The following is a 112,800-nucleotide window of genomic DNA, read 5'->3' as shown; positions in this document are numbered from 1 at the left end:
GCTTCAACTCCGCCACGGGGCACGGCGGCGAGCACTGCTGGCGCGGCACCGTGCCCTTCGGCGGGCCGGACCAGCCCGGCACCTGGTTCTGGCCTCCGCGCGTCTGAGACACCCCTTCTTCATGGTGCATCCCATCCACCTCTTCGATGGAGCATCACCATGAAGAAGCGTCTCACCCTGGCCGCGTGCCTCGCGGTCGTCCTCGCCGCGCCGGTGGCCCTGGCGTCCACCGGCGCCAACTCCAGCACCCTGGACGCGCTGTTCACGCCCACCGCCATCGGCATCGCCCTCGGTGCCGTGACGGGCGCCGTCGGCCTCTTTGCCGGCGGCACCTGGCTCACCGAGCGCCGCAAGCGGCGCATCGCCCTGGGCGCCTACCACGCCTTCCACGTCGTCGAGGACATCGCCGCCGAGGACCCGGAGGAGAACCTGGTGGACAAGGCCGCCAAGGGCCTGGAGGTCATCGACACCTGGATGAAGACGAACGGCTGGCGCCCGCTCAAGCCCGGTGAGCAGGCGCTGGTGAAGCTCCAGTTCTCCGCGCTGCACGGCGAGCAGAAGGCGGGTGAGAAGGTGCAGCAGCAGGCCCTCTCCGTCGCACTCGGCGCCGTCGCCGCGAAGGCGGCCGTGGAGGGCGCGGTCCCTACGATGCCCCGCGGGCAGCAGTAGCCGCGGGGCTGTCGCGAGTGCTGAGCGACGTGCCGGTGCGGACCGGCTACCTGGAGGCCCAGGCGGGCGTCTCCTCCCTGACTGGCGCCTACGCGCGCCTGGAGAGCGGGGCGCGGATCCGGCAGAACCTGGGCCTCTTCGGCTTCGCGGAGGCCAACCAGCGCGAGCGGATGGCTGGCGTAGGCGTCCGGTACACGTTCGGCCTGTAGTGCAGCGGCCCGCTCCTCATCGCTGGGGGCGGGCTGCTTCGCTTCACGGGTATGCAGTCGTGCTGCAGGTGCGCGCCGGTGCCGGGCAGGTCATACCGCGCCCCCGAGCACCCTCAGCAGCGCCTGGACTTCGTCTCGCGTCAGCGAGTCCCAGGTGCGCAGGAGGCGGACGGCCAGGACGTCATGCTCGCGACTCAGCCCAGCCTTGAGCCGGAACTGCTTTCTGGCCCGAGCAGCAGCGTCTACCAGAAGGGAGACTTCATCAGGGGAAAGCCCCAGCACGTCCTTGATTTGACCGACGCGTTCGATGGACGGCCTGCGCTTACCAGACTCCATAAGCGAGACATGATGGGGGTGGATGTCCATCGCCTCAGAAACCAACTCCTGTGACTTCTGCGCGCGCAGGCGGAAGGCTCGCAAGAGTTGCCCGAATGGAAGAGAGCGCGCATCCCTGAGATCGCGATTTGCTGCCTCGACTTCATGGGCCGCCCAATCTGCTCTCTCTTTGCGCGTCGCCGGACCCGCCATTCGACATCGTCGACAGCGCTTCTCCGTTCCTATCCTCGCAAACGAAGTGCCGCACGCGCACGTGAAAACCACGCGGCCCGCCTCATCTCTCGTCACGCACTTCGGAGCGCGCATCCCATCCTCCTGCGACGTTGGTATTCCGGAAGTTCCGTGGCCACGGCTACGCCTCCCCGCGGACTTCGGCCGCCCAGGACTCGAAGGCGGCCCCGGCCTTCTTGAGCGCGACGTAGACGCCCTGGCGCTGGAGCCCGCGCTGCTCCGCGAAGTCGCCGACGGACGTGCCGTCCAGCACCACCGCCAGCAGCGCCTGCACCGCACGGCGAGGCCCCTCGCCCCGGCCGCCGGCCACGCGCAGCCGGGACTCCACCTCAGGCGTGACGCGGTCCAGCAACGCCTGCCCGTGGAGCCGGGCGTCAACGCGCTCGTCGAGGCGCTCGTGGTCCTCCGTCGCGCCCCCGTGGCGTGTTTCAAGGGGCACCTCTCGCGCCTCGCCGTGCGTGGCCGTCTGCGACAGCGGGACAACCCGCGAGCCCCGCCTGTCGTAGGTGCGAAGCGCGGCCTGCACCCACCAGCGGGCACAGGCGTAGAAGCCGCTGCGCTCGGGCTGCCAGCGCTGAGCGGCGACAACGAGGCCCAGGAGGGCGGCGGCCTCCAGGTCCTGCAGGTGTCCCAGCAGCCGGGGCCGGCCGAAGCAGTAGCGGCGCGCGGCGCCGCGCGCGTACCGCATCCACTGCCGGGCCAGCGCCTGGCGCTCCGTGGTGAGGGGCCCGTCGGGCCGCTGTTGGGCTGGGCAGGCCATGGCTATGCCGGCATCCCGAAGGGAAGGCGCTCGTCGCGGGTGCCCGGGCGGCGCATGTCGCGGACGACTTCCCCCGCCCGCGCGCCGAAGCGCTCCTCCAGCGCGGACAGCGGCACCCCCTCGGCGTACTCGCGGCGGATGATGGCGTCGGCGCGGGCCCGGGCCGCGTCCGGCGTCATGCCGAGCTCGGGCTCCTCCGGGCCCAGGAGGCCGTCGTCGTGCTCGCGGGCGTACCGGGGCAGCTTCGCCGTCGGTGCCTTCCGGGCCTGGAACCACTCCTCCAGGGCCTCGCGCATAACGAAGCTCCTGGAGACGCCGCGGCGCTTCGCCTCGTCCACCACGGCCTGCACCTGCTCCTGCGGCGCCACGAAGTCACCTGCGTACACCATGGTGCCGTACTCGCGGACGGGGCCGCTCCAGTTCCCGGGGTCCTGCCGCTGCCGCTCGTAGTGCGCGCGGCAGAGCTCCTTCCGCCACTTCGGCCGGCCACACCCGGACAGCCGGCACGCGTCGGACAGCGACTCCGCCTTCTGGGTGGTGTGCGCACGCTGACGCCGCTTCAGTTCGCGGATGGGGCCGTCCAGGGGCTTCCCGCGGCGCTCGCGCTGCTCGTGGGCGACGCACAACCCCCGGGTCCGGGACTCACGGTCGCAGCCCGGCACCCTGCACGGCTTCCTGCCTTCGATGCAGCTCACGGCTCCTCCTTCGCTGGGTAGCTGGCGGGTGTCGCCAGGGACTTCCAGTCCTTCTGGGTGGACTTCGGCTGCCGGGACACCCCGGCAGACTTCGCGCGTGGCGGCCGTGGATGGGCCGCCATCGCTTCGGGCGCGCCTGGGCCAGGGGATGGGAGCCCTGGAACGTCCAGGGCCCGCCCAGGCGGCGCCGTGCGCCGGCTTCCACGCTTCGCCCGGACGGCCCCGCCCGCCAGCCGGACGCCACGGGGCCCGCGGGTGCCGCGCTCCTCCACCGGCATCGTGAGGTAGGTGCGGACGGGAGCGCCGACGCTGGCCGACCGCGCCTCCACGGCATCCCCGGCCACGCCCACGAGGAAGCCCAGCGCGTGCAGCGCGGCGTGCAGCTTCGCCTGGCCAGGGCGCAGCGCCCCGCCGAGCTTCTTGCACTCCACCAGCAGCACCTGCCCGCTCCTGACGCACAGCAGGTCCGGGAAGTCCTTCGCGGAGAGCTTCCAGACGCCCCAGCCTTCGGCCTGGAGCGCCTTCACCACCTCGCCCTCGCAGGCGTCTCGGTTCGCAGCGTGGCGCATGTCACGCCCCCAGCACCGGGATGCCCCCGGCGAGTCCGGTGTGGATGGTGAGCCCGCGGAGTTCGGCCACGCGGCGGAGGACCTGCTCCGAGCAGTCGAAGCGCTCGCGCAGCGCCGCCAGCGGCACGCCCTCGGCGATGACGCGGGCGATGCGCTCCTCACGGCGCCGCTCGCTCGCCTGGAAGTCGAACCCGTCCAGAGGCACGTCGTACTTCGGGCCCGGGTCGTCCATGCAGACGTGCCCAGTCAGCCCCAGCGTCTCCGCTGCCGCCGCGCACGCCTTGCCGCACCACTTCCTCGGAGCACCCATGCGCGCCTGCGGCATCACGGAACCGCAGCGGCGGCACTTCGTCATCCTCTCCCTGCACGTCGACATCACCGCACCTCCTCAAGCAGCCGCCCGTCGGCGGCGAGAATCAGCGCCCGTCCCGGCCACCCCTCGGCCCGGCACAGGCTGACCATGTGCCGCGTGCCACGCCCCAGCCCCGGGTCCGTGTGCGCGGCCACCCAGCCCACGCGCTGGCCCTGGGCGGCGAGCGCGCGGAGGGCATCGCGCATCGCCTCGTTGCGCAGCGGGCCCGCGCGGTGCCCCTGCCCCTTCCAGTCCGCGGGGTAGCGCGACACCGCCAGGACGTCGAACCAGGGCCACTCGACGGCGGCCGCCACTTCCCACAACCGGTCCGCGCCTAAGGCCTCGGGCTCGTCCACCTTGCGCGGGTCTCCAGCGCCGTGGATGAGCCCCATCCCCGGGTGCCCCGAGAAGCGCCGCATGTACGCGCGCAACACCGGGAGGTGGCCCAAATGGAGGCCGCTGCTGCCGCAGGCCAGGAGGACGGAGCTCAAGACGCCCTCCCCTGTCCGGTGGCCCGGTACACGTAGACGCTCGCGTGCTTCTGGCAGTACCCGTGCTTGCTGGCGCACCGGCGCCCGCATCCGGGCTCCGCGCAGGGCCCGTGGAAGGCAAGGCGCTGCGACGGCACGTAGGGCCCGGGGCCGCGGCCCTTCCGCGCGCGGGACAGCCACTGGCTGATGGTGTCCTCGGACACGCTCATGTCCCGGGCAACTTCACGGACGGACTCTCCGCGCGCCACCCGCGCCATCGCCCGCGTGCGCAGCTCGCGGAACTCCTCCGCGGTGGTGGCGCCACGCCGGAAGAAGCGCACGCGCTCCTCGGGCCGCTTCGGCTTGCAGCTCACGGGGCACCTTCCTTCCGCAGGTCCCGGGTGCCGCAGTCACGCAGCACGTACGTCCCCCGGCGGCACATGCGCGACACCACGCGCTCCCCCGCCCAGGCGCGGAAGGCGCTCGGCGCTCCGTCGACAGCGTGGACGGAGAGGTTGGTGGTGTAGCCCGTCACCAACCCAGGCCTGTCCCGGCGGTCGGCGAGTTCCTCCAACAGCTCGCGGTGCCGGGCCCCCAGCGCCTCCCCCGGCATGCCGCCCAGGTCGTCGAGTACCAGGACGCGCACCGTGCACGCGCGGTGGTACAGCGCCCGGTCCTCGGCGTGGTAGTCGCTGACGCGCTTGAGCTGCGTCCAGCGCAGGAAGAGGCCCGCGCTGTAGTCCCACTCCGGCAGGCGCTGGCCGGTGCGCGTCTCCACCCGCGTCGCCGCGCGGAAGAGCTCGCACGCGCCCACCGTCTTCCCGGCGCCCGTGAAGCCGGACAGCAGCACCGTGCGCAACTGCTCCTTCAGCGCCTGGCGGGCCGTCTCCAGCGCCGGTGTCGCCAGGGGCGCCTTGCCGGTGAGGGCCGCCACCGCCTCCACCGGGGCGCCGCACAGGCGGAGGTGCATGGGCCACGTCTGCGCCTGGGCGGCCTCGTGCGCCCGGCGCTCCTCCACTTCGCGCTGCTGCCACTCGCGCTCGAGCGCCGCCAGTTCCTCCGGCGTGCGCTTCCGTGCGTTGGCCAGCCCGCGGCGCAGCAACTCCGCCAGGCGCGGCGCTCCCCAGCGTCCGGGGGCGGTCTCGATGATTTCTCCAGGCGTCTTCACAGGGCCTCCACGGGGCCTTCGCGGTAGTCGTCACGGTTGAGGGAGCGGGCGGGGGGCTTCCCGGGCCGGGCCCCAGAGCGCTCAGGCGGCGCCGTCGCGTGGTCGTTCCAGAAGCGCACGAGATCGGCCCACTTCGAGCAGCGCCCGTACCCGGTGACGGCGATGCCGATGCGCCACCGGCGGCGGATCTCCGCCGGGGCACCCCGGGCGAGGAGCTCGCCCATGGCCGCCGGGTCGCTCCGGTCCCGCCGGTACTCGGCCCCGCGCAGCGCCTGGAAGTCGGCGTCGAGCAGATCCCCCAGCGCCGGCTCCGTGCTGGGCGGGGGCTCGTGGGGCAGTAGATCCTGCTGGCCCAGCGACTGCGCCTGCTCGCCCTCGCGCGCGTGAGGGGGTTGCTTCTTCTCTGTCTCCCTCTCCTTCTCTATCTCCTTCTCAGGCGGGACAGCGGTGGGACGTCCGTGGGACTGCGGCAGGACGTCCGCCGGACGTCCTGCGGACGCGGCGGGGACGTTGGCCCGGGCCGCGGAGTCCGCCGCAGCCTTCTTCGCAGCGCGAGCAGCCCGCTTCCGGGCGGCCTCGGAGGCGGCCCGCTCTGCGTGGACCGCCTGCTCCTCGGCCCACTCCAAGTCGACGAGGGCCTCGCCTTCGCGAGCAAGAAGCCCAGCATGTACGAGGGCTTCCACGAGGGCCCCCTCCTCGCCGCCCCATTCGCACCCGCGCTCCAGGGCGTGGACGGGCTCGGGCCCGGAGTACCTGCCGCTGGGGGCGTACGAGGCCAGCCAGGCGCGGAGGCGAACGAGGTAGGCGAGGGCAGCCGGGCCGACGGCGCGCTCCAGGGCCCGGACGCGCGGGTCCGACGGCAACGCGGTGGGCAACTTGAACCAGGGTAGGCAGGCCACGGCTACGCCTCCTCGTGGGGGGCAGCGCCCCGGTGGTTGGTGACGTCCCGCTTCGCGTCCGCGAGCGTCCGGCGGACGTCCGGCGGACGTCCGCCGGACACGTCATGGACGTCCGTGGCGCCGGCAAAGAGTCCCATCTGCCCGGAGCGGGCCGCGCTCAGCGACAGCCCCTGCGCCTCCGCCGCCAGCCAGCCCCGGGCCGCGTCGGCGTAGTGGGCCTGCATCTCGACGCCCAGGTAGCGGCGGCCCAGGCGGAGGCAGGCGACGCCCAGGCTGCCACTGCCGGCGAAGGGGTCGAGGATGAGCTCGCCCGGCTCCGTGAACTGGGCCACCAACTCCATCCAGAGGGACACGGGCGTCTGGGTGGTGTGGATCCGCTCCCCGGTAGCGATGGGATGCGTCCAGACGGCGTGGTGGCCGCCGCCATTCCAGCGCAGGCGCTCCCCGCGGACGTGCGCCACCTCGAAGGCCTCGTGCCCAACGGCGGGCCGGTCCCCGGACAACTGCGGCTGGGCGCCCAGCTTGTGCCAGACGCCCACCCGGACGTGGCGGGCCCCCGCGCGCTCCAGTTCCGCCTGCCACGCGGCCTGGCCTTCGGCGTCGCACTTCACGACGAGCCACCGCTGGGCCACGCGGGGGAGGTGCACGCCGCACAGGCGGCGGAGCTCCGGTGTGAGGGCGTCGAACCCCAGGGGCGCAAACGCGACGCGATGGGTGCCGGTCGCGGAGTTCTTGCTGCCGGAGCCGAGCTTCATCCGTCGCTGGAGCCGGTGAACCGCAGGCGAGTACGGCGGATCCGTCAGGACGTGAGCCACCGCGCGCCGGGGCAGGTGCGGGAGAATGTCCTCGGCGCGGCCGTGGACTAGCGCCCAGTCCGCGCGCCCTGAGAGGACGCTGTCGATGGTGGGGGGCGGGCAGGTCATGCCGCGTACCCCTCAAAGCCCGGGCGGAACCAGAAGTCGCTCACCAGCGACCAGCCGTGGCCCAGCTTCGACTTGAGCGCGGCGAGGAGTTGCTCCTCCTGCCACACGAGGGCACCACCCGCAGGGATGCCGTCGCCCACCATGCTGCGCACGCGCGCGTCGCTGGAGGAGACGAACTCCAGCGGCTGCCCATCCACCACCGGCGGCAGTCCCTGGAGGACGGCCAACTCCAGCGTCGTGAGTGGCCGGTGCCAGCAGCCCGACAGCGGGGAGAGGATAGCCGGCGCCAGCGCTCCCTTCGGCGGCTCCCAGCCCTCCGCGAGCAGCGCCAGCGCCAGGTGGATGCTGATGACGGGCCGTGGCGCGGGGCGCGGGTCCGCGATGGCTGCGGAGCCGTTGTCCACCTGGAGGCTGCCCGTCACGGTGCGCGCGGGCGCGTCCCACTCCAGCACGCCGTAGAAGCCGTTGCGGCAGGTGGGCCCGACGCCCAGCGCGTCGAGCGCCGCCGCCGCGCGCGAGTCCGCGAGCGCGGCCGGCGTGTTGCTGCTGCTCACCGCCGCGGAGCCGGAGACCGTGGGCGCCGGGGCGCGCTCGTCCATGACGCCGAAGAGGCCGGGGCGGCCCGCGTAGGTGCCCGCGCCCGTGGCCGTCTGGCCCAGGCCGACGAGCTCCAGGACGCGCTGGTCCGCCACTGACGGGGCACCGCTGCCGGGACGCGAGGCGGCCGTCACCGTGCCCGACGGGCTGCCCCATCCCGTCACCGCGTACTTGTTCCGGTGGCGCAGCGGGTTGTCCGTCCCCATGGCGATGCCGTCCAGGGGGCGTGGGTCGGCCACGGCCGCTCCGCCGTTGTCATGCCGGGCCACACCGCGCACCGTGGGCGCCGGCCCGTCCCAGGCCGTCACGCCCTCCGCGCCGCGTCGCGGGGAATGCCCGAGCCCGAGCGCATCCAGGGGACGCGGGTCCTCGACCGCGCACAACCCCGCGCCCCCGGGTCCGGCCACCGTCGGCGCCGGCTCTGCCCAGGCCTGCACCGGGTGCCGACGATGCACCTCGCGGCGCTGCTGGCCCTGCTGCACGGGCGTGCCGAGCTGCTCCTCCACCAGGTCGCGGAAGGGGCCCGTGTCCACGCCGGCCGGCCACAGCCCGCGCGCCTCCAGCCACGCCACCACGCCGCCGCGGGGCGGCAGGTCCCTCCAGTCCCCGCCCGGAGGGACGAGCGCCAAACGCACCGCGTTCAGCCACTCGATGCGTGGCAGCTTGTGGTGCTTCCCCGCGCGCGGGTCGTCCGGGAAGGGCAGCGGCCCGAGCACCTCCCCCACGCCGCGCAGGCGCTTCTTGCTGGGCATCGCCACCGGCACCGGGCAGCGCTTCGTGTCGCGCCAGCCGATGGTGAGGCGCGTGCGGTGCTGGGCAAGCCCGGCTTCCTCGCCCAGGTCGTGCTCAACGACGGACACCTCGTAGCCCGCGCGGCGGCCCAGGCGCAGCACCTCCGCGAGGTTCTCCGGGCAGCGGTGCCGATACGCCGGCACGTTCTCAATGACGACCATGACGGGCCGCTCGTCGCCCTGCCACGCGGCCAGCACCTTGCGCGCGGCCTTCACCGCGAGACGGTTCATGTCCTGGTACTTCTTCGTCGCGGCGCGCTCCTTCGAGGTGAGCCGGCTGGCTCCCTTGCACGGCGGGCTCCACTTCATGAAGTAGGGCGCGCGCTCGCCGAAGAAGGCGCGCAGCTCGCGCGGGCGCATGCGGCCGATGTCCGCGCAGAGGGACTTCGCGCCCGTCAGTTTCGTGAAGGTGTCGCAGCGCTCCTGCTCGAAGTCGATGCCGCCCACGTTGCGGACGGTGGCGCGGTGACCATCCACCTCCACCTGAGCGCAGTCCGCGCCGTATGCACCCACACCCGCGCCGCAGAAGAGGTACCCGACGGTGAACTCGTGCTCCTGAATGCAGCTCATGGACGGCTCCGGGTGCAGCGGGTGTTGTCGACGACGAGCCGCAGGTGGAGTGCGGCCGGGGTGGACTCGGGCTGAGGACGGCGACGCCAGACGCGCAGCCAGAAGGCGGTGACGCATGCCACGTAGGCGGCAGCGGCGAGCCACCACCACGCGGAGCCGCGCACCAGGTACGCGGCGGCGAAGAGCGCCACCGCGGTGATGAGGAGGGCGGCGTCACGCATGGCGCGCCACCGCCTGCTGCTGGGCCTGCCGGCGCGCGACGATGTCCCGTCCCGCCTCGGTGAGCTGGAGGGTGCGCGCCACGTCCGGCACCCAGGTGACGAGGTGCTTGGCCTTGAGCGCGTCCAGGTGACAGACGGCGGCCGTATGACTGGCCCAGCCGAAGTGCTCGCTGATGTCCCGGCTGGTGGGCGCGAAGCCGCGCTCCTGCAGGTGCTGCGCGATGAAGGCGAGGACGTCGTCCTGGCGCTCGGTGGTGACGACGTTCGGGGCACCGCCCCGGTCCGTGCGCGGGGGCTTGGGGCAGCTCATACGGCACCAGCCTTTCGGGTGCGCCGCTGGGGTTTCGCCGCGCGGCGCTCGCGGTAGATGGCGCCCAGGTGCTGCGCGAGAAGGGCCACCTCCTTGGGGGTGTTCTGCAACTCGTTCCACCGGCGCGTGCCGGAGGGGAAAGCCCAGGTGCCGGACATCCAGGCGCAGGCGTCGCGCACCAGCGCGAGCTCGCGCTCGAAGTCGCCCTGGATGGGCGTGGCGTTGCCCTCCTGCGCGAGGAAGTGGCAGGCGGCGTCCATGAGAAGAGATAGGGCGCGCACCCCCGCGCCGTGCGAAAGGCGCGACTCCTTGGGCTGCCGGGCCCAGGCGTCCGGCCAGGTGCTGGCGACGGCGGCCCACCACGCGGACACGCGCGACACCATGGCGTCGACGCCCGCGCCCGTGCGCTCCAAGTCGTAGAGGGTGCCGTCCGCGAGGGAGTCCTCCAGCGCGGACAGCAGGGACGTGTCCTTGATGACGGCGCTGAAGTGCTTCCCTCCAGTCTTCCCGGTGGAGCGCGGGCACGTCTGGGTGATGACGAGGCCGCGCAGACTGCTGCCCTCATCCAGGTTGAGGCGGGCCAGGATCTGCGCCGGCAGGCGCTTGCGCTCCAGTGCTGCTGGCAGCGCCGCCGTCGTGCTGGGCAGCAGTTCGTGGATGAGCCCCTTGGGTAGGGGCTTCGTGGAGTTGACCAGGATGAACTGCTCGGCCTGCTGGCCGACCGTCTCCGCGACGAAGCCGGTGCACGCCAACGGGAAGGCCCTCACCGCCGCGTCACGCACGGCGGCCAGGCGCTGCTGGCCGTCCACGATGAAGCCCGGAGCGTCCGGTGCGTCCGGCGCGGTGGCGCGCGGGATGACGAGGTGCCCGTGGCGGGCGCCCTCCCCTTCCCCGGGCAGCGCCTCGAAGCGCACGCGCGAGTCGAAGGCAAGAACCACGGCGTTGGGCACCAGGGCTCCCGCGCTCTCCATGTACTCGCGGATGGCCGTCACGTGGGCGAGCACCTCGGGGCGCTGGTAGCCCTCCAGGACGCCTTCGGTGCGACGCACGCGAGATACAGTGGCGAAGGAGGGCACCTGCTTGCCGTCCACCGCGAAGAGGTAGAGGCGCCGGCCGGAGGGCTGCTCCACCTCCAGCGCGGGCAGGCGCAGCGGAGCCCGCGCCGCCACGCGCATCCGGCTCGCCTCCGCGAGGATGCGCAGGCGCGCGCCCTGGGTGGCGCCCTTGAGCGGCTCCACGAGCGTCCACCCTTCATGCGGCACGGCTGCGAGCGCGTCCTGGATGGGCTCCGCGTACGCACGACCCGCGTAGACGATGAGCTCAACGGCACCGGCCGGGTAGAGGCGCACGAGCGCGTCCACCACCTGCCGTCCCCAGGCAGCGCGCTTCTCGTCCAGCATGCCGCGGAGGGTGACGTCGTAGGGCGCCACCTTCTCGTCCAGCGGGAGCAAGCCGTGGAGGGCCGACAGCACGTAGACGTGCGGCGTCATGGCCTCGGCCTCGGCCAGGTGCGCGCGGAAGAGGTTGCCCGTGTAGAGGTCGCGCGCGGGGGCGCTGTGCCTCAGCTTCGCCTTGCCGCAGCCTACGAGAGCAATTCGACAGGGCTCAACCACGGGACACCTCCGGCTCATCGCAGACGGGGCAGACGTCGCCCATGGGGCAGCCGTGCTGCTGGGGCGTGGTGGGAGCCTCGGCGGTGCTCCACTCCGCGCGCTCGGACGCGGGGGCACAGGTGGCGGTCGCTGCCGCGGTCAGCGCCTCCCGAGCGCGCTTCGCCCACCACTCCAAGCGGCCAATCACAGACGGGGAGGCGCCCGCGAAGTCGCCGTGGAAGGACACCTGCATCCCCGTCTTGGGCCGGCGGTGGTGGGCGACGGCAGCCTCGGCGGTGGCGGCGAAGGCCACCGCGAAGGCCTGGAGGGCGTCGCGCTGGGATTCGGCAGCCTCGGCGCGCGCCTCTTGCTGGCGCTTCACCTCGGACACCTTCCAACGCTCCTCCATCTCGCTGTCGCGCTCGCGCGTCAGTTGGTTGATGCGCGCCAGCGACTCCGCGAGCTTGCCCTCCAGGTTCTTCCCGTCGGCATCGCGCGCCTCGCGCTCCTCCCGCAGCGACTGCTGGAGCGCATCCACCATGCCGAGCAGGTCCCGCACGTCCTCCCAAGACGCCGCGATGAAGCGCGCGTCCGGGTGGTTGATGTCGGTGACGCGGCCGCGCCCCGGCGTCGTGTCGGGCACGACGAGGTCGGCCAGCTTTTCGAGGATCCCCTTCACCGACCAGCGCGGCTGCGCACCGGACATACCCCAACGAGTGAAGTCCATGACGGTGTCGCGGCCTCCCTCCAGGCTCACCTCGCGCGTCCGCAGGTAGCCGAACCAGCGCCACGGGCCCCGGCTCGCAGCGGCATGCCGCGCGCGGATGGCCGCCAGCTTCTCCGTATCGGTGCCGCTCACCGGGCACCGCCCTTCGTGACGGCCTGCATCTGGAGCAGCAGCCCGTCCAGCACCTGGCCCGTGGGAGTGCCGTCGAAGGCCTCGGCCGCGCCGCGCACCAGGGCCTGCACGGTGGCGAGCTGCTGCCGGAGGGACTTCAACTCCGCTTCGTTCCTGGCCTCGGTCGTGACCACCGCGTCCTGCGCTTCAAGGAGGCGAGTCATCGCGTCGCGGCCCGGTGACTTGGCCTCCACCCCGAGCGCGTCGCACACGTCGTGCGCGGCCCTCGCCAGTTCGTCGTAGAAGGCGGCGCGGACGAGCGCCACGCCCTCGGTTGCCGTCGTGCTGCTGGTGCTGCGCGGCGCCGAGCGGGCGCCCCTCTTCCTCGACATGGCACGTCTCCCTCGCGCACGTGGCGCGGCCCTGTGACGGGCTGGGGTGGAGACCCGGCTGCGCTGCTGCTGCGCTCGCGCGGGGGACTGCGTGCCGTGCTCCAACTGCCGGAGCAGAGGGACCGCCCGGAGGCGGGTGCTGCCGTCAGGCCCTCACCGGGCCGAGGCGCGTGGTGATGGTGCTGCTACTTCGTGGCGGACAGGAAGCAGAACTCCACGCGCCAGACCCAGGGATTGACGTCCCAGGACTCGGCGCCGTTGATGGACTCCCAGAGGATGCGGAAGCCGTCGCGGTAGGGGCCGCCGAGGCTCGGGACGATGCGCGTGCCGCGTGCCTCATCCCGGAAGGTGATGCCGATGGGCTTAGCACCCTCCGCCTTCGCGTCCTCCTCGGTGATGTCGTGCAGCCGCTCGGCGCGGACGGACACCACCTCCAGCGTCAGGCGCGAGGCCCGACGCGGCATGTGGATGGAGGGACGCCACCGGAAGCGCGCGCAGGCGAGGCATTCGAAGTCGCGCTCACCGAGTTCCCGCTTCGCTTCTGTGCAGGCGTTGATGTGCTCGCGGCGGTCGGTGTCGCTCACCCTTCCGTCGGCCGCGTACACGTAGTCGTAGCAAGGGTAGACGTCGCGATGGTCCGGGCTCCACGTCTCCCGGACCCAGAGCCGGTCCCCGGGCTGGCCGAAGGGACATGGGAGCACCGCCAACTCGCGCAGCGCAGCCGCCACTCCGATAGCGCTACACCTCCGGTGGAACTCCGGCCGGAAGTGGCGCTCCTTGACGAGCCGCCGCGTGACCGTCTTCCGGCCGGCGAGGAGCGCCTTCACCATCGGCGCGGAGAAGAGGATGGGCCGCTCGCGGACGGCGGGCGCGGGCGCGACGGGGGCCGGGCTACCCACGGACCACCTCCATCGCCTTGACGCCCATCAACTCCAGGCAGCGGGAGCACTTCGTCCACGGCATGTCGCCGTGCCCGGCCTCGACGTGGAGCACCTCGCACAGCCGCTCCATCGCGCCCACGGCCGCGAAGGCGGCGACCTTGGCGTTCTCCTTCCTCTCGCGGCCGGAGCCCGCCGCCATCACCCCCAGGGACTGCCGGATGACGGCGCCCGGGAGGGGTTGGGAGGCTGTCACGGCGTGGTGACAGGCGGGTGGCGCAGCATGCGCCAACGTGGCGGGCACGACGGTCAAACGCCCGGAATCCTGGGGCTCGGTGGCGCTCGGTGACGCACCCTGCGCCTTGACGTACGGGTTCAAGTCCCGTACTCCTCGCCACTAGAGAGGCCCGGAACCGAAAGGTTCCGGGCCTTTCGCTTTTCTGGCCCTCCCGGCCGCGGACGACGGCTCCTGACGACGGTCGTTGGCGCGCTCCTCCACGCAGCCCCGAGCATCGCCCGCTTGCCTTTAATTGCAACCAAGTTACATTAACAACCCTCACCCATGAGGCCCTGGCTTTCACATCCTCGGCGCCTTGGAGCGGGGGTTCTCGCGGCCGTGTGGCTGCTCGTGCCCCTGCTGGCGCTGCTGCACGGCACCCACGCCCACCGCTTTTGCGCCGCGCATGGGACCTTCGAGGACGCGGCGCCGGCGGCGGATGACGGGCCCCGGCTGGCCGTGGCGGACACCGCCGTGCCGCGCGTCCTCCACGCCGCCCCCGAGGGCTTCGGGGGTGGGGGGCATGAGCAGTGCCCACTGCTCGGCGCATGGGCGCGTCAGGGGCTGAGCGGCCCGAGCCAGGCCTGGGGGACGGGTGTCTCCCCCCAGGAGGCGTCCCGGGCCGTGAGCCTGTCGCGGGTGCCCCCCCAGCTCGAACCGCTGTTCACCGCGCCGAAGGGCTCTCCTCCCCGCGCGTAGTCAGTGTCGTGCCGTCTCTTGAGCGCGGTGCGCTGGCGCCCCCGTGCGCCCGCTCGCGCTCCCCCTGACCCCGCCTTCAAGGACTCGCGCCATGCCCAAGGGCAACCGCACCATCATCCATCTCGTCTCGACCGCGAACACCGGCTACTTCTACACAACGACGAAGAACAAGCGGAAGTCGCAGGAGAAGCTCCAGCTCAAGAAGTACGACCCGCGCGTCCGCAAGCACGTGCTCTTCGTGGAGGGCAAGCCTTGAGCGCGCTGGAGGCTCCGGCCCGGCTGCCCGTCACCGTCCTCTCCGGGTTCCTCGGCGCGGGGAAGACGACGATCCTCAACCACGTCCTGCACAACCGCGAGGGGCTGCGCGTGGCGGTCATCGTCAACGACATGAGCGAGGTGAACATCGACGCGAAGCTCGTCGGCGGCGCCGCGGCGCTGAGCCGCGTGGACGAGCAGCTCGTGGAGCTGTCCAACGGCTGCATCTGCTGCACGCTGCGCGAGGACCTGCTCCGGGAGGTCGCCCGGCTCGCCCGGCAGGGGCGCTTCGACTACCTCCTCATCGAATCCACCGGCATCTCCGAGCCGCTGCCCGTGGCGGAGACGTTCACCTTCACGGACGAATCCGGCCAGGGCCTGTCGGACGTGGCCCGGCTCGACACCCTGGTGACGGTGGTGGACGCGCTCAACTTCCTGAGGGACTGGGAGGGGGCGGACGCGCTGGCGGAGCGCGGACTCACCGCGGCGCAGGAGGACGAGCGCACGGTGGTGGACCTGCTGGTGGAGCAGGTGGAGTTCGCGGATGTGCTCGTCCTCAACAAGACGGACCTCGTCCCGCCGGAGGACGTGGCCCGGCTGGCCCAGGTGCTGCGCAAGCTCAACCCGGAGGCGAGCCTCGTCACGGCGGAGCGGGGGCGCGTCCCGCTCGCGGCGGTGCTGAACACGGGCCGCTTCGACTTCGAGCGCGCCCGGCGCGCTCCGGGATGGCTCAAGGAGCTGCGGGGCGAGCACACCCCGGAGACGGAGGAGTACGGCATCCGCAGCTTCGTCTTCCGCAGCCGGGTGCCCTTCCATCCCTCCAGGCTGTGGCGCTTCATCCACGGCAGTTGGAAGGGCGTGCTCCGCTCCAAGGGCTTCTTCTGGCTCGCCACGCGCCATGACCTGGCCGGGCTGTGGGCCCAGGCGGGGGGCGCGTGCAGCTTCGAGCCCGGCGGGCTGTGGTGGGACGCCGTCCCCCGCTCCGAGTGGCCGGACGACGCGGAGGCGCGGGCGGAGATCGAGCGCGAACGGGTGGGCCCGCATGGAGACCGGCGGCAGGAGCTCGTCTTCATCACCCGGGACGCGGACCATGAGGTGATGGCGCGGCAGCTCGAGGCGTGCCTGCTGACCGCCGAGGAGCTGGCGCGCGGGCCGGCGCGCTGGGCCCGGATGAAGGACCCCTTTCCGGACTGGGTGGTGACGCGGGCCGCGGACGACGCACCCGCGGAGGAGGTGGCGTGATGCACGCGGCCCCGTCACTGCCCTCCCGCGAGCAGGCGCCCTGTTCGACGCGTGGGTGGAGGACCTGAACTTCCTGCCGCGGCTCTAGGTGGACCTGCTGGGCGCCGGGTCGCTCGGCGTGCGGCTGCACACGCTGGGGCGGGACCTGTGTCCGCGCTTCCACGTGGACCGGGTGGGGGTGCGGCTGCTGTGCACCTATGCGGGCCCCGCCACCGGGTGGCTGGAGAACCCCCAGGTCGTCCGGAGCGCGTTGGGCCCCGACGGTCAGGTGGCGCGCCCGGGCGCCTTCGTCCGGCCCCTGGAGCGCTTCGACGTCGCGCTCCTCAAGGGCGAGGCGTGGCCCGGGAACATCGGCAACGGCGTCGTCCACCGCTCGCCCGCCATCGCGAAGGACAGGATGCGGCGCCTCTTCTTCTCCATTGAAGCGGTTTGAGGAAACCACCATGTCCAAAGTCTGTCAGGTCACCGGGAAGGGGCCGCTCCCGTGAGGTCCGCTAGGAACAGGGGAACACGGAGGCCAGGGTCAGCCCTTCCATCATGCCGCTGTGGACCAGGTAGCTGACGCGCTCACCGTAGTACTTCTGGCTCCGGTACAGCCCATGCTTCAGGTACGGGCGCTGCGAACCCTTGGTGGCGGTCGTCATCACGTTCCAGGACCCCATCGGCTGGGGAAGGTCCGTCCCCGTGCTGTACCAGAGCTCGACTTCACCGACCGGGTGCCCGTCCTTCGTCTTGTTCGAGAACTTCACCCGCACCACGAAGTTGTGCCATTCGTTGTATTCGAACGGAACGGTCCAACTGGGCTCATTTCCATCAAACTCGAGCCCGATGTAAGGCTTCTTGTTCTTGTTCTTGACGCTGAAGGCGATGGGCGGGCTCCCCTGGTCACTGGCCTGATGCCATTGCGTGAAGACCTGCCAGACGCCCCGCTCGCCCGGCCCGATGGGGAAGAGCTTCTTCCCCTGGGCGTCCTCCTTCGGAAACCAGGTACTCCAGCGATAGAAGTATTGCTGTCCATCCTTGGAGCCGTTCTTCGGGAAGTGGACGAGCTCGCTCCTGCTGACGCCATCGGTCCGCTTCCTCACCGTGACATAGAAGTTGTAGGGCTCACCGAAGTGACGGAGGGCCGGGTCGGCGACGGGACGGACGCTCATCACGCTGTTTGCCATCTCCGGGGTCTTGGAGATGGTGCTGCCCGTTCTCGAGTCCTGGACCTGCGTCTGGTCCCAAGCCGCGAAGGTCGGGCTGTCAAAGCCTCGCCACAGCGGAGCGGCGGCGGACGGGCTGGCGAATGTCTCTGGAGCGATGATGGGCCAGCGTTCAACCTCGCGGACGTCCGTCTCCTCAAGCTGCGTCTCGGTTCCCGGTTCTTGCATTTCAGCCTCCGTGCGACTCCACGAGAACCTGATTTCACGCCGAAGGAGGCGCACCTCCCTGACCGCGAAGCGGCACCTTCGCTGATTGCGCTGGGACGGCACGACGGGACGCTGACCTGCCGGGCCGGGTGGCCAGCCCAGCCCGGGCGGGCGCCTACTTCCCCTACGCCATGGGCTCCGCGTCGGAGACAAGGCCACGGCGCAGCACCTGGCGGTGTGCGTGCGCAGCGCGCCGCCTCCCGCCCAGCATGTCTGCCGGGTGCCGGCGGGCGGGCTCAGCGCGTGGGCCCGCCCTCGGAGGCTCCCTTGAAGTCGGCGGCGGACAGGCCGTGCCGCTTGAGCAGGTCGTAGAAGTCGCTCCGGTTGCGCCCCGCCATCCGGGCCGCGGCGCTGACGCTGCCGCTGCTGCGCCGCATCGCCTCCGCGAGGTACGCGCGCTCGAAGGCGTCACGGGCTTCGCGCAGCGAGGGCAAGGCCTCGGTCCCACTTGGGATGCCCGGCAACTGCGCGCTCTCCGCCGGGGGCCGCTCCAGCGCCTGCCCCAGGCGCGGCACGTGGCGCGGCTGGAGCTCGTCCGCGCCGGCCAGGAGCACCGCGGCCTCCATCTCGTGGATGAGCTCCCGGACGTTCCCAGGCCAGCCATAGCGCTGCATGAGCTCCACCGTCGCGGGCGCGAGGCGCGGCGGACGCAGGCCATAGCGGTTCGCCGTGCGCTCCAGGAAGAGCTGCGCGAGCAGGGGGATGTCCTCCAGCCGCTCGCGCAGGGGCGGCAGCTCGATGGGCACCACGTGCAGCCGGAAGTAGAGGTCCTGACGGAAGCGCTTCGCGGCCACCTCCTCCGCGAGGTCCCGGTTGGTGGCGGCGACCACCCGCACGTCCACGGGCTCCTCCGCGTCCGCGCCCACGCGCGTGAGCCGCTGCTCCTGCAGTACGCGCAGGAGCTTCACCTGCACGGACGGGGACGCCTCGCCCACCTCGTCCAGGAACAGCGTGCCGCCGTTGGCCGCGCCAAACAGGCCCTCTCGCTCGCGCACGGCCCCGGAGAACGCGCCCTTCACGTGTCCGAACAGCTCGCTCTCCAGCAGCTCTGGAGGCAGGGCGCCGCAGTTGACGGCGACGAAGCGCTCCTTGCCGCGGCGCGAGAGCACGTGGAGCATCCGCGCCGCCAGCTCCTTGCCGGTGCCGCTCTCGCCGGTGAGCAGGACCGTGGCGTCGGTGGGGGCGATGCGGGCAATCACCTCGCGCACGCGCGAGATGGCATCGCTGATGCCCAGCAGCAGCGGCTCGCCGTCCTCCCCCATGCGCCGCCGCAGCTCCGCCACCTCCCGGCGCAGCAGCGAGCGCTCGAGCGCGTGCGTGAGCTTCTGCATGAGCTCGTGGTCGTGGAACGGCTTGGTGAGGAAGCCGTAGGCCCCCTCCTGCATGGCCTGCACCGCGGTCTCGATGGAGCCGTGCGCGGTGAGCATGATGACGGGCAGCTCGGGAGCGCACTGCCTCGCGGCCCGGAGCACGTCCATGCCGTCCATGTCCTCCAGGCGCAGGTCGAGCACCATCGCGTCCACGCGCTCCCGCGCGATCCGCTGCAGCGCGCTCCTGCCCTCGCCCTCCACGGTCACGCGGTAGCCGCGTGACATCATCCGCATGGACATGAGCTCCGCGAGTTGGAGGTCATCGTCCACCAGGAGCACGTGGGGCTGCTGGACGGTGGTCTCAGGCGTCAAGGCGGACTCCAGGGGTCGCGGGGTCTTCAAGGGGAATCCAGAAGGTGAAGGTGGCGCCGGGCCCGGACGTCTCCGCGAGCGACAGCTCCCCTCCGTGCGCGGTGATCATCTCCCGCGCGATGGTCAGGCCCAGCCCCGTGCTGCGGCGCCCGCCGACCTCCAGGCTCGCGAAGGGCCGGAAGATCCACTCGCGCGCGTGCGCGGGCACGCCCGGGCCCTCGTCCGACACGGACAGTTGGACCGCGGGCACGGTGCTGGCGGCGCCAGGGCGCTTGCGGCTCACCAGCTCACACGTGATCCGCACCGTCTTGCCCGCGCTGGAGACGGAGATGGCGTTGCTCACCAGGTTGGACAGGGCGCGCTCGACCAGCGCGGTATCCATGGGCGCACGCACGGGCTTGGAGGACGCGTCGTACACCAGGTGGACCTTGCGCTCATCCGCTTCGAAGGCGAGGTCCTGGAGGACGTGCTGGACGATCTGCTCCACCGAGGCCCCGGCGTTGCGCTGCAGCGGCTGGCCGGACTGCACGCGCGACAGGTCCAGCACGGAGGTCACCATGCGAATCTCCCGCTCGCACGCCGCCTGGGCGAGCTTCACCACGCGGGCCTGCTGCTGCGTCAGGGGGCCCGTGCTGCCATCGCCCAGGAGCGAGAGGGCCTCGCGCACCCGGGCCAGCGGCGTGCGCAGGTCGTGGGACACCGAGGCCACGAACGCGCTCTTGAGCTGATCCAACTCCGCCAGCCGCCCCCGCATGCGGTCCAGGTCCAGCGAGAGCGCGCGCAGCTCCTCGGGGCCGCGCAACGGGGGCAGCGGGCTGAAGTCCCCCTGGCCGATGCGGCGCGCGTGCGTGGAGAGCAGCGCCACCGAGTTCGACACCGCGCGCGCCTGAGACAAGGCGAGCGCCCCCGCGGCGAGGATGCCCAGCAGGCCGAAGAGTCCACCGGAGCGCAGCGCCGCCGAGCCGATGGCGCGCGCGTGGTCCTCCTTCGCCTGGATGGCCAGGCGCATGTCCCGCGTGCGCTCGGACCACACCGTGGTGAGGACCTCATCCAACTGAAGCCGCCGCTCCCGCAGGGGGAACGACACCATCGACTCACAGGTGCCGGCCTGCTCCAGTTGCAGCGCGTACTGCACGTAGTCCTGGGCGCTCGCGCGGAAGCCCGCATCGAGCCGCTCCGTGCCGGCGCGGAGCGCGGCCTGGAGGTCCTGGCGTGCGTTGGCGACAGCGTGGTGCACGGAGACCGCGCTGCTGTCGTGCTGCTCGCAGGCCACCACCCCGCGCCGCACCGCCAGCTCGAGCGCCCAGGCCGCGACGTACACACGCTGCTCCCGCTCGAAGGACGCGAGCTCCTCCTGGCCCACGCTCGCCACCACCTCGTGGGTGTGCATGAGGCCCACGGCCATCTGGGAGAACGCGGCCACCAGCAGCGCGGTGACCACCGCGTAGGACAACAGGAGCCGGGCGCGCAGTCGGAGCACCAACATGGCGCGCAATCTAACGCGCGTCCGCGCGCCCGGCCCGTCCCTTCGCACGGCCGTCTGTCGGTCCCGACAGTGTCGGTCCGGGCCGACAGGGGCGCTGCTGGGGTGGACCGACAGCGGGATACGCCGCCCTCTGGAACAGCGGCTGGCACGGCACCTGAAAGGTGCGTTCGTCCATGCGTTCGACAACCGCTCTCTCCAAGCGATCTTTCTCGACCCGGCGTGCGGGCGAGCTCCTCCAAAGCTGGCGCGAGATGGTGCACCCAAGCAGCCTGCCAGCCGACGCCGCCGCGGGCCTGAGCGTGGCCTGCGTCGCCCTTCCCCTCAACGTCGCGCTGGCCACCGCGGCGGGACTGCCCGCGAGCGTGGGGCTCGTCTCCGGCGTGGTGGCCGGCGTCGTGGGCGGGCTGCTCAGCGGCAGCCGCTTCCAGGTCACGGGCCCGGAGGCGGCGCTGCTGCCCCTGGCCGCCGCCATCGTGGCGGCGCACGGGGCCGCGGGGCTCGCCATCGCCACGGTGCTCGCGGGCTTCATGCAGGTGGCGCTGGGGCTCGTGCGCGCCGGGCGCTTCGCGCGGCTCATCCCCCGGCCGGTGGTGATGGGCTTCACGGTGGGCATCGGGCTGCTGCTGCTCAACACGCAGCTTCCGCGGCTGTTCGCGGTGGAGGACACGCACGCGAACGCCGTGGCGCTCGTGATGCAGCGCACCTGGGGGAGCCACGTGGGCTGGCTCGGGGTCGCGGCCGGAGCGCTCACCGCGCTGGCCATGGTGACCCTGCCCCGGGTGCACAAGCGCATCCCCGCGGTGCTCGTGGGGCTGACGCTCGGCACCGTGCTCATGGTCTCGCTGGGGGCGGGCTACGACGCGGTGGGCGCCCTGCCGCGCTCGCTGCCCGTGCCGGCGCTGCCGTCCTTCGAGGGCGTGCACCTCGCGAGCCTCCTGCCGGCGGCCGTGGGCCTCGCGCTGCTGGCGTCGCTCGGCTCGCTGCTCGCGACCAGCTCCCTGGATGCGCTGACGGGGGCGCGCACCCACAGCGACCTGGACCAGGACCTCATCGGCATGGGCCTGGCCAACATCGCGGCCGGAGTGTTCGGCGGCTTCCCCGTGATGGGCGCCATCGTGCGCGCCAGCGCGTCCATCCAGGCGGGTGCGCGCACCCGCGCCGCCTCTGTCCTGCACGCCCTGTGGCTCTTCGTGGCCATGGCGCTGCTCGCGTCCCTGGTGGCGCGCATCCCCATCGCCGCACTCACCGCCATCCTGCTCGTCGTGGGGGTGCGCCTGCTCAATCTGGAGGGCCTTGTTGCCATGTGGAATCAATCCAAGTCGACGTTGAGCGTGGTGGTCGTCACCGCGCTGGGCATTGCAGTGTTCAACGTGTTCGCCGGCATCGGGGCCGGGCTCGCGCTGGCGAGCATCCTCTACGTGCGGCGCCACGGCGCCCTGCGGCTGGAGGTGCAGCGGGTGACGGATGCGTCGCAGCTCCAGCGCGGCCTGCACATGCAGCCCCCGGAGGCCTCCAACTCCCCGGAGGCGATGGACCTCATGGTCGCCCGCGTGGACGGGCCCATCCTGTTCATCAACCACCTCAAGCTCTACGACCTCGTCGAGGGTCCGCCCTGGGCGAAGCTCGTGGTGGTCGACCTGTCGCGGGTGTCGCTCGTGGACGCCGCGGGGGTGGCGACGCTCCAGTACCTGGCGGAGTTCCTCGCCGTGCGCGGCTCGCACCTGGCCCTGGTGAAGGTGCCGCCCCACCTGGAGGCCGCGCTCGAGCCGCTCACGCAGCACCTGCTCGAGAAGCGGCTGCACGGCTCGCTCGAGGGCGCGCTCCTGGGGGCGGGCCTCATGCCCCCCGCGCCCCTGGAGCCGGCCGTCGCGCTCCCGGCGCACCCCGTGCCCCTGGAGCCTGTCGCCCGCCCCGCGCACTCCGCGCACCCGTGAAGCGCGGTGCACGGCGTCCACAGCCCTGGACGCCGGAGCCCCAGGCGTGACGGCGGACCGCGAGGTCCGTCTGGAGGGCAGGCAGGTGTTGGATTCCGCGCAGGGGGCCGCGAACTCCTGGCATCCGCCAGGGTCGCACATGACGCTGGAGAGGGTTTGCCTTCACCCTTTCCAGACGGCGGTAGTATGACCGTCAGTCATTGCCCTGGAGTCACCGCCATGCCCCGCCCCATCCGCGATTCCTCGCCCAAACTGCATACGGCGAAGCCCTACGACCGTCCCGCCGCGACGTCCTCCTCGGAGAAGAAGCCCCGGCCGCTGCCCGCGGGCTTCGCTCCCACCGAGACGGGGAAATACCAGACGAAGGAAGGCGACAAGGTCGTCTTCGCGAGGACGGAGCCCGGCCGCCCCGCCACGCCGCCGCTGGGTGCGGAGAAGAGTGGCCAGAGCAGCTACACGAGTGGCACGGCCCAGTACGACAAGTTCGAATACAAGCAGAAGCGCGTCCCGGACTGCCTGTTCACCACCGAAGAGCTGATGAATGACAAGCAGTACGACCCCCGAGGCAAGGGGACCATCAACAGCAAGGTGGCCGTGACGGGTGAGGACTTCGGCGTGAGCAACAAGGCCAACATCCAGGCGTCGAAGAAGGCCAAGAAGACAGACGCGGCCCAGGTCAACGAGCACGTCGATCCCCAGGTGGGAGACGGGGTCGCCATCGTCCGGCAGGGAAAGCCAGGGGTTGGCGAGTCGCCCTACCACGCGGCGCCCGTGGTGGCGCGGGACGGCAATCAGTTCCTCACCGCGGAGGTGAGCGCGCCCGCCAGCGGCAACGCGGTCAAGGAGCGCACCACCATCCCCAAGGTCCATGCCTTCACGGTGGGCGATGCGAACAACTCCTTCCACGGCCAGCTCGCGACGGCGGACCAGTACGGAGAGGACGCCATCACCATCGGCCTGAAGAAGAAGGACCCCTGAGCCACGCCGCGTGAGCGCCCCGCCCGGCCCTACGCGCCGCGCGGGTCCACGCTCCGGAGGAAGGCGGGCTTGCGCCGCGCGCGCGCGGCCTGCTCGTAGGCATGGGCGAGCTTGAGCAGCACGGGCTCGCTCCAGGCGCGGCCGATGAAGGACACCCCCACCGGCAGCCCGTGCACGTCGCCCGCGGGCACGGTGATGCTCGGGTAGCCGGACACGGCGGCGGGCGTGGAGCTGCTGCCCAGCCAGTGGTCGCCCAGCACGAGGTCGATGGGGCCCGCCGGCGCCTGGGTCGGGGCCACGAGCGCATCCAGCTTGTGCTTGTTCATCACCGCGTCCAGGCCCTCGGCGCGCGAATACCGGCGGCACGCCGCCAGCGCCTTCTTGTAGGCGGCGTCGGTCAGCGGGCCCTTCTCCTGCGCCTGGAGCAGCAGCTCCTGCCCGAAGTACGGCATCTCGCGCTCGCGGTGCTTCTCGTTGAAGGCGATGAGGTCCGCGAGCGTCCGCACCGGGGCGCCCTCGCCGAACTGCGCGAGCCAGGCCTCCAGGCCCGCCTTGAACTCATACAGCAGCACCTCCAGCTCCGGCGCGTCGAGCTTCGCCGCGTTGGGCAGCACCACCGGGTCCACCAGCACGGCCCCCTGCGCCTTCATCACTTCCAGCGCGCGCTCCACGACCGCGTCCGTGGCCGGGTGGTAGCCGAAGAACCGCTCGCGCGGCACGCCGATGCGCGCCCCCTTGAGCCCCTGGGGGTCCAGGAACTTCGTGTAGTCCGGGTGGGCGCGGCCCCTGCCCACGGCGGTGGCGGGGTCGCGCGGGTCCTCGCCCGCGAGCACGCCCAGCAGCGCCGCGGCGTCCGCCACGGTGCGCGTCATGGGGCCCGCGGTGTCCTGGGTCGAGGAGATGGGGATGATGCCCGCGCGGCTGACGAGCCCCACCGTGGGCTTCAGGCCCACCAGCGAACACGCGGACGCGGGCGAGACGATGGAGCCGTCCGTCTCCGTGCCCACCGACACGGCGCAGAAGCTGGCCGCCGTGGCCGCGCCCGAGCCGGAGCTTGAACCGGACGGGGTCCGGTCGAGCGCGTAGGGATTGCGGCACAGGCCGCCGCGTCCGCTCCAGCCGCTGGTCGAGTGCGTGGAGCGGAAGTTGGCCCACTCGCTGAGGTTCGTCTTGCCCAGCAGGACGGCGCCGGCGGCGCGCAGCCGCTCCACGATGAAGGCGTCACGCGGAGGGACGGCGCCCACCAGCGCGAGCGAGCCCGCGGTGGTCTGCATCTTGTCGGCCGTGGCGATGTTGTCCTTGATGAGCACGGGGATGCCGTGCAGCGGCCCGCGCGCGCCCTTCGCCTTGCGCTCGGCGTCCAGCGCGTCCGCCTGCGAGAGCGCGTCGGGGTTGAGCTCGATGACCGAGCACAGCGGCAGGTCCCCGGTGCGGTCGAGCGCGCGGATCCGCCCGAGGTAGGCCTCCGTCAGCCCGCGCGCGGTGTGCCGGCCGGACTCCAGGCCCGCGCGCAGCTCCGCGACCGTCGCCTCCTCCAGCGCGAAGGCCCCGGGCGCGGCGGCGGGCGGCGCGGCGGCACGCGCGTCCCGGGCGGCCAGCGCCCCCGTCACGGCGGCCGCGGCCCCGAGGAGCGTGCGGCGGGAGAGACCCGTCGGGTCCGGTTCCGAGGCAGCCGTCTTCTTCGTCATGGCACAAGGCGTAGCCGAGGCCGGCCCGTCGTGACAAGGCTGACACAATCCCAGTCAGGGGCGGTGTCACTGGCGTGTGATACACGGAATTCCTCACCTGGAGATCCCCATGCGTCTACGCGCCCTTGCCTTGACCTGCTTCGCCGCGCTCGCGGCCTGTGACAACACCCCCATCGACTCCGAGTCCCCGGAGGAGCTGGGCGTCAGCACCGCCGCGGCGACGGCGACCCGCCTCTACGCCGCGGTGGGCGACAACGAGCTGAGCTTCGAGACGCTCGGCACCTTCGAGCAGCGGGACGGCGTCCGCGCCCTCGTCATCCGCGCCACCGCGAACCGCTACCTCGCGGACGTGCTCAGCTTCGTCCCCGATGACGCCTTCGGCGACGCGAACATCATCAGCGAGCGCCGGTTCGAGATCGTCCTGCACGACGGCTACGAGCTGAACACGGTGCTCTCCGGCCTGCCGCTCTTCGTCAAGGTCACCACGAACACGGGGACGCCGCGTGCGTACACCGCGCGCATCGTGGTGGCCCCGCGCTTCTTCGACTTCCGCGGCGACTCGGGCATCTGGATCGACGAGGCCGTCACGCCCCGCTACGTCGTCCAGCCGAACAACAACCTGCTGTACCGGGGCCACGCCTCGGTCTCCGGGTACGTCGACTGGCTCAGCGTCACGGCGCCGGACGGCATCCCGTCCGTCTACGGCCGGCCCAACTACAAGCTCGACTGGTCCTACCCGACGCTCCAGCAGGCCATGGATCCGCACACGGTCCCGCTCGCCTTCAGCGCGGGGGGCGACGACGGCGCGACGATGCAGAAGACCGCCCGGCTGGTGGCGCGCGTGACGGAGCTCGCGCTCACGGACGGCGACGCCTACGACGTCTGGCCCAGCCCGCCCTGCGACCCCGTCGTCTCCAACTGCTACCACTCGCAGCCCGCGGGCACGACGGACTTCAGCCAGTGCGGCACCTACCGCCAGGTCCTGCGCTGCACGTACTGAGCGCCCCGCGGCAGGCGTAACCCAGCAGGGGGTGGGCTCGCGCCACGAAGCCAGGCGCGGGCAGCCCCTCCAGCCCATGCATCGCGCCTCCGAGCCCCCGCCGCCTCTCCTGGCCGAGGGCTGGCGTCCTTCGCTCGCCTGGACCGCCGTCGCGCCTCCAGGTTGCCGGCCCTGCCACCCTCCCGCCAGCGCCGCACGCCCTCCGCGCCTCCGGTCCAGGCCTTAGCTTCCTCTTGAAGAAGCCCACGGCGGTCGCGGTCCGGCCGCGGTCGCACACGAGGAGGGGCGCCATGGCAGGGACCCAGAAGCAGAAGAGGACGCGAGGCAATGGAGGACATCGGCCGGAGGCGCTGGCCGAGCCACGGGAATTGAGCAAGGGAGTGTCCGACGGCCCGACCGCGGCGAAGCTCCGGCCGCTGATCGACGTCATCGACAAGGCCGTGGCCGCCATTCCAGACACGAAGCAACGCGACGAGGCGGGACGGATCCTCAAGCGGGTCGTGGGTGGCGCCATCCACGACGTGGGGCGCCTGCGGGCAGTCGCTCGCGGCGAGGAAATGGGCGCGACCGCGCAGAGCGCCATGGCCACGGCGAAGCAGGTGAAGGAGCTGGGCTTCGTCGAGTTCACGGCGGGCCTGATTGACGGCACCTTCAATGCCATCATCGCCGCCACCATCAAGCAGATGGAGGCCTACTCGAAGCTCGTCGCCGACCTGAGCAAGAGCCTGTCCGAGTTCCAGGCCGAGAACGTCACGGACGCGCAGGTCACGGCCTACCTGGAGCGCAAGTACCCCGACGGCAAGGGCAGCACCTGCGTCCGCCCGGATTTCATCTTCGAGAACACCCCGGCGGATCCCGTCACCGGGGCCCCAGAAAAGACAGGCAACGCGAAGCTGAAGGAGGTGGCCCGGGCCCTCGAGCTGGAGACCCGGGACCTCAAGCCGCCGCTCACGCTCACCGTGGGTGACGACGTCGCGTCGTTCACCTCGGATCAGATCCTCACCATCCGCCAGGCGCTCGCCCAGACCCTGGCGGTGAGCATGATTGAGCACCTTCGCGCGATGGCGCGAGAGGGCATGGCCCGCATCGTCATCTCGGAAGGCGAGCTGCTCTCCAAGCTCACCTTCAAGGTGAACTCGACCGAGACCGATGCCATGCAGCAGAGCAAGTTCAATCAGAGCAACTACAACGTGGGCTTGAGCGTCGGCGGCAGCTCTCCCTGGATCAGGGCGTCGCTCAACATGGGCTACAGCCACGTGAGCGTCTCGACCATGAACGAGAGCTCCTTCGACGCCATCACCATGAGCACGGAGATCATCGGGCAGGTGAAGATCAACTTCCGGACGCAGACCTTCGAGCCCGTGGTCGTGGAAGGCCCCATCACCTGAGAGAGGCCCGTGGGGTCCCAGCGCTGGAGTGACCCTCCGGCCCCCGGGGCCTCCCTTCCCGCCATGGCCGCCATCCCACTCGCGAATCTGCTCACCCTTTTCATCGAGGGGCTCGTCGACCAGCGCGAGCGGGCCTCTCCCGAGGCGGCGCTGCGATTGCTCGTCGAGGAGGTGGAGCTCCAGGTCCCGCTCTTCCTCCATCTGGTCGCGGACGGGGCCACCGCTGCGCCCGAGTCCTCCCGGAGGCTCCTGCTCACCCTGCCTGACGTCCGTGAAGCACCGGCCCCGCGCGCGCTGGGGCGCCTGCGGGTGACCCTCGTCCCCCGCAGCGGGGAACCCACTCCCGTCGAGGAGGAAGCGGAGTCATGAAGGTCCCGACGATCTCCCAGTCCCTGGAGGCTCCCACAGGGGATGGTGGCACCTGGCGCATGGTGGCCGAGGACAACCAGGAGTGGCAGCTCGCGGAGATGATTGACGCCATCGCGGCCGAAGTCGACCGGGCGGAGGACACGCTCGCGCTGAAGTCCTACGCGAGAAGGGTCTCCTTCGCGGTGAAGGCGCTCAAGCTCGACCTCAGCGTCACCGTCCGCCGCTCGGGGGATGGGGGCGTCTGGTTCAGGACGATGATGCCTGGCGAATCAGGGGGCACCCTGCTCAACCTGGACTTCTCGCAGATTCTCGAGAGCCAGCTCAGCGAGCTTCGGGCGCCGCTTGAAAGCAGCACGGCCCAGCCGCTCCACACGCTGCCCGGAATCCGCGAGCGGGAGATACAGGCGCTCGCGGCGGTCTCCATCTTCTCGCTCGGGGATCTGGAGCGCTACACGCGGGCGGCGCCCCTGATGGCGGAGGTGGGGCGCAAGACGGGCATTCCCGAGCACAAGCTCCGGAGGTGGCGCAAGCTGCCGGCGCTTCTCTCGATTTCGCCTCCGGGTGGAGCGTCCGGGGACACCGTCGTCGTGCGAGGCACGCATCTCGGGCGCCAGCCACCTCCAGGCGCGACGGTGTTGTTCCAGGAGCGTCCCGCGGAGATCCTCGACTGGGGCGAGACGCACATGACCGTCCGGATTCCCCCGGACGTCTCCGGGCCGGGGACGTTGTACGCGGTGCTGGAGGGCGAACCCACGAACCTCTTGAGCTGGGAGGCGCACACGCAAGCCCGGCGCGGCACCGCGCATGAAGGCTCCGCGAGGGAGCATGTCCCTCATGGCCGGAAGAGCCCCCGGTCCGGCCGGCGTCCCTTGAGGAGCCCGCGCAAGCCGCGCCACCGGTAGCGCGGGGATGAGCCCTTCGAGGGGAGCGGGCGGGCTTCAGGGGCGCGGCTCACGCCCCTGGGACTGGGGCACCCGCGCGCGCCGCCGGGACAGCCCCACCAGCGTGAGCAGGACCCACGGCAGGCTCGCGGATGCGCCCGCGCCCGCGCAGCCACAGCCGGAGTCCTCCGGCTCCGCGCCTCCCCCCGTACCGGCGTCCGTCCTCGTGCCGGCATCCACCGCGGCTCCCGCGTCCGGGAGACCCGAATCCACGGCGCCGGCGTCCGGCAGGCCCGCGTCCACGGTCCCCGCGCCGGCGTCCGTGCCCGCGTCCGTGCCGGCATCCACGACCGGCGCGGGGAGCACGGTCACCTGGAACTGGCACGCCGCGCGGTTGCCCGCCGCGTCCGAGGCCTCGGCCTGGACGGTGTGCTGGCCCACCGGGAGCACCGTGTCGGGCGTGACGCGGAGGACGGGCGCGGCGTCGATGGCGTCCGTCGCCTTCACGTCGTAGGCCGGCGTCGCGCCCTCGGTGACGACGAGGTCCGCCGGGCAGCGCACCGTGGGCGGCGTCGTGTCCCGCTTCACGTTCACCGTGAACGGAGTGGCGCCCCCGAGCGAGTACGCCGTGCACGTGATGCTCCGCCCGGGCGTGTCGTCCGTCACCGTCAGCGGCTCACAGCCCACGGTGGAGAGCGCCGTGCCGGACTCCGGGTCCCAGGCCTGGAAGCGGACCGTGACGTCACTCCGGTAGAAGCCTCCGCCCCCCTGCGTCCCCTCCACCGAGGCGTTCACCGAGGGCCCCGTCCCGTCCAGCTCGATGGCGAACGGCTCGCGCCCCTCCTCCAAGGCCGTGGCGGCGAACACCATCCGGGGACCCGCGAACACAGGCACGCCGGGCGCCGAGCCCAGCGGCCCGGGAGTTACATCCGCCAGCAGCGTGGAGGTGCTCGCCCCGGGCAGGTAGTAGCGCGGCTCCAGGCCCGTGGCGGGCTCCGCCCCGTCGAACAGCAGCGCGCCGCCCCGGGAGACGAGCCACGTCGCGCCCGGCGCCTCGGCGACCGTCACCGTGCCCGCCGGGGTGCCGTCCGTCCTCACCAGGAAGCGGCCCTGCGCGTTCTGCAGCAGCAGGTAGGGCGTGCCGTGGTGCAGCGTCGTCGCGAGCAGCCGGCTCGACCCCTCCCCCGGCTGGAAGTCCGCGAGCCGGCGCGTCCCCTCCACCGTGCCGTCCGACACCCAGGGCTCCCGCCCCACGCCCGCCTCCGTCGCGGTGAAGAAGAGCAGCCCGCCCGTCGCCTTCAGGTCCTCCGGCGCGAGCGCAGCGGATGCCGTCAGCGCCAGCGTGCCCGCCGCCGTGGCGTCGCTGCGCCACACCACGCCCTGGGTCACGAACCAGACCCGGTTGCCCGCGCTGGTGAAGGACTCCATCCGGGCCGGCATCTGCTTGAGCAGGGTGGTGCCCGAGGCGGTGCCATTGGTCCGCGTCAGGTTCCAGCGATACGCCGTCGGATTGTAGAAGGAGAACACCAGCACGTCCCCGACCGGGAACAGGTCCGACGCGTAGTCATACGAGCCGTACAGCGACACCAGCCGCGTCGTGGTCGTGGAGCTCTCCGTGTGCGTCCACAGTTGGAAGTACGGGCTCTGCCACCACAGGCCCACCAGCTTCGTCCCCACCGGCTTGAAGTCCAATGGGCTCCCCTCCCCCTGGGACGAAGTGGCCGTGCCCTTCGCGGGGTCGCCCACGTAGAGGCTGGAGTAGGTCTGCCGGAAGGCGAGCTTGCCGCCCGCGAAGGGGGTGAGCTGGCTGGGATATCCGGAGCTCGACCAGAAGGTCAGCGCGATGGCGTCCCGGGTCCCCGCCGGGGTGCCGTCCGTCTGGACGATGGGGTTGGGCTTCGAGCCCTTCAGGTCCGGGACAAAGTACGCCGTCGCGCCCACGGAGACGAAGCTCGCGGGGTTCGAGCTGCCATTGGACGTGGCCCTCACCTGGAAGGGCGGCGGGTCGGTGACGGTGCCGTCGCTGAGCCAGGCCTTCATCCGCCCGTCCTCCTTCGCGGCGAAGAACGCGTGGCCCAGCGTGTCGGGGGACCACATCAGGTGCATGTCCGGATCCACCGCCTTCACCCGCCGCGTCCCCGCGACCGTGCCATCCGTGGCCCACACCTCCTTGCGGCCCTCCACCGTGGCCAGGAAGTGCACCCGGTCGCCGGTCACCGCGAACTCATCCGGCGCGGAGCCTGTCGCGCCAGGGTTCAGGTCCCCCAGCAGCACCGTGCCCTCCGCCGTGCCGTCGCTGCCCCAGAGCTCGACGCCCGTCACGCCGTCGTCCGCGGTGAAGACGAGCGCGGCGCCCGCCCGGCGCAGGTCCACCGCCGTGGGCAGCTTCGCGGCGAAGGTCTTCACCTCCACGGTGCCCTCCGCCGTCCCGTCCGTCCGCCACAGCGCGGAGCCCGTCACCGTGTTGGCGAGGAAGTAGACGGACTCCCCCAGCAGGGTGCCCCGCGTCGGGTTGGAGGACTCGGTGCCGGGCACCAGGTCCTTCACCAGGACCGTGCCCGCGGCCGTGCCGTCCGTGCGCCACAGCTCCGTGCCCTCCGCGGTGGTGGTCCACCCGAAGAGGAGCTGCGAGCCAACCTTCCCGAACGGCGTCATGTCGGCATACGAGCGGCTCGACGACACGGACTTGAGGAACCGGGTGGAGGCCGGGTCCTCCTGCGAGAGCGATAGGGAGTGGGAGTACGGAGCGCGGGAGCCGCTGACGCTCTCGTAGTAGAGCCGGTCGCCATCCTCCGCGACGGCGGTGCCGGAGCCACCGCTGACGCGGCGGGTGCCCTCGGCCGTGCCGTCGCTGGTCCAGAGCGACCAGTTGCCGGTGTAGCCGACGCTGGCGTACAGCCGCTCCGCGCGGGAGAAGGTGCGCGTCTCCAGCGAGTGCGCGCTGTCGTCGAACGCCTTGAGCAGGCGGGTGCCCTCGACCGTGCCGTCGGAGCGGTAGAGCTTGTTGCTCGACCCGAAGTAGAGGGCGTCCCCCACCACCGTCACCGCCTTGACCTCGTGGTTGTTGTACTGGCCGTAATCGCTCCGCGCGAGCCGCCAGGTGCCCTCGGGCGTGGCGTCCGTGCGCCACAGCTCCCAGGCCGTGAGGCCGTTGTCCGCGATGAAGTAGAAGACGCCGTTCATCACCGCCCCCTGGCCGGTGACGCCCCGCGTTCCCTCCACGCTGTCCTTGATGAAGCGCGTGCCCTCCGGGGTGCCGTCCGTCACCCACCACTCGGTGCCGTGCACGGCGTCGTACAGTGGGATCAGCACCCGCGGCCCGAAGGGGATCCGCACGTTCACGCTGATGCTTCCACCGGGGCCCGGGTTGAGGTCGCCCAGCGGCCGGGTGCCCTCCGGGGTGCCGTCCGTCACCCAGGGCTCATAGCCGTTGCCGTCGGTGTCCGCGAAGAGGACCTTCCCGCCCGCCACGCCCAGGAGGGACGGGGAGGTGTACGAAGGGTCCTCCACCACGCCCGTGCGGAGGTCCCCCAGCAGGACCGGAGCGCCGGCGCCTCCGGACAGCGCCGCCCGGGAGTGTGCGGGCTCCGTGCCGCTGGAGGACGTGCCCTCCGGCGTAGGAGGAGCGCAGGAGACGAAGGTGGACAGGAGGAGCACGAGCCCCGGGAGCGAACGCATGGGGCCGGGACCTTATCCGCTCCCCCCCTGCAAGGCATTGCCCCCCGCACTCGACGCGTCGAGTCGACGTCGAACGGGTGCTTTCGACGCGTCGAAGGAGGGCAATCCCAGACGCTCCGAGGCGTCCGTGTGCTGGCACGCCCTGTGTACTGAGGGATGCGTCGTGAGCGGCATGAAGCCGCTCCGGTCCAGCCCTCTCACGCTCAGGAGAAATCCACCATGTCCAGCACCAATGCCTTCACCTCCACCACCTGCGGCTCCTCGATTGGCACGGCCACGGGTGGCCCGATGCTCCCCGGCACCGCCCTGGTGTCCATCAACGGCAGCACGGACCTCTCGCAGTGCATCAAGGGCGACGGCGGCTCGTACGTGCAGAAGATCTCCATCGAGAGCTACGAAGGCGCCGTCTACACCAACAAGATCGTCGTCACGGGCCGCGGCCCGACCGGCACGGGCCACCGCTCCGACTTCACCTTCACCATGTCGAGCGGCGAGGCCGTCACGCTCACGATCGCGAGCACGTCGCTGGAGGACCACACGGTGAAGTGCAGGACGACCGGGCTCGTGCAGATCGACTGGAACCTGAAGGACCTCTAGGTCCACCCGAGGCCGCGCCGCACGCGGCTTCGTACTCCTGGAGCCTGTGCTCGAAGCGCTCGCGTTCCGGGGTGGGCCACCCGATGGGTAGCTCCTCCACGGCCTGCCGCTGCGCGGCCAGCGCCTCGGTGCACTGCTTCAGCCCGAAGTGCGCGGCGGCGGCGGTCTCCAGCACGTAGGGGTTGGGGTGTTCCCGCTGCTTGGAGTCATGCAGCGCGGGCCGGATGGCCGAAAGGGCGGCGGCGTACTGCCCCGCCTGGACCTGCCGCCACGCATGCTCGGTGGCGAACCACCGGGCGCGGGGCGCCAGCGCATACGCCCGCTCGATGACCGCCGGGTACTCCGGAGCCTGGGGCTCGTACAGGGAGAGCTGCACGGCCAGGTTGGTCCAGGCCGCCGGGCTCTCCGGGAAGCGGGACACCCTCAGCCGGGCCCAGCCCATCTTCTGCTCCAGGGGCAGCTTGTATTTGTAACTCCCTCCCCGGCTGCACGTGACGGCGAACATGTACGTCGAAGCGAACCGGTGCCCGGCGAGCGTCGCGGGCCGGAAGCGATGCTCGCCCAACTGCTCGATGAAGCTCCGGGCGAACCCGCGCGCCCCGTCCTCGATGACATCGCAGCCCTGCATCTGGCCGTCCGCGGCGATATGGCATTGGAGGACGACCACCGCGAACTCGACGCCCCCCGGGAGCTTCTCGACGTCCGGGTAGCGCAACCGGTAGCCGCCGCGCTGGGGCTCCTGGAACTCCTCGTCCAGGTACGTGCATGCCGGAACATGGCCCGCGTCGCACGCGGCGCGCAGGTCCTCCAGGGCCCGGACGACCTCGCCTTCCGTGGGCTTGCCCTTCAAGGTCCTGACGACCTCTTCATGGACGAGGGCCGCCTGTCCGGCATCCAGCTCCAGGGCGGGAGCAGCGGTCTCCGCCAGACGGGGGACGGGCTCCCCCAGGTTCACCGCGTCCAGGAGCCACGGATAGGAGGCCTTGTTCCTCAGATAGCCTTCCATCGCCAGGGTCAGGTGACCATGGCTCGCATGGGGGGGAGGAAGACCGTAGTGGCTGCATCCGGACAGCAGCCCCAGCAGTGAAAGAGAGACAAGGCACCCGCGCATGGGCGCGCAATCTAGACGGCCCCATGTCCAGACGGGAATCGCCGTCCGGTGTGGGGCTCCACACCGGGAGCGCGGGCGGCGTCAGCCAGGACGGGGCCCCCGCTGGGAATCCGTGGCGGCATGACTCGCCTGTCAGCACTCCGCGGCCCCCGGTTGGCGCAACGCCCCTCCGCTTCCCTGGCAGGGCTTTCCTGGCATGGTGGTTGCCTATGGGGCACGCCACCATGACGCCACGTTTCATCTGCCTGCTCATGTTGTCGTTGGCCGTCCCTGGCGCTTCCGCCAGCGCCGGGGAGCCCGCGCCCGAGCCGCCTCCGGCCTCGGCCCGGGGTTGGTTCGAGAACCCCACCCGCACGCGCGGACTGCTCGGTTCGACCGCGTTGCCGCTGCATGCGGGAGAGGGCTTCGTCGGGCAGCAGGCGCTCTTCGCCACCGTCGCGGAGGTGGGCCTGAGCGAAGGCGTGTCGGTGAACGTGGCGACGGCCTCCTTCATCTATTCGATGGCCCGCGCCTTTCAAGACGTCCCCTTCAGCCTCATGGGAGGCATCAAGGTTTCACGGCCACTGACAGCGCGGCTGCATCTGGCATGGGGCGTCCAGGGCGGCAGCTTCGACACCGACCTCTATCTGCTGGACACGCTCAACGCCGTCTCCGTCTACGGCATCCTCACCTATGGGACGCCTGACGCCCATGTGTCGCTCACGGTCCGGCCCTTCTTCGCCTGGGGGACCCACCACTCCGGAAGCCTGATGGTTTTGCCCATGCTGGGCGGCTTCGTCCGGCTGGGAGAGCGCTGGGGCCTCGCGGGGGAGGTCGCGCTCTCACCGGTCGCTGGCATCAGCGGCACGTTTGGCTTCGCGACGGCGGGCGCGCGGTTCATGGGGCGCCAGTGGTCCCTGGACCTGGGGCTCCTCGCGGAGCAGCAATGGAAGGACACGGACAACCCCTCCGTGCTGCCCGGGCTCTCATTCCTGTTCCACTGGCGCTGAGTCCGTGGAGCATCGAGGGGGAAATCATGACACCACGTTTCATCTGCCTGCTCCTGTTGTCGTTGGCCGTCCCAGGCACCTCCGCCGCCGGAGACTGGTTCGAGAATCCCGCCCGCACGCGCGGACTGCTCGGCTCAACGGCGCTGCCACTGCATGCGGGAGAGGGCTTCATTGGACAGCAGGCGTTCTTCTTCACCGTCGCGGAGGTGGGCCTGAGCGAGCGCGTGTCCCTGCACGCGGCCACGGCCACCCCGTTCCAATTGGTATACTCCGAGAGAATCTTCAGCCTCATGGGAGGCATCAAGGTGAGCACGCCGCTGAGCGGGAAGCTGCATCTGGCGTTCGGCGCGCAGGGAGGCTCCTACGACAGCGACTTCCCGGGCTCGCTGGGGCCCCACAACGCCGTCGCCGCCTACGGCACCCTCACCTATGGGACCGCCGACGCGAACCTCTCCCTCACGGTCCAGCCCATCTACGTCTGGGCCCGGGACCAATATGGGGGCCTGATGGTGCTCCCCATGCTGGGAGGCTTCCTGCGCGTCGGGGAGCACTGGGGCTTCGCGGGGGAGCTCGCCCTCTCACCAGTGGAGGCCATGGCCGACCCGTTCGCCTTCGCGACGGCGGGAGCGCGGTTCATGGGGCCGCGGTGGTCCGTGGACCTGGGGGTCCTCGCCGGAACCCAGTTGCAGCATCAGGACACCCCCGCCATCGTCCCCGGCGCGACCTTCCTGTTTCACTGGCGCTGAGACGCAAAGGCAGACGCGCTCCCGGTCGAAACAGGCCGAGAGGGCAATGACAGATGTTCCAGAAAGACCTGCCCCCTCAGCAGGGGGCATCAGGGATGCCAGCACCCGCTTGCGGCCTCCACACAGAGAGCAGTCGAAGACATCCAGCGCGAAACTACGGCGCAGCAGCCTCGCCCCATCCAATCGCTGCGTACGCTGCTTCATCGACTCCACCAGCGCAGCCGGGGCTGGTCCCTCCTCCTACGACTCCGGCACCGCATGAGGGAGCGAGGAGACGGTGGCCGACTTCTGACCGCTCACCGGCTCAGCGCGCGATGTCGAACTCCACGTCGGCGCGGGCCTTGTGGGTGGCGCACTGTCCCGACGAGGTTCCCGAGACATCCAGGACGAGATGGCCCGCGAAGCGCGTGGCATCGTTCACCCGCAGCTCCAGCGCCCCGGTCACATCCTGGCTCACGCCGTCCTCCTGAATGGGCCCATAGCAGGCCGTTTGTGCCCACACCGCCCGCACGCCCGGACTGTGTGTCTCGTCAGGGGTGAAGGTGGGCTCGAACCAGGACAACAGGGGCACCTCCACCGCTCCGTCGATGACGAAGGTCGCGGGCCCGGCGCCCAGAAGTGCCGTGTCGAAGCGCAGATTGAAGCAAAGGCTCGAATTGTCGAACAATCCCTTACCGGCGGTTTCCGTTCCGCAGACCGCAAGGCTGCTGACCTCCGGCCAATCGGGGTCGTATGGAGAGGCGAGGTCCCCCTGTTGGACGTCACTGAAATACTTCCATTCTCCATCGTACTCCGCATGGATCGCCCCCATCTCTCCAAGGGGTTCATCGGAATCACAGCCAGGAAGTGACAACATCATCAGGGCGAGGAGTCCTCTGGGAGAGAAGAGGAGGGACCGAAGGTTCATCTTGGAATGAGGGCGCATCATGTCCGCACGTTTATATATGAAGTGGCTCCCGTCCCTGCTGCTCCTGGCGTTCGTGGGCTGTGCCGACCCACGGCGCTCGGAGCCACCCGAGGCTCCGCTCGGTGCGTTCAACTTCACGCTGGAGTCGCGGCCGGTCGCCGCGCAGGTGGAGCTGCTCGACTCGCTCGGCTATTCCGGGGTGACGCTGTTCTGGCCGGGCCGCGAGGCCTTTGACAGCCATGCGCGCCAGCCCGCCGTGGTGGCGGGGCGGGTGCGGCTCCCCGCAGTCTTCTTCAGTCTGCCCTTCGACACGGCCTGGGACCGCCAGGAGCTGGATGGGATGTTGGCGGCGCTCGCCCCCACGCGGACCGCGCTCTGGCTCATCCTGAGCGGGCCTCCGGACGCGAAGGCGTCCATGGTCGCCTCGGTTCGCGACGTGGTGGACCTGGCCACCGCGCAGGGCGTGGACGTCGTCCTGTACCCGCATGACGGCGCGGCCATCGAGAACGTCGAGGAGTCGCTCGCCCTGATGGCCGCGGTCGACCGTCCCCGCTTGAAGACCTCGCTCCACCTCTGTCACGAGCTCCGGGCGGGAAACCGCGACCGGCTGGAGGCCATCATCACCACCGCCGCCCCCCAGCTCGCCCTCGTGAGCATCCACGGCGCCGCGCGCGAGTTCGATCCGGACGCCTCCACCTGGTCCGACGTCATCCAGCCGCTGGACCGGGGCGACTTCGACGTGGGGACCGGCTACCTGCTCCCCTTGCGCCGGGCCGGCTACGAGGGCCCCGTGCTGCTCCACACCTTCGGCCTCCAGGACCCACCGGAGGACCACCTCCGCCGCTCGATGGGGAGGTGGCGTGAGCTGTCGCGCTCGGTGGCCGACGCGCTCGTGAACGCGGAGGGGTCCGGCTGAGGAGCGCCCCCGCTCAGGGCTCGCTGAAGCCGCCGCGCACCCACGCGTTGGCGGTGTCCCGGGTGAACTTGAAGTTCACCGGCACGCGGTGCTTCGCGACGGTCTCGCCCGCGTCGTCGAGGGCGGAGAGCAGCGCGTGGGGCTCGTACTCATCGGCCACCATCTCGAGGCGGACCTCGTACCAGCGGCCCTCCCAGGCAATGGAGAGCTTCTTGGTCATGGCCTGTTCACGCTGCCGCGCGGAGCGGTCCAGGACCTCCGAGGCCGTCTTCACGAAGGTCGCGAACGCCGTCGCGTCGAAGGGCTTGGGGTTCTTCTTGTCGCGGCCCATCACCCACGGACTGATGAGGACGGGCTCCGGGATGCCCTGCTTGCGGATCTCCACGGCCCAGCCGTCGTCCTCCTCGTTCTTGATGACCCTGGCCGACCAGCCGTTCTTCCGCCAGAACGTAGGCTCCATGACCTCGGACTCGGCGGGCGTGTGCTCGTTGCTCATGGCCATCCCTCTTAACCTCACGAGCGTCTGCCGTGCGGACCGAAATGCGTGGATGATGGGCGCATGTCGTCGCCCTCGGCCCACCCCTCCCTGACCTCTCTCGTGCCCCCACCGGGCGAGCTTCTTCGCACGCAGCGAAAAGCGGGCCGGTCCGCCGTGGTCGGCCTGATGCTCCTCTGGGGCGCCGCCTTCGTGAGCCCCTTCGTGACCTACCAGGCGGACGTGAAGGCCGCGGAGGGCGAGCTGCTCGTCCACCTGTCGGACCGCGCGGGCCTCCAGGCCCAGGCGCTGGGCGCGCACCTCGGGCTGCTGCGCTCGGAGCTGCAGCGGCTGGCGGAGCACCCGTCGCTCAGGCCTGAGGACGGCGCCGCGCCCCCCGAGGTCGCGCTCCTGGAGAACGCCTTCGGCCACACGTCCCTCTTCTCGGCGGGCGTCGCGCTGGTGTCGGTGGACGGCGAGCGCATCTGGAGCGACCCGGCGAGCATGTCGCTCGGGCGCACCCCGCTCGCCTCGCGCCCGTGGTTCCGGCGGATGATGGAGAAGCGGGCCGCGTCGGTCGGGCTGCTGGACGAGGAGGGCGGAGGCATCGTCGCGGTCGCGGTCCCCATCGTGCGCGACGAGCGCATCGTGGGCCTCCTCGTGGGCGAGCTCGCGACGGCGAGCGAGCTGCTCCCGCCCCATCGCGGGACGAACGAGTCCATGGTCGCCCTGCTCGGCGAACGCGGCCGGCTCCTTTTGCCGGCGACGCCCCCGCCCCTGCTGCGCCAGCCGGAGCTGGCCGCGCACCTCCGCCCCCTGGTGGACTCGCCCGCGGCCATCACGCTCGGAGGCACGCGGCTGCTGGGCGCGGCGGCGCTCGTCCCGGGAACGGACATGCTGCTCGCCGTGCTCGAGGACGAGGCGCGGGACCGCGAGCTGCTCAAGCGCCGCTACCTCGGGCAGCTCGGCTTCCACACCGCGCTGCTCGGCGGCGTGCTCCTGCTCTTCACGGTGCTCCTGCGCCGCTCCTACCGCTCGCTGATGGCCGCCGAGGAACAACTGCGGCGCCAGGAGACGATGGCGGCGCTCGGCACGGCCTCCTCGCTCATCGCGCACGAGGTGAAGAACGCGCTCAACAGCATGCAGGCCGCGCTCAGCATGATCCGCGCGAAGGGTGGTGAGACGACCCTGCCCGTCCAGGCGCTGCGCTCCCAGGCGGACCGGCTCGGCCACCTCGCCCGCTCGTTGCTGAGCTTCGCCTCCCCCCAGTCCACGCAGCGGCGCAGTTGCGAGATGCACCTGCTGGTCCAGGACGCGCTCCAAGCCGTGAGGCTGCTGCCGGAAGCCGCGGACGTCACCATCGAGACCCGGCTGCAGGAGGGGCTCTTCGTGAAGGGGGACCCGACGCTGCTGGTCTCCGCCGTGGACAACCTCATCCGCAACGCCGTGGAAGCCGGCGCCGTGGCCCATGACACAGGCCAGCAACCCACGCCGCGCGTCGAGGTCCAGCTTCTGCGCGAGGACATGGAGGTGGTGCTCGTCGTGGAGGACAACGCGGGAGGAGTGCCCCTGGCCTTCGAGCCCAGGCTCTGGGAGCCCTTCGCGGTGGGCCGCTCGCGAGGCATCGGGCTCGGGCTTCCGATGGTGCGCACGGCCATCCGTGCGCATGATGGAGGAAGCGTCTCCTACACCCGCGTGCCCGGAGGCAGCCGCTTCACGGTCCGCCTTCCCCTTGAGAAGATGGCTTCATGAGCACCTCCCTCCTGCTCGTCGATGACGACCGGACCTTCTCCTCGCTCGCGGCGTCCATGCTGAGCCAGGAGGGCTTCCGCGTCCGCGTCGCGCGCTCGCTGCATGAGACCCGCGTCGCGCTCGCCGCCGAGGCGCCGGACCTGGTCGTGCTGGACCGCCGGCTGCCGGACGGAGATGGGCTCGTCTTCCTGCCCGAGCTGCGCGCCCAGCTCCCGGCGACCATCGTGCTGATGGTGACCGCGCACGGCGACATCGAGAGCGCCGTCGAGGCCATCCGGGCGGGGGCTCGCGACTACCTGAGCAAGCCGGTCGAGATCGACGACCTGGTGATGCGCGCGCGCCGCGCGGCGAGCGACCTCCAAATCCAGGAGCGGCTGCGCCAGGCCGAGAGCGTCCTCGAAGGACGGCACCGGATGGCGGAGCCCCGCTCTCCGGCGATGCAGCGGACGCTCCAGATGCTGGAGCGGATCGCCACCACGCCGCGCAGCCCCGTCCTGCTGCTCGGGGAGACCGGGACGGGCAAGGCGGTGCTCGCCCGCCATCTCCACGCCCTGCGCCAGAAGCAGGGCGCCTTCGTGCAGATCAACTGCGCCGCGCTCCCGGACACGATGATGGAGAGCGAGCTCTTCGGCCACGAGCGCGGCGCCTTCACGGACGCGAAGACGGCGCGGCGCGGGCTCGTGGAGCTCGCGAACGACGGGCTCCTGTTCCTCGACGAGGTGGGGGAGCTGCCGCTCGCGCTCCAGGCCAAGCTGCTCACGTTCCTGGACAAGGGGGCCTTCCGGCGGCTTGGTGGAACGACGGAGCTCACGAGCACCGCCCGCATCGTGGCGGCCACCAACAAGGACCTCGAAGCGGAGGTCGCCGCCGGGCGCTTTCGCGAGGACCTGCTCTTCCGGCTGAGCGTGTTCCGCGTGGACGTGCCCCCCTTGCGCGAGCGTCGCGAGGACGTGCTGCCGCTCGCGCGGACGCTCGTGCTGGAGCTCAGCTCGGAGCTCGGCCGGCGCCCGGTCCCCTTCTCCCCCGCCGCGGAGGAGCGCCTGCTGAGCTACCCCTTCCCCGGCAACGTCCGCGAGCTGCGCAACGTGCTCGAGCGGGCGCTCGTGCTCGAAGGCGGGCCCGTGCTCGAGCTGCAGTCGCTCGCCAAGGGAGGCGGCACGCCCGCCTGGAGCGACCCCAACGCCTTCTCCGTGTCAGGGCCCCCCCGGCCGCTCGATGAAGTGGAGCGGCTCTACGTCCGGCACGTGCTCGAGCAGCTTGGAGGCAGGCGCATGGAGGCGGCCCGCGCGCTGGGCCTGTCCTATCCGACCTTCCTCCGCCGCCTGGAGGAGAGCCCTCCCTCGGAGTGACGGACTTTAAAATTCGTTCATCGCCCGGACCGGCGGCTTCAAGATTCTTTCATCGCCCCGTCCGGAGGTGCCCCGCCCTCGACGGAAGACGTCTGGAACGGTCTGGCACAACGCTTGCGTAGTCCCCCATGTCACGCCGGGCCCAGGTGAGGCCTGGCAGATGGCAGGGGAGCTCAAGCAATGACTTCGGATGTAAAGGCAGCAGAGGCGAGACCGTCGTTGAAGACGATCCTCGCCTCGGATTTGCCAGCTTCGCTGGTGGTGTTCCTGGTGGCCCTGCCCCTGTGTATGGGCATCGCGCTCGCCTCTGGAGCGCCCATCATGGCGGGACTCATTGCCGGCGTCGTGGGAGGCCTGGTGGTGGGCCTCCTGGGCGGCGTGCCGCTGCTCGTGAGCGGCCCCGCGGCGGGCCTCGCGGTGATGGTGTTCGGCTTCATCCAGCAGTTGGGCTTCGCCGTGACGTGCGCGGCGGTGGCCGCGGCGGGCCTCGTGCAGGTGGCGCTCGGCGGGCTGAAGGTGGCGCGTTCGGCGCTGGCCATCTCTCCGGCGGTGATCCACGGAATGCTCGCGGGCATCGGCATTCTCATCGTGCTGGGGCAGGTCCACATCGTCCTGGGCGGCTCGCCGCAGAGCAACGCCTGGAACAACCTGCGGGAGCTGCCCGGGCAGGTGCTCGACCTGCATGGGCCGGCCACGCTGCTGGGCCTGCTCACGCTGGGCATCCTCATCGCGTGGCAGTTCCTGCCGAACGGGCGCCTGAAGAAGGTCCCGGGGCCGCTGGTGGCGGTCCTGGGCGGCACCGTGGTCGCGGCGGTCATGAACGCGGACGTGGCGCGGGTGAAGCTGGCGGAGAACGCGCTGTCCGCCATCCAGCTTCCGTCCCTTCCGGAAGGGTCCATGTGGGGCGCCTTCATCGTGGCGGTGCTGTCGCTCGCCCTGGTGGCGAGCGCCGAGTCGCTCCTGAGCGCGGTGGCGACCGACAAGCTGCACACGGGCCCGCGGGCGAACCTGGATCGCGAGCTGCTCGCGCAGGGCGTGGCGAACACGGTCTCCGGTCTGGTGGGCGGCCTGCCCATCACCGGCGTCATCGTGCGCAGCGCGGCGAATATCAACGCCGGCGCGAAGACGCGCTGGTCGGCGGTCCTGCACGCGGTGTGGATGCTGGCGTTCGTGACGCTGCTGGGGGGGCTCGCGTCCTACGTGCCCCTGACGGTGCTCGCCGGCCTGCTCGTGCACGTGGGCCTGAAGCTCGTGAACCTCGCCCACATCCGCGAGCTGCGGCACCGCGGCGAGCTGCCCGTCTACCTCATCACCGTGGCCGGCGTCGTGGGCATCAACCTGCTCGCGGGCATCGGCCTGGGGCTCGGCGCGGCCATCCTCCGGCTGCTGTGGCAGTTGGGCCAGGTGCGCGTGGAGATCCACGCCGACAAGGGCGTCCACCAGGTCTGCATCAGCGGGGCGCTGACGTTCGTCGGGGTGCCGAAGCTGTCCTCGGCGCTCGCGAGGATTCCGGCGGGCTCCCGGGTGGAGGTGGACGTGGCGGTGAACACGCTCGACCACTCCGGCTTCGAGGCGCTCGAGAGCTGGGCTGACACGTATCGCAAGACGGGCGGCACCGTGACCATGGAGCCGCTCGAGGACGTCTGGACCCGGCGCAGTGCGCGCGCGGTCCCCGGCATGGGGTCCGCCGCTTCATCCCCTTCCTCCCCCGTTCATCACGTTTCGACTCTCTCTCCCGGAGGTGTGCAGTGAAGAAGCTCATCCGAGGCCTTCTCGATTTCCAGCGCCACACCCTGCCCTCGTACCGGGCGACCTTCGCGAGGCTCGCGAAGGGGCAGTCCCCTGATTGCCTCTTCATCAGTTGCTCGGACAGCCGCGTGGTGCCGAACCTGCTGGTGTCCACGGACCCCGGCGACCTGTTCACCGTGCGCAACGTGGGCAACCTCGTGCCGCCGGCCGCGCAGGGTGGACACTCCACGGCGGACCGCTCGGAGGCGGCGGCCATCGAGTTCTCCCTGGGCTTCCTGCCCATCGAGGACGTGGTGGTCTGCGGGCACTCGAGCTGCGGCGCGATGAAGGCGATCCTGGCCGGCGGCGCCGTGGACGGCTCCCCGAACCTGGAGCACTGGCTCGGGCACGGAAAGGTCTCGCTCAAGAAGCTGCGCGAGAACACGCGGGTGGGCGAGGGGCTGCCCGACGCGGATCGCCTCTCCCAGCTCAACGTCCTCGAGCAGTTGGAGCACCTGAAGACCTACCCCATCGTGCGCGACCGGCTCGCGGCGGGGACGCTGCGGCTGCACGGCTGGTGGTTCGACATCGGGGCGGCGCAGGTCCACGCCTACCGCGCCGACCTCGGCCGCTTCGTGCCCATCGATGAGACCGAGGGCGATCGGCTCCTGACGGCGCTGTCCGACGAGCAGCCGAGTCTGCGCGCCGTCCAGTAAGGCCTCGCGCCCTGGCGCACGCCGGGGGCTACGGGTTCAAGTCCCGTACTCCTCGGTACTTTGTCCCCTGCAAGCCTTCGGGTTTGCGGGGGTTTTGTTTTGCGCGGGGTCCTCCGTAGCAGCGCATGGCTCAGCCACGGGCAGCGCCATCGGCTGGGTCCGCACAGCGCTGAAAGCTGCGACGCCATGGAGGAGCTGGAGCCGCTGGAGGACGAGGGTGGCATCGTCCCGGCCTTTACGCCGCTGAATCAGGACGCCATCCGCACAGAGCCGCGCCAGGTGCCGGGCTGAGTGTCAGACGTGTGTCCTTTGCTCTCCTCGGAGGTGTCACTCCCAGGGAGCGTGGATGCGAATGACGCGAAGTGGGGCTGTCTGGCTGTGGCTGATATTGCCGGTCGCAGCATGGGCCGAGGACATTCCGAAGGTGCCGCCCGTGGAGGAGGAACGGCGCCCCATGGACGAGGCCTGGCGCAACCTGCTGCGCGTGGAGGCGACGACGTTGTCCTTCCTGCCGCGCGCGAGTGTCGGCACGGACGAGGGCTTCCTCCAGGTGGAGCCGACCGTCATTCTCGACGGAGGCGCGGAGTTCGGCCTCAACCTGGGCACGCCCGTGCGGTTGCGCCTCTGGGGTGGTGAAGGGGCCGCGGGCATCGTGCGGAAGGAGGACTGGGACAGCCTCTCTGATTGGGGCCAACTCGTTCGAGGCCTCAAGCTGGGCTCAGACGCGACGCCCGTGGGCGTGTGGCTCGGCGCCCTGGAGGACTACAGCCTGCTGTCGGCGCATCTGGTGCGCCGCTACTCCAACCGGACGAACCCGGACTACCACCCGGCCGGAGGCTTCCTCACGGGCACCGTGGGGCCCTTCTACACGGAGGCCTTCGCCTCGGATGTGTTGGGCGCGCGGTTGATGGGGGCGGAGGTCGCGCTGGACGTGGGGCGCGTTCTCTTTGGCGCCGCGCACTCGCCGGGGCGTTACTCGCTCGCTGTTTCCGCCGTGCACGACTGGGGACGGGCCGGAGGCCGCGCGCCGTCCGTGACGCTGGCGCACCTGGACGGAACGACGGTGGTGCTCAGACGTCCGGGCTTGGAAGCGCACCTGCTGGCGGGATGGGGAGGACGGCCGGGCGTTGGAGGTGCCTGGGGCGCGGTGCTGGGCATGGGGGCGGATGTGGTGGCCTCCGCGTGGGATGTGTCGGTGCGCCTGGAGGCACGCAGGCAGCACGGCGGCTTCCGGCAAGGCTTCTTCGGCCCGGACTACGAGCTGGCGCGATTCCAGGCAGTGGGCCCGGAGGGCGCGCCGCTGGCGTCCGCTCCCCTTCCGGACGGGTACTCGCTCCAGGCCGAGGCTCGTGTGGGCTGGGATGCCGCGGGCTATCGAGGCCTTCAACGGCACCTGATGCTGTCGCTGAGCGCGGAGGCTTTCTCCTGGGGCCGCTTGGACGCAGATGGGCGCGTGGCGGTGCAGTTCCTGGATCGCAGCCTGGAAGTGGCGGTGAAGGGGCTGGGCGTGGGCTTGGGCCAACCTGGGGCGCGCTACCTGGGAGCGGCGGAAGCACGCTGGCGAGTCATGGCGGGGAAGCTCTACGCGGTGGCCACGGGCGGCACGCTGCTGTTCCCAGAAGGTGACGGGACGCTGCGGCCGGGCGCCTTCGCGTCGGTGGGCCTGGGGGTGGACAATGCGCGCTGACGTCCTGCTCACGTGCGTGGCCCTCCTCTTCACCGGCTGCGCATCCGTGCCCCACGCGCCCGGAAGGACGCTGAGCTACGCGTCCCCTACGGCAATGGATTCCCCGAGGGCGTGGGAATCGAACGACGGGGCCGCGCGTGCATCCGCTCCAGCGCCGAGCGTCACGCCCAAAGAGGAAGCGCCGCCGCTGTACCGCCGCAAGGCCGTGCGCGAAGTGATGACGGGGGCAAGCCCCGTTCTCACGGTGGCCATGGCGGACGTCACCAGCCCTGACGATTTGCAGCCGGACGTCTGGGAGCGGTTGCTGACGAACGCGGGCCTGGAGGCGCGGGACGAGCGCCCTCTGGGAGGGGGGCTGACGCCCGCACAAGCCGCACGTCTGATGGATGTGCTGGTGGGCAAGGCCGTCACGTTGAGCGCCTTCCCGCCTCGCATGGCCGCAGGCTTCATCCTGCGCGAAGTGATGGAGGGAGGCGAAGTCACTCGACAGGAGCTGTTTCGGCGGGTCGAGCGTTTCTCTCGGGAGCAGATCGCGGTGTTGCGACCGGACGGCTATCTGGCGTGGGCCCTCACTGGGCGCACGCAGCAGAAGGTGGCGACGGTCGAATGGCAGGACGGCGCCTTCCGAGCGCATGGCTTCGAGCTGGGCCGCTTCTACAGCGGCAAGGGCGGTGTCTTCCGCGCCATGGACGCGAAGCTCCAAGCCTCGGATTGGCGGCCCATGGCCGAGGTCTACGACGACGCGGACGTCATCAGCCGCACCCTGGATGGCGCGGAAGACGCGTTCGTGGAGCTGTACCACGCGCTGGGCCAGTTGCTTACGCGCCCCGTGGACAGTCTCGCAGGGCTGAGCAACCTGCCAGCAGGCGTGGCCGCGCTCATCGCGTCCTCGCCCATGTACTGGGAGCGCTTCCAGTTCATGACCCGTGGCGAGCAGATCCGCGAGGTGTCGCGGCTCACGACGGGCCTGCTCATTACCGGGGGCGCGGCTTCGGCCACGAAGCGGACGCTGAAAGGGATCGCGCTAGGCGCGGAAGTCTCGGTGCCGGTGCTCTCGCTGTCGGCGGAGGGCGCGCTGGCGTTGGAGCGCGTCGCGACGCCAGCAGGGCGCGCGGCGGCGGCACTCAGCGGCGGACCTGGGGCGGCCCTCATCCTCCAGCGGGCGAACACGACGTCGAAGGGAGGAGCGCCTTCCCAGGGGCCAGGGCAGTGGGGGCCCGCGAAGGAGTCGATGTCCACGCGCGCCCGGCGCTATCAGGAGCAGATCACGGGACACTCCGCCGATGATGCCTACTGGGTCGGAGGCACGAGCACGCAGACGGGCGGCGTGAAGTTCGACGGCTTCAAGGACAGCGTGCTGCTGGAGGCCAAGGGACCTGGCTATGCGAAGTTCTTTGAAGACCTTGACCCGAAGCGGTGGTTCCGAAACTCGGGAGCCCGGCAGCTCATCGAACAGGCCCAGCGACAGGTGGAAATGGTTCGTGGCACGGGCATCCGGATTGAGTGGCACGTGGCCGAAGCCGATGCCGCGAAGGCCATCCGAAGGCTCCTGGACGGGGCCAGTGTCGAAGGCATAAAGGTCATCCATACCCCGGCGACTTGAGTGGAGCCATCATGGCAAAGAGACCGACAGCCGAAGCCTATTATGCGGGTGCGTACTGGGGACCGCGCGAGGAAACGCCGGAGGCGTGTGCAAGGCGCACTGCGAACTTCCTAAACCTCTTGGCCCCGTGTGACCCGTTCCTCGCCGAATGGTACAGGCCGGCCAAGTCACTAAAGGACGCGCGCACACACCCGCTCATGCCGCCCGACGTCACTGCCCTCTCCAACTTGTTTCGAAGTGGCGTCAACCGCGAGCGCGGAGGGCCCGCCATTGAGCAACTGGGCTTTACTTTCTGGTTCGACAACGGAGGCCCGGATGCGGATTGCGCTGCCCTGCGCATCACGTGTGGCGCCTACTCGGAAGCGGTCCCCAACTCGTGCGTGATGACGCTCCCGAAGCGCGGACCGAACGCGGACAGGATCCAAACCGCCCATGTGTTAACGGGGGTGGTGCAGAGCATGGCGTTGGCCTGGGACCCTGACTGGTGCGTCTCTACATCATGGGACCACCGCGAACTTCTCCCAGACGAAGGCAGAACCGGAACGTTCGTGGGATGGGGCACGTACCTGTCGCGGCGTCGCGGCGAGGTGCCGCCACTTCCCGCCCCGGTGCGAATCGAGCCGGTCGAGGACAAGGGCACGCTCATCGTCCTGACTCCGGAGCGATTCACGGTGGCCAACCCGGAGCATGTGGCGCTGGCGCATCGCGTTCGTGAGCTGCTGACAAGGGCCGGTCTCATGCAGCCCGTTTTGTCCTGACCGGACTCCAGCGCGCATCGAGGCGGCACACCCGCGAACGGCACGGGTCGGGCTCCCCCGGTTCCCTCCGGAGGCGGGCGCTGACTCGCGGTCCGGCGGGCCTCCGCTTTCTCAGACGATGAGTCCAGGCCCCCTTCGCCGTGCCGTGCGTTTCCCCTGAATAAATGCGCGGGCGGTGCGTGAAGAGGGCACGGCGGCGAGAGAGCCCAGCGCTCCGACCGCGCCCCAACCCGCTTCCCACCAGGACTCCCCATGAACCGCATCGTCCGTGCCGCACTCGTTTCGTCCCTGTTCTTCTCGTCCGCCAGCTTCGCGCAGGACGCGGAGTTCAACATGCAGGTGGATGTCGATGACCAGGACATGCCCTCCGCGCGCGTCAAGATGAAGACCACGACGAACGTGAACGGCGAGGAGACGACCACCGTGAAGGTGCGCGGCGGCGGCGCCCGGATGGACGTGCGCGTGACGGGCGGCACGATGGAGTCGGAGAGCCACAGCGAGACGCGGACGACCGAGACCCGGCGGGAGCCCCGGATGGAGCCCCGGCATGAGATGCCGATGGCCGCCGAGCCCTCCTACCGCGACTGTGGCACGCGCTCGGACGAGGGCTGCACGATGAGGCGGGACGGGCAGTACCCGATGGACGCCTCCACCTGGCGCGGCTTCTACCAGTCGCTCAAGAGCGAGAACAACGAGATCGTCCGCCAGGAGAAGGCGGAGAAGATGCTCAAGCGCGTCTACCTGACCGCGGTGCAGTTCGGCATGGTGCTGGACCTGTTCAACAATGAGATCACCCGCCTGGAGGTGGCCAAGGAGGCCGCCCCGCACGTGGTGGATCCGCAGCACGCGCTGGGCTTCTCCTCCAAGTGGCGCAACTCCATCAGCGGCAGCGAGTACACCGACATCATCACCCAGTAATCCCAGACAGGGACAGACGTCGGGGACCTCACGTTGACCCCTCCCCGGAGTCGGGGCAGTCCTTGCGCTAGGATTGCCCCATGGCAAACCGGCACCGCGTCTATCTGGTCCCCGGCTTCTTTGGCTTCACGCAGATGGGTGACAAGGAAACGGAGCGCATCGCCTATTTCCAGAACGTCCCCCGTCTGCTCGAGCAGCGCTTCAAGGAGCGCGGCGTCCATGCACGGGTGCACGCCATCGCCTCGGCCCCCACCTCCGGGCTGGAGGCGCGCGCCCGGGACGTGTTCCGGGAGATGGCGCGGACCGCGAACGAGGACGACGCGCACCTCCACCTCGTCGGCCACTCCACGGGCGGGCTGGATGCACGCAGCGTCGTCTCACCGCGCATGGCGCGGGAGGCGCCGGCCTTCGTGAAGCGGGTGCGCTCGGTGGTGACCATCGCCACCCCGCATCACGGCACCCCGCTGGCCAGCTACTTCCACCAGGGCGGCGTGGGGAAGACGCTGCTGCGCTACCTGTGGCTCTTCACCTTCCTCACCCTGCACCGCAAGGCCATGCCCCTGCGGACCGCCGCGCTCCAGGCGTGCTACTGGCTGGTGCTGAGGAGCGAAGAGGCGAAGCTCCCGCCCAACCTCTTCAATCAAATCGTCCGGCTGACGGCGGACCTCTCGGAGGGCGAGCGCGAGGACCTCATCCGGTTCTTCGGCCAGGTGGGCGAGAACCAGGCGCTCATCCAGGAGCTCATGCCGGCCAGCGTGAGGACCTTCAACGCGAACACACCGGACCGGGAGGGCGTGCGCTACGGCTGCGTCGTCACGGGCGCGCCGCCGCCCACGCTGGCGTCGCGCCTGCTGCTCACCACGGACGCGCTGCTCTACGCGCTCTTCGCCTTCCTGTATGAGCAGAGCGCGCCGCTCTCCCGGGAGCTCCAGGTTCCCGAGCGCACGCCGGCCCAGACCCAGGCCCTCCAGGACGTGCTCGGCCGGAGGTTCGAGTCCCGGAGCGACGGCATCGTCCCTAGCCGCGCCCAGGTCTGGGGACAGGTCCTCCACGTCGCGCGCGCGGACCACCTGGACGTCATGGGCCACTTCGATCAGCCCCCGGAGCACATCAGTTGGCTGAAGTCGGGCTCCGACTTCCAGGAGCCGCAGTTCGAGGCGCTGTGGGACCGGGTGCTCGACTTCACGGTGGGCGGCGCCGCGACTGTTCACCCAGGCAACGAAGAGGCGCGACGCGTGTCCCTCGACGGGTGACGCCCGGCCCGTCCCGGCGGAGAGTCACCCCATGCGCCATGGACTCGTGACCTCGCTCATCGCCTCCCTCCTGCTCGGCGCCGCCCCTGAAGCGGCGGCCCAGACGCCCCGGCCGCTGGAGACCGCGCCCCCCAACGTCCCGGAGTTCAAGCCCGCGTTCCCGCAGCAGACGCGCGCCCCGGCGGTGAAGACGCGCACGCCCATCGTGGTGACGGAGCTCGCCTCGGGCTTCAACAAGCCGTGGGCCCTCGCGTTCCTGCCGGATGGCCGCTTCCTCGTCACGGAGAAGCCCACGGGCTCGCTCTACATCGTCACCGCCGCGGGCAAGAAGTCGCCCCCGGTGGCGGGCCTCCCCAAGGTGGACGGCCGGGGACAGGGCGGGCTGCTCGACGTGGAGGTGGGGCCCGACTACGCGAAGAGCGGCCTCATCTACTGGACCTATTACGAGCCGCGCGAGGGCGGCAACGGGCTCGCGGTTGCGCGCGCGAAGCTGGTGGACGGCCCGAAGCCGCGCATCGAGGGGCTCCAGGTCATCTTCCGCATGCAGCCCACGCTCGAGTCCACGATGCACGCGGGCGGGCGGCTCGTCTTCACGCCGGACGGCAAGCTCTTCGTCACGCTCGGTGAGCGCTCCATCCTCCCCGGCCGCGTCCAGGCGCAGGACCTCAAGAGCGACTTCGGGAAGGTGGTCCGCATCCTCCCGGATGGCGCCATCCCCCAGGACAACCCCTTCGTGGGCAGGAAGGACGCCCGGCCCGAGATCTGGTCCTCCGGACACCGCAACATCCTCTCCGCGGCCCTGGATGCCCGGAACCGGCTGTGGATCGTGGAGATGGGGCCACGCGGAGGCGACGAGCTCAACCGCCCGGAGGCCGGCAAGGACTACGGCTGGCCCACGATTGGCTATGGCGAGGAGTACTCGGGCGAGCCCATCCACAAGACGACGCAGGCCGCGGGCATGGAGCAGCCTGTCTATTATTGGGATCCGGTCATCTCGCCCTCGGGGCTCACCATCTACTCGGGGGCGCTCTTCCCGGAGTGGAAGGGGAACTTCTTCATCGGAGGCCTGTCCAGCCAGGCGCTGGTGCGGCTGGTCTTGAAGGACGACCGCGTGGTCGGCGAGGAGCGCCTGCTCACGGAGCGCAAGGCGCGGATCCGCGAGGTGGTCCAGGGGCCCGACGGCGCGCTCTATCTGCTGACGGACGATTCAAACGGCCGTCTGTGGAAGCTCACGCCGGGGACCCCCTGAATTCCCGGGTTGAGCTATGCTTCAAACCGAAACATCCACACCGGGAGACACACACATGATGACGTCGTTGAAGAAGGCGGGCCGGGTGCTGTTCGCGATGGGCGCGGGTGCCTTTGTTTCCTTTGGCGCCACGCTGGCGCTGTCCACGCCCGCGACCGCGGAGGCCTCTCAGGTGGAGTGCTACGCGGAGGAGTGCAACGCGAGCTGTGTCGCGAAGGGCTTCCGCCTGGGCAAGTGTTACAAGGCCGCCTGCACCTGTTTCTAGGCTCGCCCGGGGTGAGGCCCGGCGCCAGCGTGCGCCTGGGCCTCGCCATCAGCTCCGGCCCGGGTCCAGGCCGTACCGCTCCAGCAGGCGCCGCAGTTGCGTGCGGTGCATCCCGAGCGCGCGCGCGGTCGCGGCCACGTTGCCATTGTGGTGGCGCAAGGCCTGCTCGACGCGGGCCCGCTCGTCTTCATCCAGGGGACGCGCGCGGGCGGAAGGGGGCCTGTCGGGGAGCGCCGGCGGGGCCTCCATTGGCGCGGAGGCCGCGCCGAACGCCGTCCCCGCTCCGGGCGCGAGGTGGGCGGCCTCGACGCGGTCGGCGCCCTGGAGCAGGGCCTGCTGCGCGGCCGCGCGCGCCTCGACGCGCAGCTCGCGGACGTTGCCGGGCCAGGGCCGCGACAGACAGGCCTCGAAGAGCGTGACGTGCGGCGGCAGGCCCGGCGCCAGCTCCGCCACGGCGCGCGCCACCAGGAAGGGGAGCTCCTCCGGACGCCGCCGCAGCGGAGGCAGGGAGACCTCCGGCCTGCCGATGCGGAAGTACAGGTCCTCGCGCAGCCGCCCCTGGGCCACCTGCGCGCGCAGGTCGCGGTTGCCCGCGGAGCAGACCTGGACGTCGACCTTCCGGGGCTTCGAGCCGCCCAGCGGGAGCACCTCGCGCGTCTCCAGCGCCCGCAGCAGCTTCGCCTGCACGCCCATGTCCAGCTCCGCCACCTCGTCGAGGAACAGGGTCCCTCCGTCGGCGGCCTGCAGGTAGCCCTCCGCGTCGTCGGCGCCGGAGAAGGCGCCGCGGCGGGCGCCGAAGAGCAGCCGCTCCGCGAGCGCGGCGGGGATGGCCGCGCAGTTGACCGCCACGAAGGGGCCCCGGCTCCGGGGGCCGCGGTCGTGGAAGGTGCGGGCCACCTGCTCCTTGCCGGTGCCGCTCTCCCCGTGGATGTGCAGCGTGAAGCCGTGCTGGGCGGAGCGCGCCACCTCCTCCAGCAGCCGCTGGAAGGCGGGGCCGCGCACGAAGCCCTCCACCTCTCGCACGCCCTGGCGCGCCAGGGGGCCCACGTCCGGGGTGGGCATGAAGAGCGAGTCTCCCAGCCGGATGAGCCGCTGGGCCTCGCGCGGCACGTTCGCCGGTAGGGGCTCGCCGTCCACCGAGGTCCCGTTCTGGCTGCCCAGGTCCGTCACCCAGAACCGGCGCCCGTCGTGGTGCACCCGCGCGTGGCTGCGCGACATCCGCGGATCCTGGAGCGCGCCCAGCCCGGGGCTCGCGCGGCCGAGCGTCATCGTCCCCTGGAGGGGCACCGCCACCGCCATCGGCGTCCCCGCGCACGTCAGGCGCAGCAGCCCCGGCACCGGCGCGTCGTCCGCGGAGGCCCGCTGCGCGAGGGCGCCGCTCGGTTGCAGGGTCGACGGGTCGTGTTCCATGCCGCGCCAGCATAGCCGGGCCCACCGGAGGCACAGGCCCCGTGTGCCACCGCGCGTGCCAGCCCGCGCCCCCAGGGCCTGGGAGGCCCCGGCGCCCGGGCCCGGCGTTCGTGGGCCATATTGGCATGGGGCTCGCACAAGGAGCCGCGAACGGCTCCGGTCCGGAGCCCTTCTCGAGGAGACATCGGGTGAAGCTTCATCGCGTGTGGTTCGGCTGTCTGGCATTGATGATGGGGAGCGGCGGCTGCCGGCTGACCGCCCCCGTGCGGGTCCCCCCCAACGAAGCGAAGCCGGAGCCCTCCGGCGCAAGCGGTTGCCCCACGGGCCAGTGCGATCCGGATCCGAACGGCCTGGGCATCTACATCGCGGAGGGGCAGAGCCACTGCTTCGTGTTCGAGCGGACGGCCCCCCTGTGTCCGGAGGGCTTCGTCAACACCCCCGAGGGCGTGCGCATGAGGGTCCGCTCCCGGGAGGGTCGGCGCGCGGTGCTCGAGGTCCCGGTCGAGCTGGCCGGAGCGTCAGGCGCGGCGCCGCGCCTGCACGGCATCCATGCCACGCCCACGGACCTCTTCCTCGCGGTGGCCGGTCCGGACGGCGACGTGCGGAAGCTCCGGGGAACAGAGCTGGCGAAGCAGACCTTCACCTTCTCGCTGCCCGTCACCCCCGCGGACGGAGACCCCCGGAACGCGAGCTATGAGATGAGGTGGACGCCGCTCGGCGCCAGCCGCTTCCAGGTGCACTACCGCCAGGTGGGGATGCCGGACTGGCGGCCCCAATGCGCGGCGCCCGAGAAGCAGCGGGTCGCCTCGCTGCTGCTGCCGGGACGGCACGTGGACGGCCTGAACGCCGCGGTCCAACCGGACGCCAGCGCGGTCACGCTCGCGTGCGAGACGGGCGCCATCGGCGCGTGCCTGGACTGGGGCTATCCGCCGTGGGACCCGGCGTCGCGCATGGACACGCCGGAGCGGGCGGCCGTCTATGGCGCGTGTCTCCAGGCCAAGCGCGCCGCGTACTTCGTGGGGCTCGGAGACGCGCGGACGTTCACGGTGAGCGGCACGGACTTCCTCCGGCGGGACGCGCACGGCTTCGGCACGCGCTCCAGCGACCGGCTGGAGGAGCTTGAGCACCTGGAGGCGCTCTGGAGTCCCCAGGGCGCCGTCTGCCTCAACCCCGAGAACCGCAGGACCGCCCTGCCGCTGCCCGCGGGCCTCCAGTTGCCGCCCTGTGGCGCCGTGCGCGGGTGGAGCGCGCCCGCCGTGATGGCGACGGGCGTGCCCCACCCCCTGAAACAGTAGGCCCCGCCGCGGAGGCTATGACCCGCCGGGCTCCAGCGCCGCGTCGCGGAGCCACGGGGCGTAGTCCTCGCGCAGCCGCGGGGCCTGTTCGACGGCGCGAGCGAGCGCGGCGCGGGCCTCGTCCCGCGCTCCCGCCGCCTCCCGTCCACGCGCGCCCGCGAGCAGCAGCACGCCCCGCAGGGCATGCGCCTCCGCTCGCGCCGGGTCGAGCCGCAGCGCCTGGTCCACCTGTTCGAGCCCCTCGCGCACCACCGCCCGCGCCGCGCGGGGGGCCAGCGCCCACGCGAGCTGTCCGCACGCCCGCGCGCGCTCCACGTGCGCGTCCGCGTAGGGCTGGGCCTCCGTCGCGCGCCGTGCCTCGTCGAGCGCCCGGCGCAGGTGGGGCACGGCGTCCTGGCCCTGGCGCCGCGCGTGCTCCGCCGCCAGGCGCGCCAGCTCCGCGCCCTGGACGCGGCAGTCCGCGCAGGCCGGCGAGCGCCGCAGGGCCTCCGCCAGCGATTGGGCGGAGCGGGCGAGCGCCGACGCCGGGGTGCCGCCCTCGCGCAGCGCGATGCGGGCCTCCAGGGCGTGCGCGCGGGCCCGGTGCAGCAGCGCGCGGTCCGACGCCGGGTTGAGCTCCAGCGCGCGCGCCGCGTGCTGGAGCGCGCTCGAAATCGAAGGGCGCGCGTCCGCTCCGGTATCGAAGAGGTAGTGTCCCTGCGCCAGCTCCGCCGCGGCCAGGTGGTGCAGCACGGCGGCGAAGCGGGCGTCCAGCGCGAGCGCCCTCGCGCCCGCGTCCCTCGCCCGCTGGACGTCCGCCGCTGGCTCCTCCCCCCTCGATTGCCGCCACGCGGCCTGCTCCGCGTGCAGCTCCGTCAGGTTGGAGAGGGCGAAGAGATAGGAGGGGTCCGCCTCCGCCGCCCGCTGGAAGCACCGCTCCGCCTCCGCGTAGGCCCCGGAGGGGTCCCCCCCGCGCTCCCGCTGGTGGTTGCCGCGCCAGCGGTGCACGAGCCCCAGGTCGTTGAGCGCCCAGGGGTAGCGCGGCTGCTTCGCGATGGCGCGCGACAACCACGTGACGGCCTGCGCGAAGGACGCGTCCGGCGACTCGCCGGCCCGGGCCTGCCGCAGGCCCCGCATGAAGTGGCCATACCCCAGCGAGTCATGCGCGAGCACGTCGTCCGGCGCCAGCGCCACGGCGCGCTCCGCGGCCCGCAGCCACGCGTCCAGCAGGGCCGGCGCGCCACGGGGGTCGGCCTCGCCCTGGAACGTCACCCGCCGGTACTGGTTCATCAGCACCTGGGCCCTGCGGGTGTGCCCCGAGGCCCGGTCCGGATCCGCCTGGAGGCCCTGGTCCGCCGCGGCCTCGGCCCGCTCCAGCGCCACGCGCCGGGACCGGCCCTCCCGCCGGTCCAGCTCCGACACCTGCAACCAGACCTCCGCGAGCGCCTCGTGGGCCGCCGCGTCGCTGCGCGCCACCTCCAGGGTCTCACCATAGCGTCCGGCCGCGGCCTCGAAGCCCGCCCGCGCCCCCGCGTAGTCGCCCCGCTCCAGCAGCGCCAGGGCCCGCGCGGCGGTGACGTCCGCCAGCAGCTTCCGGGGCTCGGAGAGCCACGGGGTCCGCGTCACGGCCTCCCGCGCGGCCCGCTCCGCGCCAGCGAGGTCCCGCCGATACAAGGCGATGAGGCCCTCCAGGTAGCTCGGCGACTCCAGCGCCAGTCCCCTTCCCTGCTCCAGGGACCGCAGCGCGGGCTGAAGGAAGCGCGCCTCCAGCTCCGCTCGCCGGTGCTCCACCCACGCCGCGCCGCCGCTGCGCCGCGCGTCCTCCAGGGCCATGCGGTAGCGCTCCCCCAGCACCTGCCCCAGCGCGGAGTGCAGCTCCGGCGTGTCGACGCCCAGCGCTCGCGCGCGCTCCAGGGCGCGGTGCGCGGCCTCGAACTCGCGCAGCGCCAGCAGCCCGCGTCCGAGCGCCAGTTGCACGAGCCCGTCGCCCCGGGCGCCCAGGCCGTGCTGGAGGGAGGCCATGGCCGCCAGCCGCTCGCGCACCCGCGCCTGCTCGGGCCGGGTGTCGTGAAGCGGCAGGGCCTGGTAGGCGCGCACGAACCACTCGGACTCGCGCACCTGCTGCCCCAGTTGCTCCGCCAATTGGACGCGCGCCGCGCTCACTGACTGGAGTTCCCGCTCCGCCAGCCACGAGCGCGCCGCGAGTCCGGCGAGCAGCAGCATGCCCGCGAGCGACACGCCCGACACGGCCACCAGCGCGCGGTGCCTGCGCACGAGCCGGCGCACCCGGTGGACGGGCCCCGGGCGCCGCCCGAGGATGGGCTCGCCGTCCAGGTAGCGTCCCAGGTCCTCGGCCAGCGCGCGCGCGGAGGCGTAGCGCAGCGCCGGGTCCTTGCTCAGGCACTTGAGGCAGAGCGTCTCCAGCTCCGCGTCCAGGTGCGGCACCAGCGCGCGCGGCGGACGGGGCTCGTCGTGCAGCACGCCCTGCAGCGTCTCCAGCGGGGTGGCGCCGCGAAAGGGAGGCACCCCCGCGAGCAGCTCGTACAGCGTGGCCCCCAGGCCGTAGACGTCGCTGCGCCGGTCGATGGCGCGCACGTCGCCCCGCGCCTGCTCCGGAGCCATGTACGCGGGCGTGCCCATGACGTCGCCCGAGGCGGTGAGGCCGTGGCCCAGGTCGGCGTCGTACGCCAGCCCGAAGTCCACGATGACGGGCACGGGGCGGCCGTCCGCGTCCCGGGTGAGCAGCAGGTTGGAGGGCTTGAGGTCGCGGTGGATGACGCCCAGCCGGTGGGCCTCGTGCACGGCCTCCGCGGCGGCCTTCATCACGCGGACCTTCTCCGGCAGGGAGAGCGCGGCGGCGGCCCGGTCCAGCGGCTCGCCCTCCACCAGTTGCATGGCGATGTAGGGCCGGCCGTTCAGCTCGCCGGCCTCGTGCACCCGGCAGATGTTCGGGTGGTCCAGGCGCGCCTGGGCGCGGGCCTCCTGGAGCAGCCGCAGGGAGCGCTCCGGGGACGCGCCCCGCAGGAACTTGAGCGCCACCTCGCGGCCCAGGCGCAGGTCGCGCGCCCGGTGGACCTCGCCCATGCCGCCCCGGCCCAGGAGCGACAGCAGCACGTAGCGCTCCCGGCCGGGCGAGGGCGCGGCCTCCACGGGGACGGGGCGCTCCCCCTCCTGCGTGCTCAGGTCCACCGGCGCGGGTCCGGGCGCCGTCGGTTCGCTGGGCGGAGGACTGGCGGGTGCGTCGCCGCCGGAGGATGCCATCGTCAAAGCCTATCAAACGCGCTGGCACACTGGCACGTCGCGCGCGTGCCGGTGGCACACCCGGCCCCGTGCCATCCACGCGCCCGGAAGGCAGCGCTTCCGAGGGGCCGGCCCTCCCAGTCCTTCCGGCACACGCATTGCTCAAGGGACGGGCATGGCGCTGCGGCGCACCGCGGCCCGCGGGCGGCGCACGCCATCCATCCCATCACAAGGACATCCCCATCATGTCGAAGCTCCGTCACGCCCTGGTCGCCCTGTCGCTCCCCGCCCTGCTCTGGGGCTGCGGTCCGGAGGACCTGCCGCTGGACGCGGAAGTCCCCGCCGCGCCCGCGCTGGCCACGCAGGAGGAGGAGATCGCCGCGACCGACGAGTACACCTGGGCGCAGGGCCAGTCCCTCACGCCGCTGGGCGCCAGCTCGGGCCGGGCGTGCTTCCTCACCCGCGTGGGCGGAGACTTCGAGGGCGGCGGCGAGCGCATCGACATCACGGAGAGCGGCGGCTCCTGGTACCTCGGCGGGGCCTCCAGCCAGTCCGGCATCCGGGGCGCGGCGCGCTGCGTGGCCACGACCGCCTCCCAGCAATACGAGTGGACCCAGTCGATGGCGTACCCGGTCTCCATGGGGTCGGCGGCGGGCCGCGTGTGCTTCATCACCGGCATCGCCGGCAAGTTCCACGGCAGCGGAGAGTGGGTCCACGCCTATGTCGAGAACGGCTACTGGTACCTGAACGGCAACTCCAGCCAGAGCGGCGTGCGGGTGCGGGCGCGTTGCGTCGCCTCCTCGTCGTACACGAACGAGGTCGGCTGGGGACAGGGCGGCGCCGCGAAGCTGCTGGATCCCGTGCTCAACCGCTCCTGCGCCCTGACGTTCGTGCGGGGCAAGTTCGAGGGCGGCGGCGAGTACGTCCGGACCTTCCAGAGCAACGGGTACTGGTACCTGGGCGGCGCCTCCGGCCAGGTCGACGTGTCCGGCCGGGCGCGCTGCTTCTGACCGCGACGGCCTGCTCGTAACGAAGGCAGGGCATGGGTGTGTGCCGTGCCACACCCATGCATGCGCCATGCGTTGGACGCGGCGATGGCGCCGCGCCGCTTGACGCCCTGCCTGAATCAGGCGACGAACCCGGCCCATGCCCTACACCCCCATCGTCGCCACGCTGGGCTACGTGATGTCGCCGGACGGCCAGCAGGTGCTGCTCATCCACCGGAACGCGCGTCCGGAGGATGCCCACTACGGCAAGTACAACGGCCTGGGCGGCAAGATGGACCGCGACGAGGACATCGCCGCGTGCATGCGCCGCGAAATCCGCGAGGAGGCCGGCATCGAGTGCACGCGCATGGTCCTGCGCGGCACCCTGTCCTGGCCGGGCTTCGGCAAGCACGGCGAGGACTGGCTGGGCTTCATCTTCCGCATCGACGCCTTCGAGGGCACGCCCCTGGAGAAGAACCCCGAGGGCTCCCTGTCCTGGGTCCCCGTGTCCTCCATCCTGTCCCTGAACCTGTGGGACGGAGACCGGCACTTCCTGCCGCTCGTGTTCGACGCGGACCCGCGCCCCTTCCACGGCGTCATGCCCTACGAGGGCGGCCGCGCGCTGAGCTGGTCCTTCACCCGACTGTAGCGCCCCCTCCGGGCGTCCTCCGACCAACGCTCGCGCTGCTTTTTCCGGCCACCGCCCCGGTCCGGACCGCTACAACCACCGCCTCCCATCCGGGACTCACGTGAACGTGAAGGAGCGCGGCGCATGGACCTCATCGGACAGCTCTCGCAGCAGCTTGGAGTGGACGGCACGCAGGCACAGGGGCTCGCGGGCTCGCTCCTGAAGCTGGTGCAGGGCACGGTGCAGGAGAAGGTCGGCCCGGACGCGGCCCGGCAGATGGACCAGGCCATCCCGGAGCTGCAGGGCTGGCAGCAGCAGGCGGCGGCCCAGGCCCCCTCGGGTGACGGCGGCGGCCTCATGGGCGCGCTGGGCGGCATGCTCGGCGGCGCGGGCGGCGGTGGTGGTGGCGGCCTCATGGGCGCCCTGGGCGGCGCGGCGGCCCACGCGGGAGAGGTCGCGGGCGTGGTGGCCATCCTCCAGCGCTTCAACCTGGACGCGAGCAAGGCCACCCTGGTGGCGCCCCTGCTCCTCGACTTCCTCAAGTCCCGCCTGGACCCGGGCCTGGTGGGGAAGATCCTCGCCGTGGTGCCCCTGCTCGCGGGCGGCTCCGGTGGCGGCGGCCCCCAGGGCGGCGGCGGGCTGGGCGGAATGCTCGGCGGCCTCCTGGGGAAGTAGCAACGCCAGGGGCCCTGGGCAGCCGCGTGAGGCTACAGGGCCATCGTCCCGGCGATGATCTCCTTCATCACCTCGGACGTACCTCCGCCGATGGTGAGCATGCGCACGTCGCGCCACGCCCGCGCGACGTGTGACTCCTCCACGTAGCCCATGCCGCCGTAGAACTGCTGGCAGTCATAGGCCACGCGCTGCGCCAGCTCCGTGGTGAGGAGCTTCGCCATGGCGATCTCCTTCACCGGCTTCTGTTTGCGTTTGCGATTGAAGAGCTGCACCGCCTGATAGGTGAGCTGCCTCGCCGCCTCCACGCGGGTGGCGTGGTCCACGAAGGTGTGGCGCCACACCTGGAAGTCCAGCAGCCGCTTTCCAAATGCCTGACGCTCGCGGCCGTAGCGGATGGCTTCCCGGATGAGGTCGTCCATCACCGCCACCGTGTGGAGCGCCGTCACCAGGCGCTCCGCGTGGAAGCTGTTCATGATGTGGAAGAAGCCGTCGTTCTCCCGGCCCAGCACGTAGCGGGCGGGGATGCGGCAGTCCTCGAAGTAGAGGATGGCCATGTCCGACGAGCGGTGGCCCACCTTCTGGAGCTTCTTCGACACGCTGAAGCCCTTCACGTCCGTGGGCAGCGTCACCAGCGAGATGCCCGGCGCGCCCTCCCCTCCCGTGCGCACCGCCAGCACCAGGAAGTCCGCGCGGGCGCCGTTGGAGATCCACGTCTTCGCGCCCTGGATGACGTAGTCGTCACCATCCCTGCGCGCGGTGGTGCGCAGGCGGGCCAGGTCCGAGCCCGCGTCCGGCTCGCTCATCGCCAATGCGGCGATGCGCTCCCCGGTGAGCGCGGGGGCCAGGAACTCGCGCTTCTGCTCGTCGGTGCCCAGCTCGTTGATGACCGGCGTGGCCATCTGCCCCTGCACCAGGAGCGACATCGCCACGCCCCCGTTGCGCGCTCGCGCCAGCTCCTCCGCGAAGGCGGCCACGTACCAGTAATCCAGCCCGCTGCCGCCATGGGCCGGATCATGGCTGATGCCGAAGAAGCCCAGCTCGCCGCAGCGGCGGAACACGTCGCGAGGGAACTCGCCGGCCTGGTCCCACTCCAGCGCGTGCGGGGCCAGCTCCTTCTCGACGAACTGACGCACGGTGCGGCGGAACGCCTCGTGCTCCGGGGTGAAGCGCTCATCCATGGCGCGGGATGCTGTCAGGGCCCACCCCGCGCTTTCAAGCCGCGCCTCCTTCAGCGTGCGCGGATGAACGTGAGGGACAGCGCCTGGCCGCCTCGCTGGAGCGCGAGCACCGCGGGGCTGCCCGGCGCGCCCAGCTCGCGCCGCCGCGCCTCGCCCGTGTCCAGCACCACCGCCCCGTCGATGGAGCGCACCACGTCCCCCACCTGGAGGCCCGCCACGTCCGAGCCTTCCGCGATGCCGCTGATGACGACGTCCCGTCCCGTCATGCCGAAGCTCAGGCCCAGCCGCCCCGGCTCCACGCGCTGGAGCCCCAGGCGCCAGTCCCCCAGCGCCTGCGTCTTCCCCGCGGCGAGCGTCACCCGCCGGTCCACCAGCTCCCGCCCCCGGCTCCACGCGGTGAGCCGGTGCGCGCCCGGGGCCAGGTCCTTCAACTCGAAGCGCCCGTCCGGGCCCGTGGTGGGGGACGCGATGCCGTCCGCGTCCACGTACGCGCCCGCGAGCGGCTCGTTCGTGCGCGCGTCCACCAGCCGTCCGGACACGCCGCCGCCCGCGTCCACCACCACCTCCACGGCGGCCTCCACGCCGGACGCGAGCGTCACGTCCACCTTGCCCGCGCGCCCGTCCGGCAGCGTGGCCGTGACCGTGACGCGCGTGGGGAAGACGTCGTCCACCTGGAACGCGTCCCCGGAGAACCGGCGCTCCACGGAGGAGAGGAAGTCGTCCTCGCCGCGCGCCGCGGTCACGGTCAGCGTGAAGCCCCGCACGTCGCGGCCTCCGGCGGAGCGCACGGTGCCCCTCAGCCGGGCCGCGGGCTTCAACTGGAGCGTGAGTTCCTTCCGGGTCGCGGACACGCTCGCGGCCTCGCCCTGCCGCCCGCCATTCGTGGACCAGACGCGCCACGCGTCCGAGCCCAGGCCGTCCAGTGGCAGCACCGCCTGCCCGGACGCGTCCGTCATCTCCTCCGCCTGGATGTCCGTGTGGCCCGCCTCCGTGGCCATCACCGTCGCGTGGACGCTGGGCGCGCCGTTGGGCTCCAGCACCGTCACGCGGAGCGGCTTCTTGGGCTCGCCCACCACCAGGTCCACGTGGCGCCGCCCGCCGGCCTCCAGCTCCACCACCTGCTGCTGGTCGCCGTTCTGGAAGCGCAGCGAGGACAGCCACGCGCTCAACTGGTAGCGCCCCACGCCCACGCGCATCGACCACGTCCCATCCGGCTTCGCGGGCACGTCGACGGACTCGAAGGGCGGCGCGCCCACCCGGTGCGCGGAGACCGTCACCGCCCCGGACGGCCGCGCTCCGTCCTCCTTGCGCACGGTGCCCTCCAGCACGCCTTCGTCCACGAGCTTCAGCCGCGCCGTCGCCGTCCTCCCCGCCTCCACGCGCACCGGCTGGCGCACCGCGTCCTCGCTGTCCGCGCGGCGCGCCGTGACGTACACGGTGCCCTCCGGCACGTCCTCCAGCGTGAAGCGCCCCTGCGCGTCCGTCACCGAGGGCAGCGCGTCCGGCAAGGGCATCCACCGGAGCCGTGCCACCACCGTCACGCCGGGGAGCGGCGCCTCCGCGCCATCCACCACCGTGCCCTCGATGCGTCCAGGCGCCGCGAGATCCAGCACCAGTTCGAAGCGCTGCCCCGCGAGCACGCCCAGCCCCGTGCGCGTGAGCGGCTGGAGGCCCGGAGCGCGCACCTGCACGTCGTACGCACCCGGCGCGAGCCCGCGGACCTCGAAGCGGCCATCCGCCTCCGAGCGAGTCTGGAGCAACTCCGCGCGGTCGCCATGCGCGCGCACGCCCACCGTGGCCCCCGCGATGGCCTCGCCCGAGTCCTTGCGCCGCACCACGCCCGCGAGCGACGCCGCGCCGCCCAGGCGGATCCGCACGTCCTTCACCGTCATGCCCGGCCCCACGACGATCGGGCCCTCGGCCGCGCCGCTCTCCTCCGGCCCTGTCCTGCCCGGCGTCGCGACGACCGGGCCGGTCTCCGCCCCGAGACGGGCCGTCACCTGGAACGACCCGGGCGGCACGTCCAGCGAGAAGCTCCCCGTGTCTCCAGCCTCCACCTCCACGGCGCCGTCCTCGCCCCAGGCGCTCACGCGCGCTCCCGGCGCGGGCGTGCCATCCGCGCGGGTGACGAAGCCCTCGATGAACGCGGAGCCGTCCAGCTCCACGCGCACGTCCGTGCCCGGCACGTGCACGCGCGCGATGCGGCGGGGCGCGTGGCCCGGGGCTCGCGCGTCCAGTTGATATTCACCGCGCGCCAGCCCGTGGAACCCGAACGCGCCCCGTGCGTCGCTGAGCGCCTCCTGCCGCGCCTCGTCCGGCACCGACGCGCCCGTCTGGAGGAACACGGGGAGCGCGTCCTCGAAGCCGGTGTGCGGCGTGAGCGTCAGCTCCGCCATCGGCACCGGCGCGCCGCCCGCGCGCTCCACCGTCAGGCCTGTCAGCGACACGCCGGGCTCCAGCAGGAGGCGGACCGGGGTCACCGCTTCTCCATGAGGGCGCGTCACCTCCGCGCGCGCCAGCGCCAGCCCCTCCGCACGCGCGGTGACGAGGTAGGGCCCGGGACGCGCGGGCAGCACCAGCGCTCCCGCCGCGTCCGTCCGGCCCTGCCCCGCCACGCGCCACGACGGCAGCCGTGAGCCCGGGGACGCGGGCCCTCGCAGGTACAGCGTCACCTCCGCGCCCGCGAACGGCCCCGACGCCGTGACGGTCTCCACGCGCAGCGCGCCGTCCGCGTCCCGCATGGGCTGCTCCACGGGCGCGGTCGCCTTGCCGTCATCGCGCACCGGGGCCCGCGCCGGGCCGGACGCGGGCCGCTCGGGGGACGTCACCACCGCATCGCGCGCCGCCACGGCGGGCACGGAGGCACGCATCCAGACGAAGGCGCCGGCCAGCAGGAGCGCCAGCCCGGCCACCACGACGAACACCTTTCGAGACGCCATGCACCCTCCGGGAGAGGTGCGCCCCAAGACACCTCACCCGGTCCCCAGGTTCCACGGGGTGCCTGCTTTTTCACCGCCACCCGGTGCTACAGGGGCAGGAACGCCACGCGGATGCCAATGGTGAACAGCGCGTGGAAGCCGTCATCCACGGGCGTGAGCCCCTGGTCGCGGCTGCCCACGCCGGTGATGTCCAGCGTCTGCGTCCCGGTGCGCACCGTGTACTGGCCCACGGACGCGCTGATGATGGGCCCCACCGCCAGGGCCCGCGTCAGCCGCAGGTCGCCGCCCAGCGTGAGGCGCGCGATGGTGGGCCCCCGGTCCGTGACGTGCGTGTCCACGTGCGTGGGCAGGAACACGCCCGGCGCCACCTGCACCTGCGTGTCCCCCTCCACGTGGCTCTTCAGGATTTCCAGGCCCACGCCCAGGCCAATCCACGGGTCGAAGCTCGCGTCCGGCCGGATGTGGTAGCGGACCTCCGGCCCCACGCGCCACTGGAAGGTGTCGCAACTGAAGCCCTCCGGGCACGACAGCTCGTTCGTCTTCGTCAGCACCGGCTCCCAACTGCCCCACACGCCCAGGTAGAAGCGCGGCGTCACCCGGAAGCCCAGCTCCGCGATGATGGGGAAGGAGATCTTCGCGGACTGGGTGATCTTCAGGTCCTCCAGCCCACCAGACGGCGCCTGGCCGTTCGTGTAGACGTAGCCCAGGCCGAAGCCCACGTTGCCGCTCACCGCGAACTGCGGCCCGATGCGCCCCTGGGGCTTCACCGGCTTCGCCATCTCCTCCGAGCTCATCGTCGTGGTCGTGGTCGTCGTCTCCGTCTGGGGCTCCGGCTCCTGCGCCCCCGCCGACGTGGCGATTCCCAGCGCGGCTGCGAGCGACAGCGTCCAGCGGAACGGCGCGTTCTTCGAGGTCATCCGGTGCATCCTCCGTGTTCGGGATGGATGCGGACGGAAGCAAGCCGCGAGTGCCGTTAGAAGCCACCCGCGCCCGGTGCGCGCCGCCATTCGACAGACACCCCCCTTCAGCGACCAGTCGCGGACATCCACCCCACCCCATGGGGAGGCAACCTGGCGGGGTGGATGGGAAGCGCGCGCGCGGGAGGACCCGGGACGCAGGACGGGCGCCTTCACCGCGATCCTCAATCTAGCAAGTCGGCCCGGAAATCCAACGGGTTGACCCGGAGGTAGCCAGCGTTCACCTTGCCCGCTCCACGAACGCCCGCGGGCGGAAAGGAAAGACATCATGGCCGGCCAGGAGCAGGAGCTGTCGCCCGAGGCGCTCGCGCTCATCGCCGAGGAGGAAGCCCTGCTGTCCCGCGTGCAGCAGGCGCTGGCGGAGGCGCGACGTCAGGCCGCGGAGCGCACGCTGGACACGCAGGGGCTGATGGCCCAGCTCCAGGTGTTGCGCGACGACGCCACCACGGCGCACGCCGCGGACCTGCCGCACGTCTTCACCCAGATGAACGAGGTGCGCTCCATGCTGGAGCGGCAGGAGGCCGTCCCGCTGCCGGACGCGAACGCCCCCTACTTCGCGCACCTGCGCCTGTCCGGGCCCACCGGCTCGCGCGACTACCTGCTCGGCCGCACCAGCTTCGCCAACCTCTCCGCCGGCGTGCGCGTCATCGACTGGAGGTTCGCCCCCGTCGCCCGCGTCTTCTACAACTACGAGGAGGGTGACGCGTTCGAGGAGTCCTTCGGAGACCGGCTCTCCGAAGGCGACGTGGAGGCGCGCCGGCTGGTCATCATCGAGAAGGGCGTCCTCACCCGCATCAGCACCGGCCCGCACCTGCTCCAGCGCGACGCCCACGGCCGCTGGCACGCGCGCGGGCGTGACGCGGCCTCCGTGCTCGCGGGCGGCAGCGGCACCGCCGCGCGCCCGGGCTTCCTGGGCGTGGGCCAGGGCGCCACGCGCGTGGAGGACGCCTTCGGCGTGACGGCGCTGCTGGACGCGGAGCAGTACGCCGCCGTCAGCACCGGCCCGGAGCAGCCGCTGCTGGTGCTGGGCAGCGCGGGCAGCGGCAAGACGACGGTGGCGCTGCACCGGCTGGCCAAGGTCATCTTCGACGACGCCAAGACGTACCCGCAGGCGCGCACCAAGGTCGTCGTCCCGGAGGAGGGCCTGGCCCGGCTCACGCGCCGGCTGCTGGCGCCGCTGGGCCTGGGCAAGGTGTCCGTGGAGACGCTGGAGGCCTGGTCGCTGGCCACCGCGCGGTCCGCCTTCAGCGTGCCGGGCATCAAGCTGTCCCCGGAGGCGCCCGCGCTCGTATCGCGCTTCAAGCGCCACCCCGCCCTGCGCCGCGCGCTCGCCGGCCGGGTGCCCGTGTTCAAGGGCAAGCCCCTGCCCCCCACGCTGGACCGGCTGCGCATCAAGCTGGCGGACGCGTACATGGACCGCGCCTTCCTGGAGGCCGTGGTGGCGGACGCGAAGGGTGAGCTGCCGCGCACCGTGGTGGCGGAGGTGCTGGAGCACACCCGGCAGCAGCTCGCCACGCCGCTGTCGCGCCAGTACAAGGGCTTCGACGAGGACCGCCTCATCACCGTGGACGGGCGCGCGATTGAAGCGGACACGCCGGACGCGCTCGCGGGCACGGTGGACGCGGACGACCTGCCCGTCCTCATGTTCCTCAAGGCGCAGCGGGGCGCGCTGGGCGTGGAGCGGCTGGCGCACGTGGTGCTGGACGAGGCGGAGGACTTCTCCCTCTTCGAGCTCTTCGTCGTCAGCCAACTGCTCGGTGACAGCCGGAGCTGCACGCTCGCCGGGGACGAGGTGCAACAGACGACCGCGGGCTTCGCCGGCTGGGACGCCGCGCTGGAGGAGCTGGGCATCCGCGACGCCGCCACCTGCCGGCTCCAGGTGTCCTACCGCTGCCCGCGCCCGGTGGTGGAGCTGGCGCAGCACGTGCTGGGCACCCAGTCCCCCGCCACCGCCGCGAAGGCCGGCCGCGAGGGCGCGCCCGTGGGCTTCCACCACTTCCCGGACGAGGCCCAGGCGTGGCTCTTCCTGGCGGACGCCCTGCGGGACCTGGTGCTGCGCGAGCCGCACGCGTCGGTGGGCGTCATCGCCAGCAGCCGCGAGTCCGCCCAGTCCTTCCACCGCGTCATCCGGGAGATGCCCTGGGCGCGGCTGGTGCTGGAGGGCGACTTCTCCTTCGAGCCCGGCGTGGACGTGACGGACGTGGACAACGTGAAGGGCCTGGAGTTCGACTACGTCGTCCTGCCGGACGTCACCGCGCGCGCCTACCCCACGGACGACGAGGCCCGCCGCAGGCTGCACGTCGCCGTCACCCGCTCCTCCCACCAGTTGTGGGTGGCCTCCTCCGCCGTGCGCTCCCCGCTCATCCGCACCTTCCCCGGCGCGGAAGCGTCGCTTCAGGGCTGACGGCCGCCGCCGGCCCGCCACTCCTTCTGCCGCTGGGCGTGGGCCTCGCGGCGCGACAGCGCCTCCGCCTCCTGGCGGGGGAGCTCCGCCAGGCGCGTGCGGTGCATGTTCACGCTCAGCTCCAGGAGGCCCCGGTGCTCCGAGGGCAGCTTGTCGCCGTAGTCCTGCAGCATCGTGGTGGCGAAGGCGATGGCGTCCTCGGACACCTGGCGGCGGTGCTCGTAGTACTGGTGCACCTCCTCCTCGGAGGCCTCGTTGGACAGCACCTTGCCGTAGAGCGCGTTCCACTTCGCCTTCACGCCCTCGCGGCGGCTGAGCTCCGCCGGGTCCTTCGTGGGCGCGTCCATTTCGAAGTACAGGTTGCCCGGCAGCTTCGCGCGCAGGGCCTCCAGGTCCACCGGATAGGGGGCGGGCTCCGGGTCCGGCGCCGCCTGCACCTGCGCCGTCGCCGCGCCCACCAGGTCCAGCCCGCCGTCCTTCGCGCGGGGCACCGCCGGCGTGGACGCGAACACGGGCGGCGGCGCGGGGGCCTGCGTCACGGGCGCGGGCACCGGGACCGGCGCGGCGTCCTCAGGCGCCGGCCCGCCAAAGACAAGCCACGCCCCCACCGCCAGGACCAGGACTCCCGCCGTGCCCAGGGGCAGCTTCCAACGCGCGTGCGTGCTCATGCCCAAGGCCATACCCCGCGCCCCGCACCCGCCGCAACCCGCGCCACCCCCGCCATGCGACGCATTGCGCAATTGATACATTTAAAACATGTCACGACGCGTCAATTCTTGAGTCCCGGCTGACGCGCGACGGCAATTCCAATCCTTTCAGATGGAATGCTGCACCCAACATGGAATTCACTATTTTCACCGCAAGCGAAGTTTCCCCGCTTCCGGCTGATAAACAAAAACGTATCATTCGCGGCCGCAACCCCACTCCCTACTCCCCCTTTGGAGGAAGCCGCATGAGAAGTTTTCTCTGGATGAGCCTTCTGGCCCTCTCCGCCCCCGTGGGCGCCGCGCATGCCGAAGTGCTGGTGGAAGGCATCGTCGACGTGCTGGTGGACGGCGGCAACACCTACCCCTGGCAGAAGGTGGCGCTGCCGGGCCTGAAGTGTGGCAACGGCTCGCAGTACAAGTTCTTCGTGCACAAGACGGGCTCGCCCAACCTGCTGTTCATGATGGAGGGCGGCGGCGCGTGCTGGGACTACGATTCCTGTAGCGGCCGCCTGGGCATCCTGGGCGCGGCGAACCCCAACGGCATCGCCGACGACTACATGACGCAGTTCACGGCCAAGTACGTGTCCCCCATCGTCAACGGGGCGGACCCGGGCCTGCCCTTCCGCGACCGCAAGGACATCGTCACCAAGGGCTGGAACATCGTCTACCTGCCGTACTGCACGGGCGACGTGCACATCGGCAACAACGCCAAGACGTACGTAGACGCCACCGGCGGCCAGGCGCCGCTGACCTGGTACCACAACGGCTACAACAACACGCTGGCCGCGGCGAACTACGCCAAGCAGAACTTCCCCAGCGTGCAGAAGCTGCTGGTGACGGGCTACAGCGCGGGCGGCACGTCCACCTCCGCCGGGTACTACTTCATCCGCAAGGCCATCAACCCGGCCAAGGGGTACATGATCAACGACTCCGGCCCCATCTTCATGGCGCCGAACGCGAACTCCCTGTCGCGCCCGCTGCACGACAAGATCCGCTCGTCGTGGAACCTGGACTCGGTGTTCAGCCAGCTTCCGGCCAGCTTCAACATCAACGACATGGGCTCCATCAACAAGATGGTGGCCACGGAGTTCCCGAACGACCAGCTCGCGTACACGGGCTACACGATGGACTACAACTACTCGCGCTACTCGTATGAGCGCTTCAAGACGCCCAACGACGAAGCGTCCATCCACGCGTACTGGAAGCAGGACCAGGACGCGTTCGTGAACGAGCTGAACAAGTACAACAACTTCAGCTATTTCATCCCGCACCACCGCGCCATCAACGCCAGCCACTGCAGCACCATCATCACCTTCGTGGGCGCGCACGCCTGCCAGCGGATGGAGAAGAAGTACTGGTACGAGTACATCGACAGCCCGTGGCAGTCCTGGGCCTGCCACAGCGAGTTCGTCCCCATGGACGTCTTCCTGTCGCGCTTCATCAACAACAACCAGCGCATCCGCATCTACGAGCCGGCCAACAACTACAACAACGAGGACGCGGGCATGAGCATCCTCGCGCCCCTCATCAACGGCGCGCTCGGCGGGTAGTCCCCACCGTCCTTCGCTGGAATGAAAACGGGAGCGGGCCCTGGGGGTCCGCTCCCGTTGTCTTTTCAGGAAGCCTCAGGTGAGGCCGGGCAGCGTGCCCACGTAGTCCTCGTGCCCGAAGCGGTCCACGTTCACGCCGAAGGCCTGGGCAATGGAGGTGAGCAGCTTGTTGTGCGCCACCGCGCCCTGGAGCGGCTTGCCCGGCCCGTCCCAGGAGCCCAGCGGATCCTGGCCGGGGCGCAGGGACAGCATCCGGCCCATGCGGAACTTCCCGCCCGCGCCGCCCGCCAGCACCGTGGGGATGGACACGTTCATGTGCCCGGCCGCGTCCCCCAGCTCGTTCCCCCACAGGATGAGGGTGTTGTCGAGCACCGTGCCGCTGCCCTCCGGGATGGACTTGAGGGTGTCCATCAGCCGCGCCACCTGCTCGGAGTACCACCGCTGCACCTGCACCATGCGCAGGCGGATCTGCGTGCGCGCGGGCTCCGACTGGGTGTCCGTGCGGTGGGCGATGTCGTTGTGGATGTCCTCGTCGATGCCAATCCACGGCATGGACGGCCCGGGGATGGTCATGGTCACCACGCGCGTCAGGTCACACGCGAACGCGCGGGCGATGAGGTCCATGTGCAGCTCGGTGAGGCCGGGCATGTTGTTGATGTCGCCCAGGTCGCTCAGCGCCTCGGAGGGCGCCTCCGGCCGGGCGCAGTTGAGCGCGCCGGTGTTGGTGAGCCGCCGCTCGATGTCGCGCAGCGCCGCCAGGTGCGTGTCCAGCTTGGTGCCCTCCGCGGCCGCCAGCCGCGACTTCAGCCGAGTGGCGTCCTTGATGAGGTAGTCCAGCAGGCTCTTGCGCCGGGCCAGGATGGCCTGCGCCTCCGCCGCGGAGCCGCCCAGGCCGCCGAAGAGGCGCTTGTAGACGTTGGCGGGGTTCAGCTCGAAGGGGACGCGCGAGCCGTTCTCCGTGAAGGAGATGCTGTTGTAGACGTGCTGGGCGCCGAACTGCTCGAAGGCGTGCAGTTGCAGCGAGCGGAACTGGGTGGCGCCGCCCACCGCGTTGCCAATCACCTGGTCCAGGGACGCGCCGGAGGGCAGCTCGTCACCGCTGGACACCTCCACCTGGCTGCCGGTGAGGAAGGTGACGGGGCCGCCCTCGTGGCCGGTGCGGCCGTGCTCGTAGAGGACGCGGTAGTCCAGGCCGTCCAGCACCAGGAGCTTGTCCCGGTGGCGCTGGAGCGGCTGGAGGACGGAGTTCTCGAAGTCGATGTCGAAGCTCGTGTCATTGCCCTTGGGCACCCAGTACTCCGGCAGGAAGCCGTGCGGGGTGAACAGGGCGATGAAGCGCAGGGGCGCGGCGTCAGCCGCTTCGGCGACGGAGCTGGTGAGCAGGTGCGCGAAGGGCGCCGCCATGGCCGTGCCGGACAGGAGCTTCAGGATGCTGCGTCGGGAGAAGTCGCGGGGCATGGGAGTCAAAGCTCAACGGGTGGGCAGGCGCCGCTGGGTGAAGGAAGACGAGCGCACCAGGCTGACCAGCGCCTCGGTGATTTTCAGGCGGTCCGTGCGGTAGGGGCCCGTGCGCATGGCGGAGAGCAGCGCCGCGTCCGACACGTGCTCGTCACGCCCCATGGCGTAGCGCAGGAACTGCAGCGGCACGCAGTGGGCCAGCTCCTCGCTCGTCGTCAGGTAGCGCGCGAGCTGCGCGCCGCCGGTGAAGCTGCTCAGGCGGGTGGTGCCGTCCTTCGCGATGACCGCGCCGCTGGCGTCCACCGTGCGGCCGTTCTCCTCCGTGCGGTGCTGGCCCAGGCCGTCGAAGTCCTCCATGCCGAAGCCCATGGGGTCGATGGTCTTGTGGCAACTGGCGCACGCGGGGTTGTCGGTGTGCGCCGCGAAGCGCTCGCGGGTGGTGGCGTTCTCCGACAGCGCCGGGGGGATGGTGGACACGTTGGCCGGCGGCGCGGGCACCGTGCGGCACAGCATGCGCGTGAGCACGAACTTGCCGCGCTTGATGGGCGAGGACGAGTCGAAGTGGGCGTACGTGGACATCACGCCCGCCTGCGTGAGGATGCCCAGGCGCTCCGGCGGCAGCGTCACGCGGCCCAGGCCCGTGTCGGCATCCACGTTGGTGCGCTCCAGCGCCCCGTAGAAGTTCGCCAGCGTCTCGTCCACGAACGAGTAGTTGGCGCTCAGGAGTTCCTCCACGGAGCCCGAGTGGTTCTTCACGATGAAGTCGATGAACGCGTCGCGCTCGCGGACCATGGAGTCGCGGAAGTCCACGCTGTAGTCCGGGTACACGAGGTTGTTCTTGTTGACCTTGGCCAGGCCGCCCAGCCCCAGCCACTCCACGAAGAACTGGCGCAGCTTCACCTGCGCGGCCGGCGTCTTGAGCAGGCGGCGCGCCTGGGCCTCGCGCTCGTCGGGCGAGGCCAGCGTGCCGGCCTTGGCGGAGGCGAGCAGCGTGGCGTCCGGCGGTCCACCGGTCACCATGAAGGACAGCTCGGAGGCGAGCTCGTAGGCGGTCAGCTCCACCACCTGGCCCTTGCGGGCGCCCTCCGGCCCCAGCTCCGTGCGGTACAGGAACGACGCGGAGGAGAAGAGCGCCTGGAGCACCAGCTCCGCGCCCGTCTCCATGGTCCCGCCCTTCTTGCCCTCGTTGAAGAGGGCCAGCAGGTCCGCCTCCTCGTCCGCCGTCACCGGCCGGCGGAAGGCGCGCTCGCCCACGCGCTGGATGAAGGACCGCGCGCACTCGTCCTGCGTCCTGCCCTGCGGGCACGCGTAGAAGTCACTGAGCTGTGACTTGCCCTGCTCCGCCAGCGACACCGCGGCGGTGTCGATTTGATCCGCCAGCAGCGACGTCACCTGGAGCCGCTCGTGCGTGGAGAAGCCGAGGATGGTGTCCTCGGCGGCGAAGCCCTGGGCGATGTCGACCGGCGTGCCCAGCACCGCGGAGGCGGACTTGTTGTACTCGTCGCGCGTCAGCCGGCGCACCCGCGCGGGTGCCGCCGCGCTTTCAAGCTCCGCGTCCTGCCCACCGATGTTGCCGGTGCAGGCGGAGGCGGACAGCACGAGAGCGGAGGACAGATAGAAACGACGCAATGGCATGATGTCTGACTTTCCTCGCACCCGCGCGGCCTGACGGACGACCGGCGCACAGGCGGCCCGCATTGTACTGGTTGCCCCCCCCGCGGACAGGGGGAATTCATTTCCGGACGTTTCCCCGCTTTCCCGAGGAAGAAGCCGCCCTCACGGAGCAGGAAGTGCGAACGCACCTGTCAGGTGCGCACACGGTGCGAAGCGACTCAGGGAGGAACTTCCTCACCTCGCGCCTTCCACCAGTTCTCCCCGTAGCTGATGAAGATCTGCTCACCCGGGTGGATGTCCCGCAGTGCGTGATACCGGAACACATCGCGATCCTCCGCGCGGCTGTAGGACGCGTTGGGGTCGCTGGCGTGATTGTAGATCATCCCGTAGCCCATCACGAGCGCGACCCAGTCGCCCTTGCGGGGCTCCTCGTGGCGGTGCCAACGAATCTCGAAAACATAGTCGTCGAGTGGTTCGCCGCGGCACTGCCGCTGCGGGACCTTGAGGTAGTGGCACTCCTCGATGAGCTCGCCCGCGGCGATGAAGGTGTCGGTGAAGACGCCCATGCCCCACTCGCACGGCCGCACCTTCACGCCGGGGTGGAGGAACAGCGCCGGGCCCAGGTTCATGAGTGCTTCGCTCTCGCTTCCGGTGTCGTCCACGCGGGGCGAACCATCGCGCAAGACGGGCGGGCTCGGGAAGCGGCGGCGTGGGCCCGGGCCCTTCCCGGTGGGGTCAGCCTGCCTGCCCTCCGGGCACGGGGCGGCGGCGGAAGGAGTGGCGCAGCATGTACAGGCCGGGGAGCAGGGGCAGCCAGAGCGTGAAGCCGCGCAGCAGCAGCGTGCCCGCGAGCGCCGCCTCCACCGGGACGCCGAAGAGGTTGAGCATGCCCACGGACGCGGCCTCGTAGGTGCCCACGCCGCCGGGGATGATGGACACCGTCTCCGCCATGGAGGCCACCATGAAGCTGACGAACACGGTGCTCAGGGAGGCCTCCTGCCCCAGCGCGTGGAGCATGGCGCCGAGCGTGGCCGCGTCCAGCACGTAGACGCCCAGTTGCAGCAGGACGCCGCGCACGAGCAGGCCGGGGTCGAGCAGCATGCCGGGCGGCACCTCCGCGATGGCCTTGAGCAGCGTGCCCAGGGACGGGATGCGGCGGGCGAAGCGGCCCGGCGTCCACTCGCGGTGGCGCGTGGCCCAGAGGATGCCCAGCGGGATGATCAACGCCACCACGCCGAAGGCGGTGACGAGCCATTGGATCCACTCGTTCAGCTCGGCCCTGCGCCAGAGGAAGAAGAGGCTCGCGCCCACGCCCAGCGCCTGCGCGATGTAGAAGCACAGCACCGTGAGCAGCACCGCGCCCGCGGCGGTGCCCGGGCTGGCCCCGTGGCGGCGCAGCCCGCGCCCCACGAGCAGCGACCCGCCCACGCCGCCGGTGGGAATCACCTGGTCGAACGCGAGCTTCATCAAGGACAGCCGCGACAGCGACCAGAGCGACGTCTGGATGCGCGAGCGGTGCAGGACCGTCCACCAGATGCCCGCCACGCACAGGTACGTGCCCACCTGGCACGCGGCGGCCACCAGCAGCCACGCGGGCCGGGCCTGCCGCAGGAGTTCCAGGAACTCCTCCTCCTCGTGGTGCCGCGAGAAGATGAACGCCAGCAGCGCGACGAGCACCAGCAGCCCTGGAATCCACCAGCCCCGCCGGCGCTTCGCTGGCAGGTCCAGCGGCTCGTCCAGCGCGGGAATGGGTTCGGCGCGAGTGCCCTCCATGCGTCTCCTTCCGGGGATGGGATGGCTCCAGAAAGGATGCGCTTCGCTGCCCCACGGGGCAGGCCGTCAGGCACGGCGGCCCGCCTGCCCTCCGTGCGGGCGGACGGGAGCCGCGGGCCCTGGCGGCTTCAGGGGCGGTTCGTCAGCGGGCGCAGTCGCCCGTCACCTGCGGGGCCGCCGCGCCGTTGACGGTGTTGCCGCTGAAGGTGTTGCCCGGGCCCAGCACGAGCTCGGTGGCGTCGCCGCTGCCCCGGTTGCAGACGATGACGCCCCCGGCGCCGGCCTGGTTGCCGGTGAAGGTGTTGCCGCGCAGGGTGACGCCCGCGTTGGGCACGTCCTCCAGGTAGAGGGCCGCCCCGGGCCCGCGCACGGCGGCGTTGTTCTCGAAGACGTTGTCCTCGATGAGGTCGTGGTCCGGCTGGAAGTAGTGCAGCGCTCCTCCGCCGCCCAGGTCGTAGTGGTTCGCCCCGTTGGGCCACACCTCGTAGGCGCGCGGCTGGAGCGCGTTGGACTGGCTGCCCCGGAAGGCGGACAGCGTGTTGTTCCGGAAGGTGTTGCCGCGCACGATGGAGTTGCGCCCGTGGGTGACGCACATGGCGCCGCCGCCGGACGTGGCCCCGTCGCCGGTGGCGAAGCGGTCGATGTCCCGGGTGCGGTTGTTCTCGAAGAGGGTGTCCGTCACCACCGAGCCGTCGGTGAACATCAGGTCCAGCGCGCCGCACTTGCCGGAGGACTCGTTGTCCCGGAAGAGCGAGTGCTCGATGGTGACCGGCCCCGGGTAGTAGGCCCACAGCGCGCCGCGCGTGCGGTCCCGGTCGCCGTTGTAGTCGTTCTTGCGCACCTTCTCGAAGACCATGTGCTGGAAGACGGGGTCGCCGTCCCCCTTGGACTGGTCTCCGAAGAAGTTCATGCCCCACCAGCCATGGGGGTTCGTGGAGGTGAGGGTCACCGGAGCGCTGGCGGTGCCCTGCACCAGGATGCGGCCGTACACGCGCAGCTCCACGCGGCCGTTCTGGTGGTTCATCACGTCCTGCGCGCCGTCGCGCACGTCCGCCTCCGTCACGGCCGGGTTCCCCTTGAAGTCGATGACCACGCCCGGCTCCACCGTCGTCGTCTGTCCCTTGGGGATGGTGACGACGTACTGGGCGTTGCCCACGACGCGGTACGGAGAGCCGGCCAGGGTCAGGCGCGCGGGCATCGTGCCCGCCACCTGCGTGCCGCCATCCGCGGGGATGACCCCGCCGCCATCCGCGGCGCCCGCGTCCGGGGTGCCCGCATCCGCGCCGGCATCGGATGTCCCCGCGTCGGGGGTGCCCGCGTCGGACGTGCCGGCGTCATCCCTTCCCGCGTCGGACGTGCCCGCGTCGCGGTCCGGGGTGCCGCTGTCGGGCACGACGCCGGACGGGGTCTCCCCGGCGGGTCCGGTCTCCCCGGAGCACCCCACTCCGCCTCCCAGCAGGCAGAGGACGGACAGGACGATATGGAGCGTGGCGGAGCGGTTCATGGTCTCTCTTCCCGGAAGCGCTCTGGTAGAAGCCCGCGCATGTCCGATGACATCCTCGTGCTGGCGTACTCCGGCTGTGACACCTGCAAGAAGGCGCTGAAGTGGTTGGAGGCGCGAGGCGTCTCCTACAAGACGCGCCCCATCGTGGACCAGCCCCCCAGCGTGGCGGAGCTGCGCCAGTGGATTCCCCGAAGCGGCGTGTCCGTGCGCAAGTGGCTCAACACCAGCGGGCAGAGCTACCGCGCGCTCGGCAAGGAGAAGGTGGACGCGGCCTCCGACGCGGAGCTGGTGGAGTGGCTCGCGAAGGACGGGAAGCTGGTGAAGCGGCCGGTGCTCGTCACCCGGAGCGCCGTCACGGTGGGCTTCAAGCCGGAGGCCTACGAGGCGCTCTTCCCGCTTCACGCGTCTTGAGGGCAGGCGGGCGGACGGGCCCCCGCCCGACCGTCGTCGCGGGCCGGACGGGTTGCCACGTTGAGTGGGCATGGAAATCGGAACCAGACGCCCGTTGGGGGAGATCCTCCTGGAGCTGGGAGTGGTCGACAAAGGCCAGCTCCGGTTGGGGCTGGTGCACCACCACGAGGTCCATGTCCCGCTGGGCCGCGCCCTGGTGAGCGAGGGCGTGTGCACGGAGGCGGACGTCCTGCGCGCGCTGGCCATCCAGTTCGACGTGGAGGCCGTGGACCTGGACCGGCACCCGCTCGACCGCGCCCTCACCCGGCTGGTGCCCGCGCGCATCGCCCGGCAGTACGGCGTGGTGCCGCTGCGGCTGGAGACGCGCGAGGACCGGGAGGTGCTCCACCTGGCCGTGCCCGCGCCTCTGTCGCTGGACGCGGTGGATGACGTGCGGGCCGTGTCCGGCAAGGCGCGCGTGGAGCCGCACCTGGCCTCGGACGGCGCCCTGTCCCGCGCGCTCAGCGCCCTCTATGGCATCCGCGAAACGGCCGGGGCCGCGCAGGGGCCGAGCCGCCCCGCCGTGCCCAGCCCGCCGCTGATGCTCTACGGCTGGCCGCCCGTCACGGCGGTGCTCATCTCCCGCACGCTCTCGCGCAACGGCATCCCGTCCCGCGTCGCCACGCCGCTGGAGGTGCTGCACACGCGCGACACCGACGTGGTGCTCGCCCCCCTCCAGGCCATGGAGGGGCTGCTCGCGGGCGAGGTCCACATCGAGGGCGCGCTCATCGTCCACGGCACGTCGGACGACGAGGGCTTCGACCGGGCGCGGAAGCTGGAGGCGCGCGGCTTCCTGGCCAACCCGCGCGACGAGGAGCTGCTCCTGCGCGCCGTGCGCAGGCTGCGTCCCGACGCGGGCAGCGAGAGCTCCTGGCCGCGCCACTCCTGAAGCGGGAGGGCCGCTACGGCGCCGCCGGAGCCGGGGGGGCCGCCGGGGCCAGGGCCTGCATCGCAGGCTTCACGGGCGCGGCGGCGGGGCGCGTGGTGTGCTGGGGACCGGGCTCCGCGTGCTCCAGGCCCAGCACGCCCAGCACCTCCGGGTAGACCTTGTTCGCGAAGTAGCGCCCGCCGGCCACGGTGAAGTGCACGCCGTCCGTCATGCGCAGGCGCATGGGCTTGCGGAAGCCCTCCACGCGGGCCTGCTTCAGCGCCCTGCCGCGCGCGTCCGTGAAGTAGGGCCGCGTCTCCAGGTGCACGGCGTCCCCGCGCGCGGCGATGACCTCCCGCTGCAGGTCGCGGATCACCGTGAGCTTCTGCTCGAAGCGCTGGCGGCCCGTGGCGGGCAGCTCCAGCCAGACAATCTTGCGGCCCGGCGCGGAGATGGCCGTGACGAAGTCCGTGAGCCGCTGGCGGTACTCGCCCTGCCAGTCCGGCTTGCCCCAGGCCACGGTGGCGCGCCCCTGCCGCGTGTGCAGGGCCTGCCCGTCGTTGCCGCCCAGGATGACCACCACCACGTCCGGCTGGTGCTGCCGCACCTCCTGCTGACCGACCTCCAGCCAGTCGAAGAAGTCCGGGCGCGCGAGCCCCGTGGACGACTTCGCGCGGCGCTCGCAGCGGATGCTCGGGTGCGCGGCCAGTTGGTTCTGGAGGTACTCCCCGAAGCCCGTGGCGATGAGGCTGTCGCCCAGCAGCAGCACGGTGCGGCGGGGCGCGGGCGCCGGAGCGGCGGCCCGGGCCGGAGCGGTGGGCAGCACGGGCGAGGCCGTCAGGGCCGGAACGGATTCCGCGGCGGCCTGTGCCGTCGTGGACAGGAACGCCAGGAAGAGGAGCGCGCGAAGAGGACGGGTCGACATCGGCGGAGGCGAAGCTACTTCCCGCGCCCGCATCCGTACACCCCCCCGACGGGCGGACGGATCCGTCGCGCCGCAGGCGGGTTGTCAAGGCCGCGCGCGGCGTCAGGCCGCGGAGCCCACGTCCGGAGTCAGTCCGCGGGCCGCCAGCGCCGCGAGCCCCGCGGGCGCGAGCGCCTGGAGCCACGGCGTGAGCAGCCGCGCGCACTCCTCCGGGTGCGAGAAATAGGGCACGTGGCCCGCGCCGCGCAGCAGGTGCCGGGGCGTGCCCTCCGGCAGCGACGCGGCCAGCCGCTCCAGCGAGGACGGCGGCACCAGCACGTCGCGGTCCCCCTGGATGCACAGACACGACACGCTCAGCGGGCGCAGGTCCGGCGGCGGAGGCTCCGCGTGGATGGAGAACGCGCGCCGCAGCGTCGTCAGCCGCTCCAGCGCCGTGGTGGGCACCACGTCCGCCACCTGCCCGGAGCCCACCGGCCGCCACGCCGCCAGCGACGCCGCGACGCGCCCGGGGCGTCCCAGCACCGCGATGGGGCCCATCATCGCGATGAGCCTGCCGCGAGGCCCCACCTGCGAGGTGCGGGTGAAGGCCCCCAGGAACGCCACGCCACGCGTCGCGCCGCCCGCGGCCAGGTGCGCCGCCACCATGCCGCCAAAGGAGCTGGCCACCACCGCGTCCACGCTCCCCGTCACGCGCAGCACCTGCTCCGCCAGGGCCCTCGCGCCGCACGCGGCGTGCTCGCCCTCCGGGTACTCGACCATGACGGGGCGCGCCACGTCCGTCAGCCGCAGGGCGAGCTCGCGGAAGCCTGATCCACGCGCGCCCAGCCCGGGCAACAAGAGGACGCGAGGCCCCTCGTCATTCCCTGCCATGTCCGTCAGCTCCACCGTGCGACGCATGTCTCTCGCTTTCCTTGAAACGAAACGCGCCGGAGAACAACGCCGGACCCCTGGGTCTGCCCGATCCCACGGGGTGGCCCGCTCGACCCACGGCCCGGGCGAAATGCTCCCGGTCCCTCGCCTGCCAGGACGGAGAGTGATACATGATTCATCCCACCACCCTTTTCCACCGACACGATTCACGGTGTCCGGAAGCCAAGGTTTTTCGCGGCCAGCGTTCTGACAGCGTGGGGGCGAAGGGTTAAGAATGGTCACCGTGAATCTGCATGCCTTCGGGGAGTTTGTTCGCAAGCATCGTCCGGCCCTGGAGGTTCGGGCCGCGAGGCTTTGCGCTGGGAGTGCGGTCGACTCCACGGAGCTGGTCGGCGAGACGCTGGAGCGCGCCCTGTCCGTGTTCGAGCGGCTCCAGGACCAGGACACCGCCGCCGTGACGCAGTGGCTGGATGGCGCCATGAGCCGCTGCTTCGCGCGGATGGGCGGGCAGTTGCCGGACGCGCGCGCCGCGGCGCCGGACCTCCAGCAGACGTTCGACCTGCTGCGCGCGCGCTTCCGTGAGGTGTACGCGCAGCCGGCGTTCGGCAAGAGCGCGGGCGTGCCTGGCGGCTGGCGGATGTAACAAGTCCCGCGCCCTGTGTTTCAGGGCGCCGGGCGGTGGCCGGACAGCGTCTCCACGTAGGACGCGGCCACCCGGAGGAAGCGCCCCCCCCGCACGCCGGTGAGGTACTGGCGCTTCATCGCGCGGGTCGCCCCCACGTAGAACATCGCGCGGCGGATGCGTTCGTTCTCGCGCTCGTTGCGCTGGCGCCCGCCCGCCATCCACGCCTCGATGGAGTCCAGGGCCTCCAGCCCCGCGAAGAAGACGACGGGGCACTCGTGGCCCTTGCAGGAGAACACCGTGGTGGCGCGCACGTGGTCCACGCCGCTCACCCGGAAGTCCGTCACGTCCCGCCCGCCCTTGCCGCCGTAGGCCTCCGCGGGCACGCCCGCCTTGCGCAGCGCGTCCGTGAACGACGCGGGCATCACCGGCGCCACCACCAGGATGTCGCCGGGGTGGACGCCCTCCTCACGCACGAGCCGGGCAATCTCCTTCGCCACCCAGCGCGCCTCGCTGGTGCTGGAGGCGAAGTCCTTCACCTGGGGCAGCACGCCGCCGCGCTCGGTGGACTGCACGCGGTAGAGGCCCTCCAGCGTCTCCTCCGGCAGCCACAGGAGCCGCTCGCGGGCCAGCTCCCCGGCCTTCATGTATTCGCGCATGCCGGGGTCGGTGACGCGGTGCTGGCGCAAGGGGTCCAGCACGACGTTGAAGGCCACGTCGAGGATGTCGCGCGTGGCGCGGAAGGTCTCCTTGAGCACGCGGGTGCGGCCCCGGAAGGACAGCCCTTCGGGGAGCTGCTCCTTGAGGCTGTCGATGGGCACCTGGCCGTAGACGTTCTGCGAGTCGTCCATGAACAACTGGAAGCAGCGGGACTCGCGGCCGTCCGCGTCCACGCGGGGGCGCACCAGCGCGTGCAGGGCCGCCAGGCCCCTGGCGTCCATGTCCTGCGCCTCGTCCACGAAGACGGCGTCGAAGGCGTGCGGCTCCAGGCGCCGGAGCGCGCCCACGTGCTTCACCGTCACCTGGGCCCGGAGCGGGCGGACCTGCTCCGGGCCCGCGCGCACGGTGAGCGCCTCCATGAGCAGCTTGTCCACGAGCGGCGCGAGCGAGCGGTTGTAGAAGGACACCAGCACCCGGGCGCGCGGGTTCTCCAGCAGGTAGCGCGCGGCCCAGTGCGCCAGCACGTACGTCTTGCCGCTGCCGGCCACGCCGCGCACCAGGTGGTGGCCGTCGTCGAAGCGGCGCTCGAAGAGGGAGACCTGCTCCTGCGTGAAGAGGGGCCCCGTGTCCCTGCCGCCGGCGATTTCGCCGCCCAGCCCCATGGGCACCAGCGGCGGCGGGGGCGGCGGAGGCGGGCGCGGCTGGGTGGCGAGCAGCTCCAGCTTCGGCGGCGTGCCGGCGTGGACGCGCACGCGGGGGAGCAGCGACAGGAAGCGCGCGGGGACGGGCGAGGCGCGGGCCTCCGCGCGCGAGGCGAGCACCAGCAGGTATTCCTTCGCGCGGCTGGCGGCGACGTTGAGGATGGGCACCAGCGTGTGCGGCGGGAAGGGCCGGCCGCCGGCCACCGTGTCCACCATCACCACGTCGTACTGGGTGCCCTGCTGGCGGTGGATGGTGGAGGCGCTGAACATGTCGTGGCGCAGCCCCGCCGCGTTGCCCAGCTTGCGCAGGAGCGCCGCCTGGGCGCGGTAGGGCGTCACGCACAGCACCGTGAGGCCCAGGCGCACGGCCTGGCGGGCCAGCGTCACGGCGAGCTCCGCGGACAGCTCGCGCTGGTAGCCGGAGCCCGTCTCGCCCCGGCCGTGCGTGAGGCGGCGGGTGTCGCGGCTCAGGCCGTCCAGCACCAGCCACATCGCGCGGGACGGGAAGGCGGGCACGGGCGCGGGCTTCAGGGCCCGGTCCTTCACCAGGTCGCCGTCCTCCAGCGCGCCGCCGTAGCAGAAGTGGCTCACCACCTTCGCGATGTCCGGGTGCATGCGGTGCTGGGTGCGCAGGAGCAGCACGTCCGGGCGCTCCGCGTCCTTCACCGCATCCTCCAGGTGGGACAGGGCGCTGGCGCGCAGCCACGTCTGGGTGCCCTTCCCAGCTCCTTCCGCCGCGCGGCTCACGGGGCCGATCTGCTTGGGGTCGCCCGCGAGCGTCACCTGCTTCGCCAGCGGGGCGAGCAGCGCCGTCGCCGCGCGCGTCACCATGCCGGCCTCGTCCACCACGAGCCGCTGGAAGGTCTCCTCGCCCTCCAGCTCCGACACCAGCCGCAGGGCGCGGTGCACGGTGAGGACCATGAGGGGGCTGTCGCCCTTCTCCGCTTCCTTGAGCGTGGGGTCCTTCACGCGGCCGCGCAGGCTGCGCAGCTCCGCCTGCATGCGGGCGAGCTCCGGCGCGGGGCCGCCCCGGGAGCGCTCCAGGGTGAGCTCGCGCTCGCGCTGCTGGATGGTGTTGAGCAGCTTGCTCGTCTTGTTCTCCTCCAGCGCCACGGTGGGCAGCTTGTGGAGGGCCTCGCTGGCGCCAGTGCCGCCCCGGAAGATGGTGCGGGCCAGGGGGCGCAGGGGGATGGGGTCTCGCTCCAGCAGGGCGCTGACGCGGATCACCAGCTCGTCCGCGGCGCGGTTGGTGGGGGCCACGGCGAGGATGCGCTCATTCGGGAACGCACGCAGGGCGCGGGCGATGAGGTCCGCGACGGCGGTCGTCTTGCCGGTGCCGGGAGGGCCCCAGATGCTGCCCCACGGCTGGCGCCACAGCCGGTCCACGGGGATGAGCTCCGCGTCGCGGGGGGACGGCGTGGACGGGAGGAGCTCGCCCTTCGCGCGCGACAGGGCGGTGGTGAGGGCGGGGACGCGGTCCTCGTAGGCGGCCGCGGCGGCGCAGAGGGCCTCCGCGAAGTCGTAGGGCCGGTAGCACCAGCGCTCGCAGGACAGGACGCGGCGGTCCAGGTCCTCGCCGGAGTCGGAGGCGGCGAAGACGCGGCCGGACTCGAAGTCCAGGTGGACGATGTTGCCGGCGAAGACGAGCTCCTCGCCGAGGAAGCCGAGCAGCGAGCCACCGGACCAGTCCGGATCCGCGGCGGGAACGGGCACGAGCCCCAGCACGCCGGGCCCGGCCAGCCCCACTTCACGGGCCTCCTGGAGCCGCTGCGCGCGGTACTGGCTGCGCTCGGCCACCAGCGCGTCGCGGAGGTCCTCCGGAAGATAGGTGGGGGCCACCCACTGTTCGCGGCGGCGCCCGGAGGACACGGCGGCCTGCATGGCCTCGCGCTCCGCGGGGGTGACGTCGCCGGAGGCGGATACATCGCGGGCCGGCGCCTCCCGAGGGGGACGTGCGTCGGCCACGTCGTCCACGCGGACGAGGTCCGGCGCGGGTGCCTCCACAGGCGGACGCGCGGCGGCTGCGTCGTCCACACGAAGGCGGTCCGGCGTGGAGGCATCGGCCACGGGAGCGTCACCCGGCACGGCGGGACGCGCTCGGTTCACGCGGTGGGAGGCCGGCATGGAGGCCAGCGCCGCGGAGTCCAGCTCGCGGAACGTCAGCGTCCTCGCCTTCGCGGACGCCCTGCCCTTCACCTCCGTCGCCTTCGGCGCGGGCGCGGCGTCCTCCGACTCTCGCGGCGGCCACGACGAGCGGACCCGGAGCACGGGCGCGACATGGCCCTCCTGGACGTCGGTGTCGTACTCCACGCGGAGCACGGGCATGAGGTCATCCGGAGCACGCTCGTCCCGCGGCGCCTCCCCCTGACCCGACTCCTCGTCCGTCCTGCGCATCATACGGGGTGCTCGCGGCGCGGCCCTTCCTGTCCTCGGAAAGGGGCGGTGCCGGGAGCCGGCCAAGCTAGGGGAGGCGTCGATCTGCGTCAACGCACGCGCGGGCCCCTCGCACGCCTGCACCCGGGGTGAAAGCCCGCGCTCCCCCTCCACGCACGACAGCCCGGGCCGCGCACACTCGCGGACCCGGGCCGTCATCCACCACCTTGAAGCTCCGTGGGGACTACAGCAGCGGGCAGAGCAGCCCGCCGCCCGTGTTCGCCGGGCAGTCCGTGCCCTGGCAGTACACGGGGCCCAGCCCCACGGAGAGGACGCCCTGGAGGCTGGGCACCTTCACCTTGCAGGTGCCGAGGGTCGCGTTACCGGACGCGTCCGCCACCGAGTACACCATCGTGTAGACGCGGCCGTTGCCCAGCAGGCTGGACTCCGCGCGCAACTGCGCGGACTTGCGGTCCGCGCTCAGCACGATGTCCCGGCACTTGAAGAGGGCCAGGCTGAACAGCGCGTCCTCGGACTCGTCCGACTCCACGCGCACGATGGAGGCCGACTGCTGCAGGTCCAGCGTCCCGCCGCAGGTGTCCGCCGCCGGCTGCGCGCAGTCCGCCAGCGTCACCGTCTTGTAGTCCGCGCCCAGCGTGCGGGCCAGCACCAGGTCCTTGCTCGCCCCGGCCACCGGCGCCGTCGCGTCCACCACCGTCACCGTGGCCGAGCACGTGGCCGAGTCCATCCCGTCCGACACCGTGAGCGTCACCGGCGTCGTCCCCACCGGGTACAGGCCCGCCGGGCTGGCCGTGACGCTCAGCGGCTGCGGGAAGCCATCCGGATCATACGAGCCATTGTCGATGGACGCCGCCGCCGAGCACGACGCGTTCGCCGTCACCGTCACGTTCTTGCAGAGCGCCACCGGCGGCTGGTTCACCAGACAGCCGCCGCCAGCCGCCAGCGTCAGCGTCGCCGTGTTGTTCTCCTCGCTGTCCTCCGGGAAGAAGTTCGTGTGGTCCGCGACCACGAACAGCTTCTGCGTGCCCTCCGGCAGCACCACCGGGACCTCGAACGCATAGCGCTCCTTGCCCACCAGCCAGGGCACGTTCACCGTCGCCAGCAGCGTGCCGCCCTGGGCCGGCTCCCCCGCGTAGATGCCCGCCACCGACGGGTCGATGCCCGTCGGCGCCTCGTTGACGATGGCGCCCGTCACCGTCGCCACCTGGCCGTCGTCACACGTCACGCCCAGCCCGGTCGCCGACAGGTCGATGCCCGTGTGCAGCGCGGCCGCGGACTGACGCGGCGCCGCGCCCTCCTCCAGGGTTTCGGCACCGCAGCCGCCCAGCATCAGCAGGGAGGCGAAGAACGACAGAGGACGGCGCAAGGACATGACTCTCTCCAATGAGAAGGGCGGTGCGGGGATGAGGGGAACGGCCCAGACGCCAGTCAATGACAGCCAGGCCCATGAGCATTCTTTGCCATGAACGGACTTTTCTAGCAATACGGGCAAAGTTGTACCCAGGTCCAGGTGTACACAAACACCCCGTTGGCGCCCCAATGACCCCGCTGTCTGTCTTTGCGAGGAGTCGAGAAACGGCGCACTCACTGTCTGGGTTTGAACGACCTGGCGGGTTGCCGGTCTCTCGGGGAACAGGGGGGCAGGCGGCCGTCGCAGTGGACAGCGCCCGCCCTGATGGGGTTGGTTGGGCCTTCCCCCAGTGTTGAGGGGAGCACACCCATGGCCTCCATCACCCCACGCCACGCCCACCCGTTCCTCCCCGTCACCCGCGCCGACATGCAGGCCCGGGGGTGGGAGCAGTGCGACATCATCATCGTGAGCGGCGACGCCTACGTGGACCACCCGGCCTTCGGGCCGGTGCTCATCGCGCGCTTCCTGGAGGGGCGGGGCTTCAAGGTGGGGCTCATCCCCCAGCCGGACTGGCACTCGGCGGAGCCCTTCAAGGCGCTGGGAGCGCCCCGGCTCTTCTTCGGGGTGGCGGCGGGCAACCTGGACTCGATGCTCAACCGGCTGACGGCCCAGAAGAAGAACCGCTCGGAGGACCAGTACAGCCCGGGCGGGCGCACCAACTGCCGGCCGGACCGGGCCTCCATCGTCTACGCGCAGCGCTGCCGCGAGGCCTTCCCGGACGTGCCCATCGTCCTGGGCGGCATCGAGGCCAGCCTCCGGCGCATCGCGCACTTCGACTACTGGAGCGAGAAGGTGCGCCGCTCCATCCTCTTCGACGCCAAGGCGGACCTGCTGGTGTTCGGCATGGGCGAGCGGCCCATCTGGGAGATCGCCGACCGGCTGAACCGGGGCGAGCGCATCGAGGACCTGAAGGACATCCGGGGCACCGCTCACCTCATCAACGACGCGGCGATGAAGGTCCTGGAGGCGGACCCGGCGAGGCGCGCGGCGGACAAGGACAAGGTGGTGGTGCTGCCCTCCTATGAAGAGGTGGTGGCGGACACGCGCGCCTTCGCGGTGATGAGCCGGGACTTCCAGTTGGAGACCAACCCCGGCAACGCGCGCGCCATCGCGCAGCGCCACGGCAACCGCGCCATCTACATGAACCCGCCCGCCCGGCCGCTGGAGGACGGCGCCGGAGACAGGCCCGGGGACACGGCCACGGTGGCCATGGATGAGCTGTACGACCTGAAGTTCAACCGCGTGCCGCACCCCATGTACCGGGAGCCCATCCCCGCGTACGAGACGGTGAAGCACTCGGTGGTGCTGATGCGCGGGTGCTTTGGCGGCTGCACCTTCTGCTCCATCACGGAGCACGAGGGGCGCGTCATCCAGAGCCGCTCCGCCGCGAGCGTGCTGCGCGAGGTGCGCGAGCTGCGGCGCATGGGGGACTTCCGGGGGACCATCACGGACCTGGGGGGGCCCACGGCGAACATGTACAAGCTCAAGTGCAAGAGCGAGGACATCGAGAGCCGCTGCCGCAAGCTGTCCTGCGTGCACCCGGGCGTGTGCGAGAACCTCCAGACGGACCACGGGCCGCTCATCTCGCTGATGAAGCAGGTGCGCGAGGAGCCGGGCGTGAAGCACGTCTTCATCGCGAGCGGCGTGCGGTACGACCTGGCGGAGCGCTCGCCGGAGTACGTGAAGGAGCTGGCGGCGCACCACGTGGGCGGCCAGTTGTCCGTGGCGCCGGAGCACGTGTCGCCGCGCGTGCTGGAGAAGATGAAGAAGCCCGGCATCGAGAGCTTCGAGCGCTTCCAGCACATGTTCGCGTGCGCCAGCGAGGACGCGGGCAAGGAGCAGTACGACATCGCCTACTTCATCAGCGGCCACCCCGGCTCCACGCTGGAGGACATGGTGATGCTGGCGCAGTGGCTGAAGGAGAAGGGCAAGCGGCCCCGGCAGGTGCAGGACTTCATCCCCACGCCCATGTCGGTGGCCACGGCCATGTACTACACGGGCCTGGACCCGCTGAAGATGGAGCCCGTGTACACGGCGAAGGGCCTGCGCGAGAAGCGGCTGCAGAAGGCGCTCCTGCTCTACTGGAACCCGGAGCACTGGCCGCTGGCGCGCGAGGCGCTGAAGCTGGCGGGGCGCGAGGACCTGATTGGCCGGGGGCCCAAGGCGCTGGTGCCGCCGGAGTCCGCCGCGGAGGCCGCGCGCCTGCGCCGCGCCTCGGAGGGCTCCAATGCCGAGGAGGGCCTGGCGACGAACGCGTGGCCCCGCCCCGCGCAGCCGCGTCCGTCGGGGCCTCGCGGCGGGGGGCGCACGCCGCGTCCGGGCCCGCGCGGGCGGTAGCGGCCCCCTGGCTTTGTTCCGGGGGGAGGCTCGGGTATAGGGTGCGCCGCCTTTCTTCATGCGGCCACACCGCCGGAGCCACACCGCCATGCCCAGGACTTCCCAGGAGCAGTCGCAGGAGCGTCACGCGTTCCTGCTCGACCTCTTCCGCAACCAGCCCGACCTGAGCCGCCAGGACGCCCTGGAGAGCTTCAAGGACCGCTTCGGCGCCACCATCAACCTGCGCACGTTCAACGAGCTGCGCGAACAGGCGAAGAAGGAGCTGGCCTCGCAGCCCGCCGCTCCGGTCGCCGCCCCCAAGGAGGAGCAGGACGTGGACGTGCAGGACGAGCGGGCCGAGGTGACGGCGGAGGACGCGGGGACGCTGCTGAAGGCCGCGGCGGCGCCGGAGCTGCACGCGGGTGCGGCGCCTGCGAAGAAGCCCAAGGCGAAGGGCCCGGGGTCGCGCAACGTGTTCGTGGACGCGTCCGCGGAGCAGCTCCAGTTCCTGGAGCGCGTGGTGCAGCAGCTCCAGGAGGCCGGCGCCGCCAACGTGCGCATCGACCACGCCACCGACCGGTGGATGGTGCTGGTGGTGGATTCCAAGTAAGCGTCTGGACAGCCAATGCCTGACATCCAAGGCCCGCCTCTCCCAAACGGAGAGTGCGGGCCTTGCTGCTGACTGCAATGACTCATCAGGAGCGCGGTCCCGCCAGGGGCAGTGACACCGTGAAGGTGGCGCCGCCCCCTGGCGTCTCGGACACGCCGACGGTGCCGCCGTGGGCCTCCACCACCTGACGGGCGATCCACAAGCCCAGGCCCAGGCCTCCGAAGTTGCGCACGGACACCGCGCGCTCGAAGCGCTCCCAGATGCGCTCCCGGTCCTCCGGACGCACGCCCATGCCGTGGTCCACCACCGTCAGGCGCGCGCACGGGCCCGCCTGCTCCACGCGCACCTCCACCGGCTTGCCCGCGCCGTACTTCAGCGCGTTGGACAGCAGGCCCTGCACCACCTGCTCCAGGCGCCCCCGGTCGAACCGGCCCCGCACCGGGCCCGCGATGCGCAAGCGCACCTCGCAGCCCTCCCGGCCCAGCTCCTCCCGTGCCTGGGCCACCTCCTCCGTCACCAGCGCGGAGAGGTCCGCGTCCTCCACGTCCAGGTGCACCGGCCCCGAGGACAACTGGGACATGTCGAGCAGCGTCTCCACCACCGTGGCCAGCCGGTGCACCTGCCGCCGCGTGAACAGGAGCCGCTCGCCCAACCGGGCGCGCTCCTCCGACCCCAGGCTCCGCTCGATGAGATCCAACTGGAGGCGGAAGCCCGCCAGCGGCGTCTTCAGTTCGTGGCTCACCACCGACAGGAACTCGTCCCGCGCGCGGACCGCCTCCTGCAACACCGCCTCGCGCGCCGCCAGCGCCGCCACCTCGCGGCGCACCCGCGCCATCTCCAGTTGGGTGCGCACCCGCGCCGCCAGCTCGCGCGCGGAGAAGGGCTTCACCAGGTAGTCATCCGCGCCCGCCTCCAGCCCCTCCACCGAGGACTCCTCGCCCGCGCGCGCGGAGAGCAGGACGAACGGGATGGCCCGCAGCCGGGGGTCCGCGCGCAGCTCGCGCAGCAGCCCGAAGCCGCCCAGGCGCGGCATCATCACGTCGCTCAACACCAGGTCGGGCGGGCGCGCGCGGATGGCCTGGAGCGCGGCGAAGCCGTCCTCCGCCGTCTCCACCGTCACGGACGCGTCCAGCAGGCCCGTGATGTACGTGCGCAGGTCCGCGTTGTCGTCCACCACCAGCACCCGCGCGGACATGGGTGGCAGGAGCGGGGTGGCCTTCGCTGCTTCCGACGCTCGCGGCCCGAGCTCCGGGCCCGCCGGGCCCATCCAGCCGCGGATCTCCTCGACGTAGGCGGACGCGCTCCGCGCGATGGAGTGCGCGGGACCTCTTCCCTCGGGGACGCGCTGCTCGCGCGGCAGGTGGCCGTGGCCCAGGGGCACCGCGACGCAGAAGGTCGCGCCCTGCCCCAGCGTGCTCGTCACGTCCACGGTGCCGCCGTGCAGCTTCGCCAGCTCCTGCACCAGGCTCAGGCCAATGCCGCTGCCCTCGTGGCTGCGCGAGCGGGCGTTCTCCACGCGGTGGAAGCGCTCGAAGATGTGCGGCAGCTCCTGCTCCGGGATGCCGCTGCCGGTGTCCCGGACCGTCAGCCGCGCCTGGCCGCCCTCGGTTCGCAGCCGGACGTGGACGCCGCCCTCGAAGGTGAACTTCATCGCGTTGGAGAGCAGGTTGAAGACAATCTTCTCCCACATCTCACGGTCCACCCAGACGGGCTCCGGCAGCGCCGGCAGGTCGAGCGTGAGGGTGAGCTGGGCGCGCTTCGCGATGGACTCGAAGTGGCTCACCAGCTCCGCGGTGAAGGCGGACAGGTCCGTGGGCTGGAAGGCCGCGCGCACGCGTCCGGCCTCCGTGCGGGTGAAGTCGAGCAGCGTGTTGACCAGCTTGAGCAGCCGGGTGGCGTTGCGCTGGACCAGGGACAGCCGCTCCGCCTGACGCGGCCCCAGCGGCTCCGCCGGATCCACCAGCGCGTCCTCCACGGGCCCGAGCATCAGCGTCAGGGGCGTGCGGAACTCGTGGCTCACGTTGCTGAAGAAGGCCGTCTTGGCCCGGTCCAACGCCGCGAGCTGCTCCATCCGCGCGCGGGCCTCCTGCTGCGCGCGGGCGCTGGAGACCGCCGTGGCCAGGGCCCCCGCCACCAGTTCGAGGAAGCCGCGATACTCGCCCTCCAGCCGCAGCACGGGGCTCAGGCCCGCCACCAGGAAGCCCAGGTCCCGGTCCCCTTCCGCGTGCGGCAGCGGCAGCACCAGGGCCGGCCGGGGCGGCTCCGAGGGCGGCGCTCCGAGCCAGCCGTTCACGTCCTCCACGCGCTGGGCCTGGCGCGTCCCCGCCGCCGGAGCCAACAGCCCTCCCGGGGGCCCCCGGTCCTCCGGCGCGCGCAGGCCGAGGTGCGCGGGCACCTCCGCGCCCCGGTCGCCCATGCCGGTGGAGCCCACGAGCGAGGCCCGCGTCCCCTGCGCGTCCGTGACGTAGAGCCACGTGAAGGGCAGGTCGGCGGGGTTCTCCGTCAGGACGTCCAGGCCGGCCCGGCACGCCTCCTCCACGGAGCCCGCGCCGCCCGCGCGCTGGGTGAGCAGGTGCAGCGTGCGCAGACGCCGCTGCCCCAGGACCTGCCCCGTGGTCTCCAGGGCCGGCGTGTAGAAGCCCGCCACCGTGCCGTCGTCATCCAGCACCGGCGTGTAGGACCAGGTGAAGTAGGCCTCCTCGGCGGTGCCATCCCGCTGGATGGGCAGCGAATGGCTCTCCGCCCAGTTCGCCTGCTTCGTGCGCTCCAGTTCGTCGAACATGGGCCCCAGTTGAGGCCACAGCTCCGGGAAGACGTCGCGCAGCGGCCCCAGCGCATGGTCCGGGTGCTTGGCGCCCATGATGGGGATGCCCGCGTCGTTGTAGAGCTGCACGCGCTCCGGTCCCCAGTAGATGAACATGGGGAAGCGCGTCGTCAGACACATGCTCACCAGGGTGCGCAGCACGGACGGCCACGACGCGATGGGTCCCAGCGGCGTCCCGGACCAGTCCCGCTCCAGGATGAGCCGCCCCATCACGCTGCCGCCGCGCAGCGTGTCCAGCCAGCCCTCCGCACGCGGCGCGGCCCCGGTGACTTCGGTCAGCCCCGGTGCGTTCTGTTCGTTCGTCGGACGGCTCAGGGGAGGCTCGAGGGGTGCGGGACGCGTGGACGAGGTGACCTGATGTGGACGTATCCAGCCGGTCTCCCCACTTCAACGCTGGAGTCTCCGAGGGCGGCCCCTTCCGTCGCCTGGCGAGCAGGCTCTCTCAGCGGGGAAGACCTCGAACCTCCTCCCTTGTTCTCCAGGGAGGCGGACGGGGCTCCCCCGGGCCTTGGGGCCCTCCCTCCTTGTGTCCGGGAGCGGCGGTCGCACCGCTTTCAGACGGGCAATGGCGGCGCGGTCTGGGTGAGATGACGGGATGACGCGAATCCCTTTCGTCCTCGTCCTCGCGCTGTCCCTTGGCTGTGCCAGCAGGCAGCAGCCCTCCCCTCCTCCCGCGCGGGAGTGGGCCACGACGCTGTACCGGGACCACCCGCTGGTGGGCCGCGTCTGGGACGTGGCGGCAGGCCGCTTCGTGGACGAGAGCGCCCTGCGCGCGGCCGTGGTGCCCGCGCGCTTCGTGCTCCTGGGTGAAAGGCACGACCACCCGGACCACCACCGGCTCCAGGCGGAGCTGGTGCGCGCGAGGACGGCCTCCGGGCAGCGGCCCGCGCTCGCCTTCGAGATGCTGGACGTCACGCAGCAGCCCGCCGTGGACGCGGCGCTGAGGGCCCATCCGGAGGACGTGGAGGGGCTGGCGAAGGCGGTGGATTGGGCGAACAGCGGCTGGCCCGCCTTCAGCCTCTACGCGCCCGTGTTCGCCGCGGGCCTCCAGGCGCGCCTGCCCATCGTCGCCGCCAACCTGCCCCGAGCGCGGGTGCGGGAGCTGGTGATGAAGGGACCGGAGGCGCTCCCCTCCGACCTGCGCTCGCGTCTGGGATTGGAGGCGCCCGTGCCCGAAGCGGAGGCGCAGGCGGTCCGCGAGGAATTGGACCGCTCGCACTGCGGACAGCTTCCCCAGCAGATGCTGGAGCCCATGGCGCTGGCGCAGCGGGCGCGCGACGCGATGATGGCGGACCGGCTGCTGGAGACCGTGCCCCGGGACGGCGCGATCCTCATCGCCGGCAACGGCCACGTCCGCGAGGACCGGGGCGTCCCCGCGCACCTGGAGCGCCGCGTGAAGGACGTCACGGTCTTGAGCGTGGCCTTGCTGGAGGTGTCACCGGACGCGCTGAACCCCCAGGACTACGCGGCTGTCGTTGGCGCCACCTCCCTGCCCTACGACTACGTCTGGTTCACGCCGGCCATGCCGGAGGACGACCCGTGCAAGGCGTTGCGGGAGCGCAACAAGAAGTCATAGAGCAAGGGAGCATCCATCCGCGCCGACGCAACTCGCGGCTTTGGCTAAGCTGTCATGGATGACCATGACAACCGCACTCACAGGTCACCGTCTCGCGAGCGCCGCTGCGCTCATCGCCCTCGTGGGCTGCGGCTCAGCAACCGTTGGCGGGGCCAACAGTCCGGCGCGTGGGAAATGGGTCAGCCCCATCCTCACGACGCCTGACGGAGGACAACTGCGCACGACCATCTACTACGGACCTTGGCAGTGCAGCGCCGCACTCCTGTCCCGCTGCGAGTCGAAGTGCTCGGCACAGGGGCTTCCCCTCATGGGCTGCATGTGGCTGGCCGACATCAAGGGGGACTGGAAGGGGCGCTACTTCTTCATGCCAGCGGAGGCCGGCGGCCGCATGGCCATCACCCACTGCTGCTGTGACTATCCGAAGGTCAGCAACGTGCAACGCCTTCGAGACCAGTGGTCCAACGCGAGGGACCGGTTTCGCGATGACTGGGCCTCCGAGTTCGGCGCGTGGCCCACGACGAGCGCAGGGAAGAACTTCCCCGGACACCACATCTTCGACCTGGGCCACGGCGGTCCTCCAGTCGCTCCGGGTAACATCCTCCCCGTACCGGCCGACATCCACCAGACGTTCAACGACGAGTACCCCGCCTGCTACGCGCCGGGCGGAAAGTGGCTGACGCCAGGGCTCGAGCGTCCGTACGCGGACTGAGGATTCCCCCGTGCACATGGACAACCTGCTGGCCGAGTTCTTCCGGCACCACTTTCCGAATCCTCCTGCGAGTTCCCAGCAGATCGCTGCCTTCGAGGCACGCATGGGTTGGCGGTTGGATGAGGAGATGCGCGTCTTCTACCTGCACTCCAATGGAGGGGGGCTCTTCGCGCCGATGCCGAATCCGAAGTACGGCATCCTGCCACTGGACGAGATCCAGCGGGCTCGCGTCGCCATCCGGGGCCGAGACCAGGAGAGCGCGGGTCCAGCCTCTCACTTCACGCTGGTGGACATGCAGGACACCGACTTCGTGATCGTGGACGTGGCAAGGAGAGAGAACGACCGGTACCCGCTGCTTGACGCCTTCCATGAGACGTATCCGGACGAGACACCCCTCATCGCGTCGAGCTTCGGGGAGTTCCTGGACAAGGCCCTTCGCAGTCAGGGCCGAACCTTCTGGCTGGGAAGATGATCGCCCGTGCAAGGCGTTGCGGGAGCGCAACAACAAGTCCTAGCACCGGCATTATCAGAGCCCGATGGCACGTGAATTGGCGGCACCGGCTGGCGCGGGTGCCATGACAGCAATTGATTCGTCTCCACTTCGTACCCCATCGGCTGTCTTCCCCCCCTGACAGTCCGAATCACAATCCAAGAGAATGACCATGATGACTCGAGACCTCGGGTTTCGTGCGTGGCGTTGGAGCACGGCGCCGGGCGCCTCGTGGTGACAGTGTCATCAGGGACGACACTCCGGGTGTGGGCGGCCCGGTATGCTGACGCACATGCTCTGTCCTGCCTGTACGGAACCGCGTGTGCCGGACTCCGGGCCCCTGTGCCCGGAGTGCGGTGCCGCCCTCGTGCCCGCCGCCGGGCGGCACCTGGATGACTTCGTGCTGGCGCGGATGCGACGGCGCATCGAGCACTGGCGCTTCGACGGGTTGCTGGATGCGGCCACGGCGGACCGGCTGGAGGCCTCGCTCGCGACGCATCCTGAAGCGGTCGCGAGCGTTCCAGAGGTTCCCGCGCCCGAGGCCGTGGGGGTTCCGGTTCCGGAGGAGCCGGTGCTCGACTCCGCGGCGCGCGTGGAGGCCTGGGCGGATGGCGTGGCGCACTCGCTGCGTCGCGCGGGCGGGTGGCGACCGGGGTGGCTGGCTTCGCTCGCGCACTCGCTGGAGGAGACGGCGCGGGCGGAGCGGGAACAGCAGGCGGCACTGCGGGTGCCGTCGCTGGACGTTGGAGAGTCCTCCCGTGTGGAGGACCTGGGTGACGAGGCAGCCCGGGTGGAGCGTGCACGGGTGGCTCGGCGGAGCGTGGTGGCTCCGGAGGACGGTGAGTCCTCCAGCGAGGAGGATCTGGGGTCGGCGCTGGGGTCGGGTCAGGCGTTGTTCGGCCGGGGGCACCTGGACTCTCTGGGAGGCAGTGGGCTGGAGGCCGTCATCGCGCTCGATGACGGCGACAACCCTCCCCGACTCAACGAGTACATCTGGTGGTTCCTCGGCGCGGTGCTTGTGCTGGGCGGCTCGCTCATGGGCGTGCGCGAGGCATGGCGGGCGCTGGGCGGAGTTCCCCGGCAGCTCATCGTCACGGGCGCGCTGCTGGGCTACCACGCGGCCTTCATCGGGCTGGGCGCGTTCCTTTCGCGGCGCTCCCGGTCGGCGGGGCGCGTGCTCGCGAGTATCGGACTCGCCTTGCTGCCGGTGGTGTTCATCGCGCTGTCGGCCCTGGTGGCCCTGACGCCCGCCGTTGGCATCCCCACCGCGCTCGGCGTCGCCGCCATCGCGCTCCTTCCGCTCCGGGCCGCGGGGCGGCTGTGGCATGGGACTTCGGCCACGTCCTTCGCGGTGGCGCTGTTCCCGTCGCTCCTGGCGGGGCTGCCGCTGATGGGTTGGGACGACGCGCCCTGGCTGCGTGCGCTGTGCGCGTTCGCGGGCGTGGTGGCGCTGGCGGCTTCGGTGTGGCGGGCTCGGTCGGGTACTGCTTCGTTCACCAGCGTGGGCGCCGCGCTCTACGGCGCGCTCTGGCTGGCGGTCTTCTGCGTGGCGAGCGCTCCCTCCGGTTTCGACGCGCTGGAGCCGGGGGCGCCCCTGTTCGCGGGGCTCGTGCTGTGGGCGGTGGCGCTGGGCGCGGTGGTGGCCGCGGGGGCGTCCGCGGATTCCGTCCGGGCGGCCCATCCCCGCGCGGCCCCGGTGTTCGAGACGCTGGCGCACGCGGTGGTCGCCAGCGGCGCGCTCGCGGGGGCGCTCGGCGCCTTCTCGGCCTTCCCGGGCGAGGACACCTGGGTGGATACCGCATCCGCCTGCGCGCCCGTGCTGGCCGCGCTCGTCTTCTTCCTGCTGGAGTTCCGTCGGCGGGCCCTGGTGCATCCGGCCGTCATGGCCTCGCTGCTCGCGGGGGCGCTGGTCGCTCGCGTGCAGGCGCCGGGCGATCCGGCGTGGTGGTGCTTCGGGGTCGCGGCGGTGGCGTCCGGGCTGATGCTCCTGGCGCGCGTGACGTCCTCCGCCGTCCTTCGCAACCGGATGCTCGCGTGGAGTGTCGTCGTCTCGCTGGCGACGATGCCCGCGTTCTCCGCGGTGACGTGGACGCAGGGGACGAGCGCGCCCTGGCCCCAGGCGTACACGGGTGCGGTCATCGCGTTCGCGGCCCACCTCGCGGGGCGGTGGAGATGGCGGGGCCTCCACTACCTGGGCGGTGTCGCGCTGCTCTTCGGCGCGCTCTCGGCGGTGGACGGGACTCCGTGGCTCGCGTCCAGCGCGGCGGGCCTGGGCGTCTTCGCGCTCGCGGCGGTGCTTTATGGCCTGGGCGGGCTCGCACAGTCCGCGTGGCTGGAGCGCCAGGGGCTGCGGGACGCGCTCCGCCCCCTGGAGGACCTGTCGCTGTGCATCGCCGCGCTCGGGGTGGCTCGGGCGCTGGGGGTCGCGCCCGTATTGCCGGATGCGCTCGCGGAGGTCGCGGGCTCACAGGCGGCGCTGCTCGCCTGCGTGCCCACCGCGCTGGCCACGGCGGTGCTGCTGCTTCGCGTCCGGCGCGATGGCAGCCGGCTCGTCGGATTCCTGGCGGCCACGGGGCTCGCGCTCACGGTGTCGCAGGGCCTGGGGACGGTCTCCGACTTCGCCTCGGCCCGGGCCGCGCTCGTGGCGGCGGGCCTGGCCTTCGGCTTCACGCTCTTCGCGATGCTTCGCGGCCCGGGCCTCGACAGGGTGAAGGGCCGGCGGCTGCTGGACGTCGTCCCCCTGCCGTTCGGCGCGCGGGGACGGCCGCTCTTCACGGACGGCTTCGCGGGCGCCGCGCTCGTGCAGGCCGTGCTCGCGGTCATCACGCTCGTCAACTGGGTCGCCCTGCCCGACAGCGCCGGGCGTCCGGTGGCCCTGCTCGCGGGCGGGCTGCTCACCGCGGGCGCGCTGCTGGCGTTCGTGTCCCGTGGCTTCGTGGCGTTCCATCTGCGGGGTTCGGTGGTGACGCTCGCCGTGAGCGGCGGGTTCATCGCGCTCACCGGGGTCGTCAATCGCGCGGGCCGGCCGCTTCCGCCCGATGTGTCCGCGTGGCGCCTGCCCCTCATCGGCATCGCGCTGTGGGCCCTGGCGCTGGTGCTCCGGCGCGTGGGGCCGTGGGTGGCCCAGCGCCTGGAGAACCCCAGGCACGGGCCGCTGTACCACGCGGTGCCCCACCTGGGTGTGGCCGTGCTGGCCGTGCTGCTCCTGCGCTCGGCCGTCGTCGTGGGCCTGCCGGATCCGTCCCGCGCGCTGGGGCTGGTGCCTCCGCTCCTGGTGCTGGGGCCCGCGCTGCTGACGGTCCTGCTGGCGGCCTCGTTCCGCTCGCGCATCCTCGCGCATGGGGGGCTCCTGCTGGGGCTCCCCGGCGCCGCGCTCTGGGCCGCGCAACAGTCGCTGCTCGGGAGTCCGCTGGTGGCCCTGCGGCCTCCCGACGGGCAGTGGATCCGCGCCACGGCGGCGCACCTCATCAGCCCTTCGCTGAGCGCGTCGCACCCCGCGGCCTGGATGCCCCCGGGCAGCACGCACTTCCTCCTGTGGCAGCAGGCGTTCGCGGGCATCGCCGCCGCCGGGCTCGTCTACGCGGTGTTCGCGGTCGCGGTGGCCCGGGTGGACGCGGGACGTGCGTTCTTCCGGCGGCTGCTGTCCCTGGGCACCGATGACCGCCCGGGCCCCTTCCTCGATGCCCTGAGCAGGGAAACGCTCACCGCCGTGGTGCTCGTGGCGGGGGCGGCCTTCTTCCAGCCCGGCGTGCTCGCGGCGGACCTCGTCCTCGCCACCGGTGCCGTGCTGTTCGTGGGGGGCGCGCGAGGCCGTGGGCGCGGAGTGGTGGGCCTGGGGCTCCTGCTGCTCGTCCATGCATTGGCCCACCTGATGCCGCACCTCGAACCGTGGCCGGGCCCCACGCTGGCGCTGCTGGGGCTCGGGGTGGTGGTCGTCGCGCCCTGGCTCGCGAAGCGGCGGGGCCACGACGAGGGCCGCACGCGGCTGCGCGCCCACCTGGCCGTGCTGCCCTACTTCATCGCCGCGACGGTGTATGCGCTGGCCGTCGAAGGGCACACGTCCTCGACGCTGGCGGTTCCCGTCCTCGTGTGGGAGATGATCTCGGGGCTGACGGGCGCATGGATGAGGTCCTCCGCCTTCCCCCTGACGCTGGGGCTCCTCTCCGCTGCGCTCCTCGTGGCGGCCTTCCAGTGGCGCGGGGCGCTCGCCGGCTTCATCGCGGGGCTCGGGACGATGGTCGCCGGGGGCGCGGTCGTCGCCACGGGGCTGGCGCTCCTCGCGCAAGCCAGGGCCCCCTGGGACCCCACGTACCTGCCCCTCTTCACCCGGTCCGGAGCGGAGCTGGCGCTGGCCGCGGCGGGGAGCGCGCTGGCCCTTCACATCGCCCGCCGCATGACGTCCCGCCGCCGGAGCGACGTCGCGGGAGGCATGGGGTGGGGCCGCGACCTGTGGCTGGTGGCGAGCGCGGCGCTGCTGGCGGCCGTCGCCGTGGGAGGCCAGGCCTCCGAGGACGTGCTGCCCGTGGCGCTGGCGGCCATCGGGCTGGCCGTGGGCGTGTCCCTGCACGCCGCGTGGCGCGAGCACACGGGCCGCCATGTCTACTTCGTGCAGCTCGCGGTGGTGGGCGTCTACGCGCTGGTGCGCGGGCTGTACGCGCAGGGCCTCCGCCCCGAGCATGACGCCCTCTTCGCGCTGTCGCTGGGCTTCGTCCTGGTCGGCGTGACGGTGCTGGCGCGCAGGGCGGGCGTGCGCCCCGTGGAGCAGGCGACGCGGCGGTTCGCGGCGCTCCTGCCCATCGCGGTGGCGCTCATCCTCCCCGGCGACGCGACGGGGGACGCCGCCCTGCTCGCGGGAGGCTCCGGCCTGCTGTACGCGGCGCTGGGCGCGGTGGAGCGCAGCCGGATGTTCGGCGCGTTCGCCGCGGCGGCCTGCAACCTGGCGCTGCTCATCGCCGCGCTCGCGTTCGGCCTGGAGGGGCTGGAGGTGTACCTGGCGCCGCTGGGGCTGCTGCTCCTGATGATGGGACAGCTCTTCACGTCCAGCCTCCCGCACGCGGCGCGCAACGCGGTGCGCATCCTGGGCGGCCTGCTGCTGTACGTGCCCGCGGCGGCGAAGCTGGCGGCCCGCATGGGCGAGTCCGCGGACGGCACGTATGCGATTGTCTTCGGCGCTGTCTGTCTTCTGGGCGTGGCGGTGGGCATGGCCCTGCGCATCCGCGCCTACCTGGCGCTGGGGACGCTGTTCCTGCTCCTGGACGTGGTGGCCAACCTGCTGGACGCGGGCCTCCGGGACCACCGCATCGGCTTCCTGGTGATGACACTCACCGGCCTCACCATCGTCACCGGGCGCGTGATGGCGACCTTGAAGCGCCAGGAGTGGGACCTGCTGCTGCGGCGGGTGCGCGTCCAACTGCGCGGCTGGGATTGACGGCCCCGTGCGGGGGGCGGACGGATTCCGTGCATCGATTTCAGGCCCGGGGTCTCATCCGAAGCGATGAGCGCGTCCTTCCGAACCCTGCCGGTGTGCCTGTTCCTGCTCCTGTCCTCGCCAGGACAGGCCGCGCCGCCCGCCGCCGCCCCGAAGCCCGCCCCCACCCGGACCGTGAGCGGCCCGACCGACGCCGAGCGCTACGCGCGCCGGTGCCAGTCCCAGACGGCCCAGCGCATCGCCCGGCCCCAGGGCACCATGCTGTGGGGAACCAAGCGCGGCTGGGATGAGAAGCCGACGGACGAGCGCACCAGCGTGCTCGTCTCCGTGGCGCTGGACGCCCCCCGGCAGGCGGAGGACGGGGTGAAGGCGCTGCGCTTCGAGAATGGCCGGCTGTGGCCGGTCCCCGCGCCGGAGGCAGGGGCGACGGCCAGCGACGTGGTGGGCACCGTGCTCCAGGGCACCGCCAGCGACGGCAAGCCCGTGGAGGTGGCCCTCTGCGGCGCGGAGCCCGCGGCGGACGACCCCACCCGCGTCTTCTACCGCATCGAGGCCTGGAACCCCGTGGCGCGAGAGTGGGAGAACCCCTGCGTCGCGCTGGAGCGCTCTCCCGCGCCCCGGGCCCTGGCGGTGGGCGGCGTGTGGGACGCGAGCGGCGCCCACGCCGACGCAGCGGACCGGATCACCTTCGCGTGTGAGAACGGCGCCATCTCCAAGTGCATCCTCTGGGGCTACGCGCCCTGGGCCACGCGCGACGGGCAGTCGCTGGCCGGCCTCCACCAGGCGTGCACCCGGCTGGCCCGCGCGGACTACTGCGGCAACGGCCGGAGCCACACGCGCCAGGACACCACCATCGACATCTACGACGGGCTGGGCGTGCTGGAGCGCGCGACGGAGGTGACGCGGGAGTGGGACCCGGCGAAGGGGTCCTTCGAGGCGGCCTGGGCGCCCGACGGCGCTACCTGCCTGTCCCGCACCCGCGACGGCCGCGCGCTGGAGGGCATCCTCCAGGAGTGCCCCGGCCGGTTCCAGGCGGACACGGCGGACGCACGCGAGGACGCAGAGGCGTGCACGGTGCGCCGCGGCGACGTGAAGCCCGGGGCCGCGCTCTTGCGCAACCTCTCCTATGGCCCCCCGAAGGCGGACCCCGCGCGAGCGCGGTAGGTCAACCGTCCGACGAGGGCTCGCGCTTCTCGTCGAGGAGCTGGCTCAAGGTCAGGTCGAGCTGGCTGTCCACGAAGGCGATGAAGCTCTGGAAGTCCTCCGTGGAGAGGCCCAGTTGTTCCTGCAGGCGGCGCCGGGTCTCCGCGTAGACCTGCTGCTGCACCCGCTTCAGCCAGCGGGAGATGGTGGACTGGTTGACGCGGAAGAGCGGCGCCATCTCATACGTGGAGAGCCGGTCGGCGAAGTGGAGGCGGAGCAGATGGCGGTCCTCGGCCGACAACGTGGCGGCGGCTTCGCGCACGGCCTGACGGAAGGCCGCGTGGTGGCGGCGCTTCATCACGTCCAGCTCCGGGTCCAGCCCCTGCGCGGGCAGCGCCTTGAACAGCTCCTCCGCGTCGTCCTCCGTGGAGGGCTTCTCCTGCCCGCGCAGCTTGTGGGTGATGCGGCTGGCGATGACGACCACCCAGCTCAAGAGGCCCCCCCGCCCCGTGTAGTCCGCGATGGCGGGCACCTGGCCCGCGCTGGCCACCAGGAGCTTCACGCCCACGCGCTGGCGGACCTCGTCGATCATCGCGTCCGGTTGGCGCAGGCTGCGCAGCCGCTCCGGCAGCCGGGACAGGTAGTGGCGCTCGAAGGCCTCCAGCGCGGCGGAGTGGCCCTGGAGGCACGCGCACGCCAGGTACAGCTCCGGCAGGGACAGGGCGGAGACGAGCGGCGCGACGGGCGCGGTGGGGCTCGCCGGGGGGAGCCGCTCCGCGACGTGGGTCACGAAGCGCTCGGCGGGCAGCGGGATGCCCGGCCAGCGGGCCTGCGCGTCCTCCCAGGCGCGAGACAGCAAGGCGTCGAGCTCCGCGAGCGCTTCCGGCGAGGGGGCCACGAAGCGCGTCTTCGTGTGCGAGAGGAAGGTCGTGGCCAGTGCGGACACCTGGGACATGGCAACGCCATACCATGCCGGGCCCCCGCCCGCGCCCCAAGCGCATCTCGCGCACGGTGCGTGGCGCCGTGTCCGCGTGTGTCATTGAACGCCGCGCGCGGCGTGACTAGCGTGAGGGTCCCCACTCCGTGAGCGCGCTCCCTTCCAGTTGCCTGACCGACGACGTCCTGGTCCAGCTCCTGGAGGACCAGCTCACGGACGAGGCGCTGGCGCAGGTGCACCGCCACGCCTCGGGGTGCGGCGAGTGCCGGAGCCTGCTGGCCACGCTCACGCCCGGCATCCAGCGCTCGTCCGTGGAGGACGCGGAGCCCCCCGACGCGCGGGAGACGGACCTGCTGCCGCCGCCGGAGCCGGAGCCCTGGACGCCGCCGCCGTCGTTCGATGCGTTCCGCCTGGAGCGCCCGCTGGGCCGGGGCGGGATGGGCATCGTCTACCTGGCGCATGACACGTCGTTGGATCGGCGCGTGGCGGTGAAGTTCATGGCGGCGGCGCGGCCGGATGAGCGCTTCCGCGACCTGTTCACCACGGAGGCCCGGGCGCTCGCGCGGCTGCAACACGCGAACATCGTCAGCGTGTTCAGCGTGGGCGCGGTGGACGGCCACCCGTACATCGTCTCCGAGTACGTCGTCGGCGAGACGCTCGCGGAGCTGCCCCTGCCGGTGCCGTGGCGCCGGGTGCTGTCCCTGGGCGTGGGCCTGGCGCGGGGGCTGGCGGCGGCGCACCGCCAGGGCGTCCTGCACCGCGACCTCAAGCCCTCCAACGCGCTCGTCACGCGCGAGGGGGAGGTGAAGCTGCTCGACTTCGGGCTCGCCGAGCGCTTCGAGGTGGGCTCGGAGCTGGCGTCCGGCTCGCCGCTGCTCGTGGGCACCCTGCCCTACCTGGCGCCGGAGGTGCTCACCGGGGGCCCTGCCTCCGCGCGCAGCGACCTGTACGCGCTGGGCCTCATCCTCCATGAGCTGTGCACGGGCCAGGTGCCCCGCCGCGCCTCGCGGAGGCCCGAGGACGCCCCGCCCCGCGCCGCGCTGGGCCCGGAGGTGGACCCCGACTTCGCCGCCCTCATCCAGCGCTGCCTCGCGGTGGAGCCGCTGGAGCGCTTCAACTCAGCGGAGGCGTTGAGCGAGGCCTTGGAGCAGTTGGAGCGCTCCATCGCGCCCGCGCCGCTGGGCGCCGGCAATCCCTATCGCGGGCTCGCGCCGTTCGCGGCCGAGCACCGGGCGCTCTTCTTCGGACGCGAGGGCGACATCCGCGCCGTGCTGGAGCGCCTGCGCACGCGGCCGCTGGTGCTCGTCGCTGGCGATTCCGGGACGGGCAAGTCCTCGCTGTGCCGCGCGGGCGTGCTGCCCCGGGTGGCGGCCGGAGACCTGGGCGACGGACGCGAGCCGCACGTCGTCACGCTGTGGCCCGGCCATCGCCCGCTCGACGCGCTGGCCGCCGCGCTCGCGCCGGTGCTGGGGCGGAGGGAGGCGGAGCTCGTCACCGCGCTCACGGACACGCCGGCCTGGCTGGGACAGGCGCTGCGCGAGGCGCATGCCCGCGGGCGGGGGCTGCTGCTCTTCGTCGACCAGTTGGAGGAGCTGCTCACCCTCTCCGACCCCGGGCAGGCCGCGCACTTCGCCCGCGTCCTGGGGGAGCTGGCCCTGCCGTCACCGGGCGTGCACGTGCTGCTGGCGGTGCGGGGCGACTTCCTCACGCGCCTGTGCGCGCTGCCGGGCCTGGGGGAGGAGGCGGAGCGGGCGCTCTACATCCTCCGGCCCCTGTCGCCCGAGGGCGTACGCGAGGCCATCATCGGCCCGGCCCGTGCGCGGGGCGTGGCCTTCGAGTCGCCGGAGCTGGTGCGGACGCTCGTCGACTCCACGGCGCATGGCGTGGGCAGCCTGCCGCTGCTCCAGTTCGCGCTCGCGGAGCTATGGGAGCGCCGCGACGCCGCGCGGGGCCGCATCACGCGCTCGGCGCTGGAGGCGATGGGCGGCGTGGCCGGAGCGCTGTCCCGGCACGCGGACGGCGTGCTCGCGCGCATGAGCCCCGCGGAGCACGCGGCGGCGCGGCGGCTGCTGCTCCAGTTGGTGACGGCCGAGGGCACGCGCATCGAGCGCGGCGCGGAGGACCTCGCGGACGCCTCGGATGACACCTCCCGCGCGGCGCTGCGCATGCTCGTGGAAGGCCGCCTGCTGCACACGCGCACGGTGAGCGGCCTGCCGCGCTGGGAGATCGCCCACGAGTCGCTCATCTCGAGCTGGGGCACGCTGCGCGACTGGCTGGACGACGACATCGGGCACCGCGTGCTGCGCAAGCGCGTGGAGGCGGCCAGCGCGGAGTGGGACCGCCTGCGCCGCGCCAGCGAGGCCCTCTGGGGTCAGCGCCAGTTGGATGAGGTGCGGGTGCTGGAGCCCGCCACGCTGGGCCCCCGGGAGCAGGCCTTCCTCCGGGCGTCCCACCGGGCCGTGCGCCGCGCGCGCTGGGGACGGGGCCTCACCGCGCTGGTGCTCGCGCTCGCCGTCCTGGCGTCGTATGGCGGCCTCCGGCTCCAGGCGTACCTGGAGGACGCGCGCCACATCGCCGCGGAGCTGGGCACCGCGAAGGAGGCGCTGGCCTCGGGCCGCACCCTCGCCGCGCGGGCGCTCGCGAGCCGCGAGGAGTCGCTGGCCATGTTCGACGGCCGCCCTCCTTCCTCACTGGGGCCGGAGACCGCGACGGATGCCACGGGCCTGCGCAGCGCCGCGGAGAAGCGCTGGACGGAGACGCTCGCCCTGCGCGACCAGGCGGAGGCCGCCTTCACCCGCGCCAGCCGGAGCCTGGAGCGCGGCCTGGACCGCGACCGCCACCATGCCGACACGCGCCGGCTCATCGCGGAGGTCCTGTCCGAGCGCGTCCTGCTCGCGGAGGCCTTCCACCAGCGCCACGAGCGCGACGCGTGGCTCCAGCGCCTGGAGCAGGAGGTGGACTCCGCCAGGGAGGGCGAGGCCTCCCTGCGGCGGTTCCACGAGCCCGCGGAGCTGCTGGTCGAGAGCACGCCACCGGGGGCCCGCGTGTCCATCACGCGCGTCCTGCGGAGCGACGGGCCCTTCCGCCGCGAACCCGTGCCGGCCGCGGGAGGCTCGCGCTTCGTCCTCCCGGAGGGTTCCTACCTGCTCCACGTCACGCAGCCGGGCCGGGTGCCCCTGGACGTCCCGGTGTTCCTCACGCACGGCTCGCGTGAAGCGCTGCGCCTCACGCTCCCCACCCAGGTGCCGGAGGGCTACGTCTACATCCCGCCGGGCTGCTTCCTCCTGGGCAGCGCGGAGCCGGAGGTGGTGCGCCGCTTCACCTTCAGCCCGCCCATGCACCGCTACTGCCTCACCGGCGGCTATCTGGTGGGCCGCGACGAGGTGACGTTCGGGGACTGGCTGACCTACCTGGAGGACCTGCCCCCGGACGCGCCCGCGAGGAGGATCCTCGAACAGCCGCACTTCGGCGACGGAGGCACCATCACGCTGCGGTGGCGGCAGGGCACGGGCTGGGTCTTCACCTTCCACCGCACCCGCGAGGAGTTCCGCACCGCGAAGGAGGGCGAGCCCCTGCTCTACTCGGAGCGCACGCGGCACGCGAGCGTCGACTGGAAGCGGCTGCCGCTGTCCGGCGTCTCCGCGCAGGACCTGGAGGGCTACTTCTACTGGCTCCACCGGACGAAGCGGCTGCCGGGAGCGCGCCTGTGCGGCCAGCACGAATGGGAGTACGCGGCCCGGGGCGCGGACGGCCGCCGCTATCCGCACGGCGACCAGCTCCAGCCCGACGACGCCAACATCGACGCGACGTATGACCGGCGGCCGTTGGCCTTTGGCCCGGACGCGGTAGGGACACACCCCGCGTCGGTGAGCCCGTTCGGCCTGCGGGACATGGCGGGCAACGCCTACGAGCTCACGCGCTCCGTGACGCCGGAGTTCGGCAGCGTCGTGCTGCGGGGAGGCTCCTGGTATTACGACTCGTTCGTCGCGGCGAGCGCCGACCTGTCCCCCGGCGACGCGACCGCGCGGGACGTGCGCAGCGGCGTGCGCGTGTGCGCTTCCTTCGACCCGCGCTGACGCGAGCGTCAGCGAATCACATACACGCGGTTCGGGATGCCGTCCTCGGTGACGTGGCGGTCCAGGTGCATCCCCAGCCGCTCCGCCACGCGGAGGGACGCGGCGTTCTCCGGGTGGATGATGGCGACGAGGGGCACGTGCGGCAGGTGCCGGGCCGCCAGCGCCAGCGCGACGCGGGACACCTCCGTGGCGTACCCGGAGCCCCAGGTCTGGGGCACGAAGCGGTAGGCGAGGTTGAGCACGCGCTGGCCCTCCAGCTCCTTGTGGCGCAGGCCGCCCAGGCCCACGACGACGCCGGGCGCCTCCAGCCGCTCCACCAGCCAGTACCCCACGCCCTCGCGCGCCCAGTCCTCCAGCCAGAGGCCCATGATCCGCCGCGCGTCGTCCAGCGTCTGCATGTAGCCACGGCGGCTGAACTGGTTCGTCGTGGGGTCCGAATGGAGGGCGAAGACCGCGTCCAGGTCGTCTTCGCGGATGGCGCGGAGCAGCAGCCGGCCGGTGGTCTGGCGTTCGAAGTGCGGACGAAGCATGCCGGGCAGTCTACGTGAGCCAGTCCAGGGCGTTGTCCTCCAGCGGCGGGAGCCAGCCCCTGCGGCGCCGGGTGGTGACCTCCTCGCGCCAGGTCTCGCGTCCCCCCGGGATGGGCCAGGCGCGCGAGACGGTCCCCCTGGGGTCGGGGGTGAAGCTGTGCACCAGCATGCGGTTGACGCGGTCGACGGTCTCTGGCGTCGCGCCCGCGCGCAGTTGGAACTCCGCGCTGAACAGGGCGCCCTCCTCGCGCACGGCGCTCGCGGGACGCGGCGGGGTGACGAAGGGCCACAAGCCCAGCAGCGGAGGCTCCACGCCTTCGAGCAGCGCCGCGTGCAGCCGGTCATGACCATCCAGCACCAGCCACTTCGCGAGGATGTCCACGTACAGCAGCAGCACGGGCGGCAACGTCCCGTCCCGTGCGCGCTTGCGCCAGCTCTTCACGCGTCCATCCTCCGGCGACGAGGGCACGCGAAGCGCGAGCACGGCGCCCGGCCGCTGCTCGGGGAGCGACTCCCACCAGTCCTCCTTCCAGGCCGTGAGGAACCGCGTCACCGCGGAGAGCGAGTGCGGCGGCAGGGGCGGCTGACCGAAGCCCCACTCCATGGGGGAGACGGGATGCCGCTCCGCCTGCTCCGCGGCGATGGCGCGCACGGGGCGCAGACACCAGGAGCCGGCGTGGAGCACCGGCAGCGGAGCCTCCACGAGCGCACGCGCCACCCGCCAGGCCCAGGCCTCCCACCAGGGCCCGGTGCCGGACGCGGCCTCCACGGCCCGGACCTCGGGCGCGGACAGGGGCGGCAGGACCTGGGGGAAGAGGGCCGTTCCCCGGAGGAAGACGGCGCGGTCCCAGTAGGAGTCGATGCGGGTCCAGAGCAGCGTCTGTCGCATGCCGCGCAGCCGGAGGCGGTAGCCGGGAGCCGCGTCCAGGTGCATGGCGGGCCGTTGCGCCCAGCGGCCCGCGGCGGGGACGTGCAGCAGCAGGCCAGGGCCCGGGGTCTCCATTCCCCAGCTCCGCGTGTCATCGGCGACGATGGAGACTCCTGCGTTCATGCGCCGCGTTCCTCCAGAGGCCCGGCTCCCACGGGCTCCTCCAGCGTACTCCGTGGGACGCCCGTGCCGCCGACCGCACGCCAGGCATGCGGCCGTGCACGGAGGGCCCGCCGCCCCCTGCCGCCCCGCGCGGACGCACCCCACCTTGGGGCAGGAGGTGAGGCGCGATGGCGGACAGGATTCTCGAGCAGCAGCACGAGCATGAACGGGAGCAGGAGCGCGAGCGGCTGCGCGAGCAGGAGCAGAAGGACCTGGAGGTGGAGTCGCGTCGCGGCGCTCGGCCCCTGGAGGGCTTCGCGGGCGGGCACACCACGTGGACCGGAGACCAGGACGACGCGGCCGCAGCCCGCGTGCACGCCGGTGACGCCGAGGCCTCCTGGGAGGCCAGTGAACGGCAGGCCCGTCTGGAGCCGCCCGAGCCCGACGCCGAGGACGACACCCGGTGAGCGTGCCGCCCTGATCCGCCCGGTGCCCGGACGGTATCAGGCGACCCCGCGCAGCACCGTGAGCCCCCGCTGGAAGTCCTCCGGCGGCGGTGACTCCACCTGGATGAGCTGTCCCGTCGCGGAGGACGGCACCTCCAGCCGCCACGCGTGCAGGGCCTGACGCCCCACCGCGAGCGCCGCCGGGTGCCTGCGCGCCTCCTCCGGGCCATAGAGCGAGTCCCCCAGCACCGGGAACCCGGCCTCCGACAACTGCACGCGGATCTGATGCGTGCGCCCGGTGTCCAGGTCGATGTCCAGGAGCGCCCCCTCCCGGAACCGCTCGCGCACCGTGAACGTCAGCGCCGCCCGGCGCGCGGAGGGCACGCGGGTCGTGAAGCGGCGCGGATCCTTCGGGTCCCTCGCGTACGGCCCCTCCAGGTGCCCCGTGTCCGGCGGGCGGCCCAGCACCAGCGTCTGGTAGCGCTTGTCCACGCGCTTCTCCTGGAACGCCTTCAAGAGCGCCGCCACCGCGTCATCCGTCCGGGCCAATGCCAGACATCCGCTCGTCTCGCGGTCCAACCGGTGCACCACGCCCGGCTGGGCCACGCCCTCCACGTCGAAGGGCGGGCACCGCGCCGCGAGCAGCCCCACCACCGACGCCGCCCGCCCCTCCGGCTCCACCACCAGCCCCGGCGGCTTCGCCACGATGACGAGCGCCGCGTCGTCGTACAGCACCGGCAGCTCCGGCCCCTCCCGCGAGGCATGCGGCGACGGCCGGGGCTCCGGCGTCTCCAGGGTGAGCTCCTCGCCGCCCCACAGCTTGCGCGTGGCCTGCGCCTTCTTGCCCCGGATGCGCACCCGGCCCGCGTCCAGCAACGCCCGGGCCCGCTCCGGCGTGAGGCCCGGGACGTGCTTCGTCAGGAACCGGTCGAGCCGCTCGCCGGCAATCTCCCGGGGAACCACGAGAACCTTGTGCCGCGTCATGGCTTTCCCCGTCTCCCATGGCGGCCAGGGAGTCAACCACCGTGTAGGCGTGCGCCCACCGAGCACGCGTCAGGGGCGCGCTGTAGAAGGAGTGTCTCCGTGGCCACCTCCCTGTTCTCCCGTTCGGGCTCCGCCCGGGCCCTGTCCCATCGCGACTTCACCCTTCTGTGGTTGGGCACGCTCGTGTCCAACATCGGCACGTGGATGGAGTCCGTGTCGCTGGGGGTCTACGTCACGCAGGTGACGGGCCAGGCCGCCTGGACGGGCGGCGTCGCCGCGCTGACGCACCTGCCCTCGCTGGTGCTCGCGCCCCTGGGCGGCGCGCTCGCGGACCGCTTCGACCGGCGCACCTTCATGGCCGTGTGCATCTGCGTCCAGGCCCTGCTCGCCGCGCTGCTGACGGTGCTGGCCGGGACGAACAACCTGTCGGTGCCGTGGGTGGCGGCCATCTCGCTGCTCAACGGCGCGTTCAGCACGCTGGTCATCCCCTGCGCCACGGCGCTCACCGTGGCCGTGGTGCCGCCGGAGGACCTGCACAACGCGCTCAGCCTGGACTCGGCGCAGTTCAACCTGGGCCGCATCATCGGCCCCGTGCTGGCCGCGCTCGTGCTGACGAAGGTGGGCATCGCCGGGGCGCTGTTCGTCAACACGCTGTCCTTCCTCGCCGTGCTGCTGGCGCTCGCGGGCATGCGCGGCGCGGCCAGCACCCTGCCTCCCAAGGCCGAGGCGCTGTGGGCCGGCATCATGCGCGGCGTGCGGCTGGCGTGGACGGACCCGGGCATCGCGCTCGCGCTGGGCTCCGGCGCGCTGGTGGGGCTGCTAATCTCCCCCTTCGTGGGGCTGGTGCCGGTGTTCGCGCTGAAGGTGCTGGGCGGGGACGCGACCACCACGTCCATGCTGCTCACGGCGCAGGGGACGGGCGCGGTCATCGCGGCGTTCGGCTCCGGCGCGCTCGCCGCGCGGATGGGGCGGCGGGCCTTCCTGGAGACGTCGTTGCTGCTGGTGGGGCTGTGCTCCGCCGCGTACTGGCTCTCCCCCACGCTGCCGGTGGCCCTGGTGACGCTGTTCATCCTGGGCGCGGTGTACCTGGTCGCCTTCACCGGCCTGAAGACGGTGTGTCAGGCGCGCACGCCGCCGGAGCTGCAGGCGCGCGTGAGCAGCCTGTTCCTGCTCCTGGTGAACGCGGGCTACATCCTGGGCGTCTGGGGCCAGGGCGCGCTGTCGGACCGGGTGGGCGTGCGGCCCATCACCGCGGGCTGCGCCCTGCTCTTCTTCGGCATCGTGGTGGGGATGCGGACCCTGCGCGCCAGGGGCCTGGCCGCGCTGGGCACCTGAGCCTTCAGCCCCCCGCGGCCCCCTTCACGGGCAGCAGCGCCAGCACGCGCGCGAGCACCGCGACGCCCTCCTCGTACTCCGGCAGGTCGATGTGCTCGTGGGGCGTGTGGTCCAACGCCGCGTCGCCGGGGCCGTACGCCACGGTGGGCACGGCCCACGCGGAGGCCACGGTGTTCCAGTCGGACGTGCCCGTCTTCAGGCGCAGCGTGGGCTTCACGCCGCGCTCGCGGATGGCCTGCTTGAAGACGCGGGAGAGCGCGTCGTTGCCGTTCGTGGACACGGCGCTCTTCCGCGCCACGGTGCGCACCGTCACGGTGGGCACGGTGGCCAGCGCCGCGAGCAGCGCGTCGGTGTCCGTGGACGGGCCGGTGCGGATGCTCACGGCGGCCGTGGCCCACTCCTCCGTCTCCGTGGCGCCGGTGTGGAAGGCGTTGAGGGAGGGGAGGTTCTGCTCGAAGAGGGACGGGCGCTCGCGGTTCCAGTCGTCACACAGGCGCTTGAGCGCGTTCCACGCGTCGATGACGTGCTCGGCGGCGGCGCGGTAGTCGCGGCTCGCGGTGTGGCGGCGGCCGGCGCGGTGCTCCAGGTCCAGGCGCAGCAGCCCCTTGTAGCCGATTGTCACCGCGTGCGCGCCGCTGGGCTCGCCGTTGATGACGAAGTCCGGGGCGTACTGGTCGCGCACGTGCAGGGCGCCGCGGGTGATGGCGACCTCCTCCTCCACGCAGCCCAGGAGCAGGAACTGCTTGCCGGCGCGCTCCGCGTCGTCCAGCAGCTCCACGGCTTCGATGAACGCGCACAGCGGCCCCTTGGCGTCCACCGCGCCCCGGCCGTAGAGCTTCTGCCCCTCCAGCCGCACGGGCACCTCCCCGGGCACGGTGTCGATGTGGCCCAGGAACGCGATGACGGTGTCCCCGTCACCGTAGCGGGCGACGGCGTTGCCCACGGCGTCGGTGTGCGCCCGCCAGCCGCGTGTGCCCAGCCGCTCCACCAGCGCTCCGGCGAAGGAGTCCTCCTGGTGGCTGGGGCTGTACTGCTCCACCATCCACCGCAACAAGTCGACGCCTGGCTCACGCGTCCGCATCCGCCCTGCCTCCCTCGCGAAGGGTGAACTTCGTACCGCCCGCCTCCTCCAGCGCGGAGAACACCGGCCGCGCCACGCGCGACGCGCTCACGTACGCGGTCGGGACGCCGCCCAGCAGCGCCCGGCGCACGGCCTCCAGCTTGTAGCGCATGCGACCGCCCGCGAGCGGCATGCAGCCCTCCACGTCGTCGCTCGAGCGCACCAGCGAGGCAGGGTCCTTCGGATCCGCCAGCAGCCCCGGCACGTTGGAGAGGATGACCAGGGCCCTCGCGCCCAGCGCCGCCGCGATGGACGACGCCACGTGGTCCGCGTCCACGTTCACGAGCACGCCGTCCTCCGTCACCGCGGGAGGGCACACGACGGGCACGTAGCCGCCCTCCAGCAGCGTCCCCAGGAGCGCCGAGTTCACCGAGGAGACCTCACCGGCCAGGTGCTCGCGGTCGATGCGCATCCGTCCGCCGGGGTCCTGCAGCTTGAGCGGTGGCCGCCTGCGAGCGGTGAGCACGCGGCCGTCCGCGCCGCACAGGCCCAGCGCGGTGACGCCCTTCGCGAGCAGCGCGAGCACCACGGCCTTGTTGACCTCGCCCACCCACGCCATGGTGAGCGCGCGGAGCGTGGGCGCGTAGGTGAGGCGCACGACGTTGCCGTTCGCGGTGGTGGCCTCCGGGCGCTCCAGGCCCAGCGAGCCCAGCAGCCGCTCCCCGGCCTCCGAACCGCCGTTGACGACGACGACGCGCTCGCCCTGGCGGACGAGCTCCACGACGTCCGCGCAGACATTCTCCAGGTCCACGCCCGCCGCGCCGCCAATCTTCACGACGACGGGACGGCGGGACGGGGCGGCGGAGGTGGCGCTCATCCGATGACGCTCGCGCCACCGTCCACGAGCTGCACGGTGCCGGTGATGAAGGAGGCGCGCTCGCTGGCGAGGAACACCGCGGCGGCGGCGAACTCCTCCGGGAGCCCCACGCGCTTGAGCGGGATGTGCGCGCCCATGGCGCGAAGCCCCGCCTCCACGTCACCCGCGTTGCCGGCGGTGCGCTCCACCGGAGGCGTGCGCATGTAGCCCGGCGCCAGCACGTTGACGGTGATGCCGGCGTCGCCCAGCTCCTGCACCAGCGCGGCGGAGAAGCCGACGATGCCCATGCGAGCGAAGCCGGACAGCGCGAAGCGGGCCACGGGCCGGTGCACGGTCTCCGAGGTGATGAACAGCACGCGTCCCCATCCGGCCTTCTTCAGGTGGGGCAGCGCCGCGAGCGCCAGGGAGATGGGCGGCAGCAGCACCGCGTCCGTCGCGTTCCGGTACGCGTCCACGCCAAAGGAGGAGGCCGGGCCGGGAGGAGGTCCCCCGCTGTTGGTGACAACGACGTGCAGCGCGCCCAGCTTCGCGGCCACGTCCTCCACCCAGCGGCGCACGTCCGCGTCGTCCTTCACGTCCACACGAGTCGCCATGATCCGGCCGCCCCGGGCCACGGACTTGAGCCGGGCCTCCGCCTGGGCCAACCGGTCCGTGTCCCGAGCGCCAATGGCGACATGCGCGCCCTCCTTCGCCAGTTCCTCCGCGACGGCGAGTCCCAGCCCGCTGGAGCCACCAGCGACGAGCGCGACCTTGTTGGCGAGTCCCAGTTCCATCCGCGTTCCTCCAGAAGTTGGCGCACGGCCGCCGAACGAAAGCGCCGCACGACAAAGAACCGCACCAGCACGTGTCGAGGCCATCCAGCCCGGCCCCGCACGACACAACGAAAGCCACCCGGGAAATGGCAATCGTCACCCAGCCCCAGACCCCCTCCCCGAGCACTTCGCACCGGCCCGGACCGCGTTGCCCCAGTCGTCCCTCATGGTCCCCACAGCCCCGGGGTTACGGCCCGCGAATCGCCAGCCGTCCCAGCGCCCCCCCACCCGGAACGGGCAAACCTGTCCGACAGTCCAACAAGTTTCCCCGCCAGGCTGAGGTAGGCAGCCATCCAGAGACAGCGTTCCCAAACCTGTCCGACTGTCCGACAAGTTTCCGCGGCCCCAGACGAACACTGCCTCCAGCCAAGGAGCGCCCAGACCCGTCCAACAGTCCGACAGCCCCAGATGGAACGACGCCCCCAGCCACGGAGCACCAAAACCTGTCCGACAGTCCGACAGGCTTCCGCAGCCCCGGATGGAACGACGCCCCCAGCCACGGAGCGCCCAAACCTGTCCGACAGTCCGACAGGTTTCCGCTGCCCGGTCGGACCAACCGCCCCGGCCGCGGTGCGCCAAAACCAGCCCGAGTGTCCGACAGGTTTCCGCTGCCCGGTCGGACCAACCGCCCCGGCCGCAGTGAGCCCAAACCGGTCCGACTGTCCGACAGGTTTCCGCTGCCCAGGTGGACCAACTGTCCCCGGCCGCAGTGCACCAGCACCGGTCCGACAGGCTTCCGCTGCCCGGTTGGAACAACTGCTCACGGCTGCGGGGCACCAGAACCGGTCCGAGCGTCCGGAGAGCTCCCCGGCTTGGGCGGAACGAGGTCCCCGGCCTCGGGTCTCCGAGACCAGTCCGACTGGAGGTCTGCGCGGAATAAGCAGTCCTACGAGCCGCATAGAGGTGGGGTGACATCGCAAGAAGAAGCCCCCAGCGGG

General features: G+C 72.0%; 96 protein-coding genes (1 of these 96 only partly in view). 47 read left to right on the top strand and 49 right to left on the bottom strand.

Annotation, left to right across the window (positions count from 1 at the left end; genetic code table 11):
- The 3 genes in view from K8612_RS07465 to K8612_RS07455 are tightly spaced (at most 52 nt apart) and all read left to right on the top strand, a layout consistent with a single transcriptional unit that may run on beyond the window.
- Nucleotides 1–107, top strand: partial view of a hypothetical protein gene (locus K8612_RS07465; protein ID WP_223761765.1) — the 3' portion only. Its footprint begins 85 nt before the window's first position; only the last 107 of its 192 coding nucleotides appear in the window; its start codon lies off the left edge, out of view; its stop codon occupies nt 105–107.
- A gap of 52 nt (nt 108–159) precedes the next feature.
- Nucleotides 160–669, top strand: a complete 510-nt coding sequence (locus K8612_RS07460) for a hypothetical protein (protein ID WP_223761764.1) — start codon at nt 160–162, stop codon at nt 667–669.
- 17 nt (nt 670–686) lie between these two features.
- Nucleotides 687–878 (top strand): hypothetical protein, encoded by a 192-nt coding sequence (locus tag K8612_RS07455; protein ID WP_223761763.1) that lies wholly within the window; start codon nt 687–689, stop codon nt 876–878.
- Between the two features lie 90 nt (nt 879–968).
- Here K8612_RS07455 and K8612_RS07450 read toward each other — a convergent pair whose 3' ends face one another.
- From K8612_RS07450 to K8612_RS07365, 18 genes are all read right to left on the bottom strand, one after another.
- Entirely contained in the window at nt 969–1,406 is a 438-nt protein-coding gene (locus K8612_RS07450) for a helix-turn-helix domain-containing protein (protein ID WP_223761762.1), read from the bottom strand.
- A 160-nt stretch (nt 1,407–1,566) separates the two neighbouring features.
- On the bottom strand, nt 1,567–2,205 hold the full coding sequence (locus K8612_RS07445; RefSeq protein WP_223761761.1) for a hypothetical protein: 639 nt from the start codon (nt 2,203–2,205) through the stop codon (nt 1,567–1,569).
- Nucleotides 2,206–2,207: 2 nt separating this feature from the next.
- Nucleotides 2,208–2,900 (bottom strand): hypothetical protein, encoded by a 693-nt coding sequence (locus K8612_RS07440; RefSeq protein WP_223761760.1) that lies wholly within the window; start codon nt 2,898–2,900, stop codon nt 2,208–2,210.
- Nucleotides 2,897–3,469 carry a hypothetical protein gene (locus K8612_RS07435; RefSeq protein WP_223761759.1) on the bottom strand — a complete coding sequence of 191 codons (573 nt, stop codon included), beginning with the start codon at nt 3,467–3,469 and terminating at the stop codon, nt 2,897–2,899. Before K8612_RS07435 ends, K8612_RS07440 begins: the two co-directional genes overlap by 4 nt.
- Nucleotide 3,470: 1 nt before the next feature.
- Nucleotides 3,471–3,845, bottom strand: coding sequence for a hypothetical protein (locus K8612_RS07430; RefSeq protein ID WP_223761758.1), 375 nt, complete (start codon nt 3,843–3,845; stop codon nt 3,471–3,473).
- Nucleotides 3,845–4,312 (bottom strand): hypothetical protein, encoded by a 468-nt coding sequence (locus K8612_RS07425; RefSeq protein ID WP_223761757.1) that lies wholly within the window; start codon nt 4,310–4,312, stop codon nt 3,845–3,847. Before K8612_RS07425 ends, K8612_RS07430 begins: the two co-directional genes overlap by 1 nt.
- Nucleotides 4,309–4,665, bottom strand: coding sequence for a helix-turn-helix domain-containing protein (locus K8612_RS07420; RefSeq protein WP_223761756.1), 357 nt, complete (start codon nt 4,663–4,665; stop codon nt 4,309–4,311). Before K8612_RS07420 ends, K8612_RS07425 begins: the two co-directional genes overlap by 4 nt.
- On the bottom strand, nt 4,662–5,459 hold the full coding sequence (locus tag K8612_RS07415) for a hypothetical protein (RefSeq protein WP_223761755.1): 798 nt from the start codon (nt 5,457–5,459) through the stop codon (nt 4,662–4,664). The genes K8612_RS07420 and K8612_RS07415 overlap by 4 nt, the downstream gene beginning before the upstream one ends.
- Nucleotides 5,456–6,358 (bottom strand): hypothetical protein, encoded by a 903-nt coding sequence (locus K8612_RS07410; RefSeq protein ID WP_223761754.1) that lies wholly within the window; start codon nt 6,356–6,358, stop codon nt 5,456–5,458. The genes K8612_RS07415 and K8612_RS07410 overlap by 4 nt, the downstream gene beginning before the upstream one ends.
- Nucleotides 6,359–6,360: 2 nt before the next feature.
- Entirely contained in the window at nt 6,361–7,281 is a 921-nt protein-coding gene (locus K8612_RS07405) for a DNA methyltransferase (protein WP_223761753.1), read from the bottom strand.
- A complete protein-coding gene (locus tag K8612_RS07400) occupies nt 7,278–9,239 on the bottom strand; it encodes a DNA cytosine methyltransferase (protein ID WP_223761752.1) in 1,962 nt (653 codons plus the stop codon). The genes K8612_RS07405 and K8612_RS07400 overlap by 4 nt, the downstream gene beginning before the upstream one ends.
- A complete protein-coding gene (locus K8612_RS07395) occupies nt 9,236–9,460 on the bottom strand; it encodes a hypothetical protein (protein ID WP_223761751.1) in 225 nt (74 codons plus the stop codon). The genes K8612_RS07400 and K8612_RS07395 overlap by 4 nt, the downstream gene beginning before the upstream one ends.
- Nucleotides 9,453–9,770 (bottom strand): LexA family transcriptional regulator, encoded by a 318-nt coding sequence (locus K8612_RS07390; protein ID WP_223761750.1) that lies wholly within the window; start codon nt 9,768–9,770, stop codon nt 9,453–9,455. The genes K8612_RS07395 and K8612_RS07390 overlap by 8 nt, the downstream gene beginning before the upstream one ends.
- Nucleotides 9,767–11,383, bottom strand: coding sequence for a DGQHR domain-containing protein DpdB (dbpB, locus tag K8612_RS07385; RefSeq protein WP_223761749.1), 1,617 nt, complete (start codon nt 11,381–11,383; stop codon nt 9,767–9,769). The genes K8612_RS07390 and dbpB overlap by 4 nt, the downstream gene beginning before the upstream one ends.
- Complete coding sequence (locus K8612_RS07380) at nt 11,376–12,221, bottom strand: hypothetical protein (RefSeq protein ID WP_223761748.1); 846 nt, start codon at nt 12,219–12,221, stop codon at nt 11,376–11,378. The genes dbpB and K8612_RS07380 overlap by 8 nt, the downstream gene beginning before the upstream one ends.
- Nucleotides 12,218–12,592: a hypothetical protein gene (locus K8612_RS07375; protein WP_223761747.1), complete on the bottom strand. Its 375-nt coding sequence runs from the start codon at nt 12,590–12,592 to the stop codon at nt 12,218–12,220. Before K8612_RS07375 ends, K8612_RS07380 begins: the two co-directional genes overlap by 4 nt.
- Nucleotides 12,593–12,777: 185 nt before the next feature.
- On the bottom strand, nt 12,778–13,491 hold the full coding sequence (locus tag K8612_RS07370) for a hypothetical protein (protein ID WP_223761746.1): 714 nt from the start codon (nt 13,489–13,491) through the stop codon (nt 12,778–12,780).
- The gene (locus tag K8612_RS07365; protein WP_223761745.1) at nt 13,484–13,849 is read right to left on the bottom strand and encodes a hypothetical protein; all 366 of its coding nucleotides are present in this window, start codon (nt 13,847–13,849) and stop codon (nt 13,484–13,486) included. The genes K8612_RS07370 and K8612_RS07365 overlap by 8 nt, the downstream gene beginning before the upstream one ends.
- A 237-nt stretch (nt 13,850–14,086) precedes the next feature.
- On the opposite strand from K8612_RS07365, the gene K8612_RS07360 reads away from it, so the two are divergent.
- The 4 genes from K8612_RS07360 to K8612_RS07345 all read left to right on the top strand — a co-directional run bounded on the left by K8612_RS07360 (nt 14,087) and on the right by K8612_RS07345 (nt 16,376).
- On the top strand, nt 14,087–14,446 hold the full coding sequence (locus K8612_RS07360) for a hypothetical protein (protein WP_223761744.1): 360 nt from the start codon (nt 14,087–14,089) through the stop codon (nt 14,444–14,446).
- Between the two features lie 91 nt (nt 14,447–14,537).
- Nucleotides 14,538–14,702, top strand: coding sequence for a 50S ribosomal protein L33 (gene rpmG, locus K8612_RS07355; RefSeq protein ID WP_128795753.1), 165 nt, complete (start codon nt 14,538–14,540; stop codon nt 14,700–14,702).
- Between the two features lie 5 nt (nt 14,703–14,707).
- The gene (gene zigA, locus K8612_RS07350; protein ID WP_373692088.1) at nt 14,708–15,943 is read left to right on the top strand and encodes a zinc metallochaperone GTPase ZigA; all 1,236 of its coding nucleotides are present in this window, start codon (nt 14,708–14,710) and stop codon (nt 15,941–15,943) included.
- 88 nt (nt 15,944–16,031) lie between these two features.
- Nucleotides 16,032–16,376, top strand: coding sequence for a DUF1826 domain-containing protein (locus tag K8612_RS07345; protein WP_223761742.1), 345 nt, complete (start codon nt 16,032–16,034; stop codon nt 16,374–16,376).
- A 61-nt stretch (nt 16,377–16,437) separates the two neighbouring features.
- Here the strand turns inward: K8612_RS07345 and K8612_RS07340 are convergent, their stop codons facing one another.
- The 3 genes from K8612_RS07340 to K8612_RS07330 all read right to left on the bottom strand — a co-directional run bounded on the left by K8612_RS07340 (nt 16,438) and on the right by K8612_RS07330 (nt 20,526).
- Nucleotides 16,438–17,319: a heparin lyase I family protein gene (locus K8612_RS07340; protein WP_223761741.1), complete on the bottom strand. Its 882-nt coding sequence runs from the start codon at nt 17,317–17,319 to the stop codon at nt 16,438–16,440.
- Nucleotides 17,320–17,594: 275 nt separating this feature from the next.
- On the bottom strand, nt 17,595–19,040 hold the full coding sequence (locus K8612_RS07335; RefSeq protein WP_223761740.1) for a sigma-54 dependent transcriptional regulator: 1,446 nt from the start codon (nt 19,038–19,040) through the stop codon (nt 17,595–17,597).
- Nucleotides 19,030–20,526 (bottom strand): HAMP domain-containing sensor histidine kinase, encoded by a 1,497-nt coding sequence (locus K8612_RS07330; protein WP_223761739.1) that lies wholly within the window; start codon nt 20,524–20,526, stop codon nt 19,030–19,032. Before K8612_RS07330 ends, K8612_RS07335 begins: the two co-directional genes overlap by 11 nt.
- A gap of 251 nt (nt 20,527–20,777) precedes the next feature.
- Between K8612_RS07330 and K8612_RS07325 the strand changes: the two genes are divergently transcribed.
- Together K8612_RS07325 and K8612_RS07320 are read left to right on the top strand one after the other, a co-directional pair.
- Complete coding sequence (locus K8612_RS07325; RefSeq protein ID WP_223761738.1) at nt 20,778–22,460, top strand: SulP family inorganic anion transporter; 1,683 nt, start codon at nt 20,778–20,780, stop codon at nt 22,458–22,460.
- A gap of 219 nt (nt 22,461–22,679) precedes the next feature.
- Nucleotides 22,680–23,438, top strand: a complete 759-nt coding sequence (locus K8612_RS07320) for a hypothetical protein (RefSeq protein WP_223761737.1) — start codon at nt 22,680–22,682, stop codon at nt 23,436–23,438.
- Nucleotides 23,439–23,467: 29 nt separating this feature from the next.
- On the opposite strand, the gene K8612_RS07315 is transcribed toward K8612_RS07320, so the two are convergent.
- Nucleotides 23,468–25,126 (bottom strand): amidase, encoded by a 1,659-nt coding sequence (locus tag K8612_RS07315; RefSeq protein ID WP_223761736.1) that lies wholly within the window; start codon nt 25,124–25,126, stop codon nt 23,468–23,470.
- Between the two features lie 109 nt (nt 25,127–25,235).
- On the opposite strand from K8612_RS07315, the gene K8612_RS07310 reads away from it, so the two are divergent.
- From K8612_RS07310 to K8612_RS07295, 4 genes are all read left to right on the top strand, one after another.
- On the top strand, nt 25,236–26,126 hold the full coding sequence (locus K8612_RS07310; protein ID WP_223738625.1) for a hypothetical protein: 891 nt from the start codon (nt 25,236–25,238) through the stop codon (nt 26,124–26,126).
- A 290-nt stretch (nt 26,127–26,416) separates the two neighbouring features.
- Nucleotides 26,417–27,514, top strand: a complete 1,098-nt coding sequence (locus K8612_RS07305; RefSeq protein ID WP_223761735.1) for a hypothetical protein — start codon at nt 26,417–26,419, stop codon at nt 27,512–27,514.
- A 63-nt stretch (nt 27,515–27,577) separates the two neighbouring features.
- The gene (locus tag K8612_RS07300) at nt 27,578–27,883 is read left to right on the top strand and encodes a hypothetical protein (RefSeq protein WP_223761734.1); all 306 of its coding nucleotides are present in this window, start codon (nt 27,578–27,580) and stop codon (nt 27,881–27,883) included.
- Nucleotides 27,880–28,785, top strand: coding sequence for a trypco2 family protein (locus K8612_RS07295; protein WP_223738622.1), 906 nt, complete (start codon nt 27,880–27,882; stop codon nt 28,783–28,785). The genes K8612_RS07300 and K8612_RS07295 overlap by 4 nt, the downstream gene beginning before the upstream one ends.
- 36 nt (nt 28,786–28,821) lie before the next feature.
- Here the strand turns inward: K8612_RS07295 and K8612_RS07290 are convergent, their stop codons facing one another.
- Nucleotides 28,822–32,442 carry an HYR domain-containing protein gene (locus tag K8612_RS07290; RefSeq protein WP_223761733.1) on the bottom strand — a complete coding sequence of 1,207 codons (3,621 nt, stop codon included), beginning with the start codon at nt 32,440–32,442 and terminating at the stop codon, nt 28,822–28,824.
- 219 nt (nt 32,443–32,661) lie between these two features.
- Here K8612_RS07290 and K8612_RS07285 point away from each other — a divergent pair, with 219 nt between their 5' ends.
- A complete protein-coding gene (locus tag K8612_RS07285; protein WP_223738620.1) occupies nt 32,662–33,039 on the top strand; it encodes a hypothetical protein in 378 nt (125 codons plus the stop codon).
- Here K8612_RS07285 and K8612_RS07280 read toward each other — a convergent pair.
- The gene (locus tag K8612_RS07280) at nt 32,948–34,150 is read right to left on the bottom strand and encodes a M48 family metallopeptidase (RefSeq protein WP_223761732.1); all 1,203 of its coding nucleotides are present in this window, start codon (nt 34,148–34,150) and stop codon (nt 32,948–32,950) included. The genes K8612_RS07285 and K8612_RS07280 overlap by 92 nt on opposite strands.
- 224 nt (nt 34,151–34,374) lie before the next feature.
- Here K8612_RS07280 and K8612_RS07275 point away from each other — a divergent pair, with 224 nt between their 5' ends.
- Both K8612_RS07275 and K8612_RS07270 read left to right on the top strand, forming a co-directional pair.
- Nucleotides 34,375–35,139: a hypothetical protein gene (locus tag K8612_RS07275; RefSeq protein ID WP_223761731.1), complete on the top strand. Its 765-nt coding sequence runs from the start codon at nt 34,375–34,377 to the stop codon at nt 35,137–35,139.
- Nucleotides 35,140–35,165: 26 nt separating this feature from the next.
- Complete coding sequence (locus K8612_RS07270) at nt 35,166–35,885, top strand: hypothetical protein (protein ID WP_223761730.1); 720 nt, start codon at nt 35,166–35,168, stop codon at nt 35,883–35,885.
- 304 nt (nt 35,886–36,189) lie between these two features.
- On the opposite strand, the gene K8612_RS07265 is transcribed toward K8612_RS07270, so the two are convergent.
- Nucleotides 36,190–36,744: a hypothetical protein gene (locus tag K8612_RS07265; protein ID WP_223761729.1), complete on the bottom strand. Its 555-nt coding sequence runs from the start codon at nt 36,742–36,744 to the stop codon at nt 36,190–36,192.
- A gap of 67 nt (nt 36,745–36,811) precedes the next feature.
- Here K8612_RS07265 and K8612_RS07260 point away from each other — a divergent pair, with 67 nt between their 5' ends.
- Nucleotides 36,812–37,708 (top strand): sugar phosphate isomerase/epimerase, encoded by an 897-nt coding sequence (locus K8612_RS07260; RefSeq protein WP_223761728.1) that lies wholly within the window; start codon nt 36,812–36,814, stop codon nt 37,706–37,708.
- Nucleotides 37,709–37,721: 13 nt separating this feature from the next.
- Here K8612_RS07260 and K8612_RS07255 read toward each other — a convergent pair whose 3' ends face one another.
- Nucleotides 37,722–38,204 carry a hypothetical protein gene (locus K8612_RS07255; RefSeq protein WP_223761727.1) on the bottom strand — a complete coding sequence of 161 codons (483 nt, stop codon included), beginning with the start codon at nt 38,202–38,204 and terminating at the stop codon, nt 37,722–37,724.
- A 63-nt stretch (nt 38,205–38,267) separates the two neighbouring features.
- Here K8612_RS07255 and K8612_RS07250 point away from each other — a divergent pair, with 63 nt between their 5' ends.
- The 11 genes from K8612_RS07250 (at nt 38,268) to K8612_RS07200 (ending at nt 51,461) form a co-directional block, all read left to right on the top strand.
- Nucleotides 38,268–39,935, top strand: coding sequence for a sensor histidine kinase (locus tag K8612_RS07250; protein ID WP_223738613.1), 1,668 nt, complete (start codon nt 38,268–38,270; stop codon nt 39,933–39,935).
- On the top strand, nt 39,932–41,284 hold the full coding sequence (locus K8612_RS07245; RefSeq protein WP_223761726.1) for a sigma-54 dependent transcriptional regulator: 1,353 nt from the start codon (nt 39,932–39,934) through the stop codon (nt 41,282–41,284). The genes K8612_RS07250 and K8612_RS07245 overlap by 4 nt, the downstream gene beginning before the upstream one ends.
- Before the next feature lie 180 nt (nt 41,285–41,464).
- Entirely contained in the window at nt 41,465–43,036 is a 1,572-nt protein-coding gene (locus K8612_RS07240) for a SulP family inorganic anion transporter (protein WP_223761725.1), read from the top strand.
- Complete coding sequence (locus K8612_RS07235; protein ID WP_223738610.1) at nt 43,033–43,728, top strand: carbonic anhydrase; 696 nt, start codon at nt 43,033–43,035, stop codon at nt 43,726–43,728. Before K8612_RS07240 ends, K8612_RS07235 begins: the two co-directional genes overlap by 4 nt.
- A 346-nt stretch (nt 43,729–44,074) precedes the next feature.
- Nucleotides 44,075–45,415, top strand: coding sequence for a hypothetical protein (locus K8612_RS07230; protein WP_223761724.1), 1,341 nt, complete (start codon nt 44,075–44,077; stop codon nt 45,413–45,415).
- Complete coding sequence (locus tag K8612_RS39180) at nt 45,405–47,018, top strand: Tox-REase-5 domain-containing protein (RefSeq protein ID WP_223761723.1); 1,614 nt, start codon at nt 45,405–45,407, stop codon at nt 47,016–47,018. The genes K8612_RS07230 and K8612_RS39180 overlap by 11 nt, the downstream gene beginning before the upstream one ends.
- A gap of 11 nt (nt 47,019–47,029) precedes the next feature.
- Nucleotides 47,030–47,776 carry an immunity 52 family protein gene (locus K8612_RS07220; protein ID WP_373692087.1) on the top strand — a complete coding sequence of 249 codons (747 nt, stop codon included), beginning with the start codon at nt 47,030–47,032 and terminating at the stop codon, nt 47,774–47,776.
- Nucleotides 47,777–48,028: 252 nt separating this feature from the next.
- A complete protein-coding gene (locus tag K8612_RS07215) occupies nt 48,029–48,694 on the top strand; it encodes a DUF4476 domain-containing protein (protein WP_223738606.1) in 666 nt (221 codons plus the stop codon).
- Nucleotides 48,695–48,774: 80 nt separating this feature from the next.
- Nucleotides 48,775–49,947: a triacylglycerol lipase gene (locus K8612_RS07210; protein WP_223761721.1), complete on the top strand. Its 1,173-nt coding sequence runs from the start codon at nt 48,775–48,777 to the stop codon at nt 49,945–49,947.
- A 31-nt stretch (nt 49,948–49,978) separates the two neighbouring features.
- Nucleotides 49,979–51,196 carry a PQQ-dependent sugar dehydrogenase gene (locus K8612_RS07205; RefSeq protein ID WP_223761720.1) on the top strand — a complete coding sequence of 406 codons (1,218 nt, stop codon included), beginning with the start codon at nt 49,979–49,981 and terminating at the stop codon, nt 51,194–51,196.
- Between the two features lie 55 nt (nt 51,197–51,251).
- Nucleotides 51,252–51,461: a hypothetical protein gene (locus K8612_RS07200; RefSeq protein ID WP_014394946.1), complete on the top strand. Its 210-nt coding sequence runs from the start codon at nt 51,252–51,254 to the stop codon at nt 51,459–51,461.
- 48 nt (nt 51,462–51,509) lie between these two features.
- Here K8612_RS07200 and K8612_RS07195 read toward each other — a convergent pair whose 3' ends face one another.
- Nucleotides 51,510–52,871: a sigma 54-interacting transcriptional regulator gene (locus tag K8612_RS07195; protein WP_223761719.1), complete on the bottom strand. Its 1,362-nt coding sequence runs from the start codon at nt 52,869–52,871 to the stop codon at nt 51,510–51,512.
- A gap of 188 nt (nt 52,872–53,059) precedes the next feature.
- Here K8612_RS07195 and K8612_RS39175 point away from each other — a divergent pair, with 188 nt between their 5' ends.
- Complete coding sequence (locus K8612_RS39175; protein WP_223761718.1) at nt 53,060–54,166, top strand: ADYC domain-containing protein; 1,107 nt, start codon at nt 53,060–53,062, stop codon at nt 54,164–54,166.
- A 15-nt stretch (nt 54,167–54,181) separates the two neighbouring features.
- Here the strand turns inward: K8612_RS39175 and K8612_RS07185 are convergent, their stop codons facing one another.
- On the bottom strand, nt 54,182–57,406 hold the full coding sequence (locus K8612_RS07185; protein ID WP_223761717.1) for a serine/threonine-protein kinase: 3,225 nt from the start codon (nt 57,404–57,406) through the stop codon (nt 54,182–54,184).
- 224 nt (nt 57,407–57,630) lie between these two features.
- On the opposite strand from K8612_RS07185, the gene K8612_RS07180 reads away from it, so the two are divergent.
- From K8612_RS07180 to K8612_RS07170, 3 genes are all read left to right on the top strand, one after another.
- Nucleotides 57,631–58,395, top strand: coding sequence for a hypothetical protein (locus K8612_RS07180; protein WP_223738600.1), 765 nt, complete (start codon nt 57,631–57,633; stop codon nt 58,393–58,395).
- A gap of 136 nt (nt 58,396–58,531) precedes the next feature.
- Nucleotides 58,532–59,020: an 8-oxo-dGTP diphosphatase gene (locus K8612_RS07175; RefSeq protein WP_223761716.1), complete on the top strand. Its 489-nt coding sequence runs from the start codon at nt 58,532–58,534 to the stop codon at nt 59,018–59,020.
- 123 nt (nt 59,021–59,143) lie between these two features.
- On the top strand, nt 59,144–59,674 hold the full coding sequence (locus K8612_RS07170; RefSeq protein ID WP_223738598.1) for a DUF2780 domain-containing protein: 531 nt from the start codon (nt 59,144–59,146) through the stop codon (nt 59,672–59,674).
- Nucleotides 59,675–59,706: 32 nt separating this feature from the next.
- Here the strand turns inward: K8612_RS07170 and K8612_RS07165 are convergent, their stop codons facing one another.
- The 3 genes from K8612_RS07165 to K8612_RS07155 form a co-directional block, all read right to left on the bottom strand.
- A complete protein-coding gene (locus tag K8612_RS07165; RefSeq protein WP_223761715.1) occupies nt 59,707–60,852 on the bottom strand; it encodes an acyl-CoA dehydrogenase family protein in 1,146 nt (381 codons plus the stop codon).
- A 50-nt stretch (nt 60,853–60,902) separates the two neighbouring features.
- On the bottom strand, nt 60,903–63,791 hold the full coding sequence (locus K8612_RS39170; protein WP_306799616.1) for a carboxypeptidase regulatory-like domain-containing protein: 2,889 nt from the start codon (nt 63,789–63,791) through the stop codon (nt 60,903–60,905).
- An 86-nt stretch (nt 63,792–63,877) separates the two neighbouring features.
- Nucleotides 63,878–64,708, bottom strand: coding sequence for a hypothetical protein (locus tag K8612_RS07155; RefSeq protein WP_223761714.1), 831 nt, complete (start codon nt 64,706–64,708; stop codon nt 63,878–63,880).
- 328 nt (nt 64,709–65,036) lie between these two features.
- Here K8612_RS07155 and K8612_RS07150 point away from each other — a divergent pair, with 328 nt between their 5' ends.
- Nucleotides 65,037–67,172, top strand: a complete 2,136-nt coding sequence (locus K8612_RS07150) for an ATP-binding domain-containing protein (protein WP_223761713.1) — start codon at nt 65,037–65,039, stop codon at nt 67,170–67,172.
- On the opposite strand, the gene K8612_RS07145 is transcribed toward K8612_RS07150, so the two are convergent.
- Nucleotides 67,163–67,840 (bottom strand): hypothetical protein, encoded by a 678-nt coding sequence (locus K8612_RS07145; protein ID WP_223761712.1) that lies wholly within the window; start codon nt 67,838–67,840, stop codon nt 67,163–67,165. The two genes, K8612_RS07150 and K8612_RS07145, sit on opposite strands and share 10 nt — an antisense overlap.
- A gap of 302 nt (nt 67,841–68,142) precedes the next feature.
- Here K8612_RS07145 and K8612_RS07140 point away from each other — a divergent pair, with 302 nt between their 5' ends.
- The gene (locus tag K8612_RS07140; RefSeq protein ID WP_373692086.1) at nt 68,143–69,429 is read left to right on the top strand and encodes a pectin acetylesterase-family hydrolase; all 1,287 of its coding nucleotides are present in this window, start codon (nt 68,143–68,145) and stop codon (nt 69,427–69,429) included.
- A 75-nt stretch (nt 69,430–69,504) separates the two neighbouring features.
- On the opposite strand, the gene K8612_RS07135 is transcribed toward K8612_RS07140, so the two are convergent.
- The 5 genes from K8612_RS07135 to K8612_RS07115 form a co-directional block, all read right to left on the bottom strand.
- On the bottom strand, nt 69,505–70,887 hold the full coding sequence (locus K8612_RS07135; RefSeq protein WP_223738592.1) for a DUF1552 domain-containing protein: 1,383 nt from the start codon (nt 70,885–70,887) through the stop codon (nt 69,505–69,507).
- A gap of 12 nt (nt 70,888–70,899) precedes the next feature.
- Nucleotides 70,900–72,522, bottom strand: a complete 1,623-nt coding sequence (locus K8612_RS07130) for a DUF1592 domain-containing protein (RefSeq protein ID WP_223761710.1) — start codon at nt 72,520–72,522, stop codon at nt 70,900–70,902.
- Between the two features lie 197 nt (nt 72,523–72,719).
- A complete protein-coding gene (locus tag K8612_RS07125; RefSeq protein WP_223738590.1) occupies nt 72,720–73,163 on the bottom strand; it encodes an SET domain-containing protein-lysine N-methyltransferase in 444 nt (147 codons plus the stop codon).
- Nucleotides 73,164–73,236: 73 nt separating this feature from the next.
- Nucleotides 73,237–74,274, bottom strand: a complete 1,038-nt coding sequence (locus tag K8612_RS07120) for a lysylphosphatidylglycerol synthase transmembrane domain-containing protein (protein WP_223761709.1) — start codon at nt 74,272–74,274, stop codon at nt 73,237–73,239.
- 142 nt (nt 74,275–74,416) lie between these two features.
- Nucleotides 74,417–75,778 (bottom strand): right-handed parallel beta-helix repeat-containing protein, encoded by a 1,362-nt coding sequence (locus K8612_RS07115; protein WP_223761708.1) that lies wholly within the window; start codon nt 75,776–75,778, stop codon nt 74,417–74,419.
- A 39-nt stretch (nt 75,779–75,817) separates the two neighbouring features.
- Between K8612_RS07115 and K8612_RS07110 the strand changes: the two genes are divergently transcribed.
- Nucleotides 75,818–76,189 carry a Spx/MgsR family RNA polymerase-binding regulatory protein gene (locus K8612_RS07110; RefSeq protein ID WP_223738587.1) on the top strand — a complete coding sequence of 124 codons (372 nt, stop codon included), beginning with the start codon at nt 75,818–75,820 and terminating at the stop codon, nt 76,187–76,189.
- Between the two features lie 70 nt (nt 76,190–76,259).
- On the top strand, nt 76,260–77,117 hold the full coding sequence (locus K8612_RS07105) for a general secretion pathway protein GspE (RefSeq protein WP_223761707.1): 858 nt from the start codon (nt 76,260–76,262) through the stop codon (nt 77,115–77,117).
- Nucleotides 77,118–77,130: 13 nt separating this feature from the next.
- On the opposite strand, the gene K8612_RS07100 is transcribed toward K8612_RS07105, so the two are convergent.
- Together K8612_RS07100 and K8612_RS07095 are read right to left on the bottom strand one after the other, a co-directional pair.
- Nucleotides 77,131–78,021 (bottom strand): DUF459 domain-containing protein, encoded by an 891-nt coding sequence (locus K8612_RS07100; RefSeq protein WP_223761706.1) that lies wholly within the window; start codon nt 78,019–78,021, stop codon nt 77,131–77,133.
- A gap of 102 nt (nt 78,022–78,123) precedes the next feature.
- A complete protein-coding gene (locus K8612_RS07095) occupies nt 78,124–78,918 on the bottom strand; it encodes an alpha/beta fold hydrolase (protein WP_223738584.1) in 795 nt (264 codons plus the stop codon).
- 256 nt (nt 78,919–79,174) lie between these two features.
- On the opposite strand from K8612_RS07095, the gene K8612_RS07090 reads away from it, so the two are divergent.
- Nucleotides 79,175–79,534: a hypothetical protein gene (locus tag K8612_RS07090; protein ID WP_223738583.1), complete on the top strand. Its 360-nt coding sequence runs from the start codon at nt 79,175–79,177 to the stop codon at nt 79,532–79,534.
- Nucleotides 79,535–79,554: 20 nt separating this feature from the next.
- Here the strand turns inward: K8612_RS07090 and K8612_RS07085 are convergent, their stop codons facing one another.
- Both K8612_RS07085 and K8612_RS07080 read right to left on the bottom strand, forming a co-directional pair.
- Nucleotides 79,555–83,271 carry an AAA family ATPase gene (locus tag K8612_RS07085; protein ID WP_223761705.1) on the bottom strand — a complete coding sequence of 1,239 codons (3,717 nt, stop codon included), beginning with the start codon at nt 83,269–83,271 and terminating at the stop codon, nt 79,555–79,557.
- 220 nt (nt 83,272–83,491) lie between these two features.
- Complete coding sequence (locus tag K8612_RS07080) at nt 83,492–84,640, bottom strand: hypothetical protein (RefSeq protein WP_223761704.1); 1,149 nt, start codon at nt 84,638–84,640, stop codon at nt 83,492–83,494.
- A 348-nt stretch (nt 84,641–84,988) separates the two neighbouring features.
- Here K8612_RS07080 and K8612_RS07075 point away from each other — a divergent pair, with 348 nt between their 5' ends.
- Nucleotides 84,989–87,016 (top strand): YgiQ family radical SAM protein, encoded by a 2,028-nt coding sequence (locus K8612_RS07075; protein WP_223761703.1) that lies wholly within the window; start codon nt 84,989–84,991, stop codon nt 87,014–87,016.
- An 88-nt stretch (nt 87,017–87,104) separates the two neighbouring features.
- A complete protein-coding gene (locus K8612_RS07070) occupies nt 87,105–87,605 on the top strand; it encodes a hypothetical protein (RefSeq protein WP_014394921.1) in 501 nt (166 codons plus the stop codon).
- A gap of 85 nt (nt 87,606–87,690) precedes the next feature.
- On the opposite strand, the gene K8612_RS39165 is transcribed toward K8612_RS07070, so the two are convergent.
- Nucleotides 87,691–90,639 carry an ATP-binding protein gene (locus K8612_RS39165; RefSeq protein ID WP_306799615.1) on the bottom strand — a complete coding sequence of 983 codons (2,949 nt, stop codon included), beginning with the start codon at nt 90,637–90,639 and terminating at the stop codon, nt 87,691–87,693.
- Between the two features lie 385 nt (nt 90,640–91,024).
- On the opposite strand from K8612_RS39165, the gene K8612_RS07055 reads away from it, so the two are divergent.
- The 5 genes from K8612_RS07055 (at nt 91,025) to K8612_RS07035 (ending at nt 99,796) form a co-directional block, all read left to right on the top strand.
- The gene (locus K8612_RS07055; protein WP_223761702.1) at nt 91,025–92,005 is read left to right on the top strand and encodes a ChaN family lipoprotein; all 981 of its coding nucleotides are present in this window, start codon (nt 91,025–91,027) and stop codon (nt 92,003–92,005) included.
- Between the two features lie 307 nt (nt 92,006–92,312).
- Nucleotides 92,313–92,714, top strand: coding sequence for a hypothetical protein (locus K8612_RS07050; protein ID WP_223761701.1), 402 nt, complete (start codon nt 92,313–92,315; stop codon nt 92,712–92,714).
- Nucleotides 92,715–92,730: 16 nt separating this feature from the next.
- Nucleotides 92,731–93,186, top strand: coding sequence for an SMI1/KNR4 family protein (locus K8612_RS07045; protein ID WP_223761700.1), 456 nt, complete (start codon nt 92,731–92,733; stop codon nt 93,184–93,186).
- 385 nt (nt 93,187–93,571) lie between these two features.
- Entirely contained in the window at nt 93,572–98,632 is a 5,061-nt protein-coding gene (locus K8612_RS07040) for a hypothetical protein (RefSeq protein WP_223761699.1), read from the top strand.
- A 66-nt stretch (nt 98,633–98,698) separates the two neighbouring features.
- Nucleotides 98,699–99,796 (top strand): ADYC domain-containing protein, encoded by a 1,098-nt coding sequence (locus K8612_RS07035; protein ID WP_223761698.1) that lies wholly within the window; start codon nt 98,699–98,701, stop codon nt 99,794–99,796.
- A 1-nt stretch (nt 99,797) separates the two neighbouring features.
- Here the strand turns inward: K8612_RS07035 and K8612_RS07030 are convergent, their stop codons facing one another.
- Nucleotides 99,798–100,730 (bottom strand): sigma-70 family RNA polymerase sigma factor, encoded by a 933-nt coding sequence (locus K8612_RS07030; RefSeq protein ID WP_223761697.1) that lies wholly within the window; start codon nt 100,728–100,730, stop codon nt 99,798–99,800.
- A gap of 128 nt (nt 100,731–100,858) precedes the next feature.
- Between K8612_RS07030 and K8612_RS07025 the strand changes: the two genes are divergently transcribed.
- A complete protein-coding gene (locus K8612_RS07025; protein WP_223761696.1) occupies nt 100,859–104,788 on the top strand; it encodes a bifunctional serine/threonine-protein kinase/formylglycine-generating enzyme family protein in 3,930 nt (1,309 codons plus the stop codon).
- Nucleotides 104,789–104,796: 8 nt separating this feature from the next.
- On the opposite strand, the gene K8612_RS07020 is transcribed toward K8612_RS07025, so the two are convergent.
- The gene (locus tag K8612_RS07020) at nt 104,797–105,318 is read right to left on the bottom strand and encodes a GNAT family N-acetyltransferase (protein ID WP_223761695.1); all 522 of its coding nucleotides are present in this window, start codon (nt 105,316–105,318) and stop codon (nt 104,797–104,799) included.
- A gap of 10 nt (nt 105,319–105,328) precedes the next feature.
- On the bottom strand, nt 105,329–106,369 hold the full coding sequence (locus K8612_RS07015) for a hypothetical protein (RefSeq protein WP_223761694.1): 1,041 nt from the start codon (nt 106,367–106,369) through the stop codon (nt 105,329–105,331).
- A 167-nt stretch (nt 106,370–106,536) separates the two neighbouring features.
- On the opposite strand from K8612_RS07015, the gene K8612_RS07010 reads away from it, so the two are divergent.
- Nucleotides 106,537–106,815, top strand: a complete 279-nt coding sequence (locus K8612_RS07010) for a hypothetical protein (RefSeq protein WP_223738570.1) — start codon at nt 106,537–106,539, stop codon at nt 106,813–106,815.
- 36 nt (nt 106,816–106,851) lie between these two features.
- On the opposite strand, the gene K8612_RS07005 is transcribed toward K8612_RS07010, so the two are convergent.
- Complete coding sequence (locus K8612_RS07005) at nt 106,852–107,778, bottom strand: RluA family pseudouridine synthase (RefSeq protein ID WP_223761693.1); 927 nt, start codon at nt 107,776–107,778, stop codon at nt 106,852–106,854.
- A gap of 99 nt (nt 107,779–107,877) precedes the next feature.
- On the opposite strand from K8612_RS07005, the gene K8612_RS07000 reads away from it, so the two are divergent.
- Entirely contained in the window at nt 107,878–109,113 is a 1,236-nt protein-coding gene (locus K8612_RS07000) for an MFS transporter (RefSeq protein ID WP_223761692.1), read from the top strand.
- Between the two features lie 4 nt (nt 109,114–109,117).
- Here K8612_RS07000 and K8612_RS06995 read toward each other — a convergent pair whose 3' ends face one another.
- Genes K8612_RS06995 through K8612_RS06985 form a run of 3 tightly spaced genes read right to left on the bottom strand, consistent with a single transcriptional unit; the run spans nt 109,118 to nt 111,823 of the window.
- On the bottom strand, nt 109,118–110,194 hold the full coding sequence (locus K8612_RS06995; protein WP_223761691.1) for a M20/M25/M40 family metallo-hydrolase: 1,077 nt from the start codon (nt 110,192–110,194) through the stop codon (nt 109,118–109,120).
- Nucleotides 110,181–111,050 (bottom strand): [LysW]-aminoadipate kinase, encoded by an 870-nt coding sequence (locus tag K8612_RS06990; RefSeq protein ID WP_223761690.1) that lies wholly within the window; start codon nt 111,048–111,050, stop codon nt 110,181–110,183. Before K8612_RS06990 ends, K8612_RS06995 begins: the two co-directional genes overlap by 14 nt.
- On the bottom strand, nt 111,047–111,823 hold the full coding sequence (locus K8612_RS06985) for an SDR family NAD(P)-dependent oxidoreductase (protein ID WP_223761689.1): 777 nt from the start codon (nt 111,821–111,823) through the stop codon (nt 111,047–111,049). The genes K8612_RS06990 and K8612_RS06985 overlap by 4 nt, the downstream gene beginning before the upstream one ends.
- Nucleotides 111,824–112,800: the final 977 nt, after the last annotated feature.

Source organism: Corallococcus sp. AS-1-6 (assembly GCF_020037015.1).
Classification (GTDB): domain Bacteria; phylum Myxococcota; class Myxococcia; order Myxococcales; family Myxococcaceae; genus Corallococcus.
Note: the sequence above shows the minus strand (reverse complement) of the source record. Positions and strands in the feature narration are given on the sequence as shown.

What these genes read in the sequence shown, in the direction of transcription:
- K8612_RS07460 (WP_223761764.1), top strand. Translation starts at nt 160, where the DNA reads ATGAAGAAGCGTCTCACCCTGGCCGCGTGCCTCGCGGTCGTCCTCGCC.
- K8612_RS07450 (WP_223761762.1), bottom strand. Translation starts at nt 1,406, where the DNA reads ATGGCGGGTCCGGCGACGCGCAAAGAGAGAGCAGATTGGGCGGCCCAT.
- K8612_RS07445 (WP_223761761.1), bottom strand. Translation starts at nt 2,205, where the DNA reads ATGGCCTGCCCAGCCCAACAGCGGCCCGACGGGCCCCTCACCACGGAG.
- K8612_RS07435 (WP_223761759.1), bottom strand. Translation starts at nt 3,469, where the DNA reads ATGCGCCACGCTGCGAACCGAGACGCCTGCGAGGGCGAGGTGGTGAAG.
- K8612_RS07430 (WP_223761758.1), bottom strand. Translation starts at nt 3,845, where the DNA reads ATGTCGACGTGCAGGGAGAGGATGACGAAGTGCCGCCGCTGCGGTTCC.
- K8612_RS07405 (WP_223761753.1), bottom strand. Translation starts at nt 7,281, where the DNA reads ATGACCTGCCCGCCCCCCACCATCGACAGCGTCCTCTCAGGGCGCGCG.
- K8612_RS07400 (WP_223761752.1), bottom strand. Translation starts at nt 9,239, where the DNA reads ATGAGCTGCATTCAGGAGCACGAGTTCACCGTCGGGTACCTCTTCTGC.
- K8612_RS07395 (WP_223761751.1), bottom strand. Translation starts at nt 9,460, where the DNA reads ATGCGTGACGCCGCCCTCCTCATCACCGCGGTGGCGCTCTTCGCCGCC.
- K8612_RS07390 (WP_223761750.1), bottom strand. Translation starts at nt 9,770, where the DNA reads ATGAGCTGCCCCAAGCCCCCGCGCACGGACCGGGGCGGTGCCCCGAAC.
- K8612_RS07375 (WP_223761747.1), bottom strand. Translation starts at nt 12,592, where the DNA reads ATGTCGAGGAAGAGGGGCGCCCGCTCGGCGCCGCGCAGCACCAGCAGC.
- rpmG (WP_128795753.1), top strand. Translation starts at nt 14,538, where the DNA reads ATGCCCAAGGGCAACCGCACCATCATCCATCTCGTCTCGACCGCGAAC.
- K8612_RS07340 (WP_223761741.1), bottom strand. Translation starts at nt 17,319, where the DNA reads ATGCAAGAACCGGGAACCGAGACGCAGCTTGAGGAGACGGACGTCCGC.
- K8612_RS07330 (WP_223761739.1), bottom strand. Translation starts at nt 20,526, where the DNA reads ATGTTGGTGCTCCGACTGCGCGCCCGGCTCCTGTTGTCCTACGCGGTG.
- K8612_RS07325 (WP_223761738.1), top strand. Translation starts at nt 20,778, where the DNA reads ATGGTGCACCCAAGCAGCCTGCCAGCCGACGCCGCCGCGGGCCTGAGC.
- K8612_RS07320 (WP_223761737.1), top strand. Translation starts at nt 22,680, where the DNA reads ATGCCCCGCCCCATCCGCGATTCCTCGCCCAAACTGCATACGGCGAAG.
- K8612_RS07315 (WP_223761736.1), bottom strand. Translation starts at nt 25,126, where the DNA reads ATGACGAAGAAGACGGCTGCCTCGGAACCGGACCCGACGGGTCTCTCC.
- K8612_RS07310 (WP_223738625.1), top strand. Translation starts at nt 25,236, where the DNA reads ATGCGTCTACGCGCCCTTGCCTTGACCTGCTTCGCCGCGCTCGCGGCC.
- K8612_RS07305 (WP_223761735.1), top strand. Translation starts at nt 26,417, where the DNA reads ATGGCAGGGACCCAGAAGCAGAAGAGGACGCGAGGCAATGGAGGACAT.
- K8612_RS07300 (WP_223761734.1), top strand. Translation starts at nt 27,578, where the DNA reads ATGGCCGCCATCCCACTCGCGAATCTGCTCACCCTTTTCATCGAGGGG.
- K8612_RS07295 (WP_223738622.1), top strand. Translation starts at nt 27,880, where the DNA reads ATGAAGGTCCCGACGATCTCCCAGTCCCTGGAGGCTCCCACAGGGGAT.
- K8612_RS07290 (WP_223761733.1), bottom strand. Translation starts at nt 32,442, where the DNA reads ATGCGTTCGCTCCCGGGGCTCGTGCTCCTCCTGTCCACCTTCGTCTCC.
- K8612_RS07285 (WP_223738620.1), top strand. Translation starts at nt 32,662, where the DNA reads ATGTCCAGCACCAATGCCTTCACCTCCACCACCTGCGGCTCCTCGATT.
- K8612_RS07280 (WP_223761732.1), bottom strand. Translation starts at nt 34,150, where the DNA reads ATGCGCGGGTGCCTTGTCTCTCTTTCACTGCTGGGGCTGCTGTCCGGA.
- K8612_RS07275 (WP_223761731.1), top strand. Translation starts at nt 34,375, where the DNA reads ATGACGCCACGTTTCATCTGCCTGCTCATGTTGTCGTTGGCCGTCCCT.
- K8612_RS07270 (WP_223761730.1), top strand. Translation starts at nt 35,166, where the DNA reads ATGACACCACGTTTCATCTGCCTGCTCCTGTTGTCGTTGGCCGTCCCA.
- K8612_RS07265 (WP_223761729.1), bottom strand. Translation starts at nt 36,744, where the DNA reads ATGATGTTGTCACTTCCTGGCTGTGATTCCGATGAACCCCTTGGAGAG.
- K8612_RS07260 (WP_223761728.1), top strand. Translation starts at nt 36,812, where the DNA reads ATGTCCGCACGTTTATATATGAAGTGGCTCCCGTCCCTGCTGCTCCTG.
- K8612_RS07255 (WP_223761727.1), bottom strand. Translation starts at nt 38,204, where the DNA reads ATGAGCAACGAGCACACGCCCGCCGAGTCCGAGGTCATGGAGCCTACG.
- K8612_RS07250 (WP_223738613.1), top strand. Translation starts at nt 38,268, where the DNA reads ATGTCGTCGCCCTCGGCCCACCCCTCCCTGACCTCTCTCGTGCCCCCA.
- K8612_RS07245 (WP_223761726.1), top strand. Translation starts at nt 39,932, where the DNA reads ATGAGCACCTCCCTCCTGCTCGTCGATGACGACCGGACCTTCTCCTCG.
- K8612_RS07240 (WP_223761725.1), top strand. Translation starts at nt 41,465, where the DNA reads ATGACTTCGGATGTAAAGGCAGCAGAGGCGAGACCGTCGTTGAAGACG.
- K8612_RS07230 (WP_223761724.1), top strand. Translation starts at nt 44,075, where the DNA reads ATGCGAATGACGCGAAGTGGGGCTGTCTGGCTGTGGCTGATATTGCCG.
- K8612_RS39180 (WP_223761723.1), top strand. Translation starts at nt 45,405, where the DNA reads ATGCGCGCTGACGTCCTGCTCACGTGCGTGGCCCTCCTCTTCACCGGC.
- K8612_RS07220 (WP_373692087.1), top strand. Translation starts at nt 47,030, where the DNA reads ATGGCAAAGAGACCGACAGCCGAAGCCTATTATGCGGGTGCGTACTGG.
- K8612_RS07215 (WP_223738606.1), top strand. Translation starts at nt 48,029, where the DNA reads ATGAACCGCATCGTCCGTGCCGCACTCGTTTCGTCCCTGTTCTTCTCG.
- K8612_RS07210 (WP_223761721.1), top strand. Translation starts at nt 48,775, where the DNA reads ATGGCAAACCGGCACCGCGTCTATCTGGTCCCCGGCTTCTTTGGCTTC.
- K8612_RS07205 (WP_223761720.1), top strand. Translation starts at nt 49,979, where the DNA reads ATGCGCCATGGACTCGTGACCTCGCTCATCGCCTCCCTCCTGCTCGGC.
- K8612_RS07200 (WP_014394946.1), top strand. Translation starts at nt 51,252, where the DNA reads ATGATGACGTCGTTGAAGAAGGCGGGCCGGGTGCTGTTCGCGATGGGC.
- K8612_RS07195 (WP_223761719.1), bottom strand. Translation starts at nt 52,871, where the DNA reads ATGGAACACGACCCGTCGACCCTGCAACCGAGCGGCGCCCTCGCGCAG.
- K8612_RS07185 (WP_223761717.1), bottom strand. Translation starts at nt 57,406, where the DNA reads ATGGCATCCTCCGGCGGCGACGCACCCGCCAGTCCTCCGCCCAGCGAA.
- K8612_RS07180 (WP_223738600.1), top strand. Translation starts at nt 57,631, where the DNA reads ATGTCGAAGCTCCGTCACGCCCTGGTCGCCCTGTCGCTCCCCGCCCTG.
- K8612_RS07175 (WP_223761716.1), top strand. Translation starts at nt 58,532, where the DNA reads ATGCCCTACACCCCCATCGTCGCCACGCTGGGCTACGTGATGTCGCCG.
- K8612_RS07170 (WP_223738598.1), top strand. Translation starts at nt 59,144, where the DNA reads ATGGACCTCATCGGACAGCTCTCGCAGCAGCTTGGAGTGGACGGCACG.
- K8612_RS07165 (WP_223761715.1), bottom strand. Translation starts at nt 60,852, where the DNA reads ATGGATGAGCGCTTCACCCCGGAGCACGAGGCGTTCCGCCGCACCGTG.
- K8612_RS39170 (WP_306799616.1), bottom strand. Translation starts at nt 63,791, where the DNA reads ATGGCGTCTCGAAAGGTGTTCGTCGTGGTGGCCGGGCTGGCGCTCCTG.
- K8612_RS07155 (WP_223761714.1), bottom strand. Translation starts at nt 64,708, where the DNA reads ATGACCTCGAAGAACGCGCCGTTCCGCTGGACGCTGTCGCTCGCAGCC.
- K8612_RS07150 (WP_223761713.1), top strand. Translation starts at nt 65,037, where the DNA reads ATGGCCGGCCAGGAGCAGGAGCTGTCGCCCGAGGCGCTCGCGCTCATC.
- K8612_RS07145 (WP_223761712.1), bottom strand. Translation starts at nt 67,840, where the DNA reads ATGAGCACGCACGCGCGTTGGAAGCTGCCCCTGGGCACGGCGGGAGTC.
- K8612_RS07140 (WP_373692086.1), top strand. Translation starts at nt 68,143, where the DNA reads ATGAGCCTTCTGGCCCTCTCCGCCCCCGTGGGCGCCGCGCATGCCGAA.
- K8612_RS07135 (WP_223738592.1), bottom strand. Translation starts at nt 70,887, where the DNA reads ATGCCCCGCGACTTCTCCCGACGCAGCATCCTGAAGCTCCTGTCCGGC.
- K8612_RS07130 (WP_223761710.1), bottom strand. Translation starts at nt 72,522, where the DNA reads ATGCCATTGCGTCGTTTCTATCTGTCCTCCGCTCTCGTGCTGTCCGCC.
- K8612_RS07120 (WP_223761709.1), bottom strand. Translation starts at nt 74,274, where the DNA reads ATGGAGGGCACTCGCGCCGAACCCATTCCCGCGCTGGACGAGCCGCTG.
- K8612_RS07115 (WP_223761708.1), bottom strand. Translation starts at nt 75,778, where the DNA reads ATGAACCGCTCCGCCACGCTCCATATCGTCCTGTCCGTCCTCTGCCTG.
- K8612_RS07110 (WP_223738587.1), top strand. Translation starts at nt 75,818, where the DNA reads ATGTCCGATGACATCCTCGTGCTGGCGTACTCCGGCTGTGACACCTGC.
- K8612_RS07105 (WP_223761707.1), top strand. Translation starts at nt 76,260, where the DNA reads ATGGAAATCGGAACCAGACGCCCGTTGGGGGAGATCCTCCTGGAGCTG.
- K8612_RS07100 (WP_223761706.1), bottom strand. Translation starts at nt 78,021, where the DNA reads ATGTCGACCCGTCCTCTTCGCGCGCTCCTCTTCCTGGCGTTCCTGTCC.
- K8612_RS07095 (WP_223738584.1), bottom strand. Translation starts at nt 78,918, where the DNA reads ATGCGTCGCACGGTGGAGCTGACGGACATGGCAGGGAATGACGAGGGG.
- K8612_RS07085 (WP_223761705.1), bottom strand. Translation starts at nt 83,271, where the DNA reads ATGATGCGCAGGACGGACGAGGAGTCGGGTCAGGGGGAGGCGCCGCGG.
- K8612_RS07080 (WP_223761704.1), bottom strand. Translation starts at nt 84,640, where the DNA reads ATGTCCTTGCGCCGTCCTCTGTCGTTCTTCGCCTCCCTGCTGATGCTG.
- K8612_RS07075 (WP_223761703.1), top strand. Translation starts at nt 84,989, where the DNA reads ATGGCCTCCATCACCCCACGCCACGCCCACCCGTTCCTCCCCGTCACC.
- K8612_RS07070 (WP_014394921.1), top strand. Translation starts at nt 87,105, where the DNA reads ATGCCCAGGACTTCCCAGGAGCAGTCGCAGGAGCGTCACGCGTTCCTG.
- K8612_RS39165 (WP_306799615.1), bottom strand. Translation starts at nt 90,639, where the DNA reads ATGGGGCGGCTCATCCTGGAGCGGGACTGGTCCGGGACGCCGCTGGGA.
- K8612_RS07055 (WP_223761702.1), top strand. Translation starts at nt 91,025, where the DNA reads ATGACGCGAATCCCTTTCGTCCTCGTCCTCGCGCTGTCCCTTGGCTGT.
- K8612_RS07050 (WP_223761701.1), top strand. Translation starts at nt 92,313, where the DNA reads ATGGGCTGCATGTGGCTGGCCGACATCAAGGGGGACTGGAAGGGGCGC.
- K8612_RS07045 (WP_223761700.1), top strand. Translation starts at nt 92,731, where the DNA reads ATGGACAACCTGCTGGCCGAGTTCTTCCGGCACCACTTTCCGAATCCT.
- K8612_RS07035 (WP_223761698.1), top strand. Translation starts at nt 98,699, where the DNA reads ATGAGCGCGTCCTTCCGAACCCTGCCGGTGTGCCTGTTCCTGCTCCTG.
- K8612_RS07030 (WP_223761697.1), bottom strand. Translation starts at nt 100,730, where the DNA reads ATGTCCCAGGTGTCCGCACTGGCCACGACCTTCCTCTCGCACACGAAG.
- K8612_RS07020 (WP_223761695.1), bottom strand. Translation starts at nt 105,318, where the DNA reads ATGCTTCGTCCGCACTTCGAACGCCAGACCACCGGCCGGCTGCTGCTC.
- K8612_RS07015 (WP_223761694.1), bottom strand. Translation starts at nt 106,369, where the DNA reads ATGAACGCAGGAGTCTCCATCGTCGCCGATGACACGCGGAGCTGGGGA.
- K8612_RS07010 (WP_223738570.1), top strand. Translation starts at nt 106,537, where the DNA reads ATGGCGGACAGGATTCTCGAGCAGCAGCACGAGCATGAACGGGAGCAG.
- K8612_RS07005 (WP_223761693.1), bottom strand. Translation starts at nt 107,778, where the DNA reads ATGACGCGGCACAAGGTTCTCGTGGTTCCCCGGGAGATTGCCGGCGAG.
- K8612_RS06995 (WP_223761691.1), bottom strand. Translation starts at nt 110,194, where the DNA reads ATGCGGACGCGTGAGCCAGGCGTCGACTTGTTGCGGTGGATGGTGGAG.
- K8612_RS06990 (WP_223761690.1), bottom strand. Translation starts at nt 111,050, where the DNA reads ATGAGCGCCACCTCCGCCGCCCCGTCCCGCCGTCCCGTCGTCGTGAAG.
- K8612_RS06985 (WP_223761689.1), bottom strand. Translation starts at nt 111,823, where the DNA reads ATGGAACTGGGACTCGCCAACAAGGTCGCGCTCGTCGCTGGTGGCTCC.